Raw genomic sequence first — 113021 nt, 5'->3', positions numbered from 1 at the left:
GCGGTCTCCAAGGTGTCCGAGGTGGTCAACACCTCGATCCACACCATCAACCGCCAGCTCGTCACCAGCCTGCGCCAGTCGCCGGAGGGCGACCGCCGCCGCCACGACCGTTGGCCGGTCGCGATCCCCGCGCGGCTCGTCGTCGGCAACCGCGTCGTCGACTGCCGTGCCGGCGACCTCTCGCTCGGCGGCTGCCTGCTCGAGACCGCCGAGACCGCCGGCCTGCTGCCCGGCACCCACGGCGCCGTCGATCTCGACGGCATCGGCCGCATCGAGGCCACCGTCGTCGGCCGCGGCGAACGCGCGCTGCACCTGCGCTTCGACGACGCCGGCACGGCGGCCACGGAGCGCGTCGCCGCGGTGCTCGCCGAGCTCGAGCACCAGACCCGTGCCGAGGTCGAGCGCGTCGAGGCCGGCGCGCGCGAGATCGCCGCGGTTCTCGCCGGCGCGCTCGCCGACGGCCGCCTCGGCGTCGAGACGCTGTTCGACACCGACTACCGTCCGATCCCCCGCACCAACCCGCAGCAGTACGACAACCGCGCCGTCACGGCCCTCCTGCCGCTGCTCCAGCCGGTCCAGGAACGCCTGCGCGCCCAGTCGGCGCGGATGAGTTTCGCGATGTGCTGCGACGTCAACGGCTACGTGCCGGTGCACAACGTCGAGTATTCCAAGCCGCAGCGCGAGGGCGAGCTCGACTGGAACCTCGCCAATTCGCGCGATCGCCGCATCTTCGACGACCGCGCCGGCCTGCTCGCAGCCCGCAACCGCCGCCCGTTCCTGGTCCAGAGCTATCGCCGCGACATGGGCGGCGGCCGCTTCGTCGCCATCCGCGAGTTCGACGCACCGATCGAGGTCGTCGGCCGCCACTGGGGCGCCCTGCGCACCGGTTACCTGATGGCGTGACGGCACGGCCGTCGGTCTTCGGAGCCGGTGGTTCGTACCGAACTCGCGAGGGTCCGCCCCTCGGGCCGGGGCGTCGCGAGGCAGGTGTCATACCGAGCTCGCAAAAATTCCGACCTGTGGTCGGAGCGTTGCGGGCGAGAAGCGCCCGACCGGGCGCTGGCCGAAAGGCCGAGACCTCGCAAAGTCCCGACGAGTCGGGACTTTGCGAGACAGGCATCAGACCATCGGCGGGGCGCCGCGGTGTTCCTCGAGCGAACGCACGATGTGCTCGGCGAGCAGGTCCGCCGCCCGGGCGCGCGGACCGGGCGCACGATGCAGCGCGATCTCCGTCCGCATCAGCACCGGCAGGTCGAACTCTGCGTCGACGATGGTGAAGCCGTCGAGCAGCATGTCCTTCGGCAGGATCGTGACGCCGAGGCCGGCGCGCACAGCGGCCTGGACGCCGGCGAGGCTCGGGCTGGTGTAGGCGATCCGCCACGGGCGCCCCGCCGCCTCGAGGGCGTCGAGCGCGCGCCGGCGGTAGATGTCGGGGCTGGGGGCGAGCACGAGCGGCAGCGGATCACCCGGCGCTTGCACCAATTGCTCCGAACAGGCCCAGACCAGCGTCTCCTGCCAGACCAGCGTGCCCCCCGCGGCCCCGCGCGGCTCGCGCTTCAGGAGGACGATGTCGAAGGCGCCGCGCTCGAAGCCCTCGGCGAGGTTGGCGGTGAAGTCGCAGCTGACTTCGAGCGCCACCCGCGGATGGGCCCGCGCGAAGCGCCGGAGCACGTCCGGCAGGCGCATGGTGGCGAAGTCCTCCGGCGTGCCGAGCCGGACCGGACCGTCCACGTCCGGCTCGGTCATCCGGGCGCGGGCCTCGTTGGCCAGTGCCAGGATCCGGCGCGCGTAGCCGAGCAGCAGCTCTCCGTTGGCGGTCGGGGCGAAGCCGCCGTCGCGGTCGAGCAGCACCTGACCGAGCCCCTCCTCGAGCCGCTTGAGCTGGAGGCTGACGGTGGATTGCGTCCGCCCGAGCCGCTCCGCGGCGCGCGTCACGCCGCCCGCTTCGGCGATCAGGACGAAGCTGCGCAGGAGATCGAGGTCGAAGGGGAGGCGTGGCGGCACGGCCGGTCCTCAGGTGAGCGCCGTCACGGCCCAGAGGTAGAGGGGCACGCCGACGGTGACATTGAAGGGAAACGTGATGCCGAGGGCGAGTGGCAGCGAGATCCCCTCGTCGGCCTCGGGCAGGGCGCTCCTGAGCGCCGCGGGCACCGCGATGTAGGACGCGCTGGCGGCGAGCGTCACCAGCAGCACGGCGTCGCCGGTCGGCAGGCCGAGGCCGCGCGCGGCGATCAGCCCGATCGCGGCGCCGGTCAGCGGCATCGCGACGCCGAAGGCGACGAGTCGCGGGCCGAGCGTCGCGGCCTCGGACAGGCGCCGCGCGGCGACGTGGCCCATCTCGAGCAGGAAGAGGCAGAGCACGCCGTTCCAAGGGGCGACGAACAGGCCCTGCAGCGGCGCCATGCCGGCCTCGCCGATCACGAGTCCGACCGCGAGGGCGCCGAGCAGCAGCAGGATCGAGCCGTTCAGGCAGGCCTCCCGCACCGCCTCGCCGAAGCCGGCGTGGCCGGGCGGCGAGGCGACCGCGATCGCTCCGCCGGCGGTCCGGGTCACCGCGCCGACCGCCCCGGCGCCCGCGAGCACGAGGCCCGTGACGATTGCGGGCGCCTCCATCACGGCGAGGGCCGCCACCATGTGGCCGCCGAACCCGATGCCGGCCGCGCTGAGCGCTTCCGTGGCGGCGACGAAGGTCACCAGACTGACCGAGCCGTAGTGCGCCGCGACCGCTGCGGCGTCGACCCGCCCGAGCCCCGCGAGCCGGCGCAGGGCGACGAAGGCGAGCAGCGGCATGGTCAGGCTGAGCAGGCCCGACACCGCGATCAGCGGCAGCACCGCGGCGAGATCGGCACCGGACAGCGCCACGCCTCCCTTCAAACCGATGGCGACGAGCAAATAGGCGGCGACGGCCTTGCCGAAGCCGTCGGGCAGGGGAAGACGGGCTCCGACGGCCGCGATCGCGGCGCCGAGCACGAAGAACAGGATCGGGGCTGACAACAGGGCGTTCAAGATCGTCGCACTCCCGCAGGGGTTGATGGTGCGGCGCAATATGGAGAAGCCGGCCTCATTGGCATAATTGAAAGAGTTTCTTTGATTCATTGAGAATGTCAATGTACCTGCGATGCCCTAGCGCCGAGCCCGACCCGCCGTCTCGGCCGGCCCCCCGCCCCGGGCTGCCGCCGGCCACGCCACGGGACCGGCGCAGCGGCGGCGGCCGTCGTCCTCGCCGCCGACCGCCCGTACCACCGGCACGAGCGCCGCGTCGTCTGCGTTCCCTCGGGCGAAGCGGTTGTCCTTCGACGACTTGGAGTGGGTGGCAGCCCGCTCGACCGCGTCGGCCGTCCGCGTCCGGTCGATCGCGGCGCCGGCGCGTCGGGTCGGGTCCGAGGCGAGGCCGCTCGCACGGCGAACGCGTCGCCGACGGCGAGGCGCCGCACGTCGCCAAGACCAGACGCTTTACCACCCGTTAACCATAATTGACGCACTCTTATTCGTCATCGAAGGACGTCACTCGTCATGCGCCGCACCGTCGTCACCCTTCTTGCCGCCGCGACATTCGGTGTGGCCGCCGCCGGCGCCTGCGAAGCCGCTCCGTCGACAACCATGACGCGGGTGGATCCCGCGCCCGATCCCATGGCCACCGCTTCGCTGCCGGGGACCTTCGACTGGCGCGCCGACCTCGACCGGATCGAGGTGGCCTTCCGGCGCACGCTGCCGGAGATCGAACGCCTCACCGATCCAGCCGAATGATCCTGATCGGCGAGAAGCTCATCGTCTGCTTGACCCCGCTCACCATGCCCGGTGCATAGCTCGTCGCCGTGCCACCGCCCTTGAGCCAGCACTGCTTATTGTCCTTGATGAAGGTGAAGGCCCCGCAGCGAGTGTTCCTGACACACGCGAGGCGGCAGAGACCGGCCGTTCCGGCCTTGCCGTAGGGCGTTCCCGTAAGGTCGCCTCCAGGGATGTCCAGATCCTTCAGGAGCCCGAGCTTCGGGTCGATCACGCCGACGACGATGGCGGGCGGGTCGGGGTCGGATCGGCGGAGCAGCACGCCGGAGATGGCGACGGCATTGCCGTCGGCCGATCGGCTCTCGCTCTTGAGGAAACAGTTCGGTCCCTTCACAACGCGGTCGTCGGCGTTGAAGGTGAAGGCGCGGCATTGGTTGCCGATCTCCAGGCAGCGACCGGCGCAGGCCGCGAGGTCGCCGACCCGCTCGGCGCCGAGGTCGCCTCCGTAGAAGTCGAGCCCGGTGTAGACGGCGATCCGGTTCGGCCGCTTGGCATGGTCCTCGACAACGGAGAGAGCTGGCTCGGCGGTGGCGGTCGAGTCGGCGGGCGGGCGCGCCGCGGGCGCGACGTCGGGCAGCGACGGCGCCGTGAACGCTTCGGGCGAGGGGGCCGGTGGCGTCTCCTGCGGTGAGGTCGCCGCGGGCGGTCCGGAGGACGCCGTCGCGGCAACGCCTGCACGTCGCTCGATTCGGTATTCGGCCATCTCCTCCGGCGTGAAGACGTGCATGCTGGTGGACGGCGTGCGGAACATCACCGTCAGCACCTCGATCGGCGTATCGAACGTGTTGAGTAGGTCGATGATATCCGAGATCGCGATCTGTGCGCTTTCGAGATCCGGCTCGTCCGCGCTGATCTGGTGGACGCCCAGGCGCCCCTCGGCCACCCGTTCCCTGCCCGCTAGAAAGAGGTAGGCGCAGGCGGAGTAGCACTGCGATCCCGGCGGAATCAGCGTCGCGAGGCCTCGGACATGGATGTCGTCGGCGATGAGTAGCGCCATCGAAACGGAGCCGCCGGGACTGTTCAGCACGACGAGCTTCGCCTGCGGCGCCGCCATCAACGCGCGGCGGAAATCCAGTGCGGCATTGCCGGTAATGAGGCCGTCGAGAGCGATGACGTCCGCTCGAAGGGTGTCGACCTGGAACGGGCCGAACTGCTTCCCGTCGGCCAGCGTGACGGCCGACGTCCAGACGAGGCAGAGCAGAACCGTGAGTATGCGGAGCGGAACGCCGACCATCGAAGCCTCGGATCCTTTGCCGTATCGATTGAACAGCGTGGCACCTGCATCTTCAAGGTGGCGGATCGGTCTTCGCCGTGGTTTCAAGGTCGCGGGCGCGTGTCGGCGAAGCGCGTCCGCGGATAGTGAGACCGAGCGCGTGAAATTCCGTCCGGTGATCGGTGCTCGGACCCGCGAGGAGCAACCGACCGGGCGCAGGTCGTTACGTCGAGATGGCACCTTTAGGTGTTATTTCGGTGATTGAATCAATCATAAATTGCGACAAGCCCCTGCACGGGTTCGGTCGGCGGCGATCTCTGTGACATCGCGGAGTCGGCATTCCTGCGCTCGCCCCCCGAGCGGCCGGTGCGCCGGAGGTTCGGCGGCGCGGCCCGAGAGGCTTCGATCCCCCGGCCACTACCCCTGGGCGTGCGGCACACCATCCCCCGAGCCACACTCCGGCCCCGCCCAACTCCCCCCTTCCGCGCCGCCGCGATCCGCGCTATACGCTCACCCATCCACCGCCGCATCCCCGCGGCGCGCACGGCCTGCACCCGTAGCTCAGCTGGATAGAGTGCTGCCCTCCGAAGGCAGAGGTCACTGGTTCGAATCCAGTCGGGTGCGCCATCATTTCGATGCCTCGGTTTGCCGCCCGAGTGCGGCCGAAGAGGCCGTTGACCGCGGACACCCGTGAGATTGGTGGAGCGGCTGGGGTGACCGGAGCCTGCGATCGCCGGAAGGATGTGAACGTCCGGCCGAGGCCGTCCGGCACCGACCGACATCGGCGCGGCAGCCGCGGTGCTCGCCGGGGCGCGTGCCGCGAAGCGGACCGATCCCGGCGGCGGAGTAGCCCTTCGTCGGGGCGCATCGGCGAGGGCGGCACGGGTACCCCTCGTGCGGGGTCGTGGTCGGTGGAACACGACCGGATCCAAATCACGACCCTCGGTCGATCCGACGGGCGATCGAAAGAGCCACCAAGGCCTGGAACATCCGCTTCCAATGCGCGGGCGCAGGCGCACCGGATCGGGCCAGCATGGAAGCTTCCTCCAAGTCGGGCGCCGCGGCGATGATCGCGGCGACGGCATCGACATCCACTTGCGCGGCGGCGTCGCTGCCGCGCAGGGCCGCCACCTGGGCCAGCAATCCCGGCTTCACCCGCGCGACGTTCAGCATGGCGTCGGGGGTGGGCGCGCTCTTGTCGGGCCGGGTGCGTATGCTTTCCGGCAAGATGCCGGTCATGGCCGTGCGATAGGGCTGACGGGCAAAGCCGTCCGCCAGGAAACGTTCCAGCGGCAGCGACAGGACGAAGTCGACGATGCGCCGATCCAGCAGCGGCGCGGAATGGGCCACGCCGTGGCGGGCGGCGATGGTCGACCAATGGTCGTTGCGGCCGATGACATAGGATTTGACGAACATCTCCACCCGATCCCGCGGCCGGTTGCGCCAGACGGCGTCCGGCGACAGGGTGGCGGCAACCTGTCCGCGCAAGGCGGGCCGCAGCAGTTCCAGGGCCTGCGATCGGCGATCGCGGGGTGGCGGGGGCCGGCCGTCCAACCGCCGGCGCAGGGCCACCGCCCAGTCGGGCACGAACGGGCGGACCAGCCTGTCGACCACGACGCGCGGCAGGGAAAGCCCGTCCCGCCTGGACGAGGCCCGAAGGGCGGATGGCAGCGCCCCCCAACGTCCCTGGCGCAGCAACGCAGCGTAGATGTTGCTGCCGTTGTAGGTCGGGCCTTCGTCGCCGCCCGCGCCGGACAACAGGAGATCGGCGCCGGCCCGAGCGGCGGCGCTCGCACTCTGATCGACGAAGCCCAGATAGAGCGGCAGCGGCAACAGGTCGGGATCGCCGAAGTCCGGGTCGTCCGCCGGCAGGGAATGGAACCAGGTCCAGGCGATGTCCGGTTCCTGGGCGAGAACGGACGCAATGTACGGCTGTTCGCCCTTGTCCTGCGTGGTTTGCCAGTCCCGGGGCAGCAGGGAGAAAGCGTGCAGGCGTCGACCCTGCTCCCGCAAGCGCCGCGCCGCGATGACGGCCACGGCCGAGGAATCCAGCCCGCCGCTGAGCTGCGTCGCCACCGGCCCGGCGGCGGGCAGACGGCGGATCACCGCCTGCTCCACCAGATGGCGCAACTCCGCCGCCGCGTCGGCATGGCCGATCCGTCGGCGTCCGACCCGTTCGGGATCGGGATCGAAGGCGCGATGTTCGCGAACGCCCTGCGGCGTGACCAGAAGAGCGCAACCCGCACGCAGCCGGAACACGTCGCGATAGTTGGTGCGGTCCCCGGTGTCGTAGGTTTCCGCCAGCAGCCGCCCCAGGGCGACCATGTCCAGCACGCCGGCCGCCACGCCCGACGCCACCAACCCCTTGGGCAGGGAGGCGAAGGCGAACAGGCTGCCCGGCCGGTGGGTCCAGGCCAGCGGGCGGACGCCGACGAAATCCCGGGCGCAGATCAGTTCCCGCCGGCCGGGATTCCAGGCGGCCACGGCGAAATCCCCCGACAGGCGGTCGGGAAGGTCGAGGCCGTGACGCAGGACGGCATCGGCGGGATCGCCTTCCTCGTCCAGACGCGCATCCGCCGCGATCCAGGTGCCGTCCGCCGCCGTCGGCAAGTCGAACGGCGCGGCATCGTGGTGCCGCTGGAAATCGAGCACGGCCAGCGCCGCCGGCCCATCGGCGCGCAAGGCCAACCGGGGAACGAGTCCCGGCGCGGTCATCGCCGCCGCCATGGCGCGCACCACCGCGGGGTCGGCGGCGCCACCGTCGAGCCGGACCAGTCCGCAGATCAGACGCATTCCGTTCCTCGCCGGATCAGGCTGCCGACAGCGTGAGCAGGTTTCGCTCGTGCAATTGCGTCAGGAAGTCGTCGACAGCGGCGGCGCATTCGTCGGGCGTCACCTCGTATTCGTCGACCAGGGTCGCCACCAGGGCGGTGCGGCTGGTCGGTTGTTCCAACAAGGCCCAAATGCGGGCCGCCACCGCATTCAGTCCATGATACTCGCCCCGCGTGATGTTCAGCATCAGCAGTGAACCGTCCAATTCCGTCGTCAGGACATCCGTCGAGCGGGTCATCAGGGCATCGGACGGCAGTGATGGGGTCATGACATCGTCTCCCGTTGGTATCCAAGCCGTTCCATGGTCGCGCCGTGGGCGCCTTCGATGGACCGAACGTCGTCGAGGGTCAAATGCCGACGCCACGCGCCGCTGCGGCCTTCCCGGAAGAACGGCGCGCTGCCGGCCCGTTCGACGAAATCCGCGTCTTTTTCCTGCGCTTGCAGTTCGGCGAAGCTGGCATGGCGCACCGCCCGCGCCACCGCTCCGGCATCGGCTTCGATCCCCAGGAACGCGAGCGCGCGGGCGAACTCACCCACCGTGTCGGCCAGCAGATCCTCGTAGCGGACGACATGGATCGGAACGTCCACCTGATCCAGCCAGCTGTTCACGTGCCCGCTCCAGTCCAGCAGCCGTTGCGGCGTCTGGGCATGCCGATAGCCCGTCAGGATGTTGGCCGGATCGCCCATGACCGCGATGGAGCGGGCGAACGAGAAGTCGCAATGGAAAGCGTAGGACACGGCGACGTCGCGGGGATCGCGGACGAGATGGACGGCCGCCCGCGCCCGCCGGCCCAGGATCGGCGTTCCGTCGTCCAGCAACGTGTAGGCATCATGGGTCTTGACGAATACCGCCGAGGCCTGTTCGGCCGCGAACGCGTCATGTGTCAGGGCGCGAAGCCTCTCCACTTCGTCGTGCCGGAGCAGGTCGCTGTCCAGCAGGGACAGATCGTCCAACGACCGGCGGTGGCTGGCGACCCGGAACGGAAGATCCAATGCGTTGATGTCCTGGGGCCCGTCGCCATCGGCCAGCAGATTGGCCAGCAGGACGCGGAGCCAAGTGTTCCCCGACTTGGGGTAGGAGGCGAGCCAGACCACGCCCGGGGGAAGCTTCACGACCGACCGCTTCATGACAAGGCACGTTCCTCGAGGCCGCGCACGTGTGCCAGCACTGCCCCGGCCACCTCGTCCAGCCTGTCGAGGTCACGGGGGCGCGAGAGGCGGAAGAGCGGCACACGGCGAAGCACGGCATCGCGCAAGGCGGCGCTGCGGCTGTCGAGCCGTGCCGTCGTCAAGGCCAGACGCCGACGATAGCTCTGGTTCAGGAGGGCTTGCGCCGCGACGAGCGGCGGTAGCCGATCGAAGCTGGTCGCCTTTCCGCGCGGCGAATCGTGCAGCACGTACACCGCCTTCAACGGCACCGGTGCCGACACGGCGGCGGGCGCGGTGACATAATGCTTGGACAGGCCCCGACGCACGGCCGGGCCCGACTGCGCCGTCATCCCCAACCGCGCGATGGTCGTGTCGTAGAGTTTCAAGTGCTGCCCGTCGGGTTGCACCAGCGGGCCTTCACCCGGAGCGCCCAGGGACAAGGCGGCCAGATCGTCGCCGACCAGCCGGCATCCCGATCGGCACAACGCGGCGGCCAGCGTGGACTTGCCGGTCCCGCCGAAGCCGCACAAGGTGATCCCGCCCCCGTCCACTTCCACGGTCGCCCCATGCAGCACCATGCCGCCGCGCTGATACAGCAGCGCCCCGATGCCGGTGCCGAGGACAAAGGGCATGATGTCGTCGATGTCGGCCGCCGGATCGATATCGAGCGTCCGGCCGTCGCTCGCCATGAAGCGGCCGGAATCCGGCAAGGTCAGCAGAAGGCGGTTGCCGTCCATCTCCCAGCCGGGCCCATGCCCGAGAGGTGACTCCAGACGGTGAGGGACCGCACGCCGCTGCAACAGGACATCCGGCGTGCCCGGTGCGTCGTCCAACGCAGTCGCCCCTGGCAACGGAACGACGGCGCTGAAGGACAGGCCGCAAAGCCGATAATGAAACATGGAAGAGCGCCTAACCTTCGATCCGAATTCCTGGTCGCGACACCGTGGTTCATCTCGTCCAGAAAACCGCCTGTCGGGACGTGAGCATACGTGAGCTACGCCGTATTGCCTTGACAAATTTGACGTTTGGCGCCTATGCACAAGAGAAGATCGATCGTTGGCGGTGCGCCACCGATCGAATCCCCTTTTGCAGGTGCGAACGATGGCCGTCGAGTCCGAGGACCGCTTCGATGCTCTTCCGTCGCCGGTTGCGCCCTCGCTGCGCAAGCCCTGGGTTCGGCCGCAAATCGAAGATGCCAGCGTGCTGATGAACACGACGGAGCCGTGCACCGATCCGTCGAACGCCGAGTTGGGAACCGCGAAGAACGGCTCCTGAGGTCGCCGATCGGGGAGCGGAAGGGCCGCGTGCCCGGGGCCGTCACAGAGGTCGGGCGTGCTTGCGATGGAAGACAGGTGGGCCGCCGCCAAAGCGGCGCTCGCGCACAAGGCGGCGGAGCGGGCGGACGGTGCCGTCGGGTTGCTCGCCCGCGCCGGAACCCTGTTGACGTCGGGGGACGCGACCGCGGCGGCGGATCTGGTAAGGCAGGCCTATGCCATCGATCCGTGGCTGCACGGGGCGCTGCGGCTGCTCTTGTCGGCTTCCCGAACGCCGCGTCGGGATGTCGTCCATGAACGCGCCGAAGCCTTGATCGCGGCTGGTTTCACCGCGACCCCGATCCTGGTCCACTATCTGGTGTCGGCGGCCCAACTGGGGCGGAGCGACGTCGTCGCTCGCATGACCCGCGACTTCCTTCGTACCGACCGGCTTCACGGCCCGGACGATCCCGATCTCGCGGAGTTGTCCGCCGAACTGCGCCACGGCCTACGGCATTACGCAGAGCCGGAACAGCGCTCGATCCGTCACGGGTTGCGGCGGGACGACCTGCGGGAGGGGGAAGGAGCGCCGATTCTCCGCCGCATGTTCGAGAGGCTCCGGCCGGTGGTGGACCGGTATCTCGCCGAACTGGCCCACGTTGCGGCCACCGACCCGACCCACCCGTTTCTGGCCGGTCTGCCGTCGCGCTATCGGTTGGGCGGATGGAGCGTGGTGTCCGGCGCCGACACCCATCATCTGCCCCATTTCCACCCGATGTCCTGGTGCAACGGCGTCTATTACGTGGAAGTCCCGCCGGTCGTCGCGCAAACGGAGCGGCGGGCCGGTTGGCTCCATGTCGGTCCGCCCGAGGACACGGAGTCCGACTTCGGCGATTGGGAGGCACGTTGGATCCAGCCCGAGCCCGGGAAAATCGTCCTGATGCCCAGCTATTTCCACCATCGCACCGTGCCGTTGGGTGTCGATCAGCGCCGCATCTGTGTCGCCTTCGAGATCTATCCCGCGGACTCCCCGGTCCTGGAAAACCCGGAATTCTGGACTCCCGTGCGATCATGACTGCTTCGGCCACCGCGAGCATCTTCGCAAGGATCGCGCCCCACAGGTCGATACGGGGATTCCTCGGCGACGAGCTGGTCGAGCAATTGCTGCAATATGCGCAAGACCGGGAGCGCGCGTTCACGCCGACCCGCGTCGGGCCGACGGGCATGCGCAAGGTTGCGGAAGATGTGCGCATCTCCCTGGTGCTACACGATCTCGGCCCGTGGCGCGACGTGCTGGAGGAGCGGTTCCGGGCCGTGATGGACGACGCGGCGCACGCGCTCGGTCTCGGGTCGATCGACCTGGCCGTGATGGAACTGGAACTCGTGGCGCACGGCGATGGCGCCTTCTACAAGCGCCACGTCGACACCTCGACCACGCAGATCAACGCCCGGTCCGACCGGGTGCTGACGGGGGTCTACTATTTTCATCGGCTCCCCCGGGCATTCGACGGCGGTGAACTGCGGCTGCACTCCATTGCGCCGGTGGAACAGGGCGGGCGGTTCGTCGACATCGCCCCGGAACGGGACATGCTGCTGCTGTTTCCATCCTGGGCGCCGCACGAGGTGCGGCCGATTTCTTGTCCGTCCGGTGACTTCGCCCAATCGCGGTTCGCCATCAATTGCTGGTATCGGCAACGCCGCAAAGCGGTGGCCGCACCACCGTCGGACGCCGCGGTTCCGGCTCGTTTGGCGGTCGATCCGTCCGCCCGTCCGGCACGCGGCCGAGACATCGATTCGATCTATCTGGAGATCGATTCCCGCACGGCAGCGGCCGGCTCCACCCGAAAACTGCTGCGCGACGGCGATCCGGGTTTCGACGAGGCCGTTCGGCTGATCGAAAAGCCCGACGACGCGGACGCGTTGCTCGCGGCCGCTTCGCCCGCCGCGTTGCGGGCGCTGTGGGAATTCGGGTTGCTCGTGGCCGCCGAATAGAGAACCGCCGTCGTGCTTCCGGAGGGCTTTGCCCGGTCTCGTGATCTCCATGCAGTCAACGGCTTTGCGCCGATTGCCTGTCCCCGGCAGTGCCGCAAGCTGCCGTCGCCCAAAGTCGGCGGGCCGTCACCGGCGAGAAGATGCAGCTTGGCGACTGGCTCTCCGATCGCCGTGTCGCTCACGACGACCTCGTTGGACGCGTCGTCCAACGGGCGGCGCGTGCCGCCAGGGAAAGGACCGTCAGACGTCCGCTCGAGAGCAGCTATGCGTAGACGTTGCTCTCTCGCGGTAGCAATAGAGTAGGCATCTGGCGAGCTCGGCCGAGCTGAAAGGTAGGAAGTTATGAGCAACAAGCTGATGCCTTGGGACCGACCTCTGGGCAGCTTCGCGCCAAACCGGCAAGGGGATCGGGCAGATGGTCCCATCTACACGGCGCTTGGTCGAGCGTTGTCGGCTTGGGAAGGAGTCAATGCTGCCGTTAGCAGCCTTGCCCATGCCTTGCATCGGCACTTGCCTGAACGAGAGTTCGGGCTTTCGATCAACACTTTTGACACTCTCCTCAAAACGCATGAGCGCGCGAGTTTTTTGCGTGAGGCGGGCCTGAGATTCTTGTCGGGCAATTTTGGGCATCAGCACGCTGCCGCGGCCAAGTTCAAGAAAGTTCTGCGCAGAGAAATGGGTGCATATACTGAATGGGTGGCGAGGAGGAATGAACTGGCGCATGGATATGTCACTGAAATGAGTTCACCTGACTATGCCGACCCGAATCAACCACTCACAACCTTCTACGCGCTACTCCCCTCGCACGCTCGGACCGACCGATGGTTTCATGAAGAACCAGAATGGAACTACGTAGCTGATGAGATCGAGATGTTTGCCAGGAGATTTAAAGAACTCGACGATCGCATAGAAACTCTGGCAAGCAAAGCTGGGGATCTGCAACTCATTCGCAACGTGGGCGCCTTCTAATCCTCAGCTTGCTAACGGCAGCGTTCGCGAAAATTTGCTCTCGCACCAAAGAACACAAATGGGGGCGAGTGCAGAAGAGTAATCATCCGGCATTCGCACCCCGAATGACGGTCTGTGCGGAGACGGCCTCAAATCTGAGGTTCAGACATGCGTGTGGCAAGTTTTGCTGCCAGCGCGGTTTGGATTTTCGTTTCTGGATCCGCAAAGCGCCAACAAAGACATAGCGATCTCGAGGTTCATCCTCTTAGGCGTGCCATCTTTCAGAGTTCTTGGCGATCACGTAGCGCGACCCGCCGTACCGCGGACACGAGCGCCGCGAGCAAACCGGCACCGCTCCCCCCGCCAATCCACATGGATCCCTTATGCCGATCGGGCCTACTCGATCCGATGTCCGAACCAGGAGGCATCCATGCTGGACATCGCCTATCTCGCCGTCGGCCTCGGCTTCTTCGCGGCGATGGCGCTCTACGCCCGCTGGGCGGCCGGCGCCTGAGGCCCGCCATGCCCGATCTCGTGCTCGGCGCGGCCGTCGCCGCCGTCCTCGCCCTCTATCTCGTCGCCGTGTTGATCCGGCCCGAGAAGTTCTGATCCCCGTTCCGAAAGCGACCGCCATGACCCTCGCCGGCTGGCTGCAGATCGCGCTCGTCCTCGGCCTCGTCCTCGCCGCCGCCGCCCCGCTCGGGGGCTACGTGGCGCGGGTCGCGGCCGGCGAGCGCACCTTACTCTCACCCGTCCTCGGCCCGCTCGAGCGCGTGCTCTACCGCGCCGCGGGCGTCGATCCCGCCCGCGAGCAGGGCTGGCTCGGCTACACGCTCGCCATGCTCGCCTTCAACGCCGCCGGCTTCGTGCTGCTCTACGCGATCCTCAGGCTCCAGGGCGGGCTGCCGCTCGATCCGCAGGGCTTTTCCGGCCTCTCGCCGGACCTCGCGTTCAACACCGCCGTCAGCTTCGTCACCAACACCAATTGGCAGAACTACGCCGGCGAGAGCACCATGAGCCACTTCAGCCAGATGGCCGGGCTCACGGTGCAGAACTTCCTGTCGGCTGCGACGGGCCTCGCGCTCGCCGTGGCGCTGGTCCGCGCCTTCGCGCGCTCCGGTGCGGCGACGGTCGGCAACTTCTTCGTCGACGTCACCCGGGCCACCCTCTACGTGCTGTTGCCGCTCGCGCTCGTCACGGCGCTCGTGCAGGTCGCGCTCGGCACGCCGCAGACGCTCGAAGCCTCGGCGGTCGCGACCACGCTCGAGGGCGGCCGGCAGACGCTGGCGCTCGGGCCGGTCGCGAGCCAGATCGCCATCAAGCAGATCGGCACCAACGGCGGCGGCTTCTTCAACGCCAACGCCGCCCACCCGTTCGAGAACCCGAACGCCTTCGCGAACATGCTGACGATCTGGCAGATGCTGGTGGTGTCGACCGCGCTGGTGTTCGCCTTCGGCCGGATGGTCGGCGACAAGCGGCAGGGCAGGGCGATCCTTACCGCCATGGGCATCCTGCTCGTGACCGCGGTCGGGCTCTGCTACTGGGCCGAAGCGAGCGGCACGCCGGTGCTCGCCGCGGCCGGGCTCGATCCCGCCGGCGGCAACATGGAGGGCAAGGAGGTCCGATTCGGCATCGCCATGTCGGCCCTGTTCGCGGCGGTGACGACCGGCCTCTCCGACGGCGCCGTCAACGCCATGCACGCCTCCTTCACCCCGCTCGGCGGCATGGTGCCGATGGTGATGATCCAACTCGGCGAGATCCTGCCCGGCGGCGTCGGCTCCGGCCTCTACGGCATGCTGGTGATCGCGATTCTCGCCGTCTTCGTCGCCGGCCTGATGGTGGGGCGCACGCCCGAGTATCTCGGCAAGAAGATCGAGGCGAAGGAGGTCAAGATGGCGATCCTCGCCATCCTGGTATTGCCGACCGCGATCCTCGGCTTCTCCGCGGTGTCCGCGGTGATCCCCGCCGGGCTCGCCGGTCCCGCCACCGCCGGGCCGCACGGCCTGTCGGAGATCCTCTACGCCTACACCTCGGCGGCCGGCAACAACGGCTCGGCCTTCGGATCGCTCTCGGGCAACACGCCCTGGTACAACGTCACCCTCGCCGTCGCGATGCTGCTCGGCCGCTTCGCCTACGTGGTGCCGGTGATGGCGATCGCCGGTTCGCTGGTCGCCAAGCCCAGGCTCGCGGCCTCCGCGGGCACCTTCCCGACCCACGGGCCGCTCTTCGTCGGCCTCATCGTCGGCATCGTCCTGATCCTCGGCGGTCTGCAGTTCTTCCCCGCGCTCGCCCTCGGCCCGATCGCCGAGCAGGTGCAGATGCAGGCGGGCAGGCTGTTCTGACCCGGCGCCCGGAGTATCCGCCCATGTCCTCCAAGACCGCATCCACCGTCGTCGCGCCCGACCTGATCGGCCGGGCCGCCCTCGACGCCCTGAAGAAACTCGACCCGCGCTCGTTGGCGAAGAACCCGGTGATCTTCGTCACCGAGGTGGTCGCCGCCCTCGTCACGGTGCTGTTCGTCCGCGATCTCGTCGCGGGCGGGCCGGTGCTGTTCACCGGCCAGATCACCGCCTGGCTGTGGTTCACGGTGCTGTTCGCCAACTTCGCCGAGGCGCTCGCCGAGGGCCGCGGCCGCGCCCAGGCCGACAGCCTGCGCAAGGCTCGCACCGACACCCTCGCCAAGCGCCTCCTGCGCGCCGACGACCGCAACCTCTGGAACAAGGTCTCGGCGCTCGACCTCGAGGTCGGCGACCACGTGCTCGTCGAGGCCGGCGACCTCGTGCCCGGCGACGGCGAGATCGTCGAGGGCATCGCCTCGGTCAACGAGGCGGCGGTGACCGGCGAATCCGCCCCCGTCATCCGCGAGGCCGGCGGCGACCGCTCCGGCGTCACCGGCGGCACCACCGTGCTGTCCGACTGGGTCGTGGTCCGGATCACCGCGGCGCCGGGCTCGTCCTTCCTCGACCGGATGATCGCGCTCGTCGAGGGCGCCGAGCGCCAGAAGACGCCGAACGAGGTGGCGCTGACCATCCTGCTCGTCGGCATGACGTTGATCTTCATGATCGCCGTGGTCAGCCTGTCCGGCCTCGGCGCCTACTCGGGCACGTCGGTGTCGGTGCCGATCCTGGTCGCGCTGCTGGTCACGCTCATCCCCACCACCATCGGCGGCCTGTTGTCGGCGATCGGCATCGCCGGCATGGACCGGCTGATCCGCTTCAACGTGATGGCGATGTCCGGCCGCGCGGTCGAGGCGGCGGGCGACGTCGACACCCTGCTGCTCGACAAGACCGGCACCATCACCTTCGGCAACCGGATGGCTTCCGAGATCGTCGCCATGCCGGGCGTGACCGAGGCCGCGGCGGCCGAGGCGGCACTGCTGGCGAGCCTCGCCGACGACACCGCCGAGGGCAAGTCGATCGTCCGGCTCGTCGCCGAGCGCCACGGCATCGCCATCCCCGCGAGCCGCCCGGAGGGCGCGACCTTCGTGGAATTCTCGGCGGCGACGCGGCTCTCCGGCGTCGACATCGGCGTGCGCAGCATCCGCAAGGGCGCCGTCGACGCCGTCCGCCGCCTCGTCCGCGAGGCCCGGTCGGCGGTCGCCGAGCCGCCGGCCTACGCCCAGGCGGTCGAGCGGATCGCCCGCTCCGGCGGCACGCCGCTCGGCCTCGTCGAGAACGGCCGCATCCTCGGCGTCATCCACCTCAAGGACGTGGTCAAGCCCGACATCAAGGCCCGCTTCGCCGAACTCCGGCGCATGGGCATCCGCACCGTCATGGTCACCGGCGACAATCCGGTCACCGCCGCGGCGATCGCCTCCGAGGCCGGCGTCGACGACTTCATCGCCGAGGCGACGCCGCAGGACAAGCTGAACTACATCCGCGCCGAACAGGCCAAGGGCCGCCTCGTCGCCATGTGCGGCGACGGCACCAACGACGCCCCGGCGCTCGCCCAGGCCGACGTCGGCGTCGCCATGCAGTCGGGCACCCAGGCCGCCCGCGAGGCCGGCAACATGGTCGACCTCGACTCGGATCCCACCAAGCTCATCGAGATCGTCGGCATCGGCAAGCAGCTCCTGATGACGCGCGGGTCGCTGACGACCTTCTCGATCGCCAACGACGTCGCCAAGTATTTCGCGATCATCCCGGCGCTGTTCGTCGCCGCGATCCCCGAACTCGGCGTCCTCAACGTCATGGGCTTGTCGACCCCGGAGAGCGCCATCCTCTCCGCGGTGATCTTCAACGCCCTGATCATCGTCGCCCTGATCCCGCTGGCGCTGCGCGGCGTCGCCTACACGCCCGCCGATGCCGGCGCCATCCTCTCCCGCAACCTCGCCATCTACGGCGTCGGCGGCCTGATCGTGCCCTTCGTCGGCATCAAGATCGTCGATATGCTCGTCGCCGCGCTCGGCCTCGCCTGAAGGATCGACCCATGACCCTCGCACAGCGCCTGCCCGCGGGAACCGCGGCCGAGGCTCCGTCCGACCTCGCCGCCCAGGCCCGGCCCGCCGTCGTCCTGCTTCTCGCCTTCACGCTCCTCCTCGGCCTCGCCTATCCCCTCGCCGTGACCGGTATCGCCCAGGCGGTGTTCCCGGCCGAGGCGAACGGCAGCCTCGTGACGCACGACGGCGTGGTGGTCGGCTCCCGCCTGATCGGCCAGGGCTTCGCCGGCCCCGGCTACTTCCACGGCCGCCCCTCGGCCGCCGGCGCCGGCTACGACGGCCTGGCGTCCGGCGGCTCCAACCTCGCGCCGACGGCGCGGAAACTCGCCGACCGCCTCGCCGCCGACGTCGCGGCGCTCCGCGCCGAGGGCGTCGCCGGCCCGATCCCGGCGGACGCCGTCACCGCCTCCGGCAGCGGCCTCGACCCGGACGTCTCGCCGGGCTATGCCCTCGTTCAGGTCGCCCGCGTCGCCGCGGCCCGCGGGCTGCCCGAGGCGGACGTGCGGGCGCTGGTGCTCCGTGCCGTCGAGAAGCCGGTCCTCGGCCTGATCGGCGAGCCGCGGGTGAACGTGCTCGCCCTGAACCTCGCCCTCGACGCCGCCAAGCCCGAAGCCGCCAAGCCCGAAGCCGCTGGACCATGACCGCCCGGACGCCGCCCCGCGCCTCGCCCGATGCCCTCGTCGCCCTCGCCGGGCGCGAGGGTCGCGGCAAGCTCAGGGTGTTCCTCGGGGCCGCGCCCGGCGTCGGCAAGACCTTCGCCATGCTGCAGGCGGCGCGCGCCGCCGCCGAGGGCGGGCAGGAGGTCGTGATCGGCATCGTCGAGACCCACGGCCGCCGCGAGACCGAGGCCCTGGTGCACGGCCTCGAACTGCTGCCGCGGGCTCAGGTGCCCTACCGCGGCCGGCTCGTTTCCGAATTCGACGTCGACGCCGCGCTCGCCCGCAAACCGCGCCTCCTGCTCGTCGACGAATACGCCCATTCCAACGTGCCGGGATCGCGCCACCCGAAGCGCTGGCAGGACGTCGAGGAACTGCTCGACGCGGGCATCGACGTCTGGACGACGCTGAATGTCCAGCATCTCGAGAGCCTCAACGACGTCGTCCAGAAGATCTCCGGCGTCCGAGTCCGCGAGACCGTGCCCGACGGCGCACTCGAGGCGGCCGACGACATCGTGCTCGTCGACCTGCCGCCGGACGAACTCCTGAAGCGGCTCGCCGACGGCAAGGTCTACGTCGAGGACACCGCCGCGCGCGCGGTGCAGAACTTCTTCAAGCCGTCGAACCTGACGGCATTGCGCGAGCTCGCGCTCCGCCGCGTCGCCGCCCGGGTCGACAGCGACCTCGTCGAGCGGATGCAGGGCGGCGCCATCGAGGGGCCGTGGGCGGCGGGCGAGCGCATCCTGGTCTGCGTCGGCTCCGACGCCGCCGCCGCCCGGGTCGTCCGCCACGCCAAGCGGCTCGCCGACCTGATGGACGCCTCCTGGTTCGCCGTCTCGCTGGAGCGGCCGGGCGCCGACCTCGACCGCGAGGCGCGCGGCCGCCGCGACGCCGCGCTCCGCCTTGCCGAGAGCCTCGGGGCCGAGACCCGGACGCTGGTCGCGACCGATCTCGCCGACGAGATCCTGCGCGTTGCCCGCTTCGAGAACGTGACGCAGATCGTGATCGGCCGGGCGCGCCGCAAACCCTTCGCCCGGCTGGTCCGGCCGTCGCTGCCCGAGGCGCTGGTGCGCGGCGCCGACGGCATCGCCGTCCACGTGGTGACCTCGGACCGCGGCGTCGACGCCCGGCGCACGGGCTGGCGCGAGCGGCTGCCGGATCCGGGGCCGCTCGGCGGATATCTCGAGGCGACGGCCTGCGTCGCCGCGGCGGTCGCGCTCGGCCACGGCATCACGCGCGTGGTGGCGCTGCCCAACATCTCGATGCTGTTCCTGATGGCCGTCCTCGTCCCGGCGATCCGCTCCGGCATCTGGCCGGCCATCTATGCGTCGGTGCTGTCCTTCCTCACTTACAATTTCTTCTTCATCGACCCCCGCTACACCTTCACCATCGCCCGTCCGCACGAACTCCTGGCGCTCGCGATCTTCCTCCTGATCGCCGTCGTCACCTCCACGGTCGCCGGCCGGGCCCGCGATCAGGCGCGCGCCGCGATCCAGCGCGTCCGGGCGACGCGGCGGCTCTACGAGTTCACCCGCAAGCTCTCCGCCCTCCCGGGCGCCGACGCGGTGGCCGAGGCCGCGGCGTCGGAGATCCACGCCATCGTCGGCCGCAGCGCCGTGCTGCTGCTCGACCGCGCCGGCGAACTCGCGATCGCCGCGGCCTGGCCGCCCGAGGACCGGCTCGACACCGCCTCGACCATGGCCGCGCGCTGGGCCTTCGAGCGCCGCGAGGCCGCCGGCGCCGACACCGCCACGCTGCCGAACGTGCCCTGGCTGTTCCTGCCGCTGGTCGCCGGCCGCGGCCCGATCGGCGTGGTCGGCGTCGAGGACGCGCCCGACGGCGTGCCGCTCGACGCCGAGAGCCGCACCCTGCTCGACAGCCTCGTCGAGCAGACCGCCGTCGCCCTCGACCGCGCCACGCTCGCCGGCGAGATCGAGGCGACGCGGATGGCGGCCGAGACCGAGCGCGTCCGCAACATCCTGCTCGCCTCGATCAGCCACGACTTCCGCACCCCGCTCGCCACCGTCCTCGGCGCGGCGACCAGCCTGACCGAGCTCGGCGACCGCCTCGGCGCGGCCGAACGCGCCGATCTCCTCGCCGCGATCCGCGAGGAGGCCGAGCATCTCGACGGCATGGTGCGCAATCTCCTCGCCATGACCCGGCTCGAGGCCGGCGCGCTCGAGATCCGGATGGACTGGACCGACGTCGCCGAGGTGCTGGAACGCGTCGCCGCCGCCGCGCGCCGGCGCGGGGCGACGCAGGCGATCACGGTCGCCACTCCACCCGACCTGCCGCTCGCGCTCGCCGATCCGATCCTGCTCGAACAGGCGCTCGGCAACGTGGTCGGCAACGCCGTGCGCTACGCCGGCCCGTCGGCACGGATCGCGCTCTCGGCGGCGGCGGACGAACGCGACCTGACCGTCGCCGTCGAGGACGACGGCCCCGGCGTGCCGGCCACGGTGCTGCCGCACGTCTTCGAGAAATTCGTCCGCGCCTCCGCCGAGCGCGGCGACGGCGGCGAGGGCTCCGGCCTCGGCCTCGCGATCGCCAAGGGCATCGCCGAGGCCCACGGCGGCACGATCCGCGCCGAGAGCCCCGTCGATGGCGGCCGCGGCGCCCGCTTCACGCTCCTCCTGCCCCGGCGGCGCCCAGAACCATGACCACCGTCCTCCTCGTCGACGACGAACAGGCGATCCACCGCTTCCTGCGGCCGGCGCTCGCGGCCGAGGGCTACGAGGTGCTGCCGGCTAAGGACGGCCGCGAGGCACTGGCGCTCGCCTCGGAGCGCGCACCGGACGTGGTGATCCTCGACCTCGGCCTGCCCGACATCGACGGCAAGGTCGTGCTGCGGCGCCTGCGCGCCTGGAGCGACGTGCCGGTGGTGATCCTCTCCGCGCGCGACCGCGAGGCCGAGAAGGTCGAGGCGCTCGACCTCGGCGCCGACGACTTCGTCAACAAGCCCTTCGGTGTCGGCGAATTGCTGGCGCGGCTGCGCGCCGCCCTGCGCAAGCACCGCCCGGGCAAGGCCGCGCCGACGGTCCTCCGTGCCGGCCGCTGCGAGATCGACCTCGCCGCCCACCGGGTGACGCTCGCCGGCGAGGAGGTCCGCCTGACCCGCCGGGAGTTCGACCTCCTCGCCCTGCTCGCCCGCAACGCCGGCACGGTGCTGACCCACCGCCAGCTCCTCACCGCCGTCTGGGGCCCCTCCCACGCCGGCGACACCCAGTATCTGCGCGTCTACGTCGGCCAGATCCGCCAGAAGCTCGGCGCGAGCGAGAGCGACCTGGTGATCCTCACCGAGCCCGGCATCGGCTACCGCATCGCCACGGATGCGGGCTGAGCGGGGCGTCTCCTGCTTGCGATTCGCCCGCCGGGACGGCAAGCTCGCCGCGATCGGATCGCCCGGCGCTCGGCGCTGCGGCGATCCACAGCGACAACGAGCGACGGGAAGCCTCTGGATCATGGTCATCGACGGTGCGTTTGCCGACCTCGGGGAAACGGGCGACGCGGGTCGCCCCGGGCATCTCCACCGCCGGGCCTTCCTGATCGGGGCCGCCGCCGGCGTCGGCGCGCTCGGCCTCTCCGGCTGCATGTCGAGCGACGCGCGGCTCCGCCGCGAGGCGGCCGCCTTCTACGGCCCGATCCCGGAAGAGAAGTTCCCGGTCCCCGCCACCGACATCCGCAAGGTCAAGACGCAGTATCTGCGCCAGACGGTGAAATACGCCTCCACCGAGGCGCCGGGCACCATCGTCGTCGACCCCGCCAACTACTACGTCTACCGCATCGAAGGCGAGGGCAAGGCGACCCGCTACGGCGCCAACGTCGGGCGCCAGGGCTTCCTGTGGAGCGGCGAGGCCTATGTCGGGCGCAAGTCCGAGTGGCCGACTTGGACCCCGCCGAAGGAGATGATCCAGCGCGATCCGCGCGCGGCGAAATACGCCGGCGGCATGCCGGGCGGTCCCGACAACCCGCTCGGCGCCCGCGCGCTGCACCTCTACCAGAACGGCGTCTACACGCTCTACACCATCTACGCCTCGCGCTATCCCGCCACCATCGGCACCAACCTGACCAGCGGCTGCACAGGCCTGCTGACCCAGGACATGATCCACCTCTACGACCGCACCCCGGTCGACACCAAGGTGATCGTCCTGCCGGCCTGACGAGCGGCGGCGCCGGGCGACGGCCCGGCGCACGAAGGCGGGGAACCGTCAGCGCGCGCGCCGGGCCGGTCCGCCCGGCCCGAAGGCGACCGCGGCGGCGACGAGCATCGCCGCGCCCGCCAGCAGGAAGGTCGCGCGCATCCCCGCGGCAATGTCCGCGGGCGCCGCCGCGGCGAAGGCCCGAGAACCGACGTCGGTGCCGACGAAGGCGGCGAACACGGCGCCCATCACCGAGGCACCCGCGATCAGCCCGACGTTGCGCGACAGGCCGAGCGCCCCCGAGACGGTGCCGCGCCGGTCCTTCGGCACGGCCGCCAGCGCCGCCGTGTTGTTGGCGGCCTGGAACAGCTGGTAGCCCGGCGTCAGCACGGCGATCGCCGCGAGATAGCCGGCGACGCCCGCCCCCTGCGGCAGCGCCGCGAGCAGGAACGCGCCGGCGGTGAGCAGGGCGAGGCCGACGGCGGTCACCCGCGCGCTGCCGAGCGCGTCGACGAGCCGGCCCGAGGGCACTCCGGCGAGGATCGAGATCACGGGCCCGACCGCCATGACGAAGCCGACGCGGCCGGCGTCGAGGCCGAGACCGAGGCCGAGATGGAACGGGCCGACCACCAGCGTCGTCATCATCACCGCGGCGACCAGCAGGTTGACGACGAGGTTCGGCACGAGGGCGCGGTAGATCCCCGGCGCCGGCACGGTTGACGCCCGCGACGCCTTCACCCGCTCGTCCGGCAAGGTCGCGACGGCGAGCGCGAACGCCAGCACGGCCAGCGGGACCTGCACCCAGAAGATGCCGCGCCAGCCCGCGACCGGGATCAGCAGGCCGCCGAGCGAGGGGCCGAGCGCCGTCCCGAGTGCCGAGACGGTGCCGAGCAGGCCCATCGCCCGCCCGACCCGCGCCTCGTCCGCGGTCTGCCGCATCAGCGCCATGGCGAGCGTCGTCAGGAAGGCGGCGCCGATGCCCTGGAGCGCGCGGGCGCCGATCAGCGCCCACAGGGTCGGCGCAACTGCGCACAGCAGCGAGGCGACGGCGAACAGCGCGAGCCCCGCCACCAGCGCGGGTTTGAGGCCGTGGCGGTCGCCGAGTCGTCCCGCGACGAGTACCGCCACCGTCAGCGCCGCGAGATAGGCGACCACCACCGCCTGCACCGCGGCGAAGGGTGCGTCGAAGGCCGCGGCCAGCGTCGGCAGGGCGATGTTGGCGATGCTGGTGCCGAGCGAGGCGAGCAGCATCGATAGGGCGAGCGTCGCCGCGATCATGGTCCGCGCCGCCGTCGGTGCGCGCGTTTCGGTCGTCGTCATTCTTGTCTCCCCTTGCGGAAATTTCAGGTCGGGAGCAGGCTGCCACTTCAAGCCGACTTGAGGTCAAGCATGAAATTCCTCGACATCGGGGAGGTCGCCGCGGCGAGCGGCGTCAAGCCCTCGGCGCTGCGCTACTACGAGGAGGCCGGGCTGATTTCGTCCGTCTCCCGGCACGGGCTGCGCCGGCAGTTCCCGCCGGAGGTGCTGCTGCAGCTGAAGCTGATCGCGATGGGCAAGTCGGCCGGCTTCTCGCTCGACGAGATCGCCGGCATGTTCGGCCGCGACGGCCGGCCCGACCTGCCGCGCGACGCCCTCCGCCGGAAGGCCGACGAGATCGACCGCAAGATCCGCGAGCTCGCCGCGCTCGCCGACACGCTCCGCCACGTCGCCGATTGCTCGGCGCCCTCGCACATGGAGTGCCCGACCTTCCGCCGCCTCGTCGACGTCGCCGGCAGCCGCGGCGGCCGGCGACGGTCGGCGGCGAGGGGGAAGGCCGCGCCCGGCTGACCGAGCCTTCCCTCAGCCCGGCTCGAACAGGATGCGCGGCCGGCCGTGGCGGGGGGAGGGGACGACCTCGGCCTCGACGCGGAACACCGCGCGCAGGAGATCGGTCGTCAGCACCGCCTCCGGCGGGCCTGCCGCGATCACGGATCCGGCCTGCAGCACCACGATGCGGTCGCAGAACATCGCCGCGAGGTTGAGGTCGTGCAGCGCCACCACGCTGGTCAGCGCGAGCTCGCGGACCATTCGCAGGATCTCGATCTGGTGATGGATGTCGAGGTGGTTGGTCGGCTCGTCGAGGAACAGGATCCGCGGCGCCTGCGCCAGGGCGCGGGCGACGTGGACGCGCTGGCGCTCGCCGCCCGACAGCGTCTGCCAGACTTGCGCCGCGCGCTCGGTCATGTCGACCCGCGCCAGGGCCGCCGCGACGGCCGCCTCGTCCGCCGCCGACCAGCCTGAGAGGGCGGAGCGGTGCGGTGTCCGGCCGAGCCGGACGACGTCGCGGACGGTGACGCTGGTCTCGGTGGCGGCGTGCTGCTGCACGAAGGCTACCTGCCGCGCCAATGCCCGGCGCGCCACGGCGGCGACGTCGCGCCCCTCGATCTCGACGCGCCCGGACCATGGCTTCCGCAGCCCGGCGAGCAGGCGCAGCAGCGACGACTTGCCGGAGCCGTTCGGCCCGATCAGCCCGAGCGTCTCGCCCCGGGCGACCGCCAGCGAGACCCCGGCGACGATGGCGCGCCGGCCGGCGCCCCAGGTGAGGTCGTGGGCGACGACGGTCACGGCCGCGGCCTCGAACGATGGAGGATCAGCGCGAAGAAGGGCACGCCGACCAGCGCGGTCACTACCCCGATCGGCACGGTCTGCTGGGCGACGATCACCCGCGAGGCGATGTCGGCGGTCGTCATGAACAGGGCGCCGAGGACCGCCGCGGTCGGCAGCAGCCTGAGGTGCATCGGGCCGACCAGGAAGCGGGCGGCGTGCGGAACCACGAGGCCGACGAAGCCGATCGTGCCGACCATGCCGACGATGGTGGCGGTGACCATGGCGGTGACGACGAACAGCGCGAGGCGGATCCGCCCCACCGGCACGCCGAGCGCGGCGGCGTCCTCGTCGCCGAAGGTGAAGGCGTCGAGCGCGCGTGCCATCCACAGGCAGGCCGCGAGGCCGGCGACCACGACGACGAGCAGCAGCTGGACGTCGGGCCAGCGCACGCCGCCGAAGCTGCCGAGCAGCCAGAACATCACGTCGCGCGCCTGCTGGGCGTTGCCGGCGGTGGTGACGATGTAGGACGTCGCCGCGTTGAAGAGCTGCGAGGCGGCGACGCCGGCGAGGATGGTGTGGTTCGGTCCGCTGGTCGCCCCGTTCGAGAGCAGCGCGACCAGGGCGAAGGCCGCGAAGGCGCCGGCGAAGGCGCCCGCCGACAGCGACAGGCCGCCGGCGCCGATGCCGAGCACGATGACCGCGACCGCGCCGGTCGAGGCGCCGGCCGAGACGCCGAGCACGTAGGGCTCGGCGAGCGCGTTGCGCAAGAGCGCCTGCAGGATGGTGCCGCAGATCGACAGCCCCGCCCCCGCCAGCGCCGCCACCAGGGCGCGGCTGAGGCGCAGGTTCCAGACGACGCTCTCCTCGATGCGCGGGATCGCGGCGTCGGTGAGCCCGACGCCGTTGGTCACGGCGAGCGCCACGGTCCCGAGCCCGATCGCGTAGTCGCCGATCGCGGTCGCCACCGCGACCGCGAAGGCGAGCGCGACCGCGCCGAGCGCCAAGAGCAGGGCGAGCCGGCCCGCGCCGCCGTCCGCGGCGATCGTCCGCGTCACGGCAGGTCGAGCGCTTCGAGCTGCGCGGCGATCTCCTCGGCGCCGTAGAGCGTGCGGATGCTCGGGTTCATCGCCGCCCCGCTCATCACCACGATGCGCTTCTTCGTCACCGCCTCCATCTGGCTCACGGTCGGGTCGGAAGTCAGGAAGGCGATCTTGTTGTCGGCGCGGTCGAGGTCCCAGCGCTTGCGGTCGACCTGGGCCGCCACGATCACCGTCGGGGCGGCGGCCATGATGCCCTCCCAGCCGAGCGTCGGCCAATCGGCCTCGGTGCGGATCGCGTTGGTGCCGCCGAGGAGGTCGGCGACGTAACCGGACGGGCCGTTGCCGCCGCCGAGATAGGCGTCGCCGTCGGGGGAGGGGCTCGAGAACCAGAACAGGAAGGTGAGGCCCTCCTTGCGGGGGAACTTCGCGCGCAGCGCCGCCTCGCGGGCCTTGAAGCGGGCGATCAGCGCCTCGCCGCGGTCGGCGACGCCGAATATGCGGGCGAGGTCGTCGATCTCGCGGTAGACGAGGTCCATGTTCCACAGCGACGTCCGGGCGCCGTAGGCGTCCTTGGTCGTCCGCACCGTCGAGCAGGCGCTCGGCGACAGGTAGGTCGGGATGCCGAGCGCCTCGAAGTCCTCGCGCTTTGCGACCTTGCTGTCCGGCCCGAGCAGCGTCACCAGCATGGCCGGCACGAAGTCCGGCTGCTTGGCCAGCACGGCCTCGAGGGTCGGGAACTCGACGGTCAGCACGTCGACCTTGGCGTTCTCCGCCGCGATCTCCGGCAGCACCTCGTTCGGCCAGAACGCCGTGCCGGCCATCCGGTCGGCAAGGCCGAGCAGCAGCAGGATCTCGGCGCTGTTCTGGCCGAGCGCCACCGCCCGCTCCGGTGCCTTGGCGAAGGTGACGCTCCGCCCGCAGTTCTCGATCGTCAGCGGATAGGTCGTCGGGCCGGCGAGCGCCGCGGTCGAGACGAAGGCGGCGGCGAAGGCCACCGGCAGGCTGGGGAGAAGGGTCCGCATGTCGTCGTGTCCACGTCCTCGGGGGAACTCGCCGCGTTCCCTACGGGGGTGGCCGACCTAAATCAAGAGTTTTTCACTCAGGTTTTATTCCGCCCGCTCCACCGCCCTTCAGCCGGCCGACAGGAACCGGCGCAGGACCGCCGATCGCGGCGCGCCGAACACCTCGTCCGGCGTACCCTCCTCCTCGACGACGCCCTTGGCGAGGAACATCACCCGGTTGGAGACGTCGCGGGCGAAGCCCATCTCGTGGGTCACCACCAGCATGGTCCGGCCCTCCTCGGCGAGCGAGCGCATCACCTTCAGCACCTCGCCGACGAGCTCCGGGTCGAGTGCCGAGGTCGGCTCGTCGAACAGGATCACCCGCGGGCGCTGGGCGAGGGCGCGGGCGATCGCCGCGCGCTGCTGCTGGCCGCCGGAGAGGTGGGCCGGGTAGGCGTGGCGCTTGTCGGCGATGCCGACGCGGGCGAGCAGCGCCTCCGCCTCGGCGACGCATTCGGCGCGCGGCCGCTTCTGGACGTGGACCGGCGCCTCGATCACGTTCTCGAGGATCGTCATGTGGGACCAGAGATTGAAGCCTTGGAACACCATGGCGACGCGGCCGCGGATGCGGTCGACCTGCGCCCGGTCGGCCGGCCGGACGCCGTGGCGGCCGCGGACGAGCCCGATCACCTCGCCGTCGACCGCGACCTCGCCGGAGTCCGGCACTTCCAGCATGTTGAGACAGCGCAGCATGGTCGACTTGCCCGACCCGGAGGAGCCGAGGATCGAGACGACGTCGCCGTCGCGCGCCTCGATCGAGACGCCCTTCAGCACCTCGAGGCCACCGAAGGACTTGCGCAGGTTCTTCGCCGCGATTGCGGGCCGCGCGGCGGGGATGTCAGCCATGGGTGATGTCTCCCGCCGGCTCGGGCGGCTCGAAGGGCAGGTGGTGGCGCATCAGCCGCGTCTCGAGCGCCGCGATCGCGCGGGTCAGCACGACGTTGATCGCGAGGTAGATCGCGCCGGCGACGACGAACACCTCGACGGCGCGGAAGGTCTCGGCGATCAGCTTGCCGGCGATGCCGGTCACCTCCATCAGCGTGATCACCGAGGCGAGGGCGGTGCCCTTGACCATCAGCACGATCTCGTTGCCGTAGCCGGGCAGGGCGGCGCGCAACGCGATCGGCGCGACGATGCGCCGGAGTAGAAGCGGTCCGGACATGCCGCAAGCCCGCGCCGCCTCGATCTGGCCGTGCGGCACCGAGAGGAGGGCGCCGCGCAGCACCTCGCTGCCGTAGGCGGCGGTGTTCAGCGTCAGCGCCAGGATCGCGCACCACCACGGCTCGCGCATCACGCCCCACAGGCCGACCTGTTGCCAGAACGGCCGGAACTGGCCGAGGCCGTAGTAGATCAGGAAGATCTGCACCAGGAGCGGCGAGCCGCGGAACACGAACACGTAGGCGGCGGCGATCCCGCGTCCGACCGATCCGCCGTGGACGGCCGCGAAGGCGAGCGGCGCGGCGAGGAGGAAGCCGGAGACGACGGCGATCGCCGCGAGTTCGAGCGTCAGCGGGATGCCCGGCGCGAGTGCCGTCGCGACCTCGGCGAGGAAGGTCCAGTCGATCACGGCGCCGCCCTCCGAACCCCGCGCATCGCCCGCCGCTCCAGGCGGCCGGTGAGGCGGGAGGACACCCAGGTGATCGCGAGGTAGATCGCCAGCGCCGTCACGTAGAACTCGAACGGCCGCCGCGTCGAGCCGGCGCCGACCTGCGCCTGCCGCAGGAGTTCGACGAGGCCGGTGACCGAGACCAGCGCGGATTCCTTCAGCACGAGCTGCCAGGTGTTGCCGAGCCCGGGCAGGGCGTGGCGCAGCACCAGCGGCGCCACGATCCGGCGCAGCAGCGTCGCCCCGCGCATCCCCACCGAGCGCGCCGCCTCGATCTCGCCGCGCGAGACCGCGTACCACGCCCCGCGCAGCACCTCGGCCTGATAGGCGCCCGAGACGACGCCGATCGCGGCGGCGCCGGTTGCGAAGGCCGGCATGCCGACGAAACCCTCGGCGCCGAACAGGCCGCCGATCGCGCCGAGCGCGGCGCTGCCGCCGAAGTAGAACAGGTAGATCACCAGGAGGTCCGGCACGCCGCGCAGCACGGTGGTGTAGGCGTCGCCGGCGAGGCGCAGCGGCGTCGAGCCCGAGCATTTCGCCGCCGCGACGGCGACGCCGATCGCGATGCCGAGAACGAAGCCGGTGGCCGCCACCGCGAGCGTCGTGGCCGTGGCGGCGAGGAGCGCCGCACCCCAGCCGGTCGGGCCGAAGCCGACGAGGGTGAGATAGTCGGCGACGGCCTCGGTCATGCGCTCCCAGTCCTCCCCGTTCAGACGCCGCGCGGCAGGCGTCGGAGCTTGGTGACCTCGTTCAGACGGACGAGGTTCTCGAGCGAGCTCTGCACGTGGAAGGCCGCGGCCCGGGCGGCGGCCTCGCGGTCGCGCGCGCCGATCGCCTCGGCGATGGCCCGGTGCTCCTCGTAGTCGCTGTCGCCGAGTTCGACCCAGAGCACCTCCATCCAGAGCGCGAGGCGCAGCTGCTGGTAGATCTGGTCGGTGGCGCGTAGGAGCGCCTCGTTGCCGGTCGCCTTGACGACGACCCGGTGGATCTCCAGCCCGAGTTCGAGGCGCCGCGCCATGTTCTCGGCCGAGGTGTCGTCCTTGCGCAGCTCGCCGATCTGGCGGACGACGTCGCGGATCGCGGCGAGGTCGTCGTCGCTCGCCCGGTCGCAGGCGAGTTCGGCGGCCAGCACGTCGAGCGCCTTGCGCACTTCGAGCAGGTGGCAGACCGTCTCGATGTCGAGGTCGGCCACCGTGTAGCCGACGTTGCGCTCGCTTGTGACGAGACCCTCCTCCTCGAGCTTCATCAGCGCCTCGCGCAGCGGCGTCCGGCTGACGCCGAGCCGCTTGGCAAGCGCGATCTCGGACAGCTTCTCCGCCGGCCGCACCGCGTGCGACAGGATCAGCGCCTTCAGCTGTTCGTAGGTCCGGCGACGGACGGAGGAGGTGACGGTCACGGTGTCGGCGGTCACGCGGGGACGATCCTTCGGAAACGGCGGGATTCGGGGCTCCCTGGAGCCTATCAGCTCGGTGGCGATCGCGATGGGGATGCTTGGTTGCCAGATTGGATACAATCTTGTATCCCAATGAAGGGCCGTCCGGCAAGCACCGTCGATCCATCCCCCGGATCCCCACCGGTTGCGGGTCGGGCGGCCCGACGTCACCGGCGCGAAGATCGGGACGCGGGCGGAATCCGACCCGGCACCAGACAAGGGGAACCGATATGAAAAGGCATCTCATCGCCGCCGCGACCGCGATCGCCGCCGTCGCTCTCGGCGCCACCGCCGTGCTCGCGGAGCCGGCGACCGTCACCATCGCCACCGAGGGCGCCTACGAGCCCTGGAACTTCATGGGCCCGGACGGCACCATCAAGGGCTTCGAGGTCGACCTCGCCAACGACCTCTGCGCGCGCATGAAAGTCGAGTGCAAGATCGTGGCGCAGGACTGGGACGGCCTGATCCCGGCGCTCACCGCCAAGAAGTTCGACGCGATCATGGCCTCCATGATCGTCACCGAGAAGCGGCTGAAGGTGATCGCCTTCAGCGAGCCCTACGCCCCGACCTCCGCCGGCATCCTCGCCGAGAAGGCCGGCCCGCTCGGCGACCTCCCGGGCACCGGCACCACCGTCGACCTCGGCGGCGATCCGGCCGCGGTCGAGGCGGCGCTGGCGCCGCTGCAGACGGCGCTCGCCGGCAAGCTGGTCGGCGCCCAGGTCTCGACCGCCAACGCCGGCTTCGTCGACACCTATCTCGCCGGCGTCGCCGAGAAGCGCGAGTACAAGACGGTCGAGCAGCACGACCTCGACATCCTCGCCGGCCGGCTCGACGCCATCGTCGAGCAGACCACAGCGATCGGCAACACGCTGTCGAAGCCCGACTTCGCCGGCTACGCCCAGGTCGGCCCCACCTTCGTCGGCGGCGTGTTCGGCAAGGGCATCGCGGTCGGCCTGCGCCGGGACGACACCGAACTGAAGGCGAAGTTCGACGCGGCCATCGCCGCCGCCAAGGCCGACGGGACCATCGAGCGCCTCGCCGAGCAGTGGCTGAAGGTCTCGTTCCAATGATCGTACGGACCGGCGCGGGCGGATAGGATCCCTGCCGCGCCGGTCCGTCCGGTCGCGAATCGGCCGGCCGCGACGCACGAGCGGTCGCACCACGACAGGCTAGCGAGGAAGACGTGATCAGGAATTTCGAGCTGCCCGGCCGTTCGGTGGCCCTCGGGCGCACCGGCATGGCGGCGACCTCCCACGCCGCCGCCACGCTGACCGCGGTCGAGGTGCTGAAGGCCGGCGGCAACGCCGTCGACGCCGCCGTCGCGGCCTGCGCCGTCCAGTGCGTGGTCGAGGCGGGATCGACCGGCATCGGCGGCGACTGCTTCGCCCTGATCGCCCCCGGCGGCGGCGACCGCGTCGTCGCCTACAACGGCTCCGGCCGCGCCCCGGCCGCGATGACGCCCGAGCGCCTCGCCGGCCTCGGCGTGACCGCGATCGAGCGCCGCTCGCCGCACGCGGTCACGATCCCCGGCGCCGTCGACGCCTGGACCCGGCTCGTCGCCGACCACGGCCGGATGACGATGGCCGAACTGCTCGCCCCCGCCGTCGCCATGGCGCGCACGGGCTATCCGGTGACGCCGCGCGTCGCCTTCGACATCGCCGACGAGCGCGACCACCTCGCTGCCGACCCCACCGCCGCCGCGACGTTCCTGGTCGACGGCGCCGCGCCGGCGGTCGGCTCCATCCAGCGCCAGCCGGCGCTCGCCGACACGCTGGAGCGGATCGGCCGCGAAGGCCGCGACGCCTTCTACCGCGGCGAGATCGCCGCCGAGATGGTGGCGACCCTCGCCGAACGCGGCGGCCTCCACACCCTCGAGGACTTCGAGACCGCCGTGGGCGAGTATGTCACGCCGGTCGCGACCGGCTTCCGGGGCCACACCGTCCACGAGTGCCCGCCGAACGGCCAGGGCGTGATCGCGCTCTTGATCATGAAGATCCTGGAGCGCCAACCCGCCACCGGCGGCCCGGTCGATCCGGCGACGATCGCCACCGAGATCCGCGCCACCCGCTTCGCCTACGCGGTGCGCGACCGCCTGCTCGCCGACGGCGCCGACCCGCACGGGCTCGCCGCGGCGCTGCTCGACGAGACCTTGGTCGCCGACCTCGCGGACCGGGTCGCGCGCGGCGAGAGCGGCCTCGGCGCAGCGCCGCCCGTCGGCGCGCCGCATCGCGACACGGTCTACGTCGCCGTCGTCGACAAGGACCGCACCGCGGTCAGCTTCATCAACTCGATCTTCTACCACTACGGCTCCGGCATCATGACGCCGCGCTCCGGCATCATGCTGCACAACCGCGGCTGCAGCTTCACCCTCGAGCCGGGCCACCCCAACACGGTGGCGCCGCGCAAGCGGCCGCTGCACACGATCATCCCGGGCATGGTCACGCGCAACGGCCGCGCGGTGATGCCCTTCGGCGTCATGGGCGGCCATTATCAGGCGATGGGGCAGGCGGTGTTCCTGTCGCGCCTGTTCGGCCACGGCTGCAGCGTCCAGGAGGCGCTCGACCTGCCGCGCGTGTTCCCGCTGCCGGGCTCGGCCGAGGTCGAGGCCGAGGGCCTCGTCCGCGACCGCGCCGGCCCGATGCTCGCCGCCATGGGCTTCGATCTCGTCGCCTCGGACGGTCCGATCGGTGGCGGCCAGGCGATCTGGATCGACCCGGACACCGGCACGCTGATCGGCGGTTCCGACCACCGCAAGGACGGCTTCGCGCTCGGCTACTGAGCGCGCCGAGACGACATCACCGCCGGGCGCCTCGAGGCGCCGCGGCGACGGCTTCGACCAGGAGGACACCAGATGGGCGCCGCACTGATCGTCATCGATCTCCAGAACGACTACTTCCCCGCCGGCCGCTACCCGCTCGCCGGCATCGAGGCCGCCGCGGCCAACGCCGCCACGTTGATCGCGGCCGCCCGCGCCGCCGGCGTGCCGGTCCTGCACGTGCGCCACGAGGAGCCCGGCGCCGACGCGCCGTTCTTCGCGCGCGGCACCGAGGGGGCCGAAACCCATCCGTCGGTGGCGCCGGCGCCGGGCGAGCCGGTGATCGTCAAGGAGGCCGTCAACGCCTTCCTCGGCACCGACCTCGCGGACCGTCTCTCCGCAGCGGGCGTCGACGGCCTGATCGTCACCGGCGCCATGAGCCACATGTGCGTCGACGCCGCCACCCGCGCCGCGCTCGACCTCGGCCTCGCCGTCACCGTGGTGCACGACGCCACGGCGACGCGCGAGCTCGCCTTCGGCGACGTCGTCGTTCCCGCCGCCGCGGTCCAGGCGACGCTGATGGCCGCGCTCGAGGGCGCCGGCGCCGCCATGGCGACCACCGAGGCGGTCGCCGCCGGCTGGCGGTCATGACCGGCGCACGACCTCAGCCGAACTTGAACAGCACGCCGTAGCCGCCGCGCGGGTAGTTCCAGGTGATCTCTCCGGTCTCCTCGCACAGCACGCGGCACGTGCCGCACTCCATGCAGCCGTCGGCGACGATCTCGACCTGCCCGGCCTCGTTCTGCGCGTAGCAGCCGGCCGGGCAGATCCGCGTCATGGCGAGGAGGTTCGGCGACGGCGTGTCGTGCGGGGCGACGGTGATGTGCGGCTTGCCGGCGTCGACCTGGTAGCGGTTCTGATAGAGCTTCTCCTCGACGCGGGGGCCCTTGACGGGAGCGGTCATCTCTTCCTCCTCCGGGAGCGGGGTGGCGGGGGCGGCGGGCTCAGCGCCAGGCGCGGGCGAGGCGGACGGCGTCGCCGAACAGGCCCGTCCACGAGCGGGTGCGGACGAAGTTGCGCACCGTCGCCTTCTCCTTCTCGAGCTTGGGCGTGCCGTCGACACGCACGAAGTCCTCCATCGCCTTCGAGACGAGCTGTGGATAGGTCAGGAAGAGGTTCGAGGACTGCGTGTGGAGGAGCCGCGGCATGTCCTTGTATTTCTTCAGGTCCTTCATCACGAAGCTGTCGTCGACCATCCGCTTGTAGAGCGCGAGGTTCTCCGCGGTGAAAGGCTGGCGCCGGGTCTTGACCTGGAAGATCGCCTCGGCGGCGAGCCGGCCCGTGGTCATCGCGAGGTTGGAGCCCTCGCGGTGGATGGCGTTGTTGAACTGGCCGGCGTCGCCGACCACCACCCAGCCGTCGCCGAACAGCTGCGGCACGGCGCGGTAGCCGCCCTCGGGGATCAGGTGGGCGGCGTATTCCTTGATCTCGGCGTCGGCGAGCAGCGGCCGCAGCGAGGGGTGGCGGCGGAAGGCGTCGAGCAGGCCGTAGGGCGTCTCGCCGGTCTCGGCGAAGTCGGAGACGAGGCAGCCGATGCCGACCGAGAGGCTCTCCTTGTTGGTGTAGACGAAGCCCATGCCGGCCATGCCCTTGGAGATCGTGCCGGCGGCCTCGATCACCACGCCGGCGTCGCCGTCGAGGTTGAAGCGCGCCTCGATCGTCTCGCGCGGCATGAAGTGCATCTCCTTGACCGCGAGGGCGACCTGCGCGGCCTTCGGCCGTTCGCGCAGGCCGGCGCGGCTGCCAAGCAGGCCGTTGACGCCCTCGGCGAGCACCACCACGTCGGCATAGATCGGGCCGCCCGAGCGGTCGGTGCGCACGCCGATCACCGCGCCGTCGCGCCCGGTGACGAGTTCGGTCGCGGTCGTCTCGGTCAGGACGATTGCGCCCTTCTCGCGCACCTTGCCGGAGAACCAGCGGTCGAACTGCGAGCGGATGATGGTGTAGCGGTTCGGCTTGTCCTCGTTGAAGGTGTCGGAGCGGTAGTGCATCCCGGTGTGGGACGTCTCCGACATCATCCAGAAGCGCTGCTCGACGAGGTGGCGCTCCAGCGGGGCGTCCTCGCGGAAGTCGGGGACGATCTTCTCCAGCATGTCGGCGTAGAGGATGGCGCCCTGCACGTTCTTGGAGCCGGGATACTCCCCGCGCTCGAGCTGCAGCACCTTAAGCCCCTTCTCCGCGGCCACGTAGGCGGCCGCGTTGCCGGACATGCCGGCGCCGATGACGATCACGTCGAATTTTTCGTCGGCCATGGCGAACCTCGGATGGGTCAGCCCGCGATACGGTCGCGGGAGTGGGGCGAGAAGCGCCGCGTCACCGCCTCGGCGAGCGCCGGCAGCAGGCGGATCGCGTCGGTGACGATGGCGAGGTGGGCGAAAGCCATGATCGGCGCGTTGGCGTCGGTGTTGATCGCCACGATGGTGTCGGCGCCGTCGACGCCGACCCGGTGCTGGATCGCGCCGGAGATGCCGGCGGCGATGTAGAGCTTCGGCCGGATCGTCTTGCCGGTCTGGCCGATCTGGCGGTCGGCCGGCATCCAGCCCTTCTGGACCAGTGGCCGCGAGCAGCCGAACTCCGCCCCCATCGCGCCCGCCAGCCGGCGCACCAGCTGGAGGTTCTCCGCGCTCTGCAGGCCGAGCCCGCCGGCCACCACCACGTCGGCGTGGGCGAGGTTGTTCTTGGCCGAGGTGCGATCGGGCATGAAGGACAGCAGCTTGGTGAGGATCGCGCTCTCCTCGAGGTCGGGCGTGAACGGCACCACCCGACCGGTCCGGCCCTCCCGGCGCTCCGGCATCGCCATCACCCGCGGGCGCACGGTCGCCATCTGCGGGCGGAAGTTCAGCGTGTAGATCGTGCAGAGCAGCGAGCCGCCGAAGGTCGGCCGCGTCGCCGCCAGCGACTTGTCGGCGTCGACGGCGAGTTCGGTGCAATCGGCGGTCAGGCCCGTCGCCAGCGTCGTCGCGACCGCGCCGGCGAGGTCGCGGCCGAGCGTGGTCGCGCCGAGCAGCAGGATCTCCGGCTTGTGCGTGCCGACGAGGTCGGTGAGCGCCTTGGCGTAAGGCTCGTTGCGGTAGTCGCCGAGCGTCTCGTGCTCGACCAGGTAGACGAGGTCGGCGCCGTAGGCGAAGGCCTCGGCGGCGGCCTCGAGGGTGCCGGCGCCGGGCGCGCCCATCACCACGCCGGCGAGTTCGACGCCGAGCTTGTCGGCGAGCTTGCGGCCCTCGCCGATCAGCTCCCACGACACCGGGTGGACGTGTCCGCGTTCGAGTTCGACGAAGACCCAGACGTGCCGGTAGGCCTTGAAGTGCTCCGGCAGTTCCTTCTTCATCGCCGCGCGACCGGCGGCGGGTGCGGGGGCGGCGGGCTTCTCGCTCATGGTCCGTCCTCCTTCAGTAACCGGCGATCAGGGTGGCGAGGTCGGTCGCCAGCGCAGGGCGCCGGGCGACGACGGCGTCGAGGAGCGCGTCGGCGTCGGCGGCCGGGCGGCCGGAGACGTCCACGGTGGCGGCCTTCTCCGCCCGCGGCGGCGGCGCGAACACGCGCTTGACCACGGTCGGCGAGCCGCGCAGGCCGCAGCGGGTAACGTCCTCGATCCCGGCCTCGGCGGCGCTCCAGGTCACGATCTCGGCTCGGGCCGCGCGCAGGGCATCCTGGATGGTGCCGCGGCGGATCTCGTTGACGCCCTCCAGCATGGTGACGAGGCAGGGCAGTCGCGTCGCCAGCGTCTGGGTGCCGCCCTCGGCGCGACGCTCCACCGTGAGCGTGCCGGCGGCGGTGTCGCAGGCGACCACCTTCTGGATGTAGGTCAGCTGCACCAGCCCGAGCCGGCGGGCGATGCCGGGGCCGACCTGGGCGGTGTCGCCGTCGATGGTCTGCTTGCCGGCGAACACGATGTCCGGCGCGCAGAAGGCGGCGCCGATCTTCTCGATCGCCTTCGACAGCGCGTAGGAGGTGGCGAGCGTGTCCGACCCGGCGAAGAAGCGGTCGGTGAGGAGCACCGCCCGGTCGGCGCCGTAGGTCAGGCACTTGCGCAGGCTCTCGACCGCGCTCGGCGGGCCCATGGTGACGACGGTCACCGCGCCGCCGAGCCGGTCGCGCAGGCGCAGCGCCTCCTCGAGCGAGAACAGGTCGTAGGGGTTCACGATCGACGGCACGCCCTGCCGCATGATCGTGTTGGTGACCGGGTGGACCCGGATCTGGGCCGAGTCCGGAACCTGCTTGATGCAGACCACGATGTGCACGGTGGCGGCCTCCTCATGTTGTCCCGGACGGGTTCCGCAAACGCCGTGCCGCGGCGCAAGGGGCTGATTTCGTTTCTTTTTCAAGGGTGGTCCGGTCCGGGCGGACAGGCCGATGTCGAACATCCGACAGGCCGTGTGCGGCCGCCGGCGCCTCAGCCGAACAGGCTGTCGAACGAGACGAAGGCGCCCTTCGGCCGCTTCGGGTCGCGGTCCTTCAGCACCTTGAACAGGCGGGCCTCGATCGGCCGCCGGCCGGCGAACTCGTCGTAGGCGGCGCGCAGCACGTCGGCGCAGGCGGCGCGCACGGCGGTCTCGTCGCCGTCGGCGAGATCGGCGCCGGCGAGGTGCTCGCCCATCCGCTTCAGGATGTGCAGACGGGCGACGCCGAGGCGGGCGGGGTCGTAGGGCACGTCGAGGGCGGCGAAGAAGTCCTCGGCCGAGGACAGGCCCTTCAGCATGGCGATCACGTCGGACATGGCGGCTCTCCGGTGGTGGCGGCGGGATGGTCCCGCCCGGCGTCAGTGCGGCGCGTGGACGCCGTCGGCCGGGCGGTCGGCGGGAAGGTCGGCGGGCGCTCCGGTGCCGGCGCGGGCGGCGCGCAGCTCCGCCCGGGTTTCGGCGAGACGGACCTCGAGGAAGTTCAGCCGGTCGACCAGGTAGGCGAGCGCGTCGCCGACCGGGTCGGGCATCTCGTGGTGCTGCAGGTCGATCCGGCCGCCCTCGAGCGTCCGCCGCTCGGCGGCGGTGCGGACGATCCGGCCGGGGATGCCGACGACGGTGGCGTTGGCCGGCACGTCCTCGATCACCACGGCGTTGGCGCCGACGCGGCTGCCGCTCTCCACGGTGATCGGGCCGAGGATCTTGGCGCCGGCGCCGACCAGCACCCGGTCGCCGAGCGTCGGGTGGCGCCGACCCTTCGACCACGACGTGCCGCCGAGGGTGACGCCGTGGTAGAGCGTGACGTCGTCGCCGATCACCGCGGTCTCGCCTATCACGACGCCGGCGCCGTGGTCGATGAAGAAGCGCTCGCCGATGGCGGCGCCGGGATGGATGTCGACGGCGGTGGCGACCCGGGCGAGCCACGACAGCACCCGCGCCGTCGTCCGGAAGCCGCGCCGCCACAACGGCGCCGCCAGCCGGTGCGCGATCACGGCGTGCAGGCCCGGGTAGACCATCAGGATCTCCGCGGTCGAGCGCGCCGCGGGATCGCGCGAGCGGATGCAGGCGACGTCGCCGGCGATCAGGGCGCGGACGGACGGCCGCGCGCTCATTCCGCCGCCTCGAGGAAGGCCGGCAGCCTCGCCGCGGCGAGGAGCGAGCGCAGCTCCGACACCGCCACCGGCGTCTTGGTCGCCTCCGCCCGCGCCTTGACGGCGCGCAGGAGTTCCAGCGCCTCGCGGTCGCTCACCGTCAGCCCGAGGTCGGCGAGCACGCCGCGGATCGCGGCGAGGCCGGTGTGCTTGCCGAGCACGACGCGGTGGCGCCGGCCGAGGAGGGCGGGGTCGAGGCCCTGGTAGGTGTGGACGTCGCGGAGCAGGGCGGCGACGTGGATGCCGGATTCGTGGGTGAACACCTCGGTGCCGACGATCGCCTTGTCCGACGGCACCGCCCGCCCGGACGCCTCGGCGACGAGCCCGGCGAGGCCGGCGAGCGCGGTCGGGTCGACGCCGCAGGACCGGCCGAGTACGGCGCCGGCCGCCACCGCGACCTCCTCGAGCGCCGCGTTGCCGGCGCGCTCGCCGAGCCCGAGCACGGTGACGCTGGCGTGGGTGGCCCCGGCACGCAGCGCCGCCAGCGTGTTGGCGGTGGCGAGGCCGAGGTCGTCGTGGCCGTGGAACTCGATCGCGAGGTCGGTCTCCGAGCGCACCGCGCGGATCGCGTCGAAAGTGGCGAAGGGGTCGAGCACGCCGAGCGTGTCGGCGAAGCGCAGGCGCCAGGCGCCCTCGGCCGCCGCCGCGCGGGCGAGCAGGCCGATGTCGGCGGGCTCGGCGCGCGAGGCGTCCTCGCCGCCGAGCGCGACCGTCAGGCCGCGTGCGCGGGCGTGGGCGACGACCCGGCGCACCCGCTCGGCGACCGCCTCGGGGCCGGCGTGCAGCTTCACCGCCATCTGGATCCGCGACGTCGGCACCGACAGGTTGACGTGGGCGACGCCGGCGCTCGCCGCGGCGTCGACGTCGGCCTCGGCGAGGCGGCACCACGCCATCACCCGGACCGGCAGGTCCTCGGCGACGACCGCCGCCAGCGCCGCGATCTCGCTGCCGCCCATGGCGGGCGTGCCGGCCTCGATCTCGTCGACCCCCGCCGCGGCGAGCGCGCGGGCGATCAGCACCTTCTCGGCCACCGAGAAGGCGACGCCCGGCGCCTGTTCGCCGTCGCGCAGCGTGGTGTCGTTGACGAATACGCGCTCGGCCATGGCGCCGCCTCCGCTCGTTGGTCGGTGGATCCCCGGCCACCCGCGGCGGCGGGCGGCCGGGCGGTGGTTCAGGCGTAGACCGGGCGGAACGCCGCCGCGCTCTCGCCGGCGCCGTTCCAGAACGGCGACAGCGCCCGGAGCCGGTCGAGGATGTCGGGCATCACGTCGAGCACGCGGTCGACGTCGGCCTCGCCGTTCTCGCGCGAAAAGGAGAAGCGGATCGAGCCGTGGGCGGCGGTGAAGGGGATGTCCATCGCCCGGAGCACGTGGCTCGGCTCCAGCGAGCCGGAGGTGCAGGCCGAACCGGACGACGCCGCGATGCCGGCCCGGTTGAGGTGCAGCAGGATCGCCTCGCCCTCGACGAACTCGAAGGCGACGTTGCAGGTGTTCGGCAGCCGGTCGTGGCGGTCGCCGTTGACGAAGCAGTTCGGGATGCGCTGGACGATGCCGGCCTCGAGCCGGTCGCGCAGTGCCTTCACGCGGGTGTTCTCGTCGGCCATGTGGGCGGCCGCCAGCGCCGCCGCCTTGCCGAGGCCGACGATCGCCGGGGCGTTCTCGGTGCCGGCGCGCCGGCCGCGCTCCTGATGGCCGCCGCGGATCAGCGGCTTGAAGCGGGTGCCGCGGCGCACGTAGAGCGCGCCGATGCCCTTCGGCCCGTGCAGCTTGTGGCCGGACAGCGACAGCATGTCGATCACGGAGGACTTCAGGTCGATCGGTACCTTGCCGACCGCCTGCACCGCGTCGGTGTGGAACAGTGCGCCGACCTCCTTGGCGAGTTCGGCGAGGCCCTCGACCGGGAAGATCGTGCCGGTCTCGTTGTTGGCCCACATCAGCGTCACCAGCGCCACCCGCGGCGACAGCGCCGCGCGGTAGGCGTCGAGGTCGAGCCGGCCGGAGCGGTCGACGCCGATGCGGTGGATCTTGGCGCGGCCGGTCTTCTCGAGGTGGTCGCAGACGGCGAGGATGGCGGGATGCTCGACCTTCGAGGTCACGATCTCGTCGCGGTCCGGCAGCGCCTCGAGGGCGGAGAAGATCGCTGTGGAGTCGCTCTCCGTGCCGCCGGCGGTGAAGACGATCTCGTGGTCGTGCTCGGCGCCGAGAAGCGCCTGCAGCTCGCGCCGGGCCGTGCGGATCGCCCCGCCGACCGCCGCGCCGAAGGCGTGGATCGAGGAGGCGTTGCCGAACTGCTCGGTGAAGAAGGGCAGCATGGCCTCCACGACGGCCGGGTCGACGCGGGTGGTGGCGTTGTTGTCGAGATAGACGGGCGTCATCGGGCAAGGTCTCCGTCGGACGAGGGGGCGGGCGCTCAGACCGGCACGACGCGGAAGGGCTGGCCGAGCTTGGCGGCGAGCCGGTCCTGGATGCCGGAGACGGTGACGCTGGCCATCTGGCAGCCGACGCAGGCGCCGGAGAGCTTCACGCTCACCGTGCTGCCGTCGACGTCGACGAGCTCGCAGTCGCCGCCGTCCTGGCGCAGGTAGGGCCGCATCTCCGCGATCGTCTCCTCGACGAGCCGGATCTTCCGCAGCATGGTCATCCCGCCGCCGGGCGCGGCCGGGGCCGCCGCCGGCACCGGCGCGATGGCGTCGAGCGAGATCATCGGCGAGGCCGCCGCCACCGGCTTCGGCTCCGCCGGCGCCTTGACGAAGCCTCGCGCCTCGCGGGCCTTCTGCTTCACCACCGCCTGGGTGGTGCCGCCGAGCCGATAGGCCTCTTGCGCGGCGAGCGCGCCCTCGGCCACCATCGCCGCGTTGACCTTCGCGAGGCAGGCCTCGAGTCCGTCGAAGCAGGTCAGGCAGCCGCCGCCGGCCTTGGTGTAGGCGGTGACCTGCTCGATCGTGGTGAGCTTGTTCATGCGCACCGCGCGCTCGACCATGCCCTCGTCGACGCCGAAGCACTTGCAGAGGAGGGCGCCCTCCTCGTGGTCGTCGTGCCACTCCTCGCCGCGGAAGTCGGCGATCGCCGCCTGCAGCGCCTCGTAGCCCATCACCGAGCAGTGCATCTTCTCCGGCGGCAGCCCGCCGAGGAAGTCGGCGATGTCCTGGTTGGTCATCTCGAGCGCCTGGGTCAGCGTCTTGCCGATCACCAGCTCGGTCAGCGCCGAGGACGAGGCGATCGCCGAGCCGCAGCCGAAGGTCTGGAAGCGGGCGTCGAGGATGGTCTCGCTGTCCGGCTCCACCTTCAGCATCAGCTTCAGCGCGTCGCCGCAGGCGATCGCCCCGACCTCGCCGACGGCGTTGGCGTCGGCGAGCGCCCCGGCGTTCTTCGGGTTGAAGAAGTAGTCCTTGACCTTGTCGGAATAGTCCCACATCGACCGATCTCCCTCAGCCGAAGGACTTGCCGCAGGCGCACTTCGACGCCGCGTTCGGGTTGTCGAACACGAAGCCCGAGTTCTCGAGGTCGGTGACGAAGTCGACCGTCATGCCGGCGACCAGCGGCTTGGTCCGCTCGTCGATGAACACGGTGACGCCGTCCTTCTCCACGACGGCATCGCCGTCGCGGGCGGCCGCCTCGAGGCCCATCATGTACTTGAAGCCGGCGCAGCCGCCGGCCTCCACCACGATGCGCAGGCCGGCCGCGGCGCCGGCCGAGCGGGCGAGAGCGGTCCTGACGGCGGAGACGGCGTTGTCGGTCAGCTGGATCATCGGGATCTCCCGGGCTGGAAGGGGAACCGGAACGACAGGAGCAGTCGCCGTGCCAACCGATTAATTCGTTGTTTTAGAAAGGAAATACAGGGTGACCGCGGCGTCGCTGTCGCGACATTCGTCCGCTTTGCGACAGGCCCCTGTCGGGCCTCGTCCGCCGCCGGCCACGGACGAGACGAAACGCCCGCCGGCCGTCCCCGCACAGTGCGATCGTTCAAAGCTGCCATTCATCCTTCCCCTCGGGGGAAGGTGGCCCGCAGGGCCGGAAGGGGTCGTCTTCGTGGATCGGGCAGCGCGTGCTTTGGCTGATGTAAGCCTCGTTCCCATCCAAAACGGGCAAGCGGACGGGAAAAAGAGCGACCCCTTCCCTTCGCTCCGCTCGGACCCTCCCCTTGAGGGGAGGGATGAATGGCGGCTTCGCGCAATCACCCTGCGCCCTGCCGGCCGGCGGGACGGGACTTGACGCAACCCGTGTCAGTTCGCGGCGCGGCGGATCTCGGCGAGGCGGCTCTCGCCGTCCTCCGGGCCGAAGCAGGCGGCGTGGTCGGCGCAGGCGCCGCAGCTCGGCGCGGCGCACAGCACGAAGCCCTCGGCCTCGCAGAGTTCGCGGTAGAAGAACTTCTTCCAGCGCATCGACCGGGTGTTGCGGGCGTGGAGTGCGGGGAACAGTTCGGCGATCAGCGCCGAGAGGTCGCCGCGGCAGGCGAGACCCATGTCCTGCCAGAGGTGGTCGGGCTCCATCGCCCGCCGGGCCATGATCGCGGCCATGCGCCGGCCGTCGTCGCCCTCGTCGGCGAGGGAGATCGTCAGGAGCAGGCGGACCTGGTCCTCCTCCTCGTCGGGCACGTGGTCGGCGCCGAGCGCGAGATCGCCGACCACGGCGGCGAGGTCGGGCAGGGCGGCGAGGATCGCCGCGACGTCGCGGCGGGTAAGGCCGAGCCGGCCCGCGATCGGCTCGCCACGGTCGCGCGCCTCGGCGGCGGCGAGGACGACGACGCGCCGGAGCGCGTCGGCCGTGCGCGGCGAGAGCCGGCGGCCCTGGGCCGGCCGCTGCTCCCCGCCCGTCTCGGGCATCGGGATCGTCGACATCGCGCGGCCTCCCCCTCGACGTGGATCAGGCCGCCAGCCGGTCCGCCGGCGTGTGGGTCTGGCACCCCTTCGGGCAGACCCGGGCGCAGGCGCCGCAGCCGATGCAGGCGCCGGCGCGGTCGAGCACCATGATCGAGCGGTTGAGTTCGCCGTCGAAGTCCTCGTCGGAGCCGTCCTCGATCTTGCCGAGGATGGTGCCGGCTTCGTCGACGCCGTGGAGGTGCATGACGTCGCGCGAGCAGACCTTGTAGCAACGGCCGCAGCCGATGCAGGTGCGCGCGTCGATGGCGGTCAGATAGGACGGCGTCCAGGCCGAGCCGTCGCGGGTGGTGAAGGACATCGGGATCGTCTCCGCGGGGGGAGGGGAACGGGTCAGGCGCCTTCCAGCGCCTTCAGGCGGGCGCGCGCCTCGGTCAGCGCCTTGAACGCCTCGAAGCACTCGGCGGCGACCGTCGGGATCTTCTCGTAGTCGACCGGCAGTTCCTCCGAGAGGTCGTGCAGGTTCATCTTCATGGCGGTCGCCTTCTGCGACAGCTTCTTCACCGTCGCCTTGAGGTCGTCGATCTCGGACATGGACAGGTCTCCGGGAGGCTGGGCTCAGGCGCGGGCGACGTCGGGGTGGGCCTCGATCTCGGCCCGCGCCTTGGCGACCCACTTGGCGCCCTCGGTCGCGAGGGCGGAGAGGTCGTCGAAGCCGAAGCGGTGGACGTCGCGCAGGTGCCGCGACAGCACGATCAGCTTGCCGGCGATCAGGATCAGCCGGCCGAAGCCCTCGTGGCTCATCTTCGTCATCGGCCCCGCCATCACGCCGGTCTCGCTCTCCACCTGCAGGCCGACGGCCGTGTAGAACATCTCGATCCGCCACAGCACGTCCGGGTCGGGGTCGCCGATGATCGGCATCGCCCGGCGCTCCTCGCGGGTCACCACGAAGGGCTTCAGGATCTCCGCGTCGGACTTGGCGTCCCAGGCGCCGTGGGTGTCCTGGGCGCGCAGGAGCCGCACCAGCGTGCGGGTGAAGGGCTCCGCCAGGGCGGCGGTCGAGGGGTCGGCGACGTCGAGCATGGTGGATCTCTCCGAAGGGGTCACGGGCGCCGCCGGCGCGGCGGGCGCAGGGCGCCGGGTTCGAGCCCCGGCACGAACGGGGCGAGGGCGACGAGCGCCAGGAGGGCGAAGGCGGCCATCGGCTCAGTCCTCGGCGTCGAAGGCGGGCTTGGTGGCGACGCCGGCCTCGGCGAGCAGCTTGCGCAGCCACGGCGGCGGCGAGCCGGCGAGCATCGCGCGGGTGCGCTCCAGCACTTCCTCGATCGGCGCCGGCGCCGGCACCTTGATCGGGTGGATCCGCGCCGACACCACCTTGGCCGCGGACGGGCCGCCGATGGCGAGGCAGAACAGGATCTGGCAGCCCGCGAGCGCGGCGACCTTCGGGCCGATGCGGTCGTCGCCCTCGGTGCGGTGTTTGCCGCTCTCGTCGGAGACGTCGGAGAAGTCGACCGCCTCGACGAAGGCCCAGCCGGCGGCCGAGACGTCGTAGACGGCGAAGCGGCGGGCGGAGCCGAAGTGGGCGTTCAGCCCCTTCATGTCCTGGGTGGCGATGGCGATCCGGATCTTCGGGCCCGCCAGCGGCGGGGCGGCGTCGGCATCGGCGATCGAGAGGCGGCGCGTCGTCATGGTGTCAGTGGCTCCTCGGCGTCGGGGCGTCCGCGGCGCGGTCGCGGAAGGGATCGAGGTCGGCGGGGGTCGGGGCGTGGTCGCCGGACTGCAACAGGTTGGCGATCTCGAAGATCAGGTCGCGCGTCCCGGCGTAGCCGACGCTCACGCGGTGCTGGGCACCGAGCCGGTCGAAGATCGGGAAGCCGATCCTGAGATGCGGGCGGTGCAGCCGCTCGGCGGCGCGCCGGCCGTGGCTGTGGGTGGCGATCAGGTCGGCGCCGTGTTCGGCGGCGAGCCGCTCGAGGTCGCCGAGGTCGCCGATCAGCACGTCGGCGGCGGGGATGCGCTCCAGCGCCCTGGAGCCGACCGCCGTCGTCACCGCGCCCACGATCCGCCCGCCGAGCTCGGCGATCAGTCGCGTCACGGCGTAGAGCAGGTCCGGTTCGGCCGCCACCACCGCGGCGCGGCCGCCGACGATCAGGTGGCCGTCCAGCATGGCGTCGACGAGGCGCGAGCGCTCGCGTTTCAGCCGCTCCGGCACCGGCCGCCCGGAGAGCTCGGCGAGGGCCACGACCAGCCGGTCGCAGTCCTCGAGGCCGGTCACCGCCGGCAGCACCCGGCAGGGCACGCCGGTCCTGCGTTCGAGCAGCCGGCCCGGTGCCGCCATGTGTTCGCCGATCGCCAGCGTCACCGCCGCCCGGCCCATCCCGGCGATCGCCGCGCGCGAGGTGCCGCCGTAGCTGGTCGGCACCCAGGCGTCCGGCACCGTGCCGTCGAGCGACAGCGAGATGTCCGGCAGGATGGTCGGCACGAGCCCGAAGCTCTCGGCGAGGTCGCGCAGGGCCTCGACGTCGCCCGGCGTCAGATGCTGCCCCGCGAGGATGTTGACCGCCGTCGGATCGCGCCCGGCGGCGTCGCCCTCCGGCACCAGCGCGGCGATCACCGCGCTCGTCGCCGCCGCCCAGCCCTCCTCGAGCGCGCCGGTGAAGTCGGGCGTCGAGGCGAACACCACGGTGGTGCCGTCGAGGTCGGCGGCGCGCCGGCGCAGGATCTCGCCGACTTCGCCCGCCATGTCCTCGCCGCGCGTCTCGGTGAGGGCGGTCGAGGCGATGCCGATCAGCTTCGGCTTCATCCGGGTCTTGAGGTTGAGCAGCGCCTCCTCGAGGTGGTCGGCACCGCCGAGGATGGTCGAGACCTCGTTCATGGCGGTGGTCTGGATCGGGATCGTCTCCTTGAAGTGGCGCACCATCGCCACCAGTGCGAAGGCGGTGCAGCCCTGGCTGCCGTGGAACAGCGGCACGGCGCCCTCGACGCCGAGATAGGCCATCGCCGCGCCGAGCGGCGCCGACTGCTTCAGCGGGTTGACGGATGCCGACTTGGCGCGCGGGACGACGATCGACATCAGCACTCCCCGAGTTCCTGGGCGTCGGAGCCCTTGAAGGCCTTGAGGAAGGCGCCGTCCGGCGCCGGCGGGTCGTCGTCGGCGGGCGCGTCGGCGAGCACCGGGCCGCCGTGGGCCGGCGCCAGCAGCGCTTCGGCCTGCCAGTTCGGCGCGGCGAGGTCCTCGGCCGGGCGCGGGGCGTCCCACGGCGCCGGCCGGCGGACGGCCGCCCAGACCGGGTTGTGGATCGCGCCGGCGATCTTGGCGATCATCTCGACCATGCCGTCGTAGCCGGCGAAGGCGTCGTGGCGCTCCTGGTTGATGTCCATCCAGGGCGTCCGCGCCTTCAGGGCGATGAACTGGGTGCGCCCGCCGGACAACATGATGTCGGCCTCGCCGTCCTTCAGCATCCGGTACATGTCGCGCGGCGCGATCGCCTCGAACATGTGCGGGTCGTCCTTCATCAGTTGCTTGATGCGGGCCTTGTCCTCCGGGGTGGACTTGCGCACCGAGGTGCCGACGATCTCCATGCCCATTTCCATCAGGGCCGAGACCACGGACCACGATTTGACGCCGCCGGTGTAGAGCAGCACCCGCCGGCCCTCGAGCAGCGGCCGATAGGGCGCGAGCCGCCGCCACACCCGCGCCTCCTCCTCGGCGATCAGCGCCTCGGTGCGCTCGATCAGCGCCGGGTCCGCGCCGCGGGAGACCAGCAGCCGCGCGGTCCGGCGCAGGGCGTCCGAGGTGTCCTCGACGCCGTAGAAGGAGCCCTCGAAATAGGGGATTCCCCAGCGCTCCTCCATCTTGCGGGCGAGATTGATCAGCGCGGCCGAGCACACCATCATGTTGACCCGCGCCGTGTGCGCGGCGGCGACGTCGGCGTAGCGGGCGTCGCCGGTGATGCAGGCCCGGAGGCGGATGCCGAGCCGCTCGAACAGCGGCTTCACCTGCCAGAGCTCGCCGGAGAGGTTGTACTCGCCGATGACGTTGACGTCGGTCGGGCCGGCGTCGTCGGGCTCGCGCGTGCCGATCACGTGGTCGAACAGCGTCTGTCCGGCCAGCTTGTTGCCGAGTTGCTTGGCGCCGGCGAAGCCGGGTGCGATCACCGGCACCACCGGCGTTGCGAACTTCTCCGCCGCGGCCCGGCACACCGCCTCGATGTCGTCGCCGATCAGCGCGGTGACGCAGGTGGAATAGACGAACACGGCCGGCGGCCGGTGCGTCTCGACGATCTCGCGGATCGCCCGGTAGAGCTTCTTCTCGCCCTGGCCCATCACCACGTCGAGTTCGGAGAGGTCGGTGGTGAAGCCGGTCCGGTAGATCGTCGGGCCCGACGAAGCGGCGTGGCGGTTGTCGTAGCCGTTGCCCTCGCAGGCGAGCGGTCCGTGCACGAGATGGGCGGCGTCCGTGATCGGCTGCAGCACGATCTTGGCGCCGTCGAAGGCGCAGCCGCCGGCGGCGGCGCCCGGCGTCAGCGGCTTCGAGCAACCCTTCTTGCGCGCCTTCTCGTCCTTGGCCGCGTTCTTCTCGCAGGCCGGCTCGTGGAAGGCGTCCTGGATCCTGGCTTGCTGTGTCATCGCGCCGGCTCCGTCCTGCCGCGGGGGTCGCGGAGGGGAGGAGCAAGTGGGATGCCAGGGTGGCGAATGCAAGAAACCGTTATGAAGTCAAAGGGTTGCGTCTCCACTCCGAGTGATTGGCGCCGCCGTGCGACACCCTCTGTCGGGATTGCGACGTGCGCCGTGTCCGGATCGCGCCACCAGCGGACGGGCCACCGACGATGGTCTCAGGTCGCCGGATCGAGCGCGCTGCGGATGTCGGTGCGGGCGAAGTCGTCGCCCACGTACAGGAGTGGAAGGCCCCATTTCTCCGCCACCGCGTAGGCGAAGCAGTCGCCGAAGTTGAGCCGTGCGGGATGGGCGCCCTTGCCCCAGCGCCGGTAGCACCGCGATCCCAGTTCCGCGAGTTCCTCGGTGACGTCGACGACCACCATCCGCATGCCGGCGACGAGCCGGCGTGCAGGTTCTTCCAGGCCGCGGCCGGCGGCGACGATCAGGAGCTCCTGGAACGTGCCGGCCGATATGACGCACAGGTCGGCGTTCTCGAGCACGTCCCGGCAGCGCACGGCCTCGGGCTCGTCGCAGAGGATGGCGACGAGGGCCGACGTGTCGACGACGATCATCCCGGCATTCCATCGTCGTCGTAGAGGAAGTCCTGGGAGCGCGCGCCGTCGGTCTTGAAGCGGAGATCGCCGGCCCGGACGGACGCGGCCAAGTCCTCCAGCAGACGGCGACGGCGCGCCTTCTCCTCCGTGGTCGGAGGCCTGGCCGCGGAGAACAGTCCGTCGACCGAGTTGAAGCGCTCGATCGTCCCGTCCGGCGCCAACCGGTTTGCGCCGGTTGTACGTGCGGTGCCGTCGTCGCGAGTCATCACCAGGGAGGGCTCACCGGGGGCGGTCAGGACGATCGTCTCGCCGGCGCGGGCGCGCGCCGCCAGTTCGTCGAGCCGCGTCTTCGCCTCGTTCAGCGTGATGTCCATCGCCCGCACCGCGCGTTGTCCTGCTCCTCAGAATGGGAGCCACGCGGACGTACGTCAACGCGCCCGGCAGTCCCAATGCAAACGGCCGGGCTCTCGCCCGGCCGCCGCCGTCGCTCGTCGAACCCTCTGCCGCGTCAGCGGGTCAGGTCGTAGCTGTAGTCCGTGACACCCGGATCCATGGTCTCGCGGTCGAGGGTGTCGAAGACCTTGTCGAGCAGCGTGGTCAGCACGCGCAGGCCACCCTGGTAGCCCCACAGCGGGAAGCGGTGGTGGTGGTGGCGGTCGAACACCGGGAAGGTCAGGCGGATCAACGGGGTGCCGGTGTCGCGCTCGAGATACTTGCCGTAGCTGTTGCCGACCAGGAAGTCGACCTTCTCGGTGAACAGCAGCGAGCGCATGTGCCAGAGGTCCTTCAGCGGGTAGATCGTGGCGTCCCGCCCGAAGGGCGAGGCGTCGAGCACCGGCTGCAGTTCCTCCTCCCAGTGCTTCGTGCCGTTGGTCGAGAGCACGTGGGTCGGCTCGCCGCCGGTCTCCAGCACGAAGCGGGTGAAGGCGGTGGCGAAGTCGGGGTCGCCGTAGATCGCGTATTTCTTGCCGTGCAGATGGGCCTGGCTGTCGGCCATGGCGTCGACGAGGCGGCCGCGCTCGCGCTCGATCTCGGCCGGGATCGGCTTGCCGGAGATCTCCGAGAGCTTCAGCAGCAGCTCGTCGGTGGCCTGGATGCCCATCGGGTAGTGGAAGGACGCGGTCTTGATCCCGAAGGTCGCGGCGTATTCCAGCGTCCGGCGGGTGCACCAGGACTGCAGCGACAGGACGTATTCGGCGTCCTGCGCGCCGGCGACGTCCTCGAGGCGCGTGCCGCCGTCGTACATGCGGAATTCGCCGTCGGCGGGGGTGTCGAACTGGTCGGAGGCATCGCCGATGAGCACGTAGTCGACGCCCATCAGGTCGAGCAGGCGCTTGAGCTCGCGGTTGTTGCCGACGCAGTAGCCGTCGAAGCCGGGGATGATCGCGACCTTGCCCTTCACTTCCGAACGGGTCCGGCCCTTCCAGAAGTGCTCGAGCACGCCCTTGACCATGTTGTCGTAGCCGTCGACGTGGCTGCCGACGAAGGCCGGCGTGTGCGCGAACGGCACGTCGAAGGACTGCGGCACCGAGCCCTTGTCCTTGGCGGTCTGAATGAAGGAGTGCAGGTCGTCGCCGATCACCTCCGCCATGCAGGTGGTCGAGACCGCGATCATCTTCGGCGCGTAGAGCGAATAGGTGTTGGCGAGGCCGTCGACCATGTTGTTGAGGCCGCCGAACACCGCGGCGTCCTCGGTCATCGACGACGAAACCGCGGACGACGGCTCCTTGAAGTGGCGCGACAGGTGCGAGCGGTAGTAGGCGACGCAGCCCTGCGAGCCGTGGACGAAGCTCATCGTCCGCTCGAAGCCGGCGGCGGCGAACACCGCGCCGAGCGGCTGGCAGGCCTTGGCCGGGTTCACGGTCAGCGCCTCGCGGGCGAAGTTCTTCTCCCGGTAGTCCCAGGACTTCGTCCAGTCGGCGATCTCGGTGACGCGCGCGTCGGAGACGCCGCACTCGAAATTGGCCTTCTTGGCGGCGAGCATGTCCTTGTATTCGGGCTCGCGGAACAGCGGTGCGTGGTCGAGCACCTTTTCGGCGGACTGCGGCATGGGTCTGATCCTTCGGGTGCGGCCGCGCCATACGGCGGCTCGGGCAAAGGAGGGGCGGTCGCGGCCGGCGGGCCGGCGCGGGGCGGGTCGTGTCCAGAGGGGGAAGTTGGTGGCCGGGTCTCGGGCGACCCGGCCAGGTATCACTCCGCGGCGACGAGCGTCGGCGCGGGTTCGGCGTCCTTCTTCCACGGCGCCTTCATCAGGCCCCAGACGGGGTTGTTGATGGCGAGGTCCATGTCGCGGGCGAAGATCGCGAAACCGTCGTAGCCGTGGTAGGGGCCGGAATAGTCCCAGCTGTGCATCTGACGGAACGGGATGCCCATCTTCTGCACCGGGTACTTCTCCTTGATGCCGGAACCGACCAGGTCGGGCCGGACCTTCTCGATGAACTTCTCGAGCTCGTAGCCGGTGACGTCGTCGTAGATCAGCGTGCCCTTCTTCACGTAGTGACCGGTGCGCTGGTAGTCGTCGTTGTGGCCGAACTCGTAGCCCGTGCCGACGATCTCCATGCCGAGGTCCTCGTAGGCGGTGATGACGTGACGCGGGCGCAGGCCGCCGACGTAGAGCATCACCGTCTTGCCCTCGAGGCGCGGCCGGTACTTCGCGATCACCGCGTCGACCAGCGGCCGGTACTTGGCGATCACCGCTTCGGCCTTCTCCTCGATCTCCGGGCCAAAGTGCTTGGCGATCGCGCGCAACGACGCCTCGATCTGGCTCGGGCCGAAGAAATTGTACTCCATCCAGGAGATGCCGTACTTCTCTTCCATGTAGCGGCAGATGTAGTTCATCGACCGGTAGCAGTGGATGAGGTTGAGCTTGGCCTTCGGCGCCCGCTCGATCTCGGCGAGCGTGGCGTCGCCCGACCAGTTGCCGACGACGCGCAGCCCGATCTCCTCGAGCAGGATGCGCGAGGCCCAGGCGTCGCCGCCGATGTTGTAGTCGCCGATGACGTTGACGTCGTAGGGGCCGGGGACGAAGCCGGTGTCGGGGTTCTGCTCGACGCCGCCCTTGTTCTCGAACACCCAGTCGCGCACCGCGTCGTTGGCGATGTGGTGACCGAGCGACTGCGACACGCCGCGGAAGCCCTCGCAGCGCACCGGCACGATGGTCTTGCCGTGCTCCTTGGCCTTCTTCTTCGAGACGGCCTCGATGTCGTCGCCGATCAGGCCGATCGGGCATTCCGACTGGATCGTGGTGCCGTTCGCCAGCGGGAACAGCGCGTCGATCTCGTCGATCACCTTCTCCAGTTTCTTGTCGCCGCCGAAGACGATGTCGCGCTCCTGGAAGTCGGAGGTGAACTGCATCGTCACGAAGCTGTCGATGCCGGTCTTGCCGATGTAGTAGTTGCGCCGCTGCGACCACGAATACTGGCCGCAGCCGACCGGGCCGTGGGAGATGTGGACCATGTCCTTGATCGGACCCCACACCACGCCCTTGGAACCGGCGTAGGCGCAGCCGCGGATGGTCATCACGCCCGGCACGGACTTGATGTTGCTCTTGACGTCGCATTCGGTGAGGGGCTTGACCTCGCCGTGCTCCTCGGCCTCGCCGGCCGGCGTGGCGACCGAGAGGTGCTTCTTGCGCCGCTTGGCGAATTTCTCCGGATAGGCGTCGAGGACCTCCTCGATGATCCGTTCCATCGCTTCGCCGTCGTTCTCGTAGTCGAGGCTCATGGGATGTTCCCTTGCGGAAGATGGGGCGGGGCGGCGCCGGCTCCGGTCCGCTCCGGGGGCAAGGCCCGGAGAGGACCGACGGCGCCGGGGCGCCGGATCAGTGCGCCGCGGCGGCGCGGGCGGCTTCCTTGGCCTGGAGATCGGCCAGCATCTGCTCGTCGGTCTTCATGATGCCGAAGGCGAGCAGCATGTCCTCGAGCTCCTCCATGGTGATGGGGGTCGGGACGGTACCCTGGCCGGAGTTGACGTGGATCTTGTTGGCGAGCTGGCGGTATTCCTGCGCCTGCTGGCTGTCGGGGGCGTACTGCAGGACGGTCTGCTTGCGCAGCTCGGCGTGCTGCACGATGTTGTCGCGCGGCACGAAGTGGATCAGCTTGGTGTTGATCCGCGCCGCCAGGGCCTCGGCGAGGTCGAGCTCGCGGTCGGTCTGGCGCTCGTTGCAGATCAGGCCGCCGAGGCGCACGCCGCCGGAGTGGGCGTACTTCAGGATGCCCTTGGCGATGTTGTTGGCGGCGTAGAGCGCCATCATCTCGCCGGACATGACGATGTAGATCTCCTGCGCCTTGTTCTCGCGGATCGGCATCGCGAAGCCGCCGCAGACCACGTCGCCGAGCACGTCGTAGGAGACGTAGTCGACGTCGTCGTAGGCGCCGTTCTCCTCGAGGAAGTTGATGGCGGTGATGACGCCGCGGCCGGCGCAGCCGACGCCCGGTTCCGGACCGCCGGACTCCACGCACTTGATGCCGCGGTAGCCGACCTTCAGCACGTCGTCGAGCTCGAGGTCCTCGACCGAACCCTGCTGGGCGGCGAGGTGGAGCACGGTGTCCTGCGCCTTGGCGTTCAGGATCAGGCGGGTGGAGTCGGCCTTGGGGTCGCAGCCGACGATCAGGATCTTCTGCTCGAGCTCGACCAGGGCCGCGAGCGTGTTCTGGGAGGTGGTGGACTTGCCGATGCCGCCCTTGCCGTAGAAGGCGATCTGCCGAAGTTTGGCCATGGAGTTCATCCTCGGGTTGGGATTGGATCCGCGCGGCCGGACATCCGGTCCGATCGCCGCCGCCATGGTTTTCGCAACTGCCGTGCCAAGCCGGACCGGCGTGGCAGTGCATTGAAATAAAAGCATTTTCAGCGTCGTCGCCGAGGTCCGCGCCGGTGCGCTCCCGACGTCGATGTCGCAGCCCCGACAAAGCCTCGACAGCCGCTGTCCGCCCCCCTTCGCCCTGCCCGGAACGGCGAAGGGCGCGGACCGCCGCCGCGGTCCGCGCCCTCCGAAAGTCCCGTCCGCCCCTCGTGGTCAGGCGAGCGCCGCGGTGGCCTCCTCGAGCCGCCCCGTGAAGGTGCCGAGGTCCATCGCCACCGGCACGATCATCTGGTCGGCGAGGAACCGGCGCTCGTTGCGCGTCAGCGCGTCCGGATCGTCGATCAGCGCCACGTGCGGGCCCGCCGAGCGCTTGGCGATCTGGCGGGCGTAGGTGCGCAGCATCTGGTCGTCGAACCGGCAGCCGAGAAAGACGAAGCTGCGGCCGGCCCGGCGCTCGACCACCGTGTCGGGGATCGGCGACTGGATGTCGATCTCGGTGAGGACCTCGACATAGTCGCTGTCGGCGACCAGGAAGTTGCGCGCCGGCACCACCGCGCCGTGCGGCTTGTAGAGCACCAGCGGCGCCGCTCCGGCGTCCGCGGCGGTCACCTCGCCGCCGCCGGGGGCGTAGGCGCGCCACCAGATGTCGCCGGTCTCGAGCGCGCGCGTCACGCCCTGGATCTCGACCCAGTCGCCGCGGACGGCGAGCGCCTCGCGCATCGCGCCGTCGTACCAGGTGTCGACGATCATCGGCAGCCGGTCGAGTGCCGCCAGCGCCCGGTGCAGCGCGCCGGCCGGCACCGGATTGGCGAAGATGTCGGCCATGTTGGCGACGAGCGTGCGGCGGTGCCGGCGCTGTTCGATGTACTGCGCGACCGACCACATGTTGGTGCGGATGCGGCCCGGCGCCATGGTGAAGCGGTTGAGCGCGGCGGCGACCGCCTCGGGCGAGGCCGGCACGCCGACGGCCTCGGCCGCGCCGGCGAGCGCGCCCGGCCCGAGGAAGGGGATCGCGCGGCCGGTGATCAGACGGCCGATCGCGGTGGCGACGATGGCGTCGCGGTCGGCGTCCGGAGCGGGGATCGTCGGTGCGGCGGCGCCGGCGGGGAGGGCGGTGTGCAACTCACTCATCGCCACCTCCCACGCGGCGGGCGTCGACGGTCACCGGCAGCCGCGTTTCGGCCGGCATCTCCGGCAGCACCAGCGTCCAGCCGTTCTTGAGGCGGATCTCGCCGCCCCACACCGGGTCGCGCTCGGCGTAGACCACCGGTTCCTCGAGGTCCTTCTTCGGCACGTAGGCCGACAGGCCCTTCGCGGTCGCTCGGATCATCACTTTCATGGGGCAACTCCGGTGGAGGCGGGTTCGGCGAAGGGCTTCAGCTCCTTGCCGCGCATGCCGACGATCGTGCCGGGCTCGATCCACTCGACGGCGTAGATGTAGAACTGCTGGAGGAAGGTGCCGATGTCGCGCACGTAGCCGACGTCGCCCTTGCGGACCAGCACCTCGCCGATCTCGCGGCCGCGGTAGGTGCCGTCGTTGCGGATGTGCTTGAGGCAGACGACCTTGGTGCCCGGCAGGTAGACCGGTGGGCGGAAGATCTCGACCTCCTGTTCGCGTCCGAGACCCATGTCAGTTTCCCTCCAGGACTTGCAGCCTCTCGGCCGCGGCGAGGCGGACCGCCTCCTCCGGGTCGGCGACGAGCCGGGCGACCACCGCCCTGTCGCCGCGCTCGGCGACGGTGTGGCGGATGCGGATGTCGGGATCGGCGGCGAGATAGCCGAGGCTCTCCGGCGGCAGCCGCTCGGCGACCTCGCGGCGCACCAGCGGGTCGGGATCGAAGCCGAGCGGGGCGAGGCGGTCGAGCGGGATGCGCCGGGCGACGGTGCGGCGCACCTCGCTCTCCGGATCGCCGGTGGCGATCGGCAGCAGGTCCGGCTCGAGGCGGCGGACCACGGTGAGGCGGACGTAGTAGTCGGGATCGGCGAAGAGGGCGAGCAGCGGCGCGCCGGTCAGCCGCATGGCGCAGGCGATCCGGACCTTGCGGTCGGGATCGCCGGCCATCTGCGCGACGCGGGCGAGCGGCAGCCGCATCGCCGCCATGGCGCGGACCTCCGGGTCCGGGTCGGCCATCAGCCGCGGCAGCAGGAAGACGCTGGCGTGCTTGGCCGCCAGCGTGCGGACCTCGAAATAGGGCGCGTCGAGATAGGCGCCGGCGAGGTCGGGGTTGCCGGTGAAGAAGCGGTCGATCCGGCGGGCGCGGCGGTCGCGGACGCAGACGCGCCCGAGCACGCAGCGCCCGCTCGCCCGCATCTCCTCGTGCGGGCAGTCGGTGCAGCTGAAGGGACGGCCGGTCCAGTCGACCGTCTCGTCCGCGGGTTCGGCCGCTTCCGCCACGGCGAGCCTCAGTGCTTCAGCGGGATGCAGGTCTTCGGGACCGGGCAGACCTGGGCGCACTGCTGGGTGTCGAAGGCGCCCTCGCACTCGGTGCACTTCTTGGCGTCGATGATGTAGGTCTCGCCCTTGAACTTGATGGCGCCCGACGGGCACTCGAATTCGCAGGCGCCGCAGGCGGTGCACTGGGACGAGACGATCTGGAAGGCCATGGGTCGTTTTCCTTTCGGCTGGGGGAAGGTCGGGAGGGGGAGCTCAGGCCGTCATCGGCTCCAGCGCCGCGCCGAAGGTCTCGGCGACGAGGGCGAGGATGGCGGTCTCGATGTAGTCGTGGGCGTGGTCGTCGCTGGCCCGGATGCCGGCGGCGGCGAGGTCGTCCTTCGGGCAGTCGCCGATCTTGGCGCACAGCACCACGTCGACGCCCTCGAGGGCGGCGATCACGCCGGTGAGCGTGGCGTCCTCGCCGAAGCCGCCCATGCAGTACTGATCGACCTTGCGGTGGCCGACGAACACGATGCCCTTCGGGCTCGCCTCGTAGACCTGGAACTCGCGGGCGTGGCCGAAGTGCTCGTTGACGCGGCCGCCGCCCTTGGTCGCCACCGCCACCAGCATCGAGCCGCCCGTCACCGCCGCGCGCACCGCGGCGTCGGCCACCGACTTGGCCGCGACGTGGTCGCCGCGCTCGCGCGCCACCACCTCGCGATAGGCCTCGCGCTTGGCCGGATCGTAGGAGACCACCTCCGGCAGCTGGTCGAGCGTGAACTCCTGGCCGCGGTCCTCGCCGAGCAGGCCGACCGCGTCGGCGCGGCACTGCCGGCAGTGCCGCATCAGCTTGGCGCCGCCGTCGAGTCGGTCCTGCAGCGCCTTCAGCTCCATCGCCGTCGGCCCGCGCTGGCCGGTCAGGCCGAAGTGGGTGCCGTGCTCGGCCTCCGAGATCAGCGGCATGACGTTGTGCAGGAACGCGCCGCGTTCCTTGACCCAGCGGTTGACCTCGACGAGGTGGTCGTCATTGACGCCGGGGATCATCACCGAGTTGATCTTGGTGAGGATGCCGCGCGCCGTCAGCATCTCGAGGCCCTGCATCTGGCGCTCGTGCAGGATCCGCGAGGCCTCGACGCCGGTCCAGCGCCGGTGCTGGTAGAAGATCCAAGGATAGATCTTCGCCCCGATCTCCGGGTCGACCATGTTGATGGTGATCGTGACGTGGTCGACGTTCATCGCCGCCAGCTCGTCCACGTGGTCGGGCAGGGCGAGCCCGTTGGTGGAGATGCACAGCTTGACGTCGGGGATCTCGGCGGACACCGCCTCGAAGGTGGCCTTCGTGCGCTTCCAGTCGTAGCAGGCGTCGCCGGGGCCGGCGATGCCGAGCACGGAGAGCTGCGGCACCTCGTTGGCGACCGCGATCACCTTGCGCAGCGCCTGGTCGGGCGTCAACTTCTCCGAGACGACGCCGGGGCGGCTCTCGTTGGCGCAGTCGTATTTGCGGTTGCAGTAGTTGCACTGGATGTTGCAGGCGGGGGCGACCGCCACGTGCATCCGCGCGAAATAGTGGTGGGCCTCTTCCGAGTAGCAGGGATGGTCCTTGATGCGCTCCCACACCGCCGGGTCCATGTCGTCGGGCTTGGCGGAGGAACCGCAGGCGGAGGACTTGCACCCCCCTTCGGAGAGCTTTGCCCGCATCGCGTCGAGATCGATGACCGGGGCGATGGCGTCGAGCGAGAGCATGATCCGTCTCCTCATGCGTTGGCCGTCGGGCAATGTCCCGCAAGCCGCGTGCCAGGGCGGAAGATCATGTTTTACAATGACTTGTGCGGTCGCGCACGGCTCTCGTCCGACAGCCTGTCGCAAGCCCGACAGCGGATTGTCGGGCCTCGCCGCACCGTCGCATCGGCTCTCGCGAACGCGGAAGGGCCGGGCGCGACGGCCCGGCCCATCCATGTGTTGCGATCGTCGGGAGCGCGCGTCCCGCGCCGGCTCAGAGCTTCTTCAGCTCGATGCCCTGCTTGCGCAGCGCGTAGCCGATCTGGCGCGGCGTCAGATTGAGGAGGCGCGCCGCCTTGGCTTGGACCCAGCCGGTGCGCTCCATGGCGTCGATCAGCATCTCGCGTTCCGACTTGCCGGGCCGGACGGCCGGACACTCGTCGGCGCCGACGCAGTCCTTCGGCAGGTCGGAGGCCGGTGCGGCGACGCCGGCGATCGGCAGGAACACCCCGCCGACCGGCTCGAACGCCGCCTGCGACTGCCCCGCCGGCACCCGCGCGCCCTTGCCCTTCCACAGCGTCGCCGACAGGCAGTTGCCCTGGCTGCAGGCGAGGTCGTCCTTGCCGATCTCGGGGCCGGTGGTCATCGCCGCGGTGCGGCGGACGCAGTTCTCGAGCTCGCGGACGTTGCCGGGGAAGTAGCAGCGCGCCAGCACGTCGAGCGCCTCGTCGCGGAAGCGGACGGAGCGGCGGTTCTCCGCGCCGAAGCTCGTCAGGAAGCTGGCGGCGAGGCGCGGGATGTCGCCCGGCCGTTCGCGCAGCGCCGGCAGCATCAGCGTCACCACGTTGATGCGGTAGTAGAGGTCGGCGCGGAAGGCGCCCTGCTCGACCGCCTTCTCGAGGTTCTTGTTGGTGGCGCAGATCAGGCGGAAATCCGCCTTCAGGGTCTGGGTGCCGCCGACACGCTCGAACTCGCCCTCCTGCAGCACGCGCAGCAGCTTGGCCTGGAAGGCCGCGGAAATCTCGCCGATCTCGTCGAGGAACAGCGTGCCGCCGTGGGCGAGCTCGAAGCGGCCGCGCCGGCTGCCGACGGCGCCGGTGAAGGCGCCCTTCTCGTGGCCGAACAGCTCGCTCTCGATCACGCTCTCCGGCAGCGCCGCGCAGTTCACCTTGACGAACGGGCCGTTCCGCCGCGGCGACTTGGCGTGGATCGCCTTGGCGAACATTTCCTTGCCGGTGCCGGTCTCCCCACGCAGCAGCACGGTGACGTTGGACGGCGCCACCTGGTCGACCATGCGCAGCACCGCCCGGAGCGACGGGCTGTCGCCGACGATGCCCGTCTTCGGCGCCGGCGCCGGCCGGCCGGTGGTCGCGGCACTCGCACCGCCTTCCTCCATCACGTTCGACAGCGCCTTCTCGAGGCGCTGCTTGTCCTCGATCAGGCGGTCGCGGTCCTCGGCGATGCGCCGGTGCAGCCGCACGGTCTGGCCGATCAGGTTGGCGATCATGGTCAGGAAGCGGACGTCGTCCTCGAGGCGGAACTCCAGGCGGCCGTCCCATTCGCGGTCGATCGACAGCGTTCCGATGACGCGGCCGTCCGCCTTGATCGGCACGCCGATGAAGCTCATCGTCGACTTGGTCGGCGCCACCATCAGGTAGACCGAGCCCTTGAACATCGGGTGTTGGGCGACGTTCTCGATCACCAGCGGCACCTGGGTCGCGACGATCTGGTCGATCGCCTTCTGCGGCACGAGGCTGCCGTTCTTCATCGGCTTGGCCGCCGAGGGGCCGGTGGCGGCGGCGAGTTCCGGCGTGCCGCTGTCGTCCAGCATCAGGATCATGCCGCGCCGCATCTGCATGAAGGACGACAGGATCGCGACGATGTTGGCGAGGCAGCTCTCGAGCGAGCGTGCCGAGGTCAGGATCTTGGAGATCTCGTAGATGCCCGACAGGGCGATCTCGCGATAGGCACCGGCACTCGCCGGGCGGCCGGCTGCGGAGGCGGGGCGGGACGCGGACATCACGGAGGTCGACGTCATCGAGCGTACTCCGGCGGGAACGGATCGGGGAGGTTGGGCGGCCGGAGAGCCGCACGCCAAGCATGCTGCGCTCCGGCAACGGCTGTCAGCATCAAATGAAATGCAGTCTGCTCAAGTCGTCGGCGTGAGAAGTGCCGTTCCATGATGCAATTCCTGGAGTCCGTCTTCGCGAGGCCCAAGTCTTCGTCGGACTACGTAAGTATCGAAACGGATGGAGGTGCGGTTTGCGGCACGGTTTCGGCACGGTCCGCCGGGACGATGGTCACGGCGACCTCCGCCGGCCGCGCCGTGTAGGGCCACGACGTGACCAGCAGGCCCGCGCCCGCGCGGACGTAGGCGGCGGCGTTGCTCGGATCGATACCGCCGGCGGCGGCGAGGAGCACGTGGGCGGGTCGTGCCGCCGCGACCGCCGCGACCTCGTCCGGTTTGAACTTCTCGAGCTGGATCACGTCGAAGCCCGCCGCGATCGCCCGGCGCGCCTCGCCGGGTTCGCCGACCTCGACGACCAGCCGCTTCTCCGGTGCGCCGTGGCGCAGGCGCGCGGCGAGCGCCGCGAGGTCCTCACCGGCCAGGAAGGCGCGGTGTTCGGCGAACAGCAGCACCGTCTCGGACAGGCCGTGCCGGTGCAGCACCGCGCCGCCCGCGACCACGGCGATCTGCGACAGCCGTCTCGTGCCCGGCACGGTCTTGCGCGTGCAGGCGACGCGCACGGCCGGATCGACGGCGGCCGCGGCGTCCACGAGGCTGCGCGCCGCGCCGGCGATGCCCGAGAGCACCTCGACCAGGGTCTGCGCCACCTTCCAGCCGCGGTGCAGGGCGCCGGCCTGTCCGTCCGCGACCAGCAGCGGCGTGCCTGCGGGGACGGTGGTGCCGCTCGCCACCGCCAGCGCCACCGTGGCGCCGACGTGGCCGAGGATCTGGCCGGCCACCTCGATCCCCGCGACCGTCGTCGGGCCGCGCGCGGCGAAGGTGAGGCGGCCGGGCATGGCGCCGATGGCGAGGGCGTCGGTGGTGAGGTCGCCGGCGGGCACGTCCTCGGCGAGGAGGCGCTCGACCTCTGCGATGGTGATGCGGTTCAACGGCGGGGCCTCAGAGGACCGGCGCGGCGACGGGGCGGTGCGCCCGCGCCGCCCGCACCACCGCGTCGGCGATGGCGGCGCCGCGCTCGTCGATGCCGGTCCACGACGCCAGGCCGCGGCCGCGCGGGTCGATCTCCAGCAGCTTGACGCCCTCGGCCACCTCGGTGCCGTCGCGCACCACGCCGCGCAGCACCCCGTCGATCGGTGCCGTCACCGGCACGCCGTCGAGGAGGCCGACGGTGACGCCGCGGTAGAGCCGGGTGCCGATCTCGAGCGCCGTGCGCCAGCGTCCCGGCCGGTCGGCGCGGGCGAAGCGCTCGCCGCCGGCCTCGCCGAGCCGCGCCGAACGGCCGTCGGCGCCGTCGGTCGCGCCGGCGCCGACCACGGTGCCGTTGCGCGCCGGGCGCGTCTCGATCGCGACGTCGCAATTGCCGCCGACGGTAAAGCCCGGCCCGAGGCCGATCGCCAGCGGCGTCAGCAGCCGGAGGTCCGGCTTCACCGCGTGCTTGTTCATCCGGGCGTCGGCGAGCAGGGCGAAGCGGGTGTGCGGGTAGAGGTCGGAGAAGCCGAGCCGGGTGACGCCGATCCGCGGATCGCGCCGCCCGAAGAAGCCAATGTGGCCGCCTTCCTCGATCGGCTCGGCGCCGACGCCCTCGATCGCAACGGTCTCGCCGTAGAGCACGTCGTGGAAGGCCATGGCGCGCCGGATCACCGGCGGGTGCGGGTCGTGCGACAGCACCGAGGCGAAGCCGGCGCGCCACAGGTGCACCGCCACCGCCGAGGCGATCTCGTTGGTCCCGAGGATCAGGGCGACCGGTGCCCCGCCGTCCTCGTCGCTCCATCCGATCATGCTCGTCGCTCCAGGTCGCGTCCGCGGGGCTCCTCGGCCGGACGCCGAGCAAGCGCCATGCCGCGTGCCGAATGCCGGAGCGCCGCGGCCGCCGGTCCGGGACGCCGTGTCGGGAAGCCGACAGGATGTCGGATTCCCGACGTCGCGATCCCGACGCGGCGGGACCGGCCTCAGTCCACCGCGATCATCACGTCGGACGATTTCACCACCGCGTAGGCGGCGCCGCCGACGGCGAGCTTCAGCTCGTCCACCGCCTCGTTGGTGATCGCGGCGGTGACGACGGAGCCGCCGACGTCGAGCCGGACATGGGCCGTCGTCGCCCCCTTCACCACCTCGACGATGGTGCCCTTCAGGACGTTGCGGGCGCTGATCTTCATTCCTGTCTCCCTGCGCGCTGCGCTGGCGGGCCACCCGGGACGGGCGACCGGCACCGCGACCCGAGCAGGTTCCGTGCCGCCCTTGCCAGGGAGCTCGATAATGTATATACATATTGGCGGGAGGACGGACCCGTGACCGACATCGACACGCCTTCGCGCCCGACGATCTGGACCAACGCGACGCTGCTCGCCCCCGCCGGCGTCGCCGCGCCCGCACCGGGGCGCGGCGCCTTGGTGGCCGAAGCCGGCCGCATCGTCGCGCTCGGCGACACCGCCGACCTCCCGGCGACGCTGCTCGCCCGCGCCGAGGTGGTCGACTGCGGCGGCCGCCTCGTCACGCCGGGCCTGATCGACTGCCACACCCACCTCGTCCACGCCGGCGACCGCGCCGACGAGTTCGAGCGTCGCCTCGCCGGCGCGAGCTATGCGGAGATCGCCGCGGCCGGCGGCGGCATCATGGCGAGCGTGCGCGCCGTCCGCGCCGCCGACGAGGACGCCCTGGTCGCCGCCGCGCTGCCCCGGCTCGATCGGCTGGCCGCCGACGGCGTCACCACCGTCGAGATGAAGTCCGGCTACGGTCTCGACCTCGACGCCGAACTGCGCATGCTCGCCGCCGCCCGCCGCCTCGGCCGCGAGCGCCCGGTCCGGGTCGTGACCAGCTTCCTCGGTGCCCACGCCGTGCCGGCCGAGCGCCGGGACGACCGCGCCGCCTACGTCCGCGACGTCGTCGAGCGGATGCTGCCGGCGGTCGCCGCCGCCGGCCTCGCCGACGCCGTCGACGCCTTCCTGGAGACCGTCGCCTTCGACGAGGCCGAGGTCCGCGCCGTGTTCGACGCCGCCCGTCGCCTCGGCCTGCCGGTCAAGCTCCACGCCGACCAGCTCTCCGACGGCGGCGGCGCCGCGCTCGCCGCCGCCTACGGCGCCCTCTCGGCCGATCATCTCGAATACACCGGCGAGGCCGGCGCCGCGGCGATGGCGAAGGCCGGCACCGTCGCCGTGCTGCTGCCCGGCGCCTACTACCTCCTGCGCGAGACCCGCCGCCCGCCGGTCGAGGCGTTCCGCCGTCACGGCGTGCCGATGGCGGTGGCGACCGACTGCAACCCCGGCACCTCACCGCTGACTTCTCTGCTGTTCGCCATGAACATGGCCGCGACGCTGTTCGGCCTCACCGTCGCCGAATGCCTCGACGGCGTCACGACCGCCGCCGCGCGCGCCCTCGGACTCTCCGCCGAGATCGGCGCGCTGGAGCCCGGCAAGCGCGCCGACCTCGCGATCTGGAACGCCACCCGCCCGGCCGAGCTGGTCTACCACCTCGGCGCCGATCTCCTCCATTCCCGGGTCTTCGGCGGCCGCGCCGACCGGCCCGCAGCAAGGGCCACGCCATGACGCTCGTCCTCGACCCCGGCGCCGTCGACCTCGCCACGCTCGCCCGGATCTACCGGACCGACGCGCCGGTCCGCCTCGCCGACGGCTGCCGCCCCGCGATCGCCCGCGCCGCCGCGCGCATCGCCGAGATCGCCGGCGGCGAAGAGCCGGTCTACGGCATCAACACCGGCTTCGGGAAACTCGCCAGCATCCGCATCGCGGTCGGCGACGTCGCCCGCCTGCAGCGCAACCTGATCCTCAGCCATTGCTGCGGCGTCGGCGCGCCGCTCCCCGAGGCGGTGGTGCGGGTGATCCTCGCCCTGAAGCTGATTTCGCTCGGCCGCGGCGCCTCCGGCGTCCGGCCGGAGATCGTCGTGCTGATCGAGGGCATGCTCGCGAACGGCGTGCTGCCGGTGATCCCCGAGAAGGGCTCGGTCGGCGCCTCCGGCGACCTCGCCCCGCTCGCCCACATGGCCGCCGCCATGATCGGCGAGGGCGAGGTGACGGTCGGCGGCGCGACGAAGCCGGCCCGCGACGGCCTCGCCGCCGCCGGGCTCGCCCCGGTCGAACTCGCGGCCAAGGAGGGCCTCGCCCTTATCAACGGCACCCAGGTCTCGACCGCCCTCGCGCTCGCCGGCCTGTTCCGCGCCCACCGCGCCGCGGTCACCGCGCTCGTCACCGGCGCCATGTCGACCGACGCGGCGATGGGTTCGTCCGCGCCGTTCCGCGACGAGATCCACGCGCTGCGCGGCCATCCCGGCCAGATCGCGGCGGGGAGGGCGCTCCGGCTGCTGCTCGAGGGCTCGGAGATCCGCGACAGCCACCTCGACGGCGACAGCCGCGTCCAGGATCCCTATTGCCTGCGCTGCCAGCCGCAGGTCGACGGCGCCTGCCTGGACCTGATCGGCTACGCCGCGACCACACTGGAGCGCGAGGCCAACGCCGCCACCGACAACCCGCTGGTGCTCTCCGACGGCAGCGTCGTCTCGGGCGGCAACTTCCACGCCGAGCCGGTCGCCTTCGCCGCCGACCAGGTCGCCATCGCCGTCGCCGAACTCGGCGCCATCGCCCAGCGCCGGATCGCCACGCTGGTCGACCCCGCGCTCAACTTCGGCCTGCCGGCCTTCCTCGCCGCCAAGCCCGGCCTCAACTCCGGCCTGATGATCGCCGAGGTCACCTCGGCGGCGCTGATGAGCGAGAACAAGCAGATGTCGCATCCGGCCTCGGTCGACTCGACGCCGACCTCGGCCAACCAAGAGGACCACGTCTCCATGGCCTGCCACGGCGCCCGCCGCCTCCTCGCCATGACCGACAACCTCTTCGGCATCCTCGGCATCGAGGCGCTGACCGCCGCGCAGGGCCTCGACTTCCGCGCGCCGCTCGCCACCAGCCCGGCGCTTTCCGCCGCCCACGCCGCCGTCCGCGCCGTCGTGCCGACGCTCGACGAGGACCGTCACCTCGCCGCCGACATCGCCGCCTGCACCGCGCTCGTCGCCGACGGCACGCTCGCCGCCGCCGTGCCGGCCGGCATCCTGCCCGACCTCGGAGCCGGCCGATGACCGTCGTCGTCGAACGCGGCGAGGGACCCGTCGTCCTCGCCTTCCCGCACACCGGCACCGACCTGCCGGACGACGTCCGCGACCGGCTGAACGACACCGGCCGCGTGCTCGCCGACACCGACTGGCACGTCGACAGGCTCTACGCCGGCCTCTTGCCGGGCGCGACCACCGTGCGCGCCACCTTCCACCGCTACGTGATCGACGCCAACCGCGATCCCGCCGGTTCCAGTCTCTACCCCGGCCGCAACACCACCGCCCTGGTGCCGACCACCGACTTCGACGGCCGGCCGATCTGGCGCCCCGGCGCCGAGCCCGACGCCGCCGAGATCGAGCGCCGCCGCGCCGGCTTCCACGCGCCCTACCACGCCGCGCTCGCCGCCGAGATCGAGCGCGTGCGCGCCCGCCACGGCGTCTGCGTCCTCTACGACTGCCACTCGATCCGCTCGACCATCCCGTTCCTGTTCGACGGCCTGCTGCCCGACTTCAACGTCGGCACCGACGGCGGCCGCACCGCCGATCCGGCCCTGGTCTCCGCGGTGATGGCGAAGGTCGCCGCCGCCGACTGCTACGCCCACGTCCTCGACGGCCGCTTCCGCGGCGGCTGGACCACGCGCTGGTACGGCCGCCCCGAGGCCGGCGTCCACGCGATCCAGATGGAGCTCGCCCAGCGCACCCACCTCGCCGCCGAGGCGCCGCCCTTCGCCTACGACGCGGCGAGGGCGGGGCGCCTGCGCGTCCACCTTGCCGCCGTCCTCACCGCCCTCGAGACCACCGCCCACCGCCTCGCCGCCGGAGCCGCCCGATGACCGACCCCCGCCGCCACAACGCCCGCGAGGTCCGCGCGCCGCGCGGCACCGCGCTCAACGCCCGGTCCTGGATGACGGAAGCCCCGCTCCGGATGCTGATGAACAACCTCGACCCGGGCGTCGCCGAGAACCCGCACGAGCTGGTGGTCTACGGCGGCATCGGCCGCGCCGCCCGCACCTGGGACGATTTCGACCGCATCGTCGCCACGCTGAAGACCCTCGGCGACGACGAGACGTTGCTGGTCCAGTCCGGCAAGCCGGTCGGCGTCTTCCGCACCCACGCCGACGCCCCGCGGGTGCTGATCGCCAACTCCAACCTCGTGCCGCACTGGGCGACCTGGGACCATTTCAACGAGCTCGACCGCAAGGGCCTCGCCATGTACGGCCAGATGACGGCCGGCTCGTGGATCTACATCGGCACCCAGGGCATCGTTCAGGGCACCTACGAGACCTTCGTCGAGGCCGGCCGCGTCCACTACGGCGGCGACCTCGCGGGCCGCTGGATCCTGACCGCCGGCCTCGGCGGCATGGGCGGCGCGCAGCCGCTGGCGGCGGTGATGGCCGGGGCCTCTTGCCTCGCGGTCGAGTGCAACCCGGACTCGATCGACTTCCGCCTCCGCACCCGCTACCTCGACGAGAAGGCGGAGACCATCGACGAGGCGCTCGCGATGATCGCGCGCTGGACCGCCGCCGGCGAGGCCAAGTCGGTCGGCCTCCTCGGCAACGCCGCCGAGGTGCTGCCGGAACTGGTCCGCCGCGGCGTCCGCCCCGACATCGTCACCGACCAAACCTCCGCCCACGACCCGGTCAACGGCTACCTGCCGAAGGGCTGGACCATGGCCGAGTGGAAGGCGAGGCGCGAAAGCGACCCCAAGGCGGTCGAGCGCGCCGCCCGCGCCTCGATGCGCGAGCACGTCGAGGCGATGCTCGCCTTCTGGAACGCCGGCGTTCCGACGCTCGACTACGGCAACAACATCCGCCAGGTCGCCAAGGACGAGGGCCTCGAGAACGCCTTCGCCTTTCCCGGCTTCGTGCCGGCCTACATCCGCCCGCTGTTCTGCCGCGGCGTCGGCCCGTTCCGCTGGGCCGCGCTCTCGGGCGACCCGGAGGACATCCTCCGCACCGATGCCAAGGTGAAGGAGCTGCTGCCCGACAACACCCATCTCCACCGCTGGCTCGACATGGCGCGCGAGCGCATCGCCTTCCAGGGGCTCCCCGCGCGCATCTGCTGGGTCGGCCTCGGCGACCGCCACCGCCTCGGCCTCGCCTTCAACGAGATGGTGCGGACGGGCGAGCTGAAGGCCCCGATCGTGATCGGCCGCGACCATCTCGACTCGGGTTCGGTCGCCTCGCCCAACCGCGAGACCGAGGCGATGCGCGACGGCTCCGACGCCGTCTCCGACTGGCCGCTCCTCAACGCCCTCCTCAACTGCGCGTCGGGCGCCACCTGGGTGTCGCTGCACCACGGTGGCGGCGTCGGCATGGGCTTCTCGCAGCACTCCGGCATGGTGATCTGCTGCGACGGCACCGACGACGCCGCCCGCCGCATCGCCCGCGTGCTCTGGAACGACCCCGCCACCGGCGTCATGCGCCACGCCGACGCCGGCTACGACATCGCCCTCGACTGCGCCCGCGACCAAGGCCTCCGCCTGCCCGGCATCCTGGGGAACTGACGGGGGAGAGGGGCGTGTTCACCCCATCCCCCGCCGCGCCACCCCACCCCGGCGCTCCGCGCCGACCGACCCGCCTCGAAGTCGCCGGCCTCCTCGGCGTTCGGCTTCGCCTCACCCCCACGAGGGGCAGGGCAGGAAAACGGCCCGCGACGGCGCAACTTCTACCCTCCCCCTTGCGGGGAGGGTCGACGGCCGAAGGCCGGCGGGGTGGGGTGGCATCCACCCGCGAGACGCCCATCGGCCCCGCCGCGCCCGTGCCAACCGAGGTCGAGCTCGTGGAGGCGAACCCCACCCCGTCGCTTCGCGCCGACCCTCCCCGCAAGGGGGAGGGTAGGAAAAGGGCCCGCGACGGCGCCAAGTCTTACCCTCCCCCTCGTGGGGAGGGTCGACGGCCGAAGGCCGGCGGGGTGGGGTGGCGTCCACCCGCGAGACGCGATTTGGAGCCGCCGCGCCTGTTCCATGAGCGCGAGCCCGTGGAAGCGAACCCCACCTCGGCGCTCCGCGCCGACCCTCCCCACGAGGGGGAGGGTAGGAAGACCGCACGCGACGGCGCAACTTCTACCCTCCCCCCTGTGGGGAGGGTCGACGGCCGGAGGCCGGCGGGGTGGGGTGGCGCCGACGCCCCTCCATCGGGCTTCGCCGTCGTACCGCTGTTCCCCGGGGTCTCACCCCGTCACGCCGCGCTACCCCACCCCGGCGCTTCGCGCCGACCGACCTGCTTCGGAGTCACTTGCCTCCTCCGCGTTCGGCTTCGCCTCACCCCCACGAGGGGGAGGGTAGGAACACCGGACGCGACGATGCCCCCACCCGCCGCACCCCCACCCCAACACCCACCCGCCCCCCCATGACCGACCTCCACTTCGCCCAGGCGCTCCTCCCCACCGGCTGGGCGGCCGACGTCCGCGTCCGTCTCGCCGACCGTCGGATCGCCGCCGTCGTCCCCGGCTCATCCCCCGACGGCTGCGAGCGCCATCCGATCGCGCTCCCGGGCCTCGCCTCGCTGCACAGCCACGCCTTCCAGCGCGGCATGGCCGGGCTCGCCGAGCACCGCGCCGCCGGGCCGGACAGCTTCTGGACCTGGCGCCGGGTGATGTACGACTTCGCCCTCGCGCTCGACCCCCACGAGGTCGAGGCGATCGCCGCCATGCTGGACGTCGAACTGCTCGAAAGCGGCTTCACCACCGTCGGCGAGTTCCACTATCTCCACCACGACCGCGACGGCCGCGACTACGCCGACCCCGCCGAGATGGCCGCCCGCGTCGCCGCCGCCGCCGCCGAGACCGGCGTCGGCCTGACCCTCCTGCCGGTGTTCTACGCCCGCTCCGGCTTCGGCGCGGCGACGACCGCCCCCGCCCAGCGCCGCTTCGCCGGCGACCTCGACCGCTACGCCCGCCTGCTCGACGCGACCCGCCGCCTCGCCGCCGGCGCCGAGGGCCTGACGGTCGGCGTCGCCCCGCACAGTCTGCGCGCCGCCTCGCGCGAGGAGATCCGCGCCGTCGCCGCCCTCGGCGCCGGCGGGCCGGTGCACGTCCACGTCGCCGAGCAGACCGCCGAGGTCGACGACTGCCTCGCCTTCTCCGGCGCGCGCCCCGTCGCCTACCTGCTCGACGGCGCCGACGTCGACGCTCGCTGGTGCCTGATCCACGCCACCCACATGGACGCCGACGAATACGCCCGGGTCGCGGCGTCGGGCGCCGTGGTCGGGCTCTGCCCGGTCACCGAGGCCAACCTCGGCGACGGCATCTTCGACCTGCCGCGCCTGCTCGCCGCCGGCGGCGGCTTCGGCGTCGGCACCGACGGCAACGTCGCGATCGGCGCGGCGGAGGAACTCCGCCAACTGGAATACTCCCAGCGTCTCGCGCTCCGCGCCCGCAACGTCGCCTGCGAGCCCGGCGGCTCCACCGGCCGGCGCCTGTTCGACGGCGCGCTCGCCGGCGGTGCCGCCGCGCTCGGCCGCGGCCCCGCGGGCCTCGCCGTCGGCGCCACCGCCGACATCGTCGGGCTCGACGCCGACCACCCCGCACTCGTCGGCGCCGTCGGCGACCGCGTGCTCGACCGTTGGATCTTCGCGGGCGGAACGGCGGCGGTCGCCACCGTCTGGGCGCGCGGCCGCAAGGTTGTCGCCGACGGTCGTCACCTCGGCCGCGACGCCGTCGCTGCCCGCTACCGCAAGGCCCTCGCCGCCGTGCTGGCGCGGCTCTGAGCCCCCGCGTCAGACCGGCCGCAGGATGGTCTTCAGCCCGGTCGCCTCACCGGCGATGATCCGGGCATAGGCGGCCGGCGCGTCGTCGAGCCCGTGCTCGCCGTCGACGAAGCGCCGGAGTGCCGGCGACAGGCCCTCGAGCATCGCTACCACCTCGGGCAGTTCGTCGGTGAAGGCGTGGCTGCCGACGAGGGCGATCTCGCGCTCCACCAGCAGGTTGGGGTCGAGCGGGAAGGCGCCGTGCGAGATGCCGACGAGGCAGAGCCCGCCGCCACCGCCGAGCCCACGCACCAGCGCCTCGACCACCGCGACGCTGCCGGTGGCGTCGAAGGCATGGCGGACCCGCCCGGCGCCATCCGCGAGGTCGATCGGCTCGGCGCCGGTCTCGCCGGCCACCAGCGCCAGCCGGGCGGCGTTGCGGTCGGCGACCAGCAGCGGGCCGTCGTGCAGCCGCGAGACGAGCAGCGCCACCAGCCCGCCGATCGGCCCGCAGCCCGCCACCAGCACCGGCGCGCCGGCCGGCACCGGCAGCCGGCGGATCGCGTGCAGCGCCACCGCCAGCGGCTCGGCCATCGCGGCCGCCACCGGATCGGTCCCGGCCGGCACCTTCTCGACCAGCCGCGCGGGCAGCACCGTGAACGGCGCGAAGCCGCCGTCGCAGACCTCGCCGACGAAGCCGAGCCGGCGGCAGAGGTTGCGCCGGCCGGCGCGGCAGGCGTCGCAATCGCCGCACCAGAAGCGCGAGTCGGCCACCACCCTGTCGCCGGGGGCGAGGCCCGCGACGCCGCCGCCGACCGCCACAACCTCGGCCGAGAACTCGTGGCCGGCGACGCGCGGCGTCCCGGTCAGCCACTGGCCGGTGCGGAAGTTGTGCACGTCCGAGCCGCAGATCCCGGCGGCGAGCACCTTCAGCGACACCTCGCCCGGGCCCGGCGCGCCCGGCTCAGGCAGGTCCTCGACGCGGAGGTCCCCGGCGGCGTGCAGTCTGACGGCCTTCATCGCCGCTCTCCTCATTTCGGCAGGTAGGGCGCGCGCATCTCGGAGACGGCGTTGTAGTGCGAGGAGAAGCCCTCGTAGGTCGCCAGCGTGCGGGCGTGCCGGGCGAAGGTCTCGTAGCCGCCGGCGGTGACGTAGCCGATCGAAGAGCGCTTGACGAAGTCGGTCACCGACAACGGCCCGTAGGTGCGCGCCCAGCGACTGGTCGGCAGCACGGCGTTGGGGCCGAGGCCGAAATTGCCGATCGTCACCGGCGTGTGCGGGCCCATCAGGATCTCCGCCGCCTCGGTGATGCGGCCGAGATGGGCGAACGGGTCGGTCGAGAGGATCTCGAGGTGCTCGGGCGCGTAGTCGTTGACGAAGCGGTAGCTCTCCTCCAGCGACGGCGTCAGCACGACGCCGCCGTGCGGGCCGCACAGCACCGCGCGCGAGAAGTCGACGCGCTGTTCGGTCATCCGGGCCCAGTGGTCGGGCAGGGCGGCGAGCGCCTCCTCGGCGACGCGGCGCTCGTGGGTGACGAGATAGGCCGAGGAATCCGGCCCGTGTTCGGCCTCGACCAGGAGATCGAGCGCGGCGAGGCCGCCATGGACGCTGCCGTCGGCGAAGATGATCGCCTCGGACGGGCCGGCCGGCAGGCCGGGATCGATCACGCCGGCGAGCAGGCGCTTGGCCGCCACCACCCACGGACTGCCGGGGCCGACGATCTTCAGCGCCGGTTTCACCGTCTCGGTGCCGTAGGCGACCGCGGCGACGGCCTGTGCGCCACCGCACTTGTAGACCGTGCCGACCCCGGCGAGGCGGGCCGCCACCAGCGTCGCGGCGTCGACCGAGCCGTCCGGCGTCGGCGGCGTCACGATCGAGAGTTCGGGCACGCCGGCCACCACCGCCGGCACCGCCGTCATCATCGTCACCGACGGGAAGGCGCCCTTGCCGCGCGGCACGTAGAGCGCCACCGAGCGGATCGGCGTGAAGCGGTCGCCGGCAAAGCCGCCGGGCCGGATCTCCTTCAGCCACATCGCCTCCGGCTTCTGCTCCTCGTGGAAGACGCGGATGTTCTCGATGCCGAAGCGGATCGCCTCGACCACCTCGGGCGCGACCGCCTCGAAGGCGGCGTCGAACTCGGCCTCGGACACCTTCAGCGTCGCGGCCGTCACGTCGGCCTTGTCGAGCTCGCGGCCGAAACGCACCAGCGCCGCGTCGCCCTCGCTGCGCACCGCCTCGACGATCGGCCGGGCACGCTCGACGAAGGACGTCAGGTCGGCCTCCGAGCGCTTCAGCAGCCGGGCGCGGGCGGCGTCGTCGAGGAGGGAGAGGTCGTGGAAGGAAACGTCGGCCATGGGGTGTTCCTCGTCGGCGGGCCGAGCCCGCGCGCGGCGGCTGAAGGGAAAGGGCGGGGGAGGGGCTCAGATCGCGGCGAGATAGCCGCCGTCGACGGCGATGCACTCCCCGGTGACGTAGGCGGAGGCGCGGCTCGCCAGGAACACCGCGACCCCGGCGAGGTCGTCGAGGTCGCCGAAGCGGCGCTGCGGGATCTTGGCGAGCATGCCCGCGCTCCAGGCCTCGTCCTCGTAGAAGCGGTCGGTCATGGCGGTCCGGAAGTAGCCGGGCGCGATCGCGTTGACGCGGATGCCCGCCGCGGCCCATTCGGTGGCGAGGCCGCGCGTCATGCCGAGGAGGCCCGACTTCGACGAACCGTAGGGCACCGCGGTGGGGATGCCGACGTAGGACGTCAGCGAGCAGAGGTTCACGATCGCCCCGCCGCCGGCGCCGGCCATGATCCGCGCCGCCGCCTGGGCGCAGAAGAACGCGCCCTTGAGGTTGGTGTCGACGATCCGCTCCCAGAGCTCCTCGTCGACGTCGAGCGATGGCCGGACGTCCTCGGTGCCGGCGTTGTTGACGAGGATGTCGAGCCCGCCGAGCGCCGCCGCCGCCGCGTCCACCCCGGCGCGGCAGGCGGCGACGTCGCGCACGTCCATCGCCACCGCGGTGGTCCGCCGGCCGAGCGCAGTGATCGCCGCCACGGTCTCGGAAAGGTCCTCCGCCCGGCGCGCCGAGACGGCGACGTCGGCGCCGGCCCCGGCCAGCGCCAGCGCGATCGCGCGGCCGATGCCCCGGCTGGCGCCGGTGACGAGCGCCTTGCGGCCGGAAAGGTCGAACAGCCCGGTCATGTCCGCTCCGAGGGAAGGTCGACGGCCACCGAGGGCAGTGGCCAAGTATGTATAGACATGGAACAATACCAAGCCGTTGCCGTCAACCGCCCGGTCACGTCGGCGCCCGCGCCTGCGCCGGCGTGAAGCGGGCCTGCAGGGCGTGGCGGTGGCCGGGATAGGTCAGGGTGACGTGGGTGACGAAGGCGCCGGCGAGCGCGGTGCGCCGCTCGACGACGAGGCAGGCCCGGCCGGGGCGGATCGCCAGCAGCTCGGCGGTCTCGCCGTCGGCCTCGACGGCGCGGACGACGTGCTCGGCCGAGCTCCACGGCACCTGCCGGAGCAGCCAGACGCCGGGCGCTTCGGCCGAGAAGTCCTCCGCCTCCGCCTCCGGCACCGCCGCGAGGTTGACGATGCGCTCCTCGAGGCAGAACGGCTCGGGTCCGGCCGAATGCAGGCAGACGAGGTGCAGCACGGTGCCGCCGGCGGGAAGTTCCAGTCGGGCGCGGTCGGCGGCGGTCGCCTTGCGCCGGCCGCGGCGGACGAGCCGGTAGCCGTAGGCGAGGCCGAGCGCGGCGACCTCGGCGGCGATGTCGCGGATCTCCATCACAGCGGCCTGCGAGGTCGGCGTCCGCACGAAGGAGCCGGAGCGCTTGCGCCGCTCGATCAGGCCGCTCTTGGCGAGCTGGGTCAGCACCTTGTTGACCGTCATCCGCGAGCAGCCGTAGGCGGCGGCGAGGTCGACCTCGAACGGGATCCGGTGCCCCGGCGGCCACGCCCCGGAGATGATCCGGCCCTCGATGTCCGCGAGGATCGTCTGGTGCAGCGAGGCGTCCCGCTCGTCGCCCGCCGTCTCGTCCCGTTCCGTCACCCGTCCGGTCCCCGTGGCCACCCGCCCGTCGGTGCCGACCGTAGCGCAAGCCTCGGCAGGCGCAAGCGCAGCGGTCGCCGGTGCGCAAACGGCGACGGCCGCGGCGAGGAGACTCGCTGCGGCCGCTGTTTTCGTCCCTGGTCCGATCAGAACGGCTGGGTCTGCGTCCCGATCGATTCCAGGAAGCGGACCAGCTTCTTGCGATCGGCGAGGTCGCCCAGCACGTCGGGGATGGTGCCCTTGGCGGTGCGGTGGTCGACGTCGGACACGACGCAGGCCAGCGTCTCGCAGGCGCCGTTGTGGTAGTAGGGCGGCGTCGCGAAGGCGCCGAGCAGCGCCGGCGGCACGTAGCCGGCACCCTTGCCGTCACCGTTGTAGTCGATGCCGAGCGCGTCCTGCGGGGGCTGCGACACGCCGGCCACGATGTTCGGCGCGGCCTTTTCCGGGGCGCCGACGTTCTTGCCGATGCCGTTGCCCTTGCCGGCGACGCCGAGGTTGAAGGAGTCGATGTCCTTCAGGAACGCCGGCAGGAACTGCACGCCCACCGGATTGCCCGTCACGTTGGCCGTGGTACAGGCCGAACCGACCGGCGCGGCCGCCCCGAGATCGCGCTCGCAGGCGATGGCGGAGGTCGGCGGCGGCGACGGGAAGTTCTTCAGCGCCCGCGACCAGATCCCGCCGTTGTGGCAGGTGGCGCAGCGCTGGGCCGCGTAGAGGGCCCGGCCCGCGGCGATGTCGGCGGCGGGCACGCCGCCGGCAACCTGCGCGTCCGTGAGCGGCGGGGTCGGCACGCGGACCGCGTTCTGCACCCATTCCTTGAGGGCGGTCAGCGCCTTGATCTGCGAGGAACTGCCGGCCGGGTTCACGGTCATCTCGCGCCGGCCGACGTTGCGCTTGGCGAGCGGGACGATGACGCAGGGCGGCCGGTTCTTGTTGCCGGTGTCGGCGATCATCAGGCCGTGGTTCGGGTCGAAGGTGCTGGTCGCGGTGTTCGGGTTGGCGCAGGGGCCCGGCGTCGCCACCGCGCCCGGACCGGAGACGTTGCGGATGTTGAGCTCGAAGTCCTCGACCTCGTCGAAGATACCGGAGTAATTCAGGATCTTCTGCTGCTGCCGGTTGCGCGGATTGAAGGTGCCGGCGAGGTTGACCGACTTGCGCGGGCCGGACGGGAACGACCAGATCACGCCGTCGCTCCAGCCGTCGAAGTGGCAGCTGGCGCAGTTCTGCCAGCCCTCCGACGACAGCCGGTCGTGCAGCGCGACGCTCGCCGGCCCGACGAAGTTGCCGCGCGAGGAGAAGAACATCTCCGCGCCGGTGAGGTTGATCTCGGCGTCCGAGCCCGGCGTCGGCCGGCTCGCCGTCTGGATCACGTCGACCACGGTGTCCGTGGTCAGGTCCACCTTGCTGACGTTGCCGGAGACGAAGTTGGCGACGTAGGCGACCTTGCCGTTGCGGGTGATCGCGAGGCCGAGCGGGTTCTTGCCGGCGTTGAGGCCCGACGTCTCCGGGTTGGCGGGATCGTTGAGGTCGATGTAGCGCGTGGTGTCGGCGTCGCCGGTGAACGACAGGTTGCCGGCCGCGTCGACGTTCAGCTTGACCAGGAGGTCGCTGCCCGACGATACCGCGTAGGCGTTGCCGTCGCCGCTCTGGTTGGTGAAGGCGATCGCCCAGGCGTTGGCGAAGAACAGCTTGGTCTTGCCGGGCTCGGGATCACGGGCGCCGACGTTGAGGTTGAGCGCGCCGAAGTCGGTCAGGTTGCCGGTACCGACGCCGTCGACGATGTTGACGAAGGCCTGGGTCGAGTTGGCGAACTGCACCGGCCCCTGCGGCGAGGCGGCGATGTTCGGCAGGTAGGCCCGGCTGCCGCGGATCACGATGCTCTGCATCTGGTTGGGGAAGGCGAGCGTCTCGTCGGGCACGCCGTCGCCGGTGCTGTCGATCTTGAAGCCGGTCCGGCTCGCCCCGAGCGGGGTCGCCTCCACCGCCCTGTAGTCGGCGATCTTCGTGCTCGCCGTGTCGATCGACACCCGGCAGACCACGCCCTCCTTGCCGGAATCGAGCGCCTGCCGGCCGTTGGTGCGCGTGAACGACAGGAAGCGCGTCACGTAGAGCTGCCGGCTGTCGGCGGTGATCGCCATGCCGCGCGGCTGGAAGTGGCGGTTGCGGTCGCCGACGTTGCAGACGCTGTTGCGCACGTCGACCCGCCCGATCGACGCATTGGTCGCGGTGTCGACGACGGTGATGGTGTCCTGGCCGCTGTTGGCGACGAAGACGCGCTTGCCGTCGGGCGAGATCACCACGTTCCAGGGCTCGGCGCCCGTGGTGACGGTCTTCGTCACCGCGGCCTTGAAGCCGCCGAAGGTGGCGTTGTCGATCTTGATGATCGACAGCGAACTGCCCGCCGCATTCGCCACGTAGGCGAACTTGTTGTCCGGGTCGACGGCGATCGCGCGCGGCTCGTCGCCGACGGCGATCGTCTTCAGCACCTGGTGCTTGTCGTTGCGGATCACCGAGACGGTGTCGTCGCGCGGATTGACAACCCACGTCAGCCGCCCGTCGAGCGACAGCACGATCGGGCTCGAACTGGTCGGACCGTCGAACACGGCCGCGTCCGCGGGCCCTGCCGCGGTGACCCATAGGCACAGACATGCGCCCGCCGCGCGGGCGAGGCCCGCGCCGGATGTAGATGTCATGGTCGTCTCCCGAGATGTCCAGATGACGCGCCGGCCGCCCCTCGGCCGGCGCCGTAGAAATCATGTGGGACGCACGGCCTGCCGGCTGTTCCCCCGGGTACATCCGGGTGTGCGCGCCGGCTCGAAAATCATGGTTCGTTCAAGATACGGCCGGCGCCGGCCCAGTTGCCGCACGCCGATAAGGGATCTCCCCATCCCGGAAACACATTACGACGCGACCCCTTGTTGCACAAGGAGAACGGGGTGACGGAACGCGGAAAATGCGGGCACCCGACCGATCCGGTCGGATGCCGTCGCCTCTGTCCCGCTCACGTCTCGACCGTGACGCCGACCTCGCCGCGGCGCTCCAGCACCGACACCGCCGCGCCGTCGCGGACCCGGCGCACCTCGACGTCGAGCGAGCCGCGCCCGACCGCGAGGCCGCGGATGGTGACGACGTCCAGGAAGTCGGGCAGGTGAGGGCCGCGGAACACCGCCCGTCCCGCCGCGGCGTCGATCGTCAGACCGAGCGAGGCCTGCAGCAGGGCGAGCGGCGCCGCCGCCGCCCAGGCCTGCGGCGCGCAGGCGACCGGATAGGCCACCGGCCCCTGCGAGCGCATCCGCGCGAAGCCGCAGAAGAGTTCCGGCATCCGCCGGACGTCGAAGTAGACCGAGGCGCGGAACAGGCCCTCGAACACCCGCGCCACCGCGTCGCCGTGGCCGTAGCGGGAAAGACCCAGCGCGATCAGGGCGTTGTCGTGCGGCCAGACCGAGCCGTTGTGGTAGCTCATCGGGTTGTAGCGCGCCTCGCCGGCCGCGATGGTCCGGATGCCCCAGCCCGAATGCCCGGCGGTGCCGGTCAGGCCGTCGGCGACCGCGGCGGCGCGGTCGGGACGGGCGATGCCGGCGAACAGGGCGTGGCCGGCGTTGGAACTGCGCACCCGGCACGGCCGCTTCTCGCCGTCGAGGGCGAGGACGTAGGTGCCGAGCCCGGGGTCGAAGAAGGCGGCGTCGAAGGCGTCGGCGAGCGCGTCGGCGCGGGCGTCGAGGCGCGCGGCCGTCGCGCCCTGGTCGAGCGCGCGTGCGATCGCGGCGGCGGCGCGGAAGGCCGCGAAGGCATAGGCCTGTACCTCGACGATGGCGATCGGGCCGCGGGCGAGTTCCCCGTCGGCGTGGAACACGCTGTCGTGGCTGTCCTTCCAGCCCTGGTTGACGAGGCCGTCGCCGCTGCGGCGGCCGTATTCGACGAAGCCGTCGCCGTCGCGGTCGCCGTGCTCGACGATCCAGCCGATCGCGGCCTCGACCGCCGGCCACAGCACCCGCACGGCCGCGACGTCGCCGGTGCGCTCGAGGAAGGCGCCGGCCAGCATGACGAACAGCGGCGTGGAGTCGACGCTGCCGTAGTAGCGCCGGAACGGCACCTCGCCGAGTTCGGCCATCTCGCCGTAGCGCACCTCGTGCAGGATCTTGCCGGGCTCGGCGTCGGCGGTCGGGTCGAAGGCGGTCGCCTGGTTGGCGGCGAGGTGGAACAGCACGCCGCGCGCGATCGCCGGGTCGCTCCACAGCGTCTCGAAGGCGGTGACGATGGCGTCGCGGCCGAACACCGTCGAGAACCACGGCACTCCGGCGTAGGGGTAGGGCCCGTCCGGCTTGTCGGTGACCAGCATGGCGAGGTCGGCCGCGGCGCGCCGCAGACCCTCGTCGAAGTGGCCGTTGGAGGTCGTCACCGCCGCCGCGCGCGCGAGCCGCAGCCGGAGCGCCGTCCGCGAGGCCTGCAGCGCGGCGCGGAAGGCGAGCCTCGCGCCGAGGGCCGGCGGCGCGCCGTCGCAGCGGATTTCCACGAACACCACCCGCGTCTCGCCGGGCGCCAGCGTCATCCGGAACGTCGCCCGGTCGGCGGCGAGCGTGTCCGGCGCCGGCTCGAAGCGCAGCGTGGTGCGCCGGGTCCGGTCGTCGAGGCCGGTGTAGGCGAGCGCGACCGTGTCGGCCCCGACCAGCGGCGGCGCCGTGGTGCCGCGCCTCAGCCGGCGCGCGCCGCGGATCTCGAACAGGTCGACGAAGTCGGCGCCGAAGGCGAGCGCGATCTCGACCCGCCGCGGCCGGACGTCGAAGTTGCGCACCGCGAGGCTCTCGTGGCAGGCGGCCCGGTGCAGGAAGCGCGACCGGCGCAGGTGCACCAGCCCGTGGGTCAGCGGCGGCAGGCCGTCGGGGTCTGGCAGGTCGGGGTTGGTGAGGTCGCAGGTCAGCGTGCCGTTGTCGTCGCGCACCGTCGAACTCAGCGGCAGCGGCCGCACCCCGGCGATGGTGAGCATGAACATCGAGAGGTGGCGCACGTCGCGGTGGATCATGCCGTGCGCCGCCCCCGGCACGGCATCGCCGCGGGTGTCGAACACGGCGAAGGTGTCGTCGTGCTTCAGCGTGCGCGGATCGGTCTCGACGGGGCCGCTCGCCGCCACGGCATAGTCCGGCTCGGTCGGCACGTCGGCGGCGCGCAGGTTAGGCATTGGCGTCATGACGGCCCTCCAGCAGCATCTCGGTGGGGGCGTGCCGGCGCGGCGGGGCGAGGCGGCGGTAGAGCGCGAGATAGTCGCGCGCCATCCGCGCCGCCGAGAAGCGCCGCTCGAACACCCGGCGGATCGCCGCGCGATCGAGCGCCAGCGCCTCCGGCAACCGCCGCACCGCCTCCTCGACCGATCCGACCAGGCAGCCGGTGACGCCGTCCTCGAGCACCTCGGGCACCGAGCCGCGGGCGAACGCCAGCACCGGCGTGCCGCAGGACATCGCCTCGATCATCACGAGGCCGAAGGGTTCCGGCCAGTCGATCGGAAACATGAGCGCCGCCGCGCCGCCGAGGAAGGTCGCCTTCTCGCGCTCGTCGATCTCGCCAATGAACTCGACCCCGGGCGTCGCCTCCACCAGCGGCCGGATCGCCGTCTCCCAGTAGTCGATGTCGGCGCGGTCGACCTTGGCGGCGATCTTCAGCGGCATCCCCGCCCGGGCGGCGATCTCGATGGCGCGGTCGGGCCGCTTCTCCGGCGAGATCCGGCCGAGGAAGGCGAGATAGCCCTCCGGCCGTGGCGAGAACGGCAGCAGGTCGGTCGGCAGGCCGTGGTGGATGGTGGCCGCCCAGCGCACCGGCGGCATCGGCCGGCGCTGGTGGTCGGAGATCGAGATCAGCGGGTAGTCGTCGAACAACTCGTAGAGCCGATGCGTCGCCGGCAGGTCGAGGCGGCCGTGCAGCGTGGTCGGGCAGCGCGCCGCGTGTTCGCGCAGGATCGGATAGTGCAGCACGTCGAGATGGACGTGGATCACGTCGAAGTCGTCGGCGCGGGCGAGCACCTCCTCGAGCATGATCAGGTGGTGCACCAGCGGGTCGGGCGCGCCGGGCGAGAGGCGCAGCCCCATCTCCGACATCGGCACGAGCTTCGCCGAAGTCAGCGAGTCCCCGGAGGCGTAGAGCGTGACGTCGTGGCCGGCGCGGACCAGTTCGTCGGTGAGATAGGCGACGATCCGCTCGGTCCCGCCGTAGCGGCGAGGCGGCACGCTCTCGACGAGCGGGGCGACTTGGGCGATGCGCATGGGTGCCTCTCCTCGGGGCGGGCGCACCACGGATCCTCCCCCCGCGGGGCGGCGTCCGGCCTCCGTCCCGCCCCAACACCCGTGGGGCCCCCCGAGTTTCAACGACGCCGCGCGTTCAGGGGCGCGGAACGCCGTCTCCTTCCGCCGGCACGCCCCGCCGCACGGTGTCGACCACGTAGACCGGGCGTCCCTTGACCTCGACGAACAGCCGGCCGAGGTATTCGCCGATCACCCCGAGGGTGATGAGCTGGATGCCGCCGAGCAGCAGCACCACCGTCATCAGCGAGGCGTAGCCCGGCACGTCGCGGCCGAGCAGCAGCGTCTTGGCGACGATCACCGCCGCATAGACGATCGCCGCCCCGGCGACCGCGGCCCCGACGTAGCTCCAGATCCGGAGCGGCATCGAGGAGAAGCAGGTGAAGCCGTCGAGCGCCAGCCGCCACAGCCGCCGCGCGTTGAACTTGGTGCGCCCGGCGCGGCGCGGCGCCCGCGCGTAGGGCACCGGCACCGCGCGGAAGCCGACCCAGGCGAACAGGCCCTTCATGAAGCGGACCCGCTCGGGCAACAGGTTCAGCGCGTCGACGACGCGCCGGTCCATCAGGCGGAAGTCGCCGGTGTTCTCCGGGATCGGCAGGTCGGAGGTCTTGTTGAAGATGCGGTAGAACCACAGCGCCGACTGCCGCTTCAGGAAGCTGTCGGTGCCGCGGTCCTCGCGCAGGCCGTAGGCGACGTCGTAGCCCTCGCGCCACTTGGCGAGGAGCAGCGGGATCACCGCCGGCGGGTCCTGCAGGTCGACGTCCATCGGCACCACCACGTCGCCGGTGGCGGCGGCGAGCCCCGCGGTCAGCGCCGCCTCCTTGCCGAAGTTGCGCGACAGCGTCACGACCACGCAGCGCGGATCGGCGGCGAGCGCCGCCTCCAGCACCGCCGGCGTGGCGTCGGTGCTGCCGTCGTCGACGAACACGATCTCGAGCCGCGCCGCCGGCAGCGCGTCGGTCAGCGCGGCGAGGAACACCGGCACCGCCTCGGCCTCGTTCAGCACGGGCACGACGATCGAGATCAGCGGGTCGGCGGGGCGGGCGGGCGCGGTCATGGCGTCACCGGGGAGCCTTCGGGGATCACCGGCGCCGGCGTGCCCGGCGCGCGGATCGCGTAGGCGAGGCGAACGCTCCTGCCGTCGCCGGGCGAGAACGGCACCTCGATCGTGCCGGTGGCGGCGAACGGGCCCCACCAGGACGGCGGCGCCTCGCCGTCGTCCGTCCGGACGAACAGCACGCCGTCGCGCTCCACCCGCTCCGGCGTGATCCAGGGATTGCGCGCGTAGTCGGCGTCGACGAAGCCGGACGTGCCGGCGTCGTGCTCGGCCACCACCAGCCCCGCGATCCAGGTGTTGCCGGCGACGATCCGCGGCGCGCCCCCGACCGCGTCGGCCCCGAGCGCATCCACCCACGCCGCGTCGAGTTCGGCGGCGATCGCCGCCGCCGGCCACGCGGTCTTCTGCGGCTTCAGGCCGGCGATCGGGCCGAACAGCGAGATCGCCGCCACCACCACCGGCACCGCGACGGTCAGCGCCATCCAGGCGCTGGCGAGCCGGCCCGGCCGGCGCGGCGGGGTCGCGGCGGCCGCGGCCGCCAGCGGCACGAACACGATCGCCGGTGCGCCCCACATGTCGCGCAGGCCGACGCCCATGGCGAGGCCGTAGAGCGCCATCGCCGCCAGCGGCGCGAAGGCGAGGGCGATGAGCCCGGCGTCCGGCCGCCGCTCGCGCCGCGACACCCCGGCGATCGCCAGCAGCACGGCGACGGGCGCGAGGTCGAGCGCCTGCGCCGCCAGGAACTTCAGCGGCGCCAGCACGACGGCGGCGCCCGCGACCGTCTCCGACCGTCCGGCCGCGTAGACCAGCGGCTGGAAGTCGCTCGCTACCAGCCAGCGCAAGTGCGGCACCGACACCGCGACCGCCAGCACCCCGGCGAGCCACGGGCCCGGCCGGGTCAGGCTGCGCCAGCCGTTCGGATGCACGACGAGCGCCGCCGCGAGGCCGACGACCAGGAAGATCACGCTGTATTTCGCGTGCAGCGCCGCCGCCAGCGCGAGGCCGAGTGCCACCCACCAGCCGAGACCGCCGCGGTCGAGCGCGCGGCGGAGCGCGAGGCCGGCGAAGGCCCAGATCGGCATCTGCACGACGTTGGCGTTGAACTCGGGCACCGGCACGGTGGCGTACCACGTGCAGAGCAGCAGCAGCGCCCCGCGCCGGCCGGCGCCGGCGTCGCCGAGGTCGCGGCCGAAACGTTCCACGCAGACGGCCGTGGCGGCGAGGCAGAGCGCGGAGAGGAGGTAGACCCCGGCGTGACCGAGGGCGACGTCGGCGGACCACGCCAGCCAGGCCTGCAGCGGCGGGTGCTTGTAGGTCCCGAGCGGCCATTCCCGCCCCCACAGCAGGTTCTCGGCGACATCGAGCGGCACCGCCCGGAAGGCGAGCGCGGGCAGCAGCGTCCACAACACGACGTAGCCGAGCAGCAGCAGGCCGAACGGCCCGCCGTGGCCGCGCGCGGCGGGTTGCGGCGGGGTCGTGACCGGACGGTCGGGGGCGACGTTCAAGGCCTCGGGCGCTCCGGCGGACAGGGATCGGCGGGCCGCGACGCCGCGAGCCCGGGGCTCGCCGATGTCCATACGCCGCCGCCCCGGCCGAGGGCAACCGTGACGCTACGGACCTCGCCCCTCCCGGCTCACAGGAACGGCTTGCCGCCGGTCACCGCCACGGTCGCGCCCGAGACGTAGCTCGACTTCGGGTCGGCCAGCATCACGTAGGTGGTCGCGAGTTCGGCCGGCTGGCCGGGTCGGCCCATCGGCACCGACTTGCCGAAGCTCGCCACCATGTCCGGCGGCATCGTCGAGGGGATCAGCGGGGTCCAGATCGGCCCCGGCGCCACCGCGTTGACGCGGATGCCGCGCGGCGCCAGCAGCTGGGCGAGTCCGGCCGTGAGGTTGTGGATCGCACCCTTGGTGGTGGCGTAGGCGAGGAGGTTCGGGTTCGGCGCGTCCGAGTTGATCGAGGCGGTGTTGATGATCGATCCGCCCCGGCCCATGTGCTTCATCGCCGCCTTGGTCAGGCGGAACATCGCATGCAGGTTCACCTCGAAGGTGTGCGCCCACTCCTCGTCCGAGATGTCCTCGATCTCGGCAAAGCTCGCCTGATGGGCGGCGTTGTTGACGAGGATGTCGAGGCCGCCGAGTTCGGTCGCCGCCTCGTCCACGAGGGCGCGGCAGAAGCGGGGGTCGGAAATGTCGCCGGAGACCAGGACCGCCTTCCGGCCGGCCTCCTCGACGAGGCGCCGGGTCTCCTCGGCGTCGTCGTCCTCGTCGAGATAGGCGATGCAGACGTCGGCGCCCTCGCGGGCGAAGGCGATGCAGACGGCGCGGCCGATGCCGCTGTCGCCGCCGGTGACGAGCGCCTTGAGGCCGGCGAGCCGGCTCGAGCCGACGTAGGAGGTCTCGCCGTGGTCCGGCCGTGGGTCCATGGCGTCGGTGTGGCCGGGCATCGGCTGTTGCTGTTCGGGCATCGGCGGTGTCGGGAATCCGGACATGCGGGGTCTCCGGGAAAGGGGATCGGGAAACGGAACGGGGTCGGGAGCCCGGCGTCAGGCCGGGGCGGTCCACGCGGCCAGGATCTCGGCGGTGTCGGCCACCTCCACCTGAACCGACAGGCGGGTGTCGAGCATGGCGAGCACCGCGTCGTGGCCGGCGTCGGCCGAGGAGCAGACGGCGTCGCGGGCGAGCACGGTGCGGAAACCACAGTCGACCGCGTCGAACAGGGTGGCGAGCACGCAGACGTCGGTTTCGGCGCCGCTGAGGATCAGCGTATCGGCGCGGAGCGCGGCGAACAGCGACGGCAGCGTCGGCGACGAGAAGGCGGAATAGCGGCCCTTGTCGACCACGTGCGCCGGGGGCACGAAGCGGGAGAGTTCCGGGACGAGGGCCAGAAGTCCGTCGTCGAGCTGCTCGCGGGTCACCTGACGCCACTTCTCGTAGTAGCTCCGCCACGCTCCGCCGACGGTATCGGGCGTGTGCGGCGGCACGAAGCGGGTGAAGACGCTGCGCTCGGGGTCGTGGTCGGCGAGGGCCACCACGGCGGGCAGCACCCGCGCGGCCCACGGCGCCGGCCACGGGCCGCCGGGCGCGAACAGCCGCTGCATGTCGAGGCAGAGATGAACCGCGCCGGGACCGATCGGTCCGTTGACCAGCCCGCTGCCCACGCCGAGGCACTCCTCCTCGCTTCGCCGAAAGGGGCGCGCCGGGCGGCGCGTGATCGCGGTCCGCCCGGCGCGTTCGGCGTCAGGCCGCCTTCTGGTTGACGCTCTGCTCGGCGAGCCGCGAGAGGAGCGCGTCGGTCTCCTTCTCCTCCTTCAGCGTCGCTTCGAGCAGCGGCACGGCGTCGGTCAGGCCGAGCTGGCCGGCCCAGGTCTTCAGGGTGCCGTAGCGGGAGATCTCGTAGTGCTCCACGGCCTGCGCCGCCGAGAGCAGGCCGGCGTCGAGGGCGTCCGAGCCGGCGAAGTCCTCCATGATCTCCTTGCCCTCCTCGACGATGCCGACGATCGCCGGGCACATCTTGCCGCGGGCGGGCTTGCCGACCATCTCGAACACCTGCTCCAGGCGCTCGATCTGTCCCTCGGTCTGCTCCTGGTGCGTCTTGAAGGCGTTCTTCAGGTCTTCCGACTGCGCATTTCTGGCCATCTTCGGCAGCGCGCGCAGGATCTGCTTCTCGGCGTAATAGATGTCCTTCAGGGTTTCTACGAAGAGTTCCTGCAGGGACTTTTCCTGTGCCATTGCGATGCTCCTTGCCGTCGCGGGTGGGAATGCCGACCGAACGCCACGACCACGGGCAATGTTCCAGGCCGGCGACGGGGGAACGTGGTCGGGCGCCGGTCGTTGGGCAGCCGTCGCCCGACCATCGCCAACCCCGGGGAGAGCCGTGCCGTGACCGGCCGTATCGCGTTGCTGACCTTCCACCGCCGTGTCGACTACGGGTCCTATTGGCAGACCCGCTGCCTGCTCGCCGGCCTCGCCCGCCGCGGCCACGCCGCCGTGGTCGCCGACCACGCCTCGGACCATGTGCGCCGGGCCGAACTCGCTTGCGCCCTGGCGCCGCTCGGCGACGGCCCGGCGGCGCGCGCCGACGTGCCGGACAAGGTCGCCAGGATCCGCGCCTTCCGCCGTGCGGTGGCGGAACTGCCGCTGTCGAAGCGCTTCGACATCGCCCGCCCCGAGACCATGGAGCCCGCCGACCTCGCCCTGTTCGGCGGCGACGAGATCTGGAACCCGCACCATCCATGGTACGGCGGCGCGCCGCTGTTCTTCGGCGGCGGCGTTCCCGCACGCCGCTACGTCGCCTACGCCGCCGGTGCCGGCGGCCATGACGCCACCCTCGGGTTCGACGCCGACCGTTCCGCCCGTCTCGGCGCCTTCGCCGACGTCTCGGTGCGCGACGACAACACCCGCCGTCTCTGTCGCGACGCCACCGGCCGCGAGCCCGAGATCGTGCTCGATCCCTGCCTGCAGTTCCCGCCGCCGCACGAGGCGCCGGACGCCGAGGGTCCGCCCTGCATCGTCGTCTACGGCCACGGATTCCCCCGCTGGTTCGCGGACGCCGTCGTCGCCTTCGCCCGCCGCCGCGCCCTGCCGATCGTCGGCGTCGGCCATCGCAGCGCCGTCGCCGACGAGCAGCGTCTCGCCGCCGGCCCCGAGGAGTTCCGCCGCCTGATGGCATCCGCCGCCGCCGTCGTCACCAACGTGTTCCACGGCTGCGTCTTCGCGCTCGCCTTCGGCCGCCCCTTCGTCGCGGCGGCTTCGCCCGCCCGACGCGACGATCTCCGCGACCTCGTGGCGCTCGTGGGCGCGCAGCACCACGTCGTCGACGAGACCCGCGCCGCGACGGTGGACACGGTCCTGTCCGCCCCGGCGGACGCGGTCGTGCGGCGCCGCATCGAGGCCCTGCGCGCCCGTTCCGACGCCTTCCTCGACCGCGTGCTGGGTTGACGCGTCGTCTCCGATCGAACGGCCGAAACGGCCGCCGACGGCACTTCGACGGCCGCCCTATGCACCCGACCCGGCCGGCCCCCTCCGCCGGCCGCGCGTCGCGGATTTGGCGGCGCGCGGCGGCTCGGGCGGCCGATCGTGGTGCCGGGCGTGCCGGATCAGCCCGGCCAGCACCTCGGCGCGCCGCACGGCCGACCGGCAGCGCTTCAGCCGTCTGGCGAAGCGGGCGAGCGTGCCGTCCTCGAAGGCGCGCACCACGGCGGGCAGCAAGTAGCTGCGCCGGCAGATCGCCGGCGTGTTGCGCAGCACCTCCGCCGCCTCGCGGATCGCCTTCGCAACCTGGGCGTTGCGCCGGCGCTCGCTGGTCTCCGGTTCGACGCCCGCGAGCGCGTGGAGCACGCCGGCCGAGGCGACCAGCGTCCGGAAATCCTTCAAGGACACCGCCGTGCCGGCGATCTCCCGCAGGTAGGCGTTGACCTCTCCCGACGCGACCGGCCGCGGCGTCCCGTCCTCGCCGCGATATTGGAACAGCCGCCGCCCCGGCAGTTCGGCGAGCGCCGCTAGCACCCCGGCGAGGCGGTCGTCGGTCACCGGACAGACCACCGCCTTGTCGCCCTTGGCGCGGAACCGCAATTCGACCCGCCCGCCGACGCGGCGGAGGTCGGACTTCAGCAGCGTCGCCGCCCCACGGGTGCCGTGCTCGCGGGCGTAGCTCTCGCCGCCCGGCCGGATCGCGGTCTGGGTGACCAGTTCCACGACCGCCGCCAGCGCCAGCCGGCGCTCGCCGGGCGCGGCTGCGAGGTCGCGGACGATCCGGCGGCGGATCCGCGGCAGCGCGGTGGCGAGCCGGGCGAGCCGGTCGGCCTTCAGGCGCTCGCGCACCTCCTCCCACAGCGCGTGGTAGCGGTACTGCTGCCGTCCTTCGGCGTCGCGGCCGATCGCCTGCAGGTGCGCGTTCGGGTCGGGGGCGTAGCCGACCGCCACGTAGGCCGGCGGCACCGCGAGGGCGACGAGGCGCGCCTTCACGGCGGGATCGCGGATCGGCCGCCCTTCGCCGTCGAGGTAGACGAAGCCGCGCCCCGAGCGCCGGCGGGACCACGACAGCGCCTCCGGTCCCACCATGACGAGCCCGAGCCGGCGCGCGAGGGCGGCCGCGCCGCGCCGCCGGGCGGCTGCGCGGCGCCCGGACGGCGAGGAGCGCACGGCCTCCGTCCCGCCCGCTGCGGTGGGGGCGAGATCCGCGTCCGGCTCCGATCCGGTGGCACCGTCGTCCGCTCCGGTCCGCTTCATCGCATCCGTCCGTTCCGCCCCGTCGAGGAACACGGGTTCGGTGCGCTTGTTCCGGGACGGGGGCGGACGCCGACAGGGGAGTTTCCGACGTGGCCGATCCGAACCAGATGCGCCGTGCCATCGACACCGGCCGGACCCGCGACAAGGTCGAAGCGCCCGATCCCGCAGCCGCCCCGTTCGGCACCGACGACGAGGCCGCCGGCGTGCCGCCGGTCGAGGAAGATCTGCCGCCCGACGCCGGCCGCCACGTCGTCGACGCCGGTCAGGCCGCCTCCGAGCGCCCGGCGGACGAGCGCCGCTTCGACGACGCCCGCCGCCGCGGCGTGCCGTGGCTGCCGGTCGCCGCCGGGCTGATCGCGATCGCCGTCCTGGTGGTCGTGCTGGTCTGATCCGTCAGCCCCGGCCGCGGTCGCGGGCGCGGCCGACCGCGCTGGCGACCGCCTGGAAGCCGCCGTCGCCGTCCCGTGCCGCCGCCCGCAGGAAGGCGATCGGGAAGCGCACGGCCTCCGCCTCGGCGGCGCTGACGTTGCGCGCGGCGAGGTCGCGCCGCACGGCCACTTCGGCCTCGGCGAGCGCCTCGTCGATGGCGCCCTCGGGCAGGCCGCCGCGGCGCTCCAGCGTGGAGAGGACGCGGGCGAGGGCGATCAGCAGGCCCTCGAGCTGCAGGTTGGCGGTGTTCATCGGTGCGCTCCGGCTCGGGCGTGGTCTCGACACCGTCCCAACGCGCCGCACGGCCGCGAGGTCCCTCCGTCGCGCGGAACGGCGGCTCCCCGCCGGCGTTCGGGTGGACCGGAGGTGAGGCATGGCTCGGACGACGGATCGGCGGCAGGGGCGTGGCGAGCGGGAGCCCTCGATCCTCGCCCGCAACATCGCCGTGCTCGAGGAGCGCCGGCGGCAGACGCGGCGGACGTCGCCGCTGTCCGACCGGATCGCCGCGGCGATCTCCGCCTTCACCGGCTCGATGACCTTCGTGGCGCTGCACGTCGTGGTCTTCGGCGTCTGGATCCTCGCCAACCTCGGCCTCGTGCCGGTGCTGCCGGTCTGGGACGGCGACTTCATCATCCTCGGCACCAGCGCCTCGATCGAGGCGATCTTCCTGTCGACCTTCATCCTGATCACCCAGAACCGGATGGCCGAGGAGGACAACCGCCGCGCCGACCTCGACGTCCAGATCGGCCTGCTCGCCGAGCACGAGATCTCCCGTCTCGCCGTCCTGGTCGCCGCGATCGCCGACAAGCTCGGCGTCGAGGGCCACGTCGATCCCGACGAACTCGACGAGATCGTCACCGACGTCGCCCCCGAGCAGGTGCTCGACCGGCTGGAGCGTCAGGCGGACGGTGGAACATCGCCGCCCGCGGCCGGTTCGGAGGATCGTTGAAGCCGCTCGAACCCGGAGGTCGCCTTGGCCGGACCCATCCGCATCGCGATCGTCGGCGTGGGCAACTGCGCCTCCTCCCTCCTGCAGGGCCTGACCTTTTATCGCGACGCCCGCGCCGGCGAGACGATCCCCGGCCTGATGAACCCGGTGCTCGGCGGCTATGCCGTCGGCGATCTCGAAGTCGTCGCGGCCTTCGACGTCTCCGCCCGCAAGGTCGGCCTCGACGTCGCCGAGGCGATCCTCGCTCCGCCCAACGACACCCGGATCTTCGCGACCGTGCCGCCCACGGGCGTCCGCGTCGCCCGCGGCCCGACCCTCGACGGCATCGGCCGCCATCTCGCCGACGTCGTCCCGGAATCCGACGCGCCGGTCGCCGACGTCGCGCGGATCCTGATCGAGACCCGCACCGACGTGCTCGTCTGCTACCTCCCGGTCGGCTCGGAGGAGGCGGCCGCCTGGTACATGGAGCAGGCCCTCGCCGCCGGCTGCGGCGTCGTCAACTGCCTGCCGGCCTTCGTCGCCTCGAAGCCGGAATGGCGCGCCCGCTTCGCGGAGCGGGGCGTGCCGATCGTCGGCGACGACGTCAAGAGCCAGGTCGGCGCCACCATCGTCCACCGGGTGCTCGCCAACCTCTTCGCCGAACGCGGCGTCCGGCTCGACCACACCTACCAGCTCAACGTCGGCGGCAACGCCGACTTCCGCAACATGCTGGAGCGCGACCGGCTGGTCTCCAAGAAGATCTCGAAGACCCGGGCCGTCACCAGCCAGACGCCGGAGCCGCTGCCGGAGGGTGACGTGCACGTCGGCCCGAGCGACTACGTGCCCTGGCTCACCGACCGCAAGTTCGCCTTCATCCGCCTCGAGGGCACCGGCTTCGGCGGGTCGCCGCTCTCGGCGGAACTGAAGCTCGAGGTCTGGGACTCCCCCAACTCCGCCGGCATCGTGGTCGACGCGATCCGCTGCGTGAAGCTCGCGCTCGACCGCGGCATCGGCGGCGCCCTGGTCGGCCCGTCCGCGTATTTCATGAAGTCGCCGCCGCGCCAGTTCACCGACGCCGAGGCGCGGGCGGCGACGCTCGCATTCGTCGCCGGCGAGCCCGACCGCGACGGGGGCGCGGCGTGACCGGCGAACGGCCGGGCCACGGCCGGCTCCGGGAGATGCCGACGACGCTGTCGCGAGCCGAGATCCGCGACAAGGTGGCCGCCCTCGGCCCCTGGTTCCACAACCTCGACCTCGCCGGCGTGCCGACCGCGCCCGAGCACTTCCTCGGCGACTACCCGCGCGTGAAGTGGCGCCGCTTCGCCGACGCCCTGCCGGCCGACCTCACCGGCCGCAGCGTGCTCGACATCGGCTGCAACGCCGGCTTCCACAGTCTCGAGATGAAGCGCCGCGGCGCCGCGCGGGTGCTCGGCGTCGACTTCGACGACGCCTATCTCGCCCAGGCCCGCTTCGCCGCCGAGGTCACCGGCCTCGACGTCGCGTTCGAGCGGCTGTCGGTCTACGACGTCGCCAGCCTCGGCGAGCGTTTCGACCTCGTGCTGTTCATGGGCGTTTTCTACCACCTGCGCCACCCGCTGCTCGCCCTCGACCTCGTCCGCGAGCACGTCGTCGGCGAGCTCATGGTGTTCCAGTCGATGCAGAGGGGCTCGACCGAGATCGAGGACGTCGGCGAAGACCGTTCGTTCTGGAGCACCGACGGCTTCGACCGGCCGGGCTGGCCGAAGCTGCATTTCGTCGAGCACCGCTATGCCGGCGACCCGACCAACTGGTGGATCCCCAACCGCGCCTGCGTCGAGGCGATGCTGCGCTCGTCGGGCTTCGAGATCACCGCCCACCCCGAGGCCGAGGTCTACCTCTGCCGGCCCGCCGGCCCGCCGGCCGGCGAGGGCGCGGTCCACCCGGCGCGGGGAGCGGGCGCATGATCGAAGCGGCGATGATCTGGAACGAGCCGAACAACAAGTCGCACTGGGATCCCGAGCTCGATCCCGACTGGGCGCTGTTCGCCCGCATGGCGAGCCTCGCCGGCGCCGCGATCCGCGCCGAGGACGCCCGCCTGCCGCGCGTACTCGGCGGCATCTCGCCGATCGACCCGGTCTTCATGTGGAACATGAGGAACCGCGGCGTCCTCGACCACGTCGACGCCGTCGCCGTCCACGGCTTCCCGCTCGACTGGAATCTCTGGCGCATCGAGGAATGGCCTGAAAAGATCGAGGAAATCCGCGGGGTCACCGACCTGCCGATCTGGGTGGCCGAGGTCGGCGTCTCCTCCTTCGGCGCCGACGAGGTGCAGGCCTGGGGCGTCGAGCGCACCGCCGGCCTCCTGCGCGGCCGCGCCCCGCGGGTGCACTGGTACAGCCTGTTCGACCTGCCGCGGGCCTGGGGCGCCACCACCCGCCACAAGGAGGCCGAGGGCTCGTCCTACTACCGGCACTTCCACATGGGCCTGATCCGCGCCGACGGCACCCCGAAGCCCGCCCTCGACGCCTTCGCCCGCCACGTCGACGTCTTCGGACTGGTGCAGTGGTTCCACTTCGAGGACCCGCGCCTCGACGACGCCGTCGCCTGGCTGCGCCGCCTCGGCGTCCGCCACCTGCGCACCGGCCTGTCCTGGGCCGACAGCTTCCGCCCCGGTGCCGACGCCTTCTTCGACCGCATGATGTCCGCCCTCGACGCGTTCGAGGTCACCGTCACCTTCTGCTTCACCCCCGAACACCGCGGCCTCGCCCCGCACCACACCAGCCCCCCGGTCGACCCCGAGGAATTCGCCGCCTTCTGCGCCCGCATGATCCGCCGCTACGGGAACGGTGCGGGGTAGGCGGAGGGAGGATCGGTTGCCAGAGCCCCGGGAGGTCGTCGCTCGACGTCGCGTGCGCTCGGCCCGTACCCGGGTGGTCGACGTGCCGGCCGGACGCGGCGTCGCGGCGGGCTGCTCGGATCGATCCCGATCGTCTCAGCCGGTGTCCGACGTGCGGTCGAAGATGTCGACACCCCATTCGATCCGGCATTCGACCAGCGTCGCCATCTGCTCGACGGTCAGGCCGATCGCATTCTGAAATTCCGTATCGACGTAGAGTCCGCCGTAGATGTGGACGCTTTCCGGCCTCACCACCTCTCTCATCGTCGCAAAACGGGCGCCGCGGCCCGAGATCCGGCTGAGCAGGATGTCCAGGAAGCGCTCGTGATCTTCGTACGTGTCCATCCGGTCGTCGACCGACAGGCGCCACTGCGACTTCCGGTGAGGCCGTCCGGTCCTCGAGGGCTCGCCGGCTCGACTCGTGTATGTCGGTTCGACCCCGAGTATCTCCGTGATACGGCTCGGGTCGGCCTCGAACCCGGTGATGACCAACGCGAGCATGGCAGGGTCCCAGGGGATGTGCAGGCGCGAGCGTGGCCGACCTGCATGGTTGAACGCCGCACGCCGAGCGACCGGTCGGGACGACGGCTGCTCGACTTCGGGACGCGGAAACATCCGAGCCGTTCGCGAGCAGACCGCGCTCGAGGACGCATCCGTCGTTCTGCGACCCGTGGTTTCACCCTCTCAGGACTTGGAACTTCGGGCAAGGGGACGGATCGCAAGACCAAGCTCAAGTTGCGTTCCAGTCCCTGCGGGAGCCGACGCCCTCTACCCTCCGACGCAGGTCGCCCCCATCAAGCCCCCGCCCCGCCGTCGCTCCACACGGGGCCCGTCCGCAGCACGGCGTGGCCGTTGCGGGGACGGGTGGCGAGGGGGCGTTCGGCGGCGGCGCGAGCCTCGGCGGCGAAGTGGGCGACAGTGCGTTCGAGGCCGACCGCGAGCGGCACCGTCGGCGTCCAGCCGAGCACCCGGCGGGCGAGCGCGATGTCGGGCCGGCGCCGGCGCGGGTCGTCGACCGGCAGCGGCCGCTGGACGATGGCCGAGCGCGAGCCGGTCGTCCGCACGACCGCCTCGGCGAGTTCGCGCACCGAGAGCTCCACCGGATTGCCGAGGTTGATCGCGCCCCGGTAGTCGTTCTCGTGCAGCATCAGCCGCATCAGGCCGTCGACGAGGTCGTCGACGTAGCAGAAGGAGCGCGTCTGCGAGCCGTCGCTGTAGAGGGTGACGTCGTCGCCGGCGAGCGCCTGGGTGATCGCGTTGGAAACGATGCGGCCGTCGTCGGCGCGCATGCGCGGGCCGTAGGTGTTGAAGATCCGCGCCACCCGGGCGTCGCCGCGGCGGGCGCGCAGGTGGTCGAAGGTCAGCGTCTCCGCGGCGCGCTTGCCCTCGTCGTAGCAGGCGCGCGGGCCGGTCGGGTTGACGTGGCCCCAGTAGCTCTCGCGCTGCGGATGCACTTCCGGGTCGCCGTAGACCTCGCTGGTCGAGGCCAAGAAGAAGCGCGCCCCTTGCACCGCCGACAGCGCCAGCAGATGGCGGGTGCCGAGCACGTTGGTCAGCAGCGTGTGCTCGGGGTCGGCCTGGTAGTGCGGCGGCGAAGCGGCCGAGGCGAGGTTGAACACGTGGGTGAAACGCCGGCCGGCCCGCGTCAGCCGCGGCGGCAGCGGCTCCATCACGTCGGCCTCGACGAGGTCGAAGCGCGGCTCGCGCTCGAGGTGGCGCAGGTTGTCGTAGCGGCCGGTATGGAAACTGTCGACCGCCACCACGCTCCAGCCGCGCGCCAGCAGGGCGTCGCAGAGGTGCGATCCGATGAAGCCGGCGCCGCCGGCGACGAGGGCGAGGGGTTCCGCGCGATGGGCCATGGACGTTCCTTGTCGGTGCCGCGGGACGCGGGTGGGAGGGGCTCAGGCGGGGGCGACGCGCTCGGCGGCCGCGGCCTCGAGGAGGCGAGAGAGTTCGGCGGCGCGGTGGACCGCGGTGTGGGCGCCGAGCACGCGGGCCCGGGCGCGCCGGGCGATCGCGGCGCGCTCGTGGTCGGGAATGCCGTCGAGGGCGGCGAGCACCGCCTCCGTATCGCTCGCAACCACGATCTCGCGTCCGGGTTCCAGGATCGCGTCGAGCCCGTCCCAGGGGTCGGAGACGATCGGCGTGCCGCAGGCGGCCGCCTCGAACAGGCGCACGCTCGGGCTGTGGCCGGCGCGCACCATGTCGGCGCGGGTGACGTTGAGGGCGTAGCGGCAGGCGCCGTAGAAGGCGGGATGGTCGGCGGGGCCGACGTGGTCGATCCGCGTCACGTTGGCCGGCCACTCGATCCCGGCCGGATACTGCGGTCCCGCCACCGCGAAGGCGAGATCCGGCCGCAGACGCGCCGGTTCGATCAACAGCCGCTCCAGCATCGGCTGGCGGTCGGCGGCGTAGGTGCCGAGATAGCCGAGGTCGAAGCGCGGCGCGGCCCCGACCGGCCGATACGCCTCGGCGTCGACGGCGCAGAACAGCGCCCGCGCCGCCCGCGCGCCGAACGCCCGTTCCAGCCGCCGCAGCGTCGGCCCGCCGGTGAAGGAGAGGTAGAGGTCGTAGCCGGCGGCGAGGTCGGGCGAGAGATAGTCGCAGGTTCCCGCCGCGAGCGCGGCGATCGTGACCGGCGTGTCGATGTCGTAGAAGGCGGTGACGCCGCGGGCGGTCGCCTGCACCATCCGCCCGACCGCGATCCCGTCCGGCACGTAGGAGCCCACCATCACCGCCCGCGCGGAGGCGATCGCGTCGCGGTACCGGTCGAGGTCGGCGAGGTCGTCGTAGAGCACCAATCTGCAGAAGTCGGGGTCGGCGAGGTCGCGGTGGGCGGCGTACCAGGGCCGGTCGCGCTCGAGGAACAGCACCCGATGCCCGGCGGCGGCGTAGGCGGAGAGCAGGGCGCGCCAAGTGGTGGCGTGGCCGTTGCCCCAGGACGACGACAGCGACAGGCCGAGGACGACGAGGTCGGGCCCGCTCATGCCTCGGCCCCCGCGCGCCGCGCGGCGAGGGCGCCGGCAAGCACCGTCTCCACCTCGGCGGCGCGGCGGTCGTAGGTGTGGGCGGCGCGGATCCGCCGGCCGGCCGCGGCGCCGATCATCGCGGCGCGCTCGCGGTCGAGCCCGGCGAGGATCTCGGCGACGTCGCGGCCGTCGCGGGCCACCAGCACCTCCTCGCCGGGAGCGAGGAACATCTCGATGCCCTCCCAGGCGTCGGTGATCAGGCAGGCGTCGGCGCCGGCCGCCTCGAACACCCGCGTCGCCGGTGAGAAGCCGGTGGTGGCCATGCTGTCGCGGGCGATGTTGAGCACGGCGAGCGGCGTCGCGTTGAAGGCGTTGTGGTCGGCGGTGCCGACGTGGCCGATCTTGGCGACGTTCGGCGGCACGGCGCGGTCGTCCCAGCCCGATCCCCCGAGCAGGAAGCGCCGGTCCGGCAGCCGGGCCGACGCCGCCAGGAAGAAGCGGGCGACGCGCTCCTCGCGGTCCGGCAGGCGGTTGCCGAGGAAGCCGAGGTCGGCGGAGAAACGCGGGTCGGGCGGCACCGGGAAGTGGGTCGAAGGGTCGAGCGCGTTGTAGATCGGCACGCAGGCCCGGGCTCCGAGCGCCTGGTAAGCGGAGGTCACCGGCGCGCCGCCGCCGTAGGTCAGAACCAGGTCGAGCCCCGGCAGCGCCCGCCGCAGCGGATGATCGGGCGCGTGCCGGATCTCCGCGAGCGTCGCCGGCGCGTCGACGTCCCAGAACACGGTCAGCGCGTCCGGCCGGGCGAAGGCGGTCACGCCGGCGAGGAGTTCATCGTCGAACACGCCGACGCCGCTCGCCTTCACCACCACGTCGGCCTCGCCCGCCGCCGCGACCACGGCGGCGACGCCGTGCTCGGTGGCGGGATAGACCACCACCCGCGCCCACTCGGGCGGGTCGATGTCGCGGTGGCTCTGGCGGTCGAAGGCGTCGGGTTCGTAGAAGGTGACCTCGTGGCCGCGCGCCGCCAGGGCGCGGACGATGCCGCGGTAATAGGTGGCGGCGCCGTTCCAGTAGGCCGACAGCAGGCTGGAGCCGTAGAAGGCGATCCTCATGCCGCGCTCTCCTCCGCCCGGGGCTCGCCGAGGCCGTCGGCGATCGCCAGCAGTTCGGCGGCGCGGTGGCCGCAGGTGTGGCGGGCGAGGATGGTGGAAAGGCCGCGTTCCGCGAGCGCCCGCCGCATCCCCTCGTCGGCGGCGAGCGCCGCGAGGTGGCGGGCACAGGCCGCGCCGTCCGGTGCGACGAGATAGTCCGCCCCGGGCGAGAACAGGCCCTCGGCGTCGTCCCAGGGCGCTGTCACCAGCGGGATACCGCAGGCGAGCGCCTCGAAGACGCGGATGGTCGGGATGCCCGGCAGCACGCTCGCGTAGTAGCGCCGCGGCACGTGGACCGTGGCGAGATGGCGCGCGAACACCTCGGGCACCCGGGCGTTGGCGAGCCAGCCGCCATAGCGTGCGCCGTGGCGGGCGAGCATGGCGAGCGCCTCGGCGGGGTAGCGCACGCCGTGGACGTCGAGCGGCAACCCGGCCGTGGCGGCCGGCGCGAGCAGGAAGCCCTCGATCTCCCGGGTGCGCTCGCCGTCGCCCCAGTTGCCGATCCAGACGAGGCCGGCGCGTTCTCCCTCCTCCTGCGGCGGCTGGAACACCCTGACGTCGGCGGCCTCGTGCCAGACGAACACCCGCCGGCCCCAGCCCCAGCGGCGATAGACCTCGGCGAGCGCCTCGCCGAAGGCCAGCACGCCGTCGTAGCCGGAGAGGTCGAAGGCGCGGATCGCCTTGGGATCGCTGACGGCACGGTGGTGGGTGTCGTGGAACAAGAGCCGGAAGCGGCCGCCGCGGACGCGCCGGCGGCCGAGCGCGGCCACCAGCGCCGGGTCGGTCCACTCGTGGACGATCACGAGGTCGGCGTCCGCCACGGCCTCCTCGGCCTCGGCGACGGTCGTCGACGTCCGTGGCCTGAGGGTCGGATAGGCGAGGCGGAACGGCACCAGGCCGTCGTCGCCGTGGTCGGCGAGCAGGTTGTGCAGGCTCCACGACATCGAGCGCTCCATCGGCACCACCTCGTGGCCCTGGAGCGCGAGCTCGCGCAGCACCCCGCGCAGGAAATGGGCATTGCCGTGATTCCAGCACGACAGGATCGAATGGGCGAAGTAGACGATCTTCATGCGACCGCTCCCGGTTGGACGACGACGGCGCGCCGGGTCCGCCCGCGGGCGAGGCCGTCGTAGAGGTGGGCCATGGCGCGCGCCATGGAATCGAGGCCGTAGCGGGCGGCGCGCGTGGCGGCGGCCGCCCCGCGTTCCCGGGCTTCCGCCGGGTCGGCGGCGAGGCGGTTCACCGCGTCGGCCACGGCGGCGGGATCGCGCGGCGGCACCAGGATGGCGGCGCCGCCCCAGAGTTCGCGGAAGGTCGGGATGTCGGAGAGCACCAGCGGGCAGCCCGCCTGCGCCGCTTCCAGCACCGCGAGGCCGAAGGGCTCGTAGAGCGCGGTCGAGACGAACACCGGACGCCGCGCGAGCAGGTCGCGCACCGCGCCGGCGTCGAGCGCGCCCAGCGCCCGGGCGTGGGCGAGCCGGACCGCGGCGCCGCCGTCGGGCCCCGTCGTCGGACCGGCGGCGAGCAGCGGCACCGCCATCCGCGCGGCGGCCGCGTCGAGCGTCGCGACGTCCTTGCCCTCGTCCCACAGCCGCCCGGCGGTGAAGGCGAAGCCGGCCGGTTCCGGGCTCGGTCCGCGCCGCGGCGCAGCCGCCCGACCGTTGCGCACCACCTCGGGCGCGACGCCGTAGAGCCGGGCCACCGTGGCGCCGAAGGCGCGGGACGGGACGACGACGGCGTCGCAGCGCGCGAGGCCGTCGGCGAGGAGATCGGTGCGCCAGGAGAAGTCGGCCGGTGGCTCGCCGCCGCGCACGGCCGCCCACCAGCTGGCGACGCAGGAATGCACCACGCCGACCACCGGCGCCGGCTGCCGCACCGCGGCGAGCGCCGGCGCGTTGAGCTGCACCACGTCGGCACCGGCCGCCCGGTCGGCGACCGCGGCGGCGGCGGCGGCGAGCACGTCGCACCGCGATCCCGCCAGCCAGTCGAGCGGCAGGTCGAGCGGCAGCACGTCGACGCCGGGGACCGTCGCGGTCTCGCGCTGGCACGGCGTCATCGCGGGTCCGAGCACGGCGAGCGTCGTCTCGACGCCGTAGGGCACCAGGGCGTGCGCGAGATCGACCGCGTAGGAGAACACCCCGCCGACCGCGTCGGTGGTCATGAACAGCTTCAGCGGCAGTGCGCGCATGACGCCTCCAGCACCGGCAGCGGCAGCGGATGCTCCTCCTGGATGTCGCTGAAGCGGGCGAACCGGCCGAGATAGTGGTCGTGCGCGCGCTCCCACGCCCGCCCGTCCGGCTCGCCCCAGAGCCGGCGGTAGTCAGGCGACGACGGGTAGGGGTAGAGCGGCACCGGATCGTTGGCCCAGACGCCGGCCGCGCGCATCCGCTCCCGCCAGGCGTCCACCAGCGCGTCGTCGTCGTCCGGCACCTCGATCAGGTTGGCCTGCACGAAGGGCACGCGACGGCGGGCGTGCACCAGCCGTTCGGCGAGTTCGTCGGTGGAGAGCTTGCAGTTCTTGTCGAGCGCCGCGCGGCCCTCGACGGTCAGGCTCTCGACCCCCGCCTCGATCGAGACGCAACCGGCGGCGCCGAGCAGGTCGAGCATGTCGGGCTTCCAGAGGTCGATCCGGGTCTGGACGCCGAAGACGAGACGGCGGTCGACCAGCGCCTCGAGCAGCGGCTTCTGCGGCAGGAAGATCTCGTCGACGAAGTAGACGTAGGTCACCCCTTGCGCGATCAGCCGGTCGATCTCCTCGAGGACCGGCGCGAGGTCGCGGCGGCGATAGCGGTCGCGGAAGTCGATCTTGGCGCAGAAGCTGCAAGTGTAGGGGCAGCCGCGCGAGGCCTCGACCTCGGCACCCGGCCCGTCCGGCCGAGCGTCGAAGCGGTGGTGGTGATGCCGGTGGGCGGCGATCCACTCGTCCGGCCAGGCGAGCGCCGGCAGGTCGCGGAACACCGTCGCACGCGGTCCCCCGGTGACGCGGACGGCGCCGGTCTCGTCGCGGAAGGCGAGGCCGGGGATATCGGCGAAGGCGGCACCGTCGGCGATCTCGACGATCGCCTCCTCGCACTCCCCGCGCACCACCACGTCGGCGTCGAGCTTGGCGAGCGCGGTCTCCGGCGTCGCCGAACCGTGCGGGCCCACGCCGACCGTGGTGCCGCCGCGGCCGTCGAGGGCGATCAGGAAGGCGCGCGGCACCCGGAGTTCCGGCTGGGCGCAGCGCCAGAACAGGTAGGTCGGCGCCGTGGTGACCACGGTGGCGTCCGGCCCGTAGGCGGCGACCGCGGCGGCGAGGCCGTCGTCGTCGAGCCCCGAGAGGGGGCCGTCGAACATCCGCGCCTCGTGGCCGGCGCGCTCGAGCAGCACCTTGGCGGCGCCGAGTTCGAGCGGCAGGTGCGGCTCGCGGCACCCGAAGTAGATCGAATGCTCGAAGCGCCAGGACGGATTGACCAGGGCGATCCGCATCAGGTTGCCCCCGCGCTCTCGAGGGCGCGCGGCGGTTCCTCGCCGCGGGCGAGCCAGTCGGCCAGCCGCGCGACGCCCTCGCGCCAGCCGATCGGCGCCGGCAGTTCGAGCGCCTCCGTGACGGCGCGGGTGTCGGAGACGTAGCAGCGCTGGTCGCCCGGCCGCCACGGCTCGAAGCGGAGGTCGGCCTTGCGGCCGAAGAGGCGCTCGCCGTGGGCGATCACGGCGGCGAGGCTGACCGCGTTCTCCGGTCCGCCGCCGAGGTTGAACGCCCGGCCCGAGATCCGCCCGATCCGCCGCCGCGCCCGGACATAGGCTTCGACGGCGTCATCGACGTGGAGCACGTCGCGCACCTGGTGCCCGTCGCCGAAGATGGTGATCGGCGCGCCGTCGCGGATTCGCATCAGGAAGTGGGCGACCCAGCCCTGGTCCTCGCTGCCCATCTGCCGCGGCCCGTAGATGCAGCTCATCCGCATCACCGCGGTGGCAAGGCCGAAGCTGCGGGCGTGGTCGAGCACGTATTGTTCGGCGGCACCCTTGGAGCAGCCGTAGGGCGTGTGGAAGTCGAGCGGCTGGCGCTCGCCGACGCCGCGGCGGGCGAGCAGGGCGTCGGCCGGCCGCCAGCCGCGCTCGCCCCGTTCGACCGGCACGCCGGAAAGGTCGCCGTAGACCTTGTTGGTGCTGGCGTGGATCAGCGGCGCGTCCGGGGCGTGCCGGCGCAGCGCCTCGAGCAGGCCGAGGGTGCCGGCGGCGTTGACGGAGAAGTCGGCGAGCGGATCGGCAAGGCTGGTCGTGACCGCGACCTGGGCGGCGAAGTGGAACACGGCGGCCGCGCCGCGCACCGCCTCGGCCACGGCGGCGCGGTCGCGCACGTCGGCGTGCAGATGGGTCACCTTGGCCGGATGGCGCGCCTGCAGCCAGGCGACGTTGCGTTCGACGCCGGGCCGCGACAGGTCGTCGAGGATCAGCACCGGTTCGCCGTCGCGGGCGATCCGGTCGGCGAGGTTGGCGCCGATGAAGCCGGCGCCGCCGGTCACCAAGACCGGCGCCGGTCCGCTACGGGCGGGGAGGGCCGTCGTCATGCCACCAGCCCCCGCCGCTCGAGTTCGCGCCGCGCCTCCTCGGCGCGGTCGTTGGCACTTTGCGCCGCCAGCCATTCGACGAGTTCGGCGAGGCCGTCGGCAAAATCGGTGCGGGCGCAGAAGTCGAGGTCGCGGGCGGCGCGGGTCACGTCGGCGAAGCAGTGGCGGATGTCGCCCTTGCGCGCCTTGCCCGTCACCTCCGGCTCGATCTCCGGCCGGCCCATCGCCGCGGCGAGCGCCGACGCCACCTCGGCCACCGACCGGTCCCGCCCGCTGCCGACGTTGTAGACGCCGCCGGCGGCGTCCGGCCGGTCGAGTGCGGCGAGGAAGGCGCGGGCGACGTCGGAGACGTGGACGAAGTCGCGCCGCTGCCGGCCGTCCTCGAACACCAGCGGCCGCCGGCGGTTGAGGAGGCGCGCGGCGAAGATCGCGAGCACGCCGGTGTAGGGGTTGGAAAGCGCCTGCCCGGGGCCGTAGACGTTGAAGAGGCGGAGCGCCACGCCCTCCATGCCGTAGGCGGCGGCGACGTTCAGCGTCAGCCGCTCCTGCACGTACTTGGTCAGGGCGTAGACCGAGGCGAGGGCGGGGCGCTTGTCCTCGGGCGTCGGCACCGGCACCAGCGGCCGGCCCGCGGCATCGACCGGCTCCCAGCCGCCGTCGCCGCCGCGCCGCTCTGCGTCCTCGACCGCCGCACCGTCGGCGTCGCGGTAGAGGCCCTCGCCGTAGATGCTCATCGAGGACGCCACTACGACGCGCCGCACCGGGCGGTCGATCAGCGCCTGGAACAGCACCGCGGTGCCGAGGTCGTTGACCGCGACGTAGCGGTCGATCGCGTACATGCTCTGTCCGACCCCGACCTCCGCGGCGAGGTGGACCACCGCGTCGATGCCGGCGAGGGCGCGGCGGACGGCGTCGCCGTCGCGGACGTCGCCGATCACAAGTTCGGCCTCGCGCGGCAGGCTCGTGGCCGGCCGGGCGTGGACCTGATCGATCATGGCGTCGAGCACGCGCACGTCGTCGCCGCGGGCGAGCAGGTGGCGGGCGAGGTGGCTGCCGATGAAGCCGGCGCCGCCGGTGACGAGGATCTTCGCCATCGCGGGTGCCTCCTCAGCGGCCGTCGCGATGGACGATCTTGTTGAACCGGCTCTCGCCCTCGTCCTGGTGGACGAGCGCGAGGCCGTTCTCGTCGAACTTCCGGAAGAACTCGTCCCAGGAGATCGGTTCCAGCCGGTCGTCCGGTTCGCCGAAGTCGAAGCGCAGCAGCCCCGGATCGTCCCCGTCTCCCGTTCCCGTCACCCGGGCCGGCCGGCCGCCGTGCCGTTCGACCCAAGTGCGGATGACGTCGTGGTCGGTGGTCGTCCTGCCCTGCGTCATGCGAACCTCCGCAGCTCCCGTGTCGACGCCGAAACCTGGACGGAGCGGGAATGTTCCTGTCTCGGGGCAAGTGCTGCGCAAGACGAAGAAATATCGTCGGTCCTACGGAGGTGATGTCAAAAGATATCCGCATGTAGAGCCGATGTATCCGATCGCGCTCGAGCTTCGTCGTCCCTTCCGCGGCCGGCCGCGAGGGGCGGCGTCGACGTCGCGATATTGCACGACGTGACGCGTCTCCCGCGCGGAACCGGTGCGGGGGAACAATGCACGGTCCGGGGTCTTTCGAAGGCGAGACCGGCACGCATCGGGGACGGCGGCGCCGATCGGCCGTCCGGTGCGCCGGGACGGTCCCGTCCGGCAAACCAACTCGGAGACATCACATGGCGGACACCACCATTCGCAACATCTTCGTCGTTGGGCTCAGGAACGCCCACGCGGTGGAGAACGAGGCGCTCTCGATCATGAATCGCCAGATCGAGCGCATCGAGAACTATCCCGAGATGGCCGCGCGGCTGCGCGAGCACGTCGACGAGACCGAGCGCCAGCTCCGGCGTCTCGACGAGATCCTCGGCGGCCTCGGCGAGGACGCCTCCACCTTCAAGGACATGTCGGCCAGCATCATGGGCAGCGTGGCGGCCATGGGCCACGCCATGGCCGGTGACGAGATCCTGAAGAACGCCTTCGCCGACTATGCCTTCGAGAACTACGAGATCGCGGCCTACCGCTCGCTGATCGACGTGGCCGAGGCCGCGGGCGCCCGTCAGGCGGTCTCGCTGCTGCAGACCTCGCTCGCGGAGGAGGAGCAGATGGCGCGCTGGATCGAAGCCGAGTTGCCGGCCGTCACCCGCCGCTACCTTTCCCTCGAGACCGCCGGGCTGAAAGCCGACCGCTGACGCCCCTCAGCCGCGGCCGTCGGCCACGATCACATCCACCTGCGCCGCCTCCAGCGCCGCCGCCAGCTCCGGCGGCGGCGCCTGGTCGGTGACCAGGATGTCGATGGCGTCGAGCGGGGCGATCCGCGACAGCGCACGCCGGCCGAACTTGGTGGCGTCGCAGACCACGACGACGCTCTCGGCGCAGTCGAGGAAGGCGCGCTTCACCTCGGTGTCCTCGGGCGAATAGTCGAACAGCCCGAGTTCGCCGAGGCCGGAGACGCCGAGGAACACCCGGTCGAGGAAATGGGCGCGCAGCTGCTGCACCGCGCCGGCCCCGATCACCGAGAATTCCGGCGGCCTGACCTCGCCGCCGAGGATGTAGACCGGGCTGCCGCAACCGGCGAGCCGCATGGCGGCGCGGACGTTGTTGGTGAAGACCCGGAGATCGGTGCGCTGGGCGAGTTCGCCGGCGAGCGCCATCACCGTGGTGCCGACGTCGAGACCCACCGATTCCCTGGGGCCGACCAGCCGGGCGGCCCGCCGCGCGATCGCCAGCTTGGCGTCGGCGTTGCGGGCGACACGGCTGTCGAACACCGGCTCCTCGGCGTCGAACGGTCCGCGCTCGGCCTCCGTCGGCGGCACCGCGCCGCCGTGGGTGCGGGTGATCTCGCCGGCGCGGGCGAGCGCCACGAGGTCGCGCCGGATCGTCATGGCGGAGACGCCGAGGTCGCGGGCGATGTCGCTCACCGAGACGAAGCCGTCGCGGCGGAAGGCGTCGCGGATGCGGGCGTGGCGGATCGGCGCCGGGATGCGCCCGGCCGCCTCGGACCGCGGCGCGCCGCCGGATCGCCCCCGTGCCTCGCTCATGCGCGTCGATCTCCACACCCCGTCGGGATCTTGCATAACACGGCGTGCCGTTGTTCGGAAAGGTTGTTTCCTGTTCTGATTTGACCGATATTGTGCGCCGCAGCGCCGTGGTTCCGGCCCTGCCGGTCCGTGCACCGCGCACGGGCCGCGGACCCCGGCGCGGAGCGACAGACACGATGAACGGCCTCGTCCTCTCCGGCGTCCGCAAGTTCTACGGCAGCACCGAGGTCGTGAAGGGCGTGGATCTCGAGGTCGCCGACGGCGAGTTCGTGGTGATCCTGGGGCCCTCCGGCTGCGGCAAGTCCACGCTGTTGCGCATGGTGGCCGGCCTCGAGGACGTCTCGGCCGGCGAGATCCGCCTTGCCGGCGAGGTCGTCACCCACCTGCCGCCGCGCCGGCGCGGCGTCGCCATGGTGTTCCAGAACTACGCGCTCTATCCGCATCTCACCGTCGCCGGCAACATCGGCTATCCGCTCCGCGTCGCCGGCGTCGCCAAGGCCGAGCGCGAGGCCCGCGTCGCCGAGGTCGCCCGCGTCGTCGGCCTCGAGGCGCTGCTCGCCCGCAAGCCGAGTCAGCTTTCCGGCGGCCAGCGCCAGCGCGTCGCGATGGCGCGCGCGATCATCCGCCGCCCGCGCATCTTCCTGTTCGACGAGCCGCTCTCCAACCTCGACGCCAAGCTGCGCGGCGAGATCCGCGCCGAGATCCGCCTGATGCACCAGCGCCTCGGCGTCACCTCGGTCTTCGTCACCCACGACCAGGTCGAGGCGATGACGCTGGCCGACCGCATCGTCGTCATGAACACCGGCCGGATCGAGCAGGTCGGCGCGCCGACCGAGGTCTACCGCCGCCCGGCCAGCCGCTACGTCGCTTCCTTCGTCGGCACGACGCCGATGAGCTTCCTCGATGCCGTCGTCGGCGACGACGGCGCCTCGGTACGGATCGGCGGCGCCGGCACGCTCGCGCTCGCCGGCCGGCTGCCGCCCGAGCGCCGCGGCCGGCCGGTCACCGTGGGGCTGCGCGCCGAGGGCGTCGCCGTCGCCGACGGCGGCCCGTTGATCGCCGGCTACCGTCTCACCGAGGAACTCGGCTCCCACGCCCTTCACCACACCCTGGTCGAGGGCGTCGTCGTGCTCGCCGCCGCCGCCAGCGGCGACCGTCCGGTCGGCGAGACGCTCCGCCTCGCCGTCGCTCCCGACGCGATCCACCTGTTCGACGCCGACACCGGCCGCCGGATCGAGCCCGAGGCATGATACCGAGCTCGCAAAGTTCCGACCTGTGGTCGGAGCTGTTCGGGCGAGGAGCGCCCGACCGGGCGCCGGCCGGATGGCCGAAACCTCGCAAAGTCCCGACGAGTCGGGACTTTGCGAGACCGGTATGAGATCGGCCCCCGCCCGAAGCCGCGAGCGCTCGCGACTTCGGCACCGGCGGTCAGTGCATGCCCTTGGTCAGGCCCTGGACGAAGTAGCGGTTGAGCAGCAGCGCCAGCGCCACGATCGGCAGCGTCGAGAAATGCGCCATCGCGCCCATGGTGCCCCAGGTGACGTCCTTGGTGCCGTAGGCTGACAGGAGCGCCACCGAGATCGGCTTGGAATCGGCCACGGTCAGGAAAGCCGGCGTCAGAAAGTCGTTCCAGGCCAGCATGATCGAGAACAGCGCGCTCGCCACGATCCCGGGCATGATCAGCGGCACGGCCACGAACAGGAAGGCGCCGAAGGCGGTGCGGCCGTCGAGCTGGGCCGCCCATTCCGCCTCCGGCGGCAGGGCGCGGACGTAGTTGAAGATCATCCACACCACGAAGCCGGCGCTGAGCGTACCGTCGGTCAGCGCCACCGCCCAGGTCGAGCCGAGCAGGCCGATGTCGCGCATCAGCAGGTAGAACGGCATCAAGGTGACGACGCGCGGCATCATCCGGACCGCCAGGAGCACGTAGGCGACGGTGATCGCGTGCTTCCAGCGGCTGCGGGCGAGGGCGTAGCCGGCCGGCACCCCGACGACGAGCGCGATCGCCGTGCTGCCGAGCGCGATCGCGAGGCTGTTGCCGACCAGCCGCGGCACGTCGTAGAGCGCGAACAGGGCGCGGAAGTTGTCGAACGTCGGCGCGAAGGTCAGCACCGGCGGGATCGAGAAGATGTCACGCGCCGGTTTGTAGGCGGTGGTGGCGAGCCACGCGAGCGGCGCCAGGAACAGCGCCAGCGCCAGCACCAGCGCCGCGATCCGCGCGGCTTCTGCGACCCGGCGGCCGAGCGGGACCACGGGGGAGGGGATGTCGGCCGCGGTCATGGTGCCACCGTGCGTTCGTAGCGGTCGATCAGCAGGAAGAAGGCGGTGGCGAGCACGCCGACCAGCGCCAGCATGAAGGCCGAGATCGCCGCGGCGGTGCCGATGTTGAAGAACTCGAGGCCCTCCTTCACCGCCCGGATCATCAGGACGTTGGTGGCGTCGTTCGGCCCGCCGTTGGTGGTGACGTAGATGGTGTCGAACACCATCGAGGCGTCGATCAGGCGCAGGAGCAGGGCGAGCAGCATGGTCGGCACCATCATCGGCACCACGATGGTGACGAAGCGCTGCAGCGCCGTCGCGCCGTCGACCGCGGCCGCCTCCAGCACACTCGCCGGGATCGCCTTCAGCCCGGCGAGCAGGATCAGTGCCACGAGCGGCGTCCACTGCCAGACGTCCATCACCACGATGGTGGCGAGCGCGGTCTCCGGCGTGCCGAGGAAGCCGCGTTCGGCCGAGATCCCGAGCGTGCGGGCGAAATAGCCGATCGGGCCGTAGTCGGGGGTCAGGAGGCCGCGGAACATCAGGCCCGTGGCGAGCGGCGTCACCGTCACCGGCACCAGAAGGAGGGCGAGCACGACCCGGTTGAAGCCGCGGTCGCGCCAGAGCAGGAGGGCGAGCGCGAAGCCGACCACGAACTCCGCCGTCACCGCCGAGGCCATGAAGGTCAGCGTGTTGACGATGGCGGCGTGGCTGCTCGGGTCGGTCCAGAGCTTTTCGAAATTGGCGAGGCCGACGAAGGCGTTCCGCTGCGGCTTCAGGAGGTTGTAGCGGAAGAAGGCGTAGCCGAGCCCGCGCACCGCCGGATAGACCGCGAACACCGCGACGTAGAGGCAGGCCGGCAGCGTCAGCAGGATCAGGAACAGCCGCCGGCGCGCCTCGAGCGGCTCGTCGGGCGGGAACAGCCGGGCGAGGAGGCCGGGGGCCGGCGGGCGGGCGGCGACGGCCGCGGTGTCGATCGTCATCCCTCGGCTCCTCGGGCGACCGGTCGGTCGGCCCTCGCGGGGGCAATCCGCCCCGCCGGGAGAGAGCCCGGCGGGGCGGAGCGGCGGGCGGACGCCTGGGGGGAGTGGGGGGAGTGGCGTCCGCCCGAACGGATTCTACCGAGATCGCGATACGCCGGCCCGTGGTCGGCGTATCGCGGGCGAGGAGCGCCCGACCGGGCGCCGGCCGTACGGCCGAAACCTCGCACCGGCCCGACGTGTCGGGACGGTGCGAGACGGGGATCAGAACAGTTCCAGCGCGCGCGCCTGCGCGTCGTCCAGCGCCGCCTTGGGGTCGGCGTTGCCGGCGAGCACGGCGTTGACCGCGGTGCCGAGGATGTCCTGGATCTCCGGATACTCGGGGATGCGCGGGCGATAGTCGCCGTCGCCCTTCTCGAAGGACGCCGCGATCACCGGCAGGAACGGGAACTTGGCGACGAGGTCCGGGTCGGCCAGCACGCTCTTGCGGGTGAAGCCGCCGGCGCCGACTTCGGCGAGCGCCTTCTGCCCTTCGGCCGAGGTCAGGTACTTGATCACCTTCCAGGCCGCTTCCTGGCGCTCCGGCGCGATGTCCTTGTTGATCGACAGTCCCCAGCCGCCGACGCCGTACTTGGGCGGCACGCCCTCGCCCGGCGGGGCGAGCATCACGGCGAACTTGCCGACCACCTTGGACTGCTCCGGGTTGCCGTAGGCGGCGGCGCCGACCGACCACGTCTGCATCGTCGCGGCGACGCCCTGGCGGAACGACTCCTCGCGGCCGCCCCAGTCGTAGTCGACCGCGCCCGGAGGCGCCGCCTTGTCGAAGAACTCCTTGTAGACCGCGAGGCTCTTGACGTTGGCCTCCGAGTTGATCGCTGGCTTGCCCTCGGCGTCGAGGATCGAGCCGCCGAGCTGGGCGTTGTACTGCATCCAGTCCTGCGCCACCGCCGGACCCTTCTGCCCATTGGCGACCCAGCCGTACTGGCCCTTGTCGCGGTCCGTGACCTTGATCGCGGCGGCCTGCAGCGCCTGCATGGTCGCCGGCGGCTCGAGGCCGGCGGCGGCGAACAGGTCGGTGCGGTAGACCAGGACGTTGGCGTAGCCCTCGAACGGGAAGGCGACCTGCTTGCCCTCGTAGCCGCCGAGCGAGTTCATCACCGCGGGATAGATGTCGTCGAGCGCGAGCTCGGCGGCGTCGCGGTCGATCAGGGGCTTCAGGTCGATCACCTGGTCCGAGGTCGCGTACTGGCCGGTCAGCACGTTGTCCATGGTGACGATGTCGTAGCCGCCGGTGTCGCCGGCGAAGTCGGCCGAGGTCTTGGTCATGAGCTCGCCGTAGCCCATGATGTCGACCTTGAGGGCGACGCCGGTCTTCGCCTCGATGTCGCCGGCGATCTTGGCCATCGCCGGTCCGAACGGGTCGTTCATCGAGGCGACGTTCAGCGTGATGTCGGCGGCGGCGGCACCGCCGGCCGAGAAGGCGAAGGCCGCCACCGCGGCGATCGTGCGTCGTGAGGAGAAGCGGAGCAGGGTCATCGGGGATCGCCCTCGTCTCGTCCCGGCCGGGGGGCATCCCCGGCGGGCGTCGCCGGGAGAGAATGCACGGCCCATGCCAATCCTGCAACAGGAGCGAACCAACTCGAACATTGTCAAACGAGAATTCACAGATAGGATCAGAATCGATCGCGCGGGCCGCCGTTCTGGCACGCGCGATGCGAGGAGGGACGACACCGCGTCGCGACCTCGCCCGGGTCCGCCGACCCGCCCGCGCGACGCCCGAAAATGAGGCAGGCCGCCCGCCGAACGGGCGGCGCCCGCCACGAGGAGCACGCGATGCATCCTGTCGCCGAAGCCGATCCCGCCGCCGCACTGCCGGCGCACCTGCGCCGCCCGCCGTCCGCCGCTCCGGACGCCGCCGCGCTCGACCGGCTCGCCGCCCGCGTCCGCCGCGACCTCGCCTATCTGGAATATCCGCCGCGCGCTTGGGTGCCGCCCCGCCGGGCCGCCGACGGCGCGCTGGTCCACGACGTCGTCGTGGTCGGCGCCGGGCTCAGCGGCCTCGCGATCGCCTTCGGCCTGATGCGCCGGCGCGTCTCCAACATCCTGGTGATCGACAAGGCGCCCGCGGGCCGCGAGGGCCCCTGGGTCACCACCGCCCGCATGGACACGCTGCGATCGCCGAAGACGCTGTCCGGCCCCGACGGCGGCCTGCCGTCGCTGACCTACCGCGCCTGGCACGAAGCGGCCTATGGCGAGGCCGCCTTCGACGCCCTCGACAAGATCGACCGCCGCGACTGGATGGCCTATCTCGCGTGGTATCGCGCCACTCTCGACCTGCCGGTCGAGAACGGCCGCGAACTGCTCGCGGTCGCCGACGCCGGTGCCGACGGCCTCGCGCTCACCGTCGCCGACGCCGCCGGCACCCGGATCGTCCACGCTCGCAAGCTGGTGCTCGCCACCGGCGTCGACGGCTGCGGCCGTCCGTCCGTGCCCCCCGAGATCGCGGCGCTGCCGGAGGGGCTCTGGAGCCACAGCGCCGGCGCCGCCGACGTCGGCCCGCTCGCCGGCCGCACCGTCGCCGTGCTCGGGGCCGGCGCCTCCGGCTTCGATTTCGCCGTCCATGCCCTCCGCGAAGGCGCCGCCCGCGTCGTGCTGCACGCGCGCCGGCCGGTGCTGCCGCGCGCCGAGGTGCTGGCGTGGTCGAACTTCCCCGGCTTCCTCACCGCCTTCGCCGACCTGCCCGACGCCGAGCGCTGGCGCTTCATGGCGCGCATGCGCGAACTCGCCCCGCCGCCGACCCAGGAGATGTTCGACCGCGCCGCCGCCGATCCGCGCTTCGAGCTCCGTCTCGGCAGCCGGATCGAGGCGCTCGTGCCCGACGGCGACGCCGTGCGCCTCGTCGCGAACGGCGTCCCCGAGCGCGTCGACCGCCTGCTGGTCGCCACCGGTTACTCCGCCGAGCTCGAGGAGCGCCCCGAACTCGTGCCGCTGCTGCCGCGGATCCGGCGCTGGCGCGACCTCTACGCCCCGCCGGCCGGCGAGGAGGACGCCGCGCTCGGCGCCTATCCCTATCTCGGCAAGGGCTTCGAACTGCTCGCCGCCGACCCCGCCGACGCCGGCTTCCTCGGCCGGGTCCACCTCTTCAACACCGGCGCGGTGCCGAGCCTCGGCCCCGTCTGCAACGGCGTCACCGGCCTCAAATACGGTGTGCCGCGCGTCGTCGACGCCATCGCCCGCGACCTCTTCGTGGAGGATTCCGCCGTGCACTACGACCGTCTCGCCGCCTTCGACGAAGCCACCGTCGACGCCTCCGCCGATCGCGTCGCCGCGATCCGCTCCGGCCTCGTGCCGCTCGCCGGCAGCCGCGTCGGCGTCGAGGCCCGCGCGACCGTCGAGCGTCTGATCGCCGAGACGCGGACCATGAGCGCCGAGTTTCCCGGCACCCTCGCCAACCACCTGCCGATGGTGCTGGAGGCGATGGCCCGGCTCGGCGCATCGGGCCCCCGCCTGGAGGCCTATTTCCACCACTACAACACCGAGCACGCCGTGCCGCTGCTCGCCCCCCGCGGCGCGCCGCTGACGCGCGAGACCTGGCGCGACGCCCTCGGCGACCGCGACCGCGAGGCGGACCTGCGCGCCTTCTTCGACGGCGAGGTGCGCCGGCTCGGCGGCTCCGGCGCCATCCGCGTCTACGGCGGCGACCTTTCGCCCGGCGTCGCCGCCAGCGCGCTGCACGGCCTGATGCGCCTCGCCTACGGCGTGATCCGCGCCGACGAGGCCGAGATCGCCGCCGCGCTCGGCTACTGGGCCGCCACCTTCCTGCCGCTGCGCGACGAGCCGGCCGGCCCGCCCGACACCGACGATCCCGCCGTGCTCGCCCTCGCGATGCGCGCCGACCCCGTCTTCCAGGCGCTCGACTTCGACGGCCACCTGCTCTGGCACTGGATGCGCCACGTCGGCACCCGGGACGCCTTCGCGCCGCTGATCGGCCGCCTCGCCGTCGATGCCGGCACCCTCGACCGCGTCACCGCGGTGTCCGCGGCGCTCTATGCGGAGACCATGACCTTCGAGGCGCTCCACGCCGTCACCGGCAGCCACTGGGTCCGCGTCGTCGCCCCGCATTTCGCCGATCCCCTGGCGCTGACGAAGTACTTCTGGCGGGCGATACTGTCGGTCTACCCCAAGATCGGCATGCCGCTGCCGGCGAGCGCCGAGCGCATGGCGGAACTCCGCGCCACCACGCCCCCGCCCGACGCCGAGATCGCCGCCGCCGCGGTCGCCTCCGACGACGAGCACGACCACAGCCTCGTCTTCTCCGCCCTCCAGGAATTCCGCCGCACCGCCGACCCCCTCTACCGCGTCCTCGCCGCCCGCCGCGTCGGCCTGCTGCCGTGACGGGGAGGGGGGAGGGAGAGGTCGTGCGGGGTGGAGGATCTACCCTGGTCGTCGCCGCACGTGCGCCCGTCGGAGGGGAAGCCGGAGATGGGCACTCCCGCCGGCCGTTCATCTACCCTCCCCCTTGCGGGGAGGGTCGGCGCGGAGCGCCGGGGTGGGGCCGCCGGCCGCGAACGCGCCGCGCGGACGGGCGTCGCAACGGTGGAAGCCCACCCCAGCCCGCCGGCCCGCGGCCGTCGACCGGCCTGCCTCGGAGTCACGTGCCTCCTCGGCGTTCGGCTTCGCCTCACCCCCGCAAGGGGGAGGGTAGAAATGGCGCCGGCGCGGACCGGGGATCTACCCTCCCCCTTGCGGGGAGGGTCGGCGCGAAGCGCCGGGGTGGGGTCGCCGGCCGCGAACGCGCCGCGCGGACGGGCGTCGCAACGGTGGAAGCCTACCCCACCCCGCCGGCCTACGGCCGTCGACCGGCCTGCCTCGGAGTCACGTGCCTCCTCGGCGTTCGGCTTCGCCTCACCCCCACAAGGGGGAGGGTAGAAGTGGCGCCGGCGCGGGTAGGGGATCTACCCTCCCCCTCGTGGGGAGGGTCGGCGCGAAGCGCCGGGGTGGGGTCGCCGGCCGCGAGCGCGCCGCGCGGACGGGCCTCGCGGCTGTGGAAGCCTACCCCACCCCGCCGGCCTTCGGCCGTCGACCCTCCCCACGAGGGGGAGGGTAGAAGTGGCGCCGGCGCGGGTCAGGGATCTACCCTCCCCCTCGTGGGGAGGGTCGGCGCGGAGCGCCGGGGTGGGGTCGCCGGCCGCGAGCGCGCCGCGTGGACGGCCGTCGCGACGGTGGAAGCCTACCCCACCCCGCCGGCCTGCGGCCGTCGACCCTCCCCACGAGGGGGAGGGTAGAAGTGGCGCCGTCCCGCCGCCTCCCGGCAAGTCCGCCGCCACCGCCGCGCATCCACCCCGTCGACCGCCGCCACCACCACGTATCCCCCCCAACCGAGATCACGCCCGTGACCCTCCGCCTCCTGAACGCCGGCCTGCCCGGCCTCCCCGGCCGCTTCGACGTCACCCTCGCGGACGGCCGCATCGCCGCCGTCGCGCCGGCCGCCGATCCCGTGCCCACCCCCACCGGCCCCACGCCCACCGCCACCGTCGACCTCGCCGGCGCCCTCCTGCTGCCCGCCCTCGTCGACGGCCACGTCCACCTCGACAAGACCTTCCTCGGCGCGCCCTGGATGCCGCACCGGACCGGCGACGGCATCGCCGCCCGCATCGCCGCCGAGCGCGCGGCCCGGCGCGACGTCGGCGTCCCCGTGGCGACGCGCGCCCGCCGGCTGATCGACCGCGTCTCCGCGCTCGGCACCGTGGCGATGCGCAGCCACGTCGACATCGACGAGGAGATCGGCCTTGCCAACGTCGAGGCGCTGCTCGCGCTCCGCGCCGAGGTTGCCGACGTGATGGACGTCCAGCTGGTCGCCTTCCCGCAGAGCGGCCTGACCGCCAAGGTGCGCGACCTGATGGATGCGGCGCTCGGCCTCGGTGTCGAGGTGGTCGGCGGCCTCGACCCCGCCGGCATCGACGGCGACGTCGAGGGCCATCTCGGCGCGGTCTTCGCGCTCGCCGAGAGGCACGGCGGCCGCGTCGACGTCCACCTGCACGATCCCGGCGAACTCGGCGCGTTCGAGCTCCGCCAGATCGCCGCCCGCACCCGCGCGGCGGGGCTCGTCGGCCGCGTCGCGGTCAGCCACGCCTTCGCGCTCGGCATGGTCGACGACGCCGTGTTCGGCCGCACCGCCGCGGCGCTCGCCGAGGCCGGCGTCGCCATCATGACCAACGGCCCCGGCGCTGCCGCGATGCCGCCGGTCGGCCGCCTGCTCGCCGCCGGCGTCACCGTCTTCGGCGGGTCCGACAACATCCGCGACGCCTGGTCGCCCTTCGGCGACGGCGACATGCTCGCCCGCGCCGCCCTGATCGGCTACCGCGCCGACTTCCGCCACGACCACGAGCTCGAGGCCGCCTTCGCGCTCGCCTCGGCCGCCCCGCGCGCCGTGATCGGCATGCCGCCGGTCGCGATCGAGCCCGGCGCCCCCGCCGACCTCGTCGCCGTCGACGCCACCTGCCTGCCCGAAGCCGTCGCGACCCACCCGCCGCGCCGGCTGGTGGTCAAGGCCGGGCAGATCCTAATGCGCGTATAGATCGCACAATTATGTTTAGAATTGCATTGATGCCTTCATCCAGAGCGGTATTGTAACGATCTGGAGAGGTGTACCAGCTTCCTGCAACGCCTTGAGCGCTTGGCCGGGCGTGCAGTACCGGGAGGCGAATGGCTTGCTAGAGCGGAATCCGATCAGATTGCATCATATCCGGCCGCTTTGAAGTAGTTGGCGCATTCGGCAGGCGGGAAGAGGTCGATGAGGCGACCGATTG

The 113021-nt window shown here is 72.1% G+C and carries 107 protein-coding genes and 1 tRNA gene (1 of these 108 running past the window's edge); 33 read left to right on the top strand and 75 right to left on the bottom strand.

Going from position 1 to position 113021, the window contains the following annotated elements; genetic code table 11:
* On the top strand, positions 1-903 hold the 3' portion of the coding sequence (locus EDD54_RS15555; protein WP_126537898.1) for a methyl-accepting chemotaxis protein. The gene continues 798 nt to the left of window position 1, outside the view; only the last 903 of its 1701 coding nucleotides appear in the window; its start codon lies off the left edge, out of view; the stop codon is at positions 901-903.
* Positions 904-1119: 216 nt separating this feature from the next.
* Here EDD54_RS15555 and EDD54_RS15550 read toward each other — a convergent pair whose 3' ends face one another.
* Positions 1120-2004 (bottom strand): LysR substrate-binding domain-containing protein, encoded by an 885-nt coding sequence (locus EDD54_RS15550; RefSeq protein ID WP_126537896.1) that lies wholly within the window; start codon positions 2002-2004, stop codon positions 1120-1122.
* Positions 2005-2013: 9 nt separating this feature from the next.
* Positions 2014-3006: a sodium-dependent bicarbonate transport family permease gene (locus EDD54_RS15545; RefSeq protein ID WP_245515789.1), complete on the bottom strand. Its 993-nt coding sequence runs from the start codon at positions 3004-3006 to the stop codon at positions 2014-2016.
* A 507-nt stretch (positions 3007-3513) separates the two neighbouring features.
* Between EDD54_RS15545 and EDD54_RS15540 the strand changes: the two genes are divergently transcribed.
* The gene (locus tag EDD54_RS15540; RefSeq protein ID WP_126537892.1) at positions 3514-3747 is read left to right on the top strand and encodes a hypothetical protein; all 234 of its coding nucleotides are present in this window, start codon (positions 3514-3516) and stop codon (positions 3745-3747) included.
* Here EDD54_RS15540 and EDD54_RS15535 read toward each other — a convergent pair.
* The gene (locus tag EDD54_RS15535; protein ID WP_245515788.1) at positions 3728-5020 is read right to left on the bottom strand and encodes a PAN domain-containing protein; all 1293 of its coding nucleotides are present in this window, start codon (positions 5018-5020) and stop codon (positions 3728-3730) included. The genes EDD54_RS15540 and EDD54_RS15535 overlap by 20 nt on opposite strands.
* 529 nt (positions 5021-5549) lie before the next feature.
* Between EDD54_RS15535 and EDD54_RS15530 the strand changes: the two genes are divergently transcribed.
* Positions 5550-5626, top strand: a tRNA-Arg gene (locus EDD54_RS15530).
* A gap of 306 nt (positions 5627-5932) precedes the next feature.
* Here EDD54_RS15530 and EDD54_RS15525 read toward each other — a convergent pair.
* From EDD54_RS15525 to EDD54_RS15510, 4 genes are read right to left on the bottom strand one after another with little or no spacing between them, the layout of a single operon-like run.
* Positions 5933-7792 carry an asparagine synthase-related protein gene (locus EDD54_RS15525; protein WP_126537890.1) on the bottom strand — a complete coding sequence of 620 codons (1860 nt, stop codon included), beginning with the start codon at positions 7790-7792 and terminating at the stop codon, positions 5933-5935.
* 16 nt (positions 7793-7808) lie between these two features.
* Entirely contained in the window at positions 7809-8099 is a 291-nt protein-coding gene (locus EDD54_RS15520; RefSeq protein WP_126537888.1) for a PqqD family protein, read from the bottom strand.
* Positions 8096-8959: a sulfotransferase domain-containing protein gene (locus EDD54_RS15515; protein WP_126537886.1), complete on the bottom strand. Its 864-nt coding sequence runs from the start codon at positions 8957-8959 to the stop codon at positions 8096-8098. The genes EDD54_RS15520 and EDD54_RS15515 overlap by 4 nt, the downstream gene beginning before the upstream one ends.
* Entirely contained in the window at positions 8956-9717 is a 762-nt protein-coding gene (locus tag EDD54_RS15510) for a hypothetical protein (RefSeq protein ID WP_126537884.1), read from the bottom strand. The genes EDD54_RS15515 and EDD54_RS15510 overlap by 4 nt, the downstream gene beginning before the upstream one ends.
* A 364-nt stretch (positions 9718-10081) precedes the next feature.
* Here EDD54_RS15510 and EDD54_RS23050 point away from each other — a divergent pair, with 364 nt between their 5' ends.
* The 11 genes from EDD54_RS23050 (at position 10082) to EDD54_RS15460 (ending at position 22427) form a co-directional block, all read left to right on the top strand.
* Positions 10082-10255 (top strand): hypothetical protein, encoded by a 174-nt coding sequence (locus EDD54_RS23050; RefSeq protein WP_165644467.1) that lies wholly within the window; start codon positions 10082-10084, stop codon positions 10253-10255.
* 66 nt (positions 10256-10321) lie between these two features.
* Entirely contained in the window at positions 10322-11308 is a 987-nt protein-coding gene (locus EDD54_RS15505) for a putative 2OG-Fe(II) oxygenase (RefSeq protein ID WP_126541772.1), read from the top strand.
* On the top strand, positions 11305-12225 hold the full coding sequence (locus EDD54_RS15500) for a 2OG-Fe(II) oxygenase (RefSeq protein ID WP_133674021.1): 921 nt from the start codon (positions 11305-11307) through the stop codon (positions 12223-12225). The genes EDD54_RS15505 and EDD54_RS15500 overlap by 4 nt, the downstream gene beginning before the upstream one ends.
* Positions 12226-12567: 342 nt before the next feature.
* Positions 12568-13194: a hypothetical protein gene (locus EDD54_RS15495; RefSeq protein ID WP_126537881.1), complete on the top strand. Its 627-nt coding sequence runs from the start codon at positions 12568-12570 to the stop codon at positions 13192-13194.
* Positions 13195-13341: 147 nt separating this feature from the next.
* Positions 13342-13782: a potassium-transporting ATPase subunit F gene (locus EDD54_RS23810; RefSeq protein WP_425375003.1), complete on the top strand. Its 441-nt coding sequence runs from the start codon at positions 13342-13344 to the stop codon at positions 13780-13782.
* Positions 13783-13805: 23 nt separating this feature from the next.
* A complete protein-coding gene (kdpA, locus tag EDD54_RS15485; RefSeq protein WP_126537879.1) occupies positions 13806-15515 on the top strand; it encodes a potassium-transporting ATPase subunit KdpA in 1710 nt (569 codons plus the stop codon).
* A gap of 23 nt (positions 15516-15538) precedes the next feature.
* Positions 15539-17590 (top strand): potassium-transporting ATPase subunit KdpB, encoded by a 2052-nt coding sequence (gene kdpB / locus EDD54_RS15480; protein WP_126537877.1) that lies wholly within the window; start codon positions 15539-15541, stop codon positions 17588-17590.
* A gap of 11 nt (positions 17591-17601) precedes the next feature.
* Positions 17602-18252 carry a potassium-transporting ATPase subunit KdpC gene (gene kdpC, locus EDD54_RS15475; protein WP_126537875.1) on the top strand — a complete coding sequence of 217 codons (651 nt, stop codon included), beginning with the start codon at positions 17602-17604 and terminating at the stop codon, positions 18250-18252.
* On the top strand, positions 18249-20927 hold the full coding sequence (locus EDD54_RS15470) for a sensor histidine kinase (RefSeq protein ID WP_126537873.1): 2679 nt from the start codon (positions 18249-18251) through the stop codon (positions 20925-20927). The genes kdpC and EDD54_RS15470 overlap by 4 nt, the downstream gene beginning before the upstream one ends.
* Complete coding sequence (locus tag EDD54_RS15465; RefSeq protein WP_126537871.1) at positions 20924-21607, top strand: response regulator; 684 nt, start codon at positions 20924-20926, stop codon at positions 21605-21607. Before EDD54_RS15470 ends, EDD54_RS15465 begins: the two co-directional genes overlap by 4 nt.
* Before the next feature lie 121 nt (positions 21608-21728).
* Positions 21729-22427 (top strand): L,D-transpeptidase, encoded by a 699-nt coding sequence (locus EDD54_RS15460; protein ID WP_126537869.1) that lies wholly within the window; start codon positions 21729-21731, stop codon positions 22425-22427.
* Between the two features lie 48 nt (positions 22428-22475).
* On the opposite strand, the gene EDD54_RS15455 is transcribed toward EDD54_RS15460, so the two are convergent.
* Complete coding sequence (locus tag EDD54_RS15455; RefSeq protein WP_126537867.1) at positions 22476-23726, bottom strand: MFS transporter; 1251 nt, start codon at positions 23724-23726, stop codon at positions 22476-22478.
* Positions 23727-23795: 69 nt separating this feature from the next.
* Here EDD54_RS15455 and EDD54_RS15450 point away from each other — a divergent pair, with 69 nt between their 5' ends.
* Positions 23796-24233: a helix-turn-helix domain-containing protein gene (locus tag EDD54_RS15450; protein WP_126537866.1), complete on the top strand. Its 438-nt coding sequence runs from the start codon at positions 23796-23798 to the stop codon at positions 24231-24233.
* A gap of 12 nt (positions 24234-24245) precedes the next feature.
* Here EDD54_RS15450 and EDD54_RS15445 read toward each other — a convergent pair whose 3' ends face one another.
* The 7 genes from EDD54_RS15445 to EDD54_RS15415 form a co-directional block, all read right to left on the bottom strand.
* Positions 24246-25010 (bottom strand): ABC transporter ATP-binding protein, encoded by a 765-nt coding sequence (locus EDD54_RS15445; protein WP_126537864.1) that lies wholly within the window; start codon positions 25008-25010, stop codon positions 24246-24248.
* On the bottom strand, positions 25007-26047 hold the full coding sequence (locus tag EDD54_RS15440) for a FecCD family ABC transporter permease (RefSeq protein ID WP_126537862.1): 1041 nt from the start codon (positions 26045-26047) through the stop codon (positions 25007-25009). The genes EDD54_RS15445 and EDD54_RS15440 overlap by 4 nt, the downstream gene beginning before the upstream one ends.
* Positions 26044-27054, bottom strand: a complete 1011-nt coding sequence (locus EDD54_RS15435; RefSeq protein ID WP_126537860.1) for an ABC transporter substrate-binding protein — start codon at positions 27052-27054, stop codon at positions 26044-26046. The genes EDD54_RS15440 and EDD54_RS15435 overlap by 4 nt, the downstream gene beginning before the upstream one ends.
* 108 nt (positions 27055-27162) lie before the next feature.
* Positions 27163-27939: an ABC transporter ATP-binding protein gene (locus EDD54_RS15430; protein ID WP_126537858.1), complete on the bottom strand. Its 777-nt coding sequence runs from the start codon at positions 27937-27939 to the stop codon at positions 27163-27165.
* Entirely contained in the window at positions 27932-28657 is a 726-nt protein-coding gene (locus EDD54_RS15425; protein ID WP_126541770.1) for an ABC transporter permease, read from the bottom strand. The genes EDD54_RS15430 and EDD54_RS15425 overlap by 8 nt, the downstream gene beginning before the upstream one ends.
* Entirely contained in the window at positions 28657-29388 is a 732-nt protein-coding gene (locus tag EDD54_RS15420; RefSeq protein ID WP_126537856.1) for an ABC transporter permease, read from the bottom strand. The genes EDD54_RS15425 and EDD54_RS15420 overlap by 1 nt, the downstream gene beginning before the upstream one ends.
* A gap of 20 nt (positions 29389-29408) precedes the next feature.
* Entirely contained in the window at positions 29409-30110 is a 702-nt protein-coding gene (locus EDD54_RS15415; protein ID WP_126537855.1) for a GntR family transcriptional regulator, read from the bottom strand.
* A 251-nt stretch (positions 30111-30361) separates the two neighbouring features.
* On the opposite strand from EDD54_RS15415, the gene EDD54_RS15410 reads away from it, so the two are divergent.
* The 3 genes from EDD54_RS15410 (at position 30362) to EDD54_RS15400 (ending at position 33537) form a co-directional block, all read left to right on the top strand.
* Positions 30362-31201: a transporter substrate-binding domain-containing protein gene (locus EDD54_RS15410; protein ID WP_126537853.1), complete on the top strand. Its 840-nt coding sequence runs from the start codon at positions 30362-30364 to the stop codon at positions 31199-31201.
* Between the two features lie 116 nt (positions 31202-31317).
* Entirely contained in the window at positions 31318-32910 is a 1593-nt protein-coding gene (locus EDD54_RS15405; RefSeq protein WP_126541769.1) for a gamma-glutamyltransferase family protein, read from the top strand.
* Positions 32911-32982: 72 nt separating this feature from the next.
* Positions 32983-33537: a cysteine hydrolase family protein gene (locus tag EDD54_RS15400; protein ID WP_126537851.1), complete on the top strand. Its 555-nt coding sequence runs from the start codon at positions 32983-32985 to the stop codon at positions 33535-33537.
* A gap of 13 nt (positions 33538-33550) precedes the next feature.
* Here EDD54_RS15400 and EDD54_RS15395 read toward each other — a convergent pair whose 3' ends face one another.
* From EDD54_RS15395 to EDD54_RS15240, 32 genes are all read right to left on the bottom strand, one after another.
* Positions 33551-33850, bottom strand: a complete 300-nt coding sequence (locus EDD54_RS15395) for a ferredoxin family protein (RefSeq protein WP_126537849.1) — start codon at positions 33848-33850, stop codon at positions 33551-33553.
* Positions 33851-33890: 40 nt separating this feature from the next.
* Positions 33891-35198: an FAD-dependent oxidoreductase gene (locus EDD54_RS15390; protein ID WP_126537847.1), complete on the bottom strand. Its 1308-nt coding sequence runs from the start codon at positions 35196-35198 to the stop codon at positions 33891-33893.
* Between the two features lie 17 nt (positions 35199-35215).
* A complete protein-coding gene (locus EDD54_RS15385; RefSeq protein WP_126537845.1) occupies positions 35216-36322 on the bottom strand; it encodes an electron transfer flavoprotein subunit alpha/FixB family protein in 1107 nt (368 codons plus the stop codon).
* A gap of 13 nt (positions 36323-36335) precedes the next feature.
* A complete protein-coding gene (locus EDD54_RS15380) occupies positions 36336-37187 on the bottom strand; it encodes an electron transfer flavoprotein subunit beta/FixA family protein (protein ID WP_126537843.1) in 852 nt (283 codons plus the stop codon).
* A gap of 152 nt (positions 37188-37339) precedes the next feature.
* On the bottom strand, positions 37340-37663 hold the full coding sequence (nifW, locus tag EDD54_RS15375; protein ID WP_126537841.1) for a nitrogenase stabilizing/protective protein NifW: 324 nt from the start codon (positions 37661-37663) through the stop codon (positions 37340-37342).
* 42 nt (positions 37664-37705) lie between these two features.
* Positions 37706-38458, bottom strand: a complete 753-nt coding sequence (gene cysE, locus EDD54_RS15370) for a serine O-acetyltransferase (RefSeq protein WP_126537839.1) — start codon at positions 38456-38458, stop codon at positions 37706-37708.
* Positions 38455-39600, bottom strand: a complete 1146-nt coding sequence (gene nifV / locus EDD54_RS15365; RefSeq protein WP_126537837.1) for a homocitrate synthase — start codon at positions 39598-39600, stop codon at positions 38455-38457. Before nifV ends, cysE begins: the two co-directional genes overlap by 4 nt.
* Before the next feature lie 68 nt (positions 39601-39668).
* The gene (gene nifS / locus EDD54_RS15360; protein WP_126537835.1) at positions 39669-40871 is read right to left on the bottom strand and encodes a cysteine desulfurase NifS; all 1203 of its coding nucleotides are present in this window, start codon (positions 40869-40871) and stop codon (positions 39669-39671) included.
* A gap of 35 nt (positions 40872-40906) precedes the next feature.
* Positions 40907-41911, bottom strand: coding sequence for a Fe-S cluster assembly protein NifU (gene nifU, locus EDD54_RS15355; RefSeq protein WP_126537833.1), 1005 nt, complete (start codon positions 41909-41911; stop codon positions 40907-40909).
* Positions 41912-41924: 13 nt separating this feature from the next.
* Entirely contained in the window at positions 41925-42245 is a 321-nt protein-coding gene (locus tag EDD54_RS15350) for a HesB/IscA family protein (protein WP_126537831.1), read from the bottom strand.
* A gap of 474 nt (positions 42246-42719) precedes the next feature.
* The gene (locus tag EDD54_RS15345; protein ID WP_126537829.1) at positions 42720-43334 is read right to left on the bottom strand and encodes a nitrogen fixation protein NifQ; all 615 of its coding nucleotides are present in this window, start codon (positions 43332-43334) and stop codon (positions 42720-42722) included.
* A 25-nt stretch (positions 43335-43359) separates the two neighbouring features.
* Entirely contained in the window at positions 43360-43674 is a 315-nt protein-coding gene (gene fdxB / locus EDD54_RS15340) for a ferredoxin III, nif-specific (protein ID WP_165644971.1), read from the bottom strand.
* 32 nt (positions 43675-43706) lie between these two features.
* Positions 43707-43907 carry a CCE_0567 family metalloprotein gene (locus tag EDD54_RS15335; protein ID WP_126537827.1) on the bottom strand — a complete coding sequence of 67 codons (201 nt, stop codon included), beginning with the start codon at positions 43905-43907 and terminating at the stop codon, positions 43707-43709.
* A 24-nt stretch (positions 43908-43931) separates the two neighbouring features.
* The gene (locus tag EDD54_RS15330; protein WP_126537825.1) at positions 43932-44396 is read right to left on the bottom strand and encodes a NifX-associated nitrogen fixation protein; all 465 of its coding nucleotides are present in this window, start codon (positions 44394-44396) and stop codon (positions 43932-43934) included.
* 123 nt (positions 44397-44519) lie between these two features.
* Positions 44520-45002 (bottom strand): nitrogen fixation protein NifX, encoded by a 483-nt coding sequence (gene nifX / locus EDD54_RS15325; protein ID WP_126537823.1) that lies wholly within the window; start codon positions 45000-45002, stop codon positions 44520-44522.
* Between the two features lie 4 nt (positions 45003-45006).
* Complete coding sequence (gene nifN / locus EDD54_RS15320) at positions 45007-46386, bottom strand: nitrogenase iron-molybdenum cofactor biosynthesis protein NifN (RefSeq protein WP_126537821.1); 1380 nt, start codon at positions 46384-46386, stop codon at positions 45007-45009.
* Positions 46386-47942, bottom strand: a complete 1557-nt coding sequence (nifE, locus tag EDD54_RS15315; protein WP_126537819.1) for a nitrogenase iron-molybdenum cofactor biosynthesis protein NifE — start codon at positions 47940-47942, stop codon at positions 46386-46388. The genes nifN and nifE overlap by 1 nt, the downstream gene beginning before the upstream one ends.
* A 206-nt stretch (positions 47943-48148) precedes the next feature.
* Complete coding sequence (locus EDD54_RS15310; protein WP_126537817.1) at positions 48149-48544, bottom strand: type II toxin-antitoxin system VapC family toxin; 396 nt, start codon at positions 48542-48544, stop codon at positions 48149-48151.
* Entirely contained in the window at positions 48541-48900 is a 360-nt protein-coding gene (locus EDD54_RS15305) for a hypothetical protein (protein ID WP_126537815.1), read from the bottom strand. Before EDD54_RS15305 ends, EDD54_RS15310 begins: the two co-directional genes overlap by 4 nt.
* Positions 48901-49034: 134 nt before the next feature.
* Entirely contained in the window at positions 49035-50576 is a 1542-nt protein-coding gene (nifK, locus tag EDD54_RS15300; RefSeq protein WP_126537813.1) for a nitrogenase molybdenum-iron protein subunit beta, read from the bottom strand.
* A gap of 140 nt (positions 50577-50716) precedes the next feature.
* The gene (gene nifD, locus EDD54_RS15295; RefSeq protein ID WP_126537811.1) at positions 50717-52249 is read right to left on the bottom strand and encodes a nitrogenase molybdenum-iron protein alpha chain; all 1533 of its coding nucleotides are present in this window, start codon (positions 52247-52249) and stop codon (positions 50717-50719) included.
* A 97-nt stretch (positions 52250-52346) separates the two neighbouring features.
* Entirely contained in the window at positions 52347-53243 is an 897-nt protein-coding gene (nifH, locus tag EDD54_RS15290) for a nitrogenase iron protein (RefSeq protein ID WP_126537809.1), read from the bottom strand.
* A 297-nt stretch (positions 53244-53540) separates the two neighbouring features.
* Positions 53541-54458 carry an SIR2 family NAD-dependent protein deacylase gene (locus EDD54_RS15285; RefSeq protein ID WP_126537807.1) on the bottom strand — a complete coding sequence of 306 codons (918 nt, stop codon included), beginning with the start codon at positions 54456-54458 and terminating at the stop codon, positions 53541-53543.
* Positions 54451-54666, bottom strand: a complete 216-nt coding sequence (gene nifT, locus EDD54_RS15280) for a putative nitrogen fixation protein NifT (RefSeq protein ID WP_126537805.1) — start codon at positions 54664-54666, stop codon at positions 54451-54453. Before nifT ends, EDD54_RS15285 begins: the two co-directional genes overlap by 8 nt.
* A complete protein-coding gene (locus EDD54_RS15275; protein ID WP_126537803.1) occupies positions 54663-54956 on the bottom strand; it encodes a nitrogen fixation protein NifZ in 294 nt (97 codons plus the stop codon). The genes nifT and EDD54_RS15275 overlap by 4 nt, the downstream gene beginning before the upstream one ends.
* Position 54957: 1 nt before the next feature.
* Positions 54958-55722 (bottom strand): 4Fe4S-binding leucine-rich repeat protein, encoded by a 765-nt coding sequence (locus EDD54_RS15270; protein ID WP_126537801.1) that lies wholly within the window; start codon positions 55720-55722, stop codon positions 54958-54960.
* Positions 55723-55730: 8 nt separating this feature from the next.
* Entirely contained in the window at positions 55731-55931 is a 201-nt protein-coding gene (locus EDD54_RS15265) for a 4Fe-4S binding protein (protein ID WP_126537799.1), read from the bottom strand.
* A 43-nt stretch (positions 55932-55974) separates the two neighbouring features.
* Positions 55975-57444 carry a nitrogenase cofactor biosynthesis protein NifB gene (gene nifB / locus EDD54_RS15260; protein ID WP_133674019.1) on the bottom strand — a complete coding sequence of 490 codons (1470 nt, stop codon included), beginning with the start codon at positions 57442-57444 and terminating at the stop codon, positions 55975-55977.
* Positions 57445-57694: 250 nt separating this feature from the next.
* Complete coding sequence (gene nifA, locus EDD54_RS15255) at positions 57695-59458, bottom strand: nif-specific transcriptional activator NifA (protein WP_245515787.1); 1764 nt, start codon at positions 59456-59458, stop codon at positions 57695-57697.
* 191 nt (positions 59459-59649) lie between these two features.
* Positions 59650-60537 carry a ModD protein gene (modD, locus tag EDD54_RS15250; RefSeq protein ID WP_126537795.1) on the bottom strand — a complete coding sequence of 296 codons (888 nt, stop codon included), beginning with the start codon at positions 60535-60537 and terminating at the stop codon, positions 59650-59652.
* A 10-nt stretch (positions 60538-60547) separates the two neighbouring features.
* Positions 60548-61387 (bottom strand): xanthine dehydrogenase, encoded by an 840-nt coding sequence (locus EDD54_RS15245; protein WP_126537793.1) that lies wholly within the window; start codon positions 61385-61387, stop codon positions 60548-60550.
* 170 nt (positions 61388-61557) lie between these two features.
* The gene (locus EDD54_RS15240) at positions 61558-61764 is read right to left on the bottom strand and encodes a TOBE domain-containing protein (RefSeq protein ID WP_126537791.1); all 207 of its coding nucleotides are present in this window, start codon (positions 61762-61764) and stop codon (positions 61558-61560) included.
* Positions 61765-61896: 132 nt separating this feature from the next.
* Between EDD54_RS15240 and hutI the strand changes: the two genes are divergently transcribed.
* From hutI to EDD54_RS15215, 5 genes are all read left to right on the top strand, one after another.
* A complete protein-coding gene (gene hutI / locus EDD54_RS15235) occupies positions 61897-63150 on the top strand; it encodes an imidazolonepropionase (protein ID WP_425375002.1) in 1254 nt (417 codons plus the stop codon).
* The gene (gene hutH / locus EDD54_RS15230) at positions 63147-64688 is read left to right on the top strand and encodes a histidine ammonia-lyase (protein ID WP_126537787.1); all 1542 of its coding nucleotides are present in this window, start codon (positions 63147-63149) and stop codon (positions 64686-64688) included. Before hutI ends, hutH begins: the two co-directional genes overlap by 4 nt.
* Complete coding sequence (gene hutG / locus EDD54_RS15225) at positions 64685-65494, top strand: N-formylglutamate deformylase (protein ID WP_126537785.1); 810 nt, start codon at positions 64685-64687, stop codon at positions 65492-65494. Before hutH ends, hutG begins: the two co-directional genes overlap by 4 nt.
* Entirely contained in the window at positions 65491-67167 is a 1677-nt protein-coding gene (hutU, locus tag EDD54_RS15220) for a urocanate hydratase (RefSeq protein ID WP_126537783.1), read from the top strand. Before hutG ends, hutU begins: the two co-directional genes overlap by 4 nt.
* Positions 67168-68011: 844 nt before the next feature.
* Complete coding sequence (locus EDD54_RS15215) at positions 68012-69370, top strand: formimidoylglutamate deiminase (protein WP_126537781.1); 1359 nt, start codon at positions 68012-68014, stop codon at positions 69368-69370.
* 9 nt (positions 69371-69379) lie between these two features.
* On the opposite strand, the gene EDD54_RS15210 is transcribed toward EDD54_RS15215, so the two are convergent.
* The 12 genes from EDD54_RS15210 to EDD54_RS15155 all read right to left on the bottom strand — a co-directional run bounded on the left by EDD54_RS15210 (position 69380) and on the right by EDD54_RS15155 (position 84459).
* A complete protein-coding gene (locus tag EDD54_RS15210) occupies positions 69380-70369 on the bottom strand; it encodes a zinc-dependent alcohol dehydrogenase (RefSeq protein ID WP_126537779.1) in 990 nt (329 codons plus the stop codon).
* A gap of 11 nt (positions 70370-70380) precedes the next feature.
* Positions 70381-71703, bottom strand: a complete 1323-nt coding sequence (gene hisD / locus EDD54_RS15205) for a histidinol dehydrogenase (protein ID WP_126537776.1) — start codon at positions 71701-71703, stop codon at positions 70381-70383.
* 66 nt (positions 71704-71769) lie between these two features.
* Positions 71770-72534, bottom strand: a complete 765-nt coding sequence (locus EDD54_RS15200; protein ID WP_126537774.1) for an SDR family NAD(P)-dependent oxidoreductase — start codon at positions 72532-72534, stop codon at positions 71770-71772.
* Positions 72535-72628: 94 nt separating this feature from the next.
* Complete coding sequence (gene hutC / locus EDD54_RS15195; protein WP_126537772.1) at positions 72629-73384, bottom strand: histidine utilization transcriptional repressor HutC; 756 nt, start codon at positions 73382-73384, stop codon at positions 72629-72631.
* Positions 73385-73530: 146 nt separating this feature from the next.
* On the bottom strand, positions 73531-75987 hold the full coding sequence (locus EDD54_RS15190; protein ID WP_165644644.1) for a beta-propeller fold lactonase family protein: 2457 nt from the start codon (positions 75985-75987) through the stop codon (positions 73531-73533).
* A gap of 398 nt (positions 75988-76385) precedes the next feature.
* Positions 76386-78569: an amylo-alpha-1,6-glucosidase gene (locus tag EDD54_RS15185; RefSeq protein ID WP_126537768.1), complete on the bottom strand. Its 2184-nt coding sequence runs from the start codon at positions 78567-78569 to the stop codon at positions 76386-76388.
* Complete coding sequence (locus EDD54_RS15180) at positions 78553-79635, bottom strand: glycosyltransferase family 4 protein (RefSeq protein ID WP_126537766.1); 1083 nt, start codon at positions 79633-79635, stop codon at positions 78553-78555. Before EDD54_RS15180 ends, EDD54_RS15185 begins: the two co-directional genes overlap by 17 nt.
* 115 nt (positions 79636-79750) lie before the next feature.
* The gene (locus EDD54_RS15175; protein ID WP_126537764.1) at positions 79751-80728 is read right to left on the bottom strand and encodes a glycosyltransferase family 2 protein; all 978 of its coding nucleotides are present in this window, start codon (positions 80726-80728) and stop codon (positions 79751-79753) included.
* A complete protein-coding gene (locus EDD54_RS15170; RefSeq protein WP_166653457.1) occupies positions 80725-82233 on the bottom strand; it encodes a glycosyltransferase family 39 protein in 1509 nt (502 codons plus the stop codon). Before EDD54_RS15170 ends, EDD54_RS15175 begins: the two co-directional genes overlap by 4 nt.
* A gap of 128 nt (positions 82234-82361) precedes the next feature.
* Entirely contained in the window at positions 82362-83219 is an 858-nt protein-coding gene (locus EDD54_RS15165) for an SDR family oxidoreductase (protein ID WP_126537760.1), read from the bottom strand.
* Positions 83220-83273: 54 nt separating this feature from the next.
* The gene (locus EDD54_RS15160; protein WP_245515786.1) at positions 83274-83888 is read right to left on the bottom strand and encodes a cysteine hydrolase family protein; all 615 of its coding nucleotides are present in this window, start codon (positions 83886-83888) and stop codon (positions 83274-83276) included.
* A 79-nt stretch (positions 83889-83967) separates the two neighbouring features.
* Positions 83968-84459: a YciE/YciF ferroxidase family protein gene (locus EDD54_RS15155; protein ID WP_126537758.1), complete on the bottom strand. Its 492-nt coding sequence runs from the start codon at positions 84457-84459 to the stop codon at positions 83968-83970.
* A gap of 150 nt (positions 84460-84609) precedes the next feature.
* Here EDD54_RS15155 and EDD54_RS15150 point away from each other — a divergent pair, with 150 nt between their 5' ends.
* Positions 84610-85668: a polysaccharide pyruvyl transferase family protein gene (locus tag EDD54_RS15150; RefSeq protein ID WP_126537756.1), complete on the top strand. Its 1059-nt coding sequence runs from the start codon at positions 84610-84612 to the stop codon at positions 85666-85668.
* A gap of 57 nt (positions 85669-85725) precedes the next feature.
* On the opposite strand, the gene EDD54_RS15145 is transcribed toward EDD54_RS15150, so the two are convergent.
* Positions 85726-86958 carry a DNA topoisomerase IB gene (locus EDD54_RS15145; protein ID WP_126537754.1) on the bottom strand — a complete coding sequence of 411 codons (1233 nt, stop codon included), beginning with the start codon at positions 86956-86958 and terminating at the stop codon, positions 85726-85728.
* An 89-nt stretch (positions 86959-87047) separates the two neighbouring features.
* Here EDD54_RS15145 and EDD54_RS15140 point away from each other — a divergent pair, with 89 nt between their 5' ends.
* Positions 87048-87347, top strand: a complete 300-nt coding sequence (locus EDD54_RS15140; RefSeq protein ID WP_126537752.1) for a hypothetical protein — start codon at positions 87048-87050, stop codon at positions 87345-87347.
* A gap of 4 nt (positions 87348-87351) precedes the next feature.
* On the opposite strand, the gene EDD54_RS15135 is transcribed toward EDD54_RS15140, so the two are convergent.
* Entirely contained in the window at positions 87352-87639 is a 288-nt protein-coding gene (locus tag EDD54_RS15135) for a hypothetical protein (RefSeq protein WP_126537750.1), read from the bottom strand.
* Between the two features lie 121 nt (positions 87640-87760).
* Here EDD54_RS15135 and EDD54_RS15130 point away from each other — a divergent pair, with 121 nt between their 5' ends.
* From EDD54_RS15130 to EDD54_RS15115, 4 genes are read left to right on the top strand one after another with little or no spacing between them, the layout of a single operon-like run.
* Positions 87761-88336, top strand: a complete 576-nt coding sequence (locus EDD54_RS15130; RefSeq protein WP_126537748.1) for a DUF1003 domain-containing protein — start codon at positions 87761-87763, stop codon at positions 88334-88336.
* 24 nt (positions 88337-88360) lie between these two features.
* Positions 88361-89458, top strand: coding sequence for an inositol-3-phosphate synthase (locus EDD54_RS15125; protein ID WP_207620442.1), 1098 nt, complete (start codon positions 88361-88363; stop codon positions 89456-89458).
* Between the two features lie 35 nt (positions 89459-89493).
* Positions 89494-90258, top strand: coding sequence for a TIGR04290 family methyltransferase (locus EDD54_RS15120; RefSeq protein ID WP_126541764.1), 765 nt, complete (start codon positions 89494-89496; stop codon positions 90256-90258).
* The gene (locus EDD54_RS15115; protein WP_126537746.1) at positions 90255-91151 is read left to right on the top strand and encodes a glycoside hydrolase 5 family protein; all 897 of its coding nucleotides are present in this window, start codon (positions 90255-90257) and stop codon (positions 91149-91151) included. The genes EDD54_RS15120 and EDD54_RS15115 overlap by 4 nt, the downstream gene beginning before the upstream one ends.
* A gap of 135 nt (positions 91152-91286) precedes the next feature.
* Here EDD54_RS15115 and EDD54_RS15110 read toward each other — a convergent pair whose 3' ends face one another.
* From EDD54_RS15110 to EDD54_RS15065, 10 genes are all read right to left on the bottom strand, one after another.
* The gene (locus tag EDD54_RS15110) at positions 91287-91691 is read right to left on the bottom strand and encodes a DUF4279 domain-containing protein (protein ID WP_165644585.1); all 405 of its coding nucleotides are present in this window, start codon (positions 91689-91691) and stop codon (positions 91287-91289) included.
* 293 nt (positions 91692-91984) lie between these two features.
* A complete protein-coding gene (locus EDD54_RS15105) occupies positions 91985-93049 on the bottom strand; it encodes a UDP-glucuronic acid decarboxylase family protein (protein ID WP_126537742.1) in 1065 nt (354 codons plus the stop codon).
* A 42-nt stretch (positions 93050-93091) separates the two neighbouring features.
* Positions 93092-94177, bottom strand: a complete 1086-nt coding sequence (locus EDD54_RS15100; RefSeq protein ID WP_126537740.1) for a CgeB family protein — start codon at positions 94175-94177, stop codon at positions 93092-93094.
* A complete protein-coding gene (locus EDD54_RS15095) occupies positions 94174-95268 on the bottom strand; it encodes a CgeB family protein (RefSeq protein ID WP_126537738.1) in 1095 nt (364 codons plus the stop codon). Before EDD54_RS15095 ends, EDD54_RS15100 begins: the two co-directional genes overlap by 4 nt.
* Entirely contained in the window at positions 95265-96377 is a 1113-nt protein-coding gene (locus tag EDD54_RS15090) for a CgeB family protein (protein ID WP_126537736.1), read from the bottom strand. Before EDD54_RS15090 ends, EDD54_RS15095 begins: the two co-directional genes overlap by 4 nt.
* Positions 96374-97495 (bottom strand): glycosyltransferase family 4 protein, encoded by a 1122-nt coding sequence (locus tag EDD54_RS15085; RefSeq protein WP_208112211.1) that lies wholly within the window; start codon positions 97493-97495, stop codon positions 96374-96376. The genes EDD54_RS15090 and EDD54_RS15085 overlap by 4 nt, the downstream gene beginning before the upstream one ends.
* The gene (locus EDD54_RS15080; RefSeq protein ID WP_126537734.1) at positions 97477-98775 is read right to left on the bottom strand and encodes a TIGR04295 family B12-binding domain-containing radical SAM protein; all 1299 of its coding nucleotides are present in this window, start codon (positions 98773-98775) and stop codon (positions 97477-97479) included. Before EDD54_RS15080 ends, EDD54_RS15085 begins: the two co-directional genes overlap by 19 nt.
* A complete protein-coding gene (locus tag EDD54_RS15075) occupies positions 98775-99857 on the bottom strand; it encodes an SDR family NAD(P)-dependent oxidoreductase (protein WP_126537732.1) in 1083 nt (360 codons plus the stop codon). The genes EDD54_RS15080 and EDD54_RS15075 overlap by 1 nt, the downstream gene beginning before the upstream one ends.
* Complete coding sequence (locus EDD54_RS15070) at positions 99854-100951, bottom strand: NAD-dependent epimerase/dehydratase family protein (RefSeq protein ID WP_126537730.1); 1098 nt, start codon at positions 100949-100951, stop codon at positions 99854-99856. The genes EDD54_RS15075 and EDD54_RS15070 overlap by 4 nt, the downstream gene beginning before the upstream one ends.
* 13 nt (positions 100952-100964) lie before the next feature.
* Entirely contained in the window at positions 100965-101231 is a 267-nt protein-coding gene (locus EDD54_RS15065; protein ID WP_126537728.1) for a hypothetical protein, read from the bottom strand.
* 380 nt (positions 101232-101611) lie between these two features.
* Here EDD54_RS15065 and EDD54_RS15060 point away from each other — a divergent pair, with 380 nt between their 5' ends.
* Positions 101612-102124 carry a ferritin-like domain-containing protein gene (locus tag EDD54_RS15060; protein ID WP_126537726.1) on the top strand — a complete coding sequence of 171 codons (513 nt, stop codon included), beginning with the start codon at positions 101612-101614 and terminating at the stop codon, positions 102122-102124.
* A 6-nt stretch (positions 102125-102130) separates the two neighbouring features.
* Here EDD54_RS15060 and EDD54_RS15055 read toward each other — a convergent pair whose 3' ends face one another.
* On the bottom strand, positions 102131-102973 hold the full coding sequence (locus tag EDD54_RS15055) for a DeoR/GlpR family DNA-binding transcription regulator (protein ID WP_165644698.1): 843 nt from the start codon (positions 102971-102973) through the stop codon (positions 102131-102133).
* 176 nt (positions 102974-103149) lie between these two features.
* Between EDD54_RS15055 and EDD54_RS15050 the strand changes: the two genes are divergently transcribed.
* A complete protein-coding gene (locus tag EDD54_RS15050) occupies positions 103150-104223 on the top strand; it encodes an ABC transporter ATP-binding protein (RefSeq protein ID WP_126537722.1) in 1074 nt (357 codons plus the stop codon).
* Between the two features lie 178 nt (positions 104224-104401).
* On the opposite strand, the gene EDD54_RS15045 is transcribed toward EDD54_RS15050, so the two are convergent.
* From EDD54_RS15045 to EDD54_RS15035, 3 genes are all read right to left on the bottom strand, one after another.
* Complete coding sequence (locus EDD54_RS15045) at positions 104402-105253, bottom strand: carbohydrate ABC transporter permease (RefSeq protein ID WP_126537720.1); 852 nt, start codon at positions 105251-105253, stop codon at positions 104402-104404.
* Positions 105250-106215, bottom strand: a complete 966-nt coding sequence (locus tag EDD54_RS15040) for a carbohydrate ABC transporter permease (protein ID WP_126537719.1) — start codon at positions 106213-106215, stop codon at positions 105250-105252. Before EDD54_RS15040 ends, EDD54_RS15045 begins: the two co-directional genes overlap by 4 nt.
* Positions 106216-106476: 261 nt before the next feature.
* Positions 106477-107748 carry an ABC transporter substrate-binding protein gene (locus EDD54_RS15035; RefSeq protein WP_126537717.1) on the bottom strand — a complete coding sequence of 424 codons (1272 nt, stop codon included), beginning with the start codon at positions 107746-107748 and terminating at the stop codon, positions 106477-106479.
* 297 nt (positions 107749-108045) lie between these two features.
* Here EDD54_RS15035 and EDD54_RS23510 point away from each other — a divergent pair, with 297 nt between their 5' ends.
* A complete protein-coding gene (locus EDD54_RS23510; protein ID WP_133674017.1) occupies positions 108046-110607 on the top strand; it encodes a questin oxidase family protein in 2562 nt (853 codons plus the stop codon).
* Between the two features lie 997 nt (positions 110608-111604).
* Positions 111605-112789, top strand: a complete 1185-nt coding sequence (locus tag EDD54_RS15025; protein ID WP_208112210.1) for an amidohydrolase — start codon at positions 111605-111607, stop codon at positions 112787-112789.
* The last annotated feature ends 232 nt before the right edge of the window (positions 112790-113021 follow it).

It is taken from the genome of Oharaeibacter diazotrophicus, from assembly GCF_004362745.1.
Lineage (GTDB): Bacteria > Pseudomonadota > Alphaproteobacteria > Rhizobiales > Pleomorphomonadaceae > Oharaeibacter > Oharaeibacter diazotrophicus.
The sequence above is the reverse complement of the archived record's forward strand: the minus strand, read 5'-3'. Positions and strand labels throughout refer to the sequence as shown.

Coding starts and splice junctions, on each gene's coding strand:
- EDD54_RS15540 (WP_126537892.1), top strand. CDS start 3,514: ATGCGCCGCACCGTCGTCACCCTTCTTGCCGCCGCGACATTCGGTGTG.
- EDD54_RS15535 (WP_245515788.1), bottom strand. CDS start 5,020: ATGGTCGGCGTTCCGCTCCGCATACTCACGGTTCTGCTCTGCCTCGTC.
- EDD54_RS15525 (WP_126537890.1), bottom strand. CDS start 7,792: ATGCGTCTGATCTGCGGACTGGTCCGGCTCGACGGTGGCGCCGCCGAC.
- EDD54_RS15520 (WP_126537888.1), bottom strand. CDS start 8,099: ATGACCCCATCACTGCCGTCCGATGCCCTGATGACCCGCTCGACGGAT.
- EDD54_RS15515 (WP_126537886.1), bottom strand. CDS start 8,959: ATGAAGCGGTCGGTCGTGAAGCTTCCCCCGGGCGTGGTCTGGCTCGCC.
- EDD54_RS15510 (WP_126537884.1), bottom strand. CDS start 9,717: ATGGACGGCAACCGCCTTCTGCTGACCTTGCCGGATTCCGGCCGCTTC.
- EDD54_RS23050 (WP_165644467.1), top strand. CDS start 10,082: ATGGCCGTCGAGTCCGAGGACCGCTTCGATGCTCTTCCGTCGCCGGTT.
- EDD54_RS15505 (WP_126541772.1), top strand. CDS start 10,322: ATGGAAGACAGGTGGGCCGCCGCCAAAGCGGCGCTCGCGCACAAGGCG.
- EDD54_RS15500 (WP_133674021.1), top strand. CDS start 11,305: ATGACTGCTTCGGCCACCGCGAGCATCTTCGCAAGGATCGCGCCCCAC.
- EDD54_RS15495 (WP_126537881.1), top strand. CDS start 12,568: ATGAGCAACAAGCTGATGCCTTGGGACCGACCTCTGGGCAGCTTCGCG.
- EDD54_RS23810 (WP_425375003.1), top strand. CDS start 13,342: ATGCGTGTGGCAAGTTTTGCTGCCAGCGCGGTTTGGATTTTCGTTTCT.
- kdpA (WP_126537879.1), top strand. CDS start 13,806: ATGACCCTCGCCGGCTGGCTGCAGATCGCGCTCGTCCTCGGCCTCGTC.
- kdpB (WP_126537877.1), top strand. CDS start 15,539: ATGTCCTCCAAGACCGCATCCACCGTCGTCGCGCCCGACCTGATCGGC.
- kdpC (WP_126537875.1), top strand. CDS start 17,602: ATGACCCTCGCACAGCGCCTGCCCGCGGGAACCGCGGCCGAGGCTCCG.
- EDD54_RS15470 (WP_126537873.1), top strand. CDS start 18,249: ATGACCGCCCGGACGCCGCCCCGCGCCTCGCCCGATGCCCTCGTCGCC.
- EDD54_RS15465 (WP_126537871.1), top strand. CDS start 20,924: ATGACCACCGTCCTCCTCGTCGACGACGAACAGGCGATCCACCGCTTC.
- EDD54_RS15460 (WP_126537869.1), top strand. CDS start 21,729: ATGGTCATCGACGGTGCGTTTGCCGACCTCGGGGAAACGGGCGACGCG.
- EDD54_RS15455 (WP_126537867.1), bottom strand. CDS start 23,726: ATGACGACGACCGAAACGCGCGCACCGACGGCGGCGCGGACCATGATC.
- EDD54_RS15450 (WP_126537866.1), top strand. CDS start 23,796: ATGAAATTCCTCGACATCGGGGAGGTCGCCGCGGCGAGCGGCGTCAAG.
- EDD54_RS15435 (WP_126537860.1), bottom strand. CDS start 27,054: ATGCGGACCCTTCTCCCCAGCCTGCCGGTGGCCTTCGCCGCCGCCTTC.
- EDD54_RS15430 (WP_126537858.1), bottom strand. CDS start 27,939: ATGGCTGACATCCCCGCCGCGCGGCCCGCAATCGCGGCGAAGAACCTG.
- EDD54_RS15420 (WP_126537856.1), bottom strand. CDS start 29,388: ATGACCGAGGCCGTCGCCGACTATCTCACCCTCGTCGGCTTCGGCCCG.
- EDD54_RS15410 (WP_126537853.1), top strand. CDS start 30,362: ATGAAAAGGCATCTCATCGCCGCCGCGACCGCGATCGCCGCCGTCGCT.
- EDD54_RS15400 (WP_126537851.1), top strand. CDS start 32,983: ATGGGCGCCGCACTGATCGTCATCGATCTCCAGAACGACTACTTCCCC.
- EDD54_RS15395 (WP_126537849.1), bottom strand. CDS start 33,850: ATGACCGCTCCCGTCAAGGGCCCCCGCGTCGAGGAGAAGCTCTATCAG.
- EDD54_RS15390 (WP_126537847.1), bottom strand. CDS start 35,198: ATGGCCGACGAAAAATTCGACGTGATCGTCATCGGCGCCGGCATGTCC.
- EDD54_RS15385 (WP_126537845.1), bottom strand. CDS start 36,322: ATGAGCGAGAAGCCCGCCGCCCCCGCACCCGCCGCCGGTCGCGCGGCG.
- nifW (WP_126537841.1), bottom strand. CDS start 37,663: ATGTCCGACGTGATCGCCATGCTGAAGGGCCTGTCCTCGGCCGAGGAC.
- cysE (WP_126537839.1), bottom strand. CDS start 38,458: ATGAGCGCGCGGCCGTCCGTCCGCGCCCTGATCGCCGGCGACGTCGCC.
- nifV (WP_126537837.1), bottom strand. CDS start 39,600: ATGGCCGAGCGCGTATTCGTCAACGACACCACGCTGCGCGACGGCGAA.
- nifS (WP_126537835.1), bottom strand. CDS start 40,871: ATGACGCCCGTCTATCTCGACAACAACGCCACCACCCGCGTCGACCCG.
- nifU (WP_126537833.1), bottom strand. CDS start 41,911: ATGTGGGACTATTCCGACAAGGTCAAGGACTACTTCTTCAACCCGAAG.
- EDD54_RS15350 (WP_126537831.1), bottom strand. CDS start 42,245: ATGATCCAGCTGACCGACAACGCCGTCTCCGCCGTCAGGACCGCTCTC.
- EDD54_RS15345 (WP_126537829.1), bottom strand. CDS start 43,334: ATGTCGACGATCCCGATGCCCGAGACGGGCGGGGAGCAGCGGCCGGCC.
- fdxB (WP_165644971.1), bottom strand. CDS start 43,674: ATGTCCTTCACCACCCGCGACGGCTCGGCCTGGACGCCGTCCTATCTG.
- EDD54_RS15335 (WP_126537827.1), bottom strand. CDS start 43,907: ATGTCCGAGATCGACGACCTCAAGGCGACGGTGAAGAAGCTGTCGCAG.
- EDD54_RS15330 (WP_126537825.1), bottom strand. CDS start 44,396: ATGCTCGACGTCGCCGACCCCTCGACCGCCGCCCTGGCGGAGCCCTTC.
- nifX (WP_126537823.1), bottom strand. CDS start 45,002: ATGACGACGCGCCGCCTCTCGATCGCCGATGCCGACGCCGCCCCGCCG.
- nifN (WP_126537821.1), bottom strand. CDS start 46,386: ATGTCGATCGTCGTCCCGCGCGCCAAGTCGGCATCCGTCAACCCGCTG.
- nifE (WP_126537819.1), bottom strand. CDS start 47,942: ATGACACAGCAAGCCAGGATCCAGGACGCCTTCCACGAGCCGGCCTGC.
- EDD54_RS15310 (WP_126537817.1), bottom strand. CDS start 48,544: ATGATCGTCGTCGACACGTCGGCCCTCGTCGCCATCCTCTGCGACGAG.
- EDD54_RS15305 (WP_126537815.1), bottom strand. CDS start 48,900: ATGGACATCACGCTGAACGAGGCGAAGACGCGGCTCGACGAACTGGCG.
- nifK (WP_126537813.1), bottom strand. CDS start 50,576: ATGCCGCAGTCCGCCGAAAAGGTGCTCGACCACGCACCGCTGTTCCGC.
- nifD (WP_126537811.1), bottom strand. CDS start 52,249: ATGAGCCTCGACTACGAGAACGACGGCGAAGCGATGGAACGGATCATC.
- nifH (WP_126537809.1), bottom strand. CDS start 53,243: ATGGCCAAACTTCGGCAGATCGCCTTCTACGGCAAGGGCGGCATCGGC.
- EDD54_RS15285 (WP_126537807.1), bottom strand. CDS start 54,458: ATGAGTGAGTTGCACACCGCCCTCCCCGCCGGCGCCGCCGCACCGACG.
- nifT (WP_126537805.1), bottom strand. CDS start 54,666: ATGAAAGTGATGATCCGAGCGACCGCGAAGGGCCTGTCGGCCTACGTG.
- EDD54_RS15275 (WP_126537803.1), bottom strand. CDS start 54,956: ATGGGTCTCGGACGCGAACAGGAGGTCGAGATCTTCCGCCCACCGGTC.
- EDD54_RS15265 (WP_126537799.1), bottom strand. CDS start 55,931: ATGGCCTTCCAGATCGTCTCGTCCCAGTGCACCGCCTGCGGCGCCTGC.
- nifB (WP_133674019.1), bottom strand. CDS start 57,444: ATGCTCTCGCTCGACGCCATCGCCCCGGTCATCGATCTCGACGCGATG.
- nifA (WP_245515787.1), bottom strand. CDS start 59,458: ATGACGTCGACCTCCGTGATGTCCGCGTCCCGCCCCGCCTCCGCAGCC.
- EDD54_RS15245 (WP_126537793.1), bottom strand. CDS start 61,387: ATGATCGGATGGAGCGACGAGGACGGCGGGGCACCGGTCGCCCTGATC.
- EDD54_RS15240 (WP_126537791.1), bottom strand. CDS start 61,764: ATGAAGATCAGCGCCCGCAACGTCCTGAAGGGCACCATCGTCGAGGTG.
- hutH (WP_126537787.1), top strand. CDS start 63,147: ATGACGCTCGTCCTCGACCCCGGCGCCGTCGACCTCGCCACGCTCGCC.
- hutG (WP_126537785.1), top strand. CDS start 64,685: ATGACCGTCGTCGTCGAACGCGGCGAGGGACCCGTCGTCCTCGCCTTC.
- hutU (WP_126537783.1), top strand. CDS start 65,491: ATGACCGACCCCCGCCGCCACAACGCCCGCGAGGTCCGCGCGCCGCGC.
- EDD54_RS15215 (WP_126537781.1), top strand. CDS start 68,012: ATGACCGACCTCCACTTCGCCCAGGCGCTCCTCCCCACCGGCTGGGCG.
- EDD54_RS15210 (WP_126537779.1), bottom strand. CDS start 70,369: ATGAAGGCCGTCAGACTGCACGCCGCCGGGGACCTCCGCGTCGAGGAC.
- hisD (WP_126537776.1), bottom strand. CDS start 71,703: ATGGCCGACGTTTCCTTCCACGACCTCTCCCTCCTCGACGACGCCGCC.
- EDD54_RS15200 (WP_126537774.1), bottom strand. CDS start 72,534: ATGACCGGGCTGTTCGACCTTTCCGGCCGCAAGGCGCTCGTCACCGGC.
- EDD54_RS15185 (WP_126537768.1), bottom strand. CDS start 78,569: ATGACGCCAATGCCTAACCTGCGCGCCGCCGACGTGCCGACCGAGCCG.
- EDD54_RS15180 (WP_126537766.1), bottom strand. CDS start 79,635: ATGCGCATCGCCCAAGTCGCCCCGCTCGTCGAGAGCGTGCCGCCTCGC.
- EDD54_RS15175 (WP_126537764.1), bottom strand. CDS start 80,728: ATGACCGCGCCCGCCCGCCCCGCCGACCCGCTGATCTCGATCGTCGTG.
- EDD54_RS15165 (WP_126537760.1), bottom strand. CDS start 83,219: ATGTCCGGATTCCCGACACCGCCGATGCCCGAACAGCAACAGCCGATG.
- EDD54_RS15155 (WP_126537758.1), bottom strand. CDS start 84,459: ATGGCACAGGAAAAGTCCCTGCAGGAACTCTTCGTAGAAACCCTGAAG.
- EDD54_RS15145 (WP_126537754.1), bottom strand. CDS start 86,958: ATGAAGCGGACCGGAGCGGACGACGGTGCCACCGGATCGGAGCCGGAC.
- EDD54_RS15135 (WP_126537750.1), bottom strand. CDS start 87,639: ATGAACACCGCCAACCTGCAGCTCGAGGGCCTGCTGATCGCCCTCGCC.
- EDD54_RS15130 (WP_126537748.1), top strand. CDS start 87,761: ATGGCTCGGACGACGGATCGGCGGCAGGGGCGTGGCGAGCGGGAGCCC.
- EDD54_RS15120 (WP_126541764.1), top strand. CDS start 89,494: ATGCCGACGACGCTGTCGCGAGCCGAGATCCGCGACAAGGTGGCCGCC.
- EDD54_RS15115 (WP_126537746.1), top strand. CDS start 90,255: ATGATCGAAGCGGCGATGATCTGGAACGAGCCGAACAACAAGTCGCAC.
- EDD54_RS15110 (WP_165644585.1), bottom strand. CDS start 91,691: ATGCTCGCGTTGGTCATCACCGGGTTCGAGGCCGACCCGAGCCGTATC.
- EDD54_RS15105 (WP_126537742.1), bottom strand. CDS start 93,049: ATGGCCCATCGCGCGGAACCCCTCGCCCTCGTCGCCGGCGGCGCCGGC.
- EDD54_RS15100 (WP_126537740.1), bottom strand. CDS start 94,177: ATGAGCGGGCCCGACCTCGTCGTCCTCGGCCTGTCGCTGTCGTCGTCC.
- EDD54_RS15095 (WP_126537738.1), bottom strand. CDS start 95,268: ATGAGGATCGCCTTCTACGGCTCCAGCCTGCTGTCGGCCTACTGGAAC.
- EDD54_RS15090 (WP_126537736.1), bottom strand. CDS start 96,377: ATGAAGATCGTCTACTTCGCCCATTCGATCCTGTCGTGCTGGAATCAC.
- EDD54_RS15085 (WP_208112211.1), bottom strand. CDS start 97,495: ATGCGCGCACTGCCGCTGAAGCTGTTCATGACCACCGACGCGGTCGGC.
- EDD54_RS15080 (WP_126537734.1), bottom strand. CDS start 98,775: ATGCGGATCGCCCTGGTCAATCCGTCCTGGCGCTTCGAGCATTCGATC.
- EDD54_RS15075 (WP_126537732.1), bottom strand. CDS start 99,857: ATGACGACGGCCCTCCCCGCCCGTAGCGGACCGGCGCCGGTCTTGGTG.
- EDD54_RS15070 (WP_126537730.1), bottom strand. CDS start 100,951: ATGGCGAAGATCCTCGTCACCGGCGGCGCCGGCTTCATCGGCAGCCAC.
- EDD54_RS15065 (WP_126537728.1), bottom strand. CDS start 101,231: ATGACGCAGGGCAGGACGACCACCGACCACGACGTCATCCGCACTTGG.
- EDD54_RS15060 (WP_126537726.1), top strand. CDS start 101,612: ATGGCGGACACCACCATTCGCAACATCTTCGTCGTTGGGCTCAGGAAC.
- EDD54_RS15055 (WP_165644698.1), bottom strand. CDS start 102,973: ATGAGCGAGGCACGGGGGCGATCCGGCGGCGCGCCGCGGTCCGAGGCG.
- EDD54_RS15050 (WP_126537722.1), top strand. CDS start 103,150: ATGAACGGCCTCGTCCTCTCCGGCGTCCGCAAGTTCTACGGCAGCACC.
- EDD54_RS15045 (WP_126537720.1), bottom strand. CDS start 105,253: ATGACCGCGGCCGACATCCCCTCCCCCGTGGTCCCGCTCGGCCGCCGG.
- EDD54_RS15040 (WP_126537719.1), bottom strand. CDS start 106,215: ATGACGATCGACACCGCGGCCGTCGCCGCCCGCCCGCCGGCCCCCGGC.
- EDD54_RS15035 (WP_126537717.1), bottom strand. CDS start 107,748: ATGACCCTGCTCCGCTTCTCCTCACGACGCACGATCGCCGCGGTGGCG.
- EDD54_RS23510 (WP_133674017.1), top strand. CDS start 108,046: ATGCATCCTGTCGCCGAAGCCGATCCCGCCGCCGCACTGCCGGCGCAC.